Below are 115343 nucleotides of genomic sequence, written 5' to 3' on the forward strand. Positions count from 1 at the left end.
GACCCGGAAGATCATCCTAAGAAAGAAGAATATGCCCAGTTGCTTTGCGAACTTCGTAAGAAGAAAGGCATGACCATCGAAGAGGCTCGCAAGCTGGTTGTCGACCCGCTTTATTTAGGCTGTCTGATTATAAAGAATGGAGATGCTGACGGCCAGTTGGCAGGTGCACGCAACACTACGGGCAATGTACTTCGTCCTGCTTTGCAGATTATCAAGACTGCTCCGGGCATCACTTGCGTTTCGGGTGCCATGCTGCTGCTGACGCATGCTCCTGAATATGGAAAGAACGGCATCCTGGTGATGGGTGACGTGGCTGTGACTCCGGTGCCCGATGCAGAACAATTGGCACAGATTGCCGTATGTACGGCACGTACAGCTCAGGCAGTTGCCGGTCTCGATCCGAAAGTTGCCATGCTGAGCTTCTCTACCAAGGGCTCTGCCAAGCACGAAGTGGTGGATAAAGTGGTTGAGGCATTGAAGATTGCCAAGGAAATGGCTCCCGACATTGCCATCGATGGTGAGTTGCAGGCCGATGCTGCTTTGGTGCCGGAAGTAGGTGCAAGCAAGGCTCCGGGTTCTTCCATTGCCGGACATGCCAATGTACTGGTTGTTCCCAGTCTTGAGGTGGGTAATATTTCCTATAAGCTGGTACAACGTCTGGGACATGCCGATGCTGTAGGTCCTATCCTGCAAGGTATTGCCCGTCCGGTGAACGACCTTTCACGCGGTTGCTCCATCGAGGACGTTTATCGCATGATTGCCATTACTGCAAATCAGGCTATTGCAGCCAAAAAGAACGCTGAATAACTTCTAAATCTGATATATAATATGAAAATCTTAGTATTGAACTGCGGTAGCTCGTCCATCAAGTACAAATTGTTTGATATGGACCGGAAGGAAGTTATCGCCCAGGGTGGTATTGAAAAAATTGGTTTGAAAGACTCTTTCCTGAAGTTCACCTTGCCCAGCGGTGAGAAGAAGATTCTTGAAAAGAATATTCCCGAACATACTGTAGGTGTGGAATTTATTCTGAACACCTTGACAAACTCTGAATATGGAGCCATCAAGTCTTTGGACGAAATCAATGCCGTAGGCCACCGTATGGTGCATGGAGGCGAAAAATTCAGCGAGTCTGTACGACTGACGCCGGAAGTGCTTGCCGCCTTCACTGCCTGCAACGACCTGGCTCCGCTCCACAATCCTGCTAACCTGAAGGGTGTAAATGCAATATCTGCTATTCTGCCGGATGTTCCGCAGATTGGTGTATTTGATACGGCTTTCCACCAGACCATGCCGAAGCATGCCTATTTATATGCCGTGCCTTATGAGCTTTATGAAAAGTATGGTGTACGCCGTTACGGTTTCCACGGGACATCCCATCGTTATGTATCACAGCGCGTCTGCGAATTCCTGGGTGTAGAGCCGGCAGGAAAGAAGATTATCACTTGCCACATCGGTAACGGCGGTTCCATTACTGCCATTAAGGACGGCAAGTGCGTGGATACCAGCATGGGCCTGACTCCGCTTGAGGGGCTGATGATGGGTACCCGCAGCGGTGATATCGATGCCGGTGCTGTTTCCTTCATTATGGAAAAGGAAGGTCTGGATGTAAACGGTATATCCAACCTCCTGAACAAGAAGAGTGGTGTGCTGGGTATCTTCGGTGAATCCAGTGACATGCGCGACCTGGAAAATGCCGTAGCTGCCGGTAATCCGAAGGCTGTCCTGGCTGAAGAAATGTACTTCTACCGTATCAAGAAATATATCGGTGCCTATGCCGCTGCTTTGGGTGGTGTGGATATCGTAGTATTTACCGGTGGTGTCGGTGAGAATCAGGCAAGTGCCCGCTGGGGTGCATGCGAAGGCCTGGAATTCATGGGTATAAAGCTGGATGCTGAGAAGAACAAAGTACGTGGTGAAGAAATGGTTATTTCTACCGAAGATTCTCAGGTGAAGGTAGTGGTAATCCCCACTGACGAGGAGCTGATGATTGCTTCGGACACGATGGATATTCTGAAGAAGTAATATCGCTGTAATATCTCCCGGTTCCGGCTTCCCGGAGTCCGGATGTGGTTTCGCCCCTGCAAATATGTAATGTATTTGTAGGGGCGAAATGTTTTCCGAATCCTTTAAAATTGCTATCTTTGTTACTCGGTTAAAAACAATAAAGGCAATTTTCCGAATAACTTTAAATAAGAACTGCTTATGAAACGATTAATGTATGTGTTGTTCTTTGTACTGCTGACCAGCGGCATGGCCTATGCCCAGCAGGCGAAGTACGTGTTTTATTTCATCGGTGATGGAATGGGTGTGAACCAGGTGAACGGTACGGAGATGTATCTGGCCGAACAAGAAGGGCGCATCGGTGTAAAGCCTTTGCTGTTCACTTCTTTCCCGGTTGCCAGCATGGCGACTACCTTCTCTGCTACCAACTCTGTGACTGACTCTTCTGCTGCTGGAACAGCCTTGGCTACCGGTGTTAAGACTTACAACGGCGCTATCGGTATGGACGATAATAAGAGTGTGCTCCAGAGTGTGGCCGAGAGAGCTAAAAAGTCCGGTAAGAAAGTTGGGGTAACTACCAGCGTCAGCGTGGACCATGCTACTCCCGCCGCATTCTATGCCCATCAGCCGGACCGTGGCATGTATTACGAGATAGCCCTCGACCTGCCGAAAGCCGGTTTCGACTTCTATGCAGGCGGTGGTTTCTTGAAACCGACTACTACTGCCGACAAGAAAGAGGCTCCGAGCATCTTCCCTATCTTTGAAGAAGCCGGCTATACCGTTGCAAGAGGCCTTGACGAATACAAGTCGAAGTCTGCCCAGGCAGACAAGATGATTCTTATCCAGAAAGAAGGTGCAGAGCCTTCTTGCCTGCCCTATGCCATCGACCGCCAGGAAGGCGACTTGACGCTGGCCGAAATTACCGAGAGCGCCATCTCTTTCCTGACCAAAGGTAGTAACAAGGGTTTCTTCCTGATGGTTGAAGGTGGAAAGATTGACTGGGCCTGCCACGGAAACGACCCTGCCACAGCTTTTGAGGAAGTGGTGGATATGGATAACGCCATCAAGGTGGCTTACGAGTTCTATAAGAAGCATCCCAAAGAAACGCTGATTGTGGTAACAGCCGACCATGAAACCGGTGGTCTGGGGCTGGGTACCGGTAAGTACGAGCTTCAACTGAAAGCCCTTGCCAAGCAGAAGCAGTCTCAGGATATCCTTTCACGTTCCATCACGGACTTACGCAAGATGCGCAAGGTTATCAACTGGCCGGAAATGAAGGAATTCCTGGCAGAAAAGATGGGTTTCTGGAAAGAACTGCCGGTGAACTGGGAGCAGGAGAAGATGCTGCGTGATGCTTACGAAGAATCATTCGTAAACAAGCATGTAGTGTTTGAGGAAAGTCTTTATGCCAAGACTGAGCCCCTGGCCGTTGCCGCCAAGAAGGTAATGAGCCAGATTGCCATGGTAGGCTGGACCAGCGGTGGCCATACAGCCGGATATGTGCCGGTATTCGCAGTAGGTGCAGGCTCCAAGCTGTTCGTGGGTAAGATGGACAACACGGAAATCCCGAAACGCATAGCCAAGGCTGGCGGATACAAATAATAAAAAGTCACCACAGATTATGCGGAATTCTCACAGATTGGAAGCCCTGATATCAAGTATAATGGGATAATCTGTGAGAATCTGTGTATCAGTGGTGACTGTCAATTTATTCCTTAAGATCCTTCTTTATAATTTCATCCATCTCTCGGATACGTTTTTCCCGTTCCCTGGCGGATTTTACCTTCTGGTCCTTGTATCCGGTATCTGTCCGTTCGGAGACCTCTTCGCTCCATTCCTCGAATTCATCCGTTGCCGGACGTCCGTGCGGGTCTATGTTCTCTTCGGCAATCGGGTCGTTTCTGTAAATCATATCATCCATGACGCTAATGTTTTTAATGTTATGATGTTACTACAACCATGCCGGGAAAAAGTTCCGGTGACCTTCACTTTTTCGTAATCGTTTATAAGAATAAACGTTTTATAGCGCGGGCAGCAGGTACTTCCATATTAGATTCAGCTCTGCCTGCATGTCGGGGATGTTGGCGGTGACGGCAATGACGGCATCCTTGTCCGGCAACACCAGTATGTATTGTCCGTTGGCACCATCGGCACGGTAGGCGTTGTGGCGGCAGCGCCACATCTGGTAGCCGTAGCCCTGCAGCCAGTCGCTTGTCTTGGCGCTCATCTTCGCTTTCTTCAGCATCTCCGGTTTCATGCCGGCGGGCAGTGAGGGCACTTGGCAGGCAGATGCCTCCTTTACCCATTCTTCGGGCAGAATCTGCTGTCCGTTCCAGTTTCCTTTCTGCAGGAACAGTTGTCCCATCTTGGCAAGGTCTTCCGTTTTGAGGTACAACCCCCAGCCTCCGGTATTGATGCCTTGCGGGCTTTCCTGCCACCGGGCGTTGACGATGCCAAGCGGGCGGAACAGACGGGGATAGAGATAATCCACCACTTTCTCGCCCGTCACTTTCTGTACGATGGCTGAGAGCATGTAGGTTCCCAGGCTGTTGTAGGTGTAGAAGGTACCGGGCTTGTGCTCCACGGGGAAGGCAAGGAACTCCTGCACCCAATCGGCGTCCGCCTTTTTGCGTACCGTTCCGGTGGGGTCGGTGTCGTGCCCGCAGTTCATGGTCAGCAGGTCGCGTACGGTCATGGCTGCCAGATTTTCGCTGACGGTTGCCGGAAGCTTGTCGGGGAAGAAGGAGATAACCTTGTCCGTCAGCTTCAGCCTGCCTTCGGAGGCGGCAAGTCCCACGGCGGTGGCGATGAATGTCTTGCTGACGGAGTTCAGGATGTGAGGCTCATCCTCTTTCCCTTCGCCCATCCATTCTTCGGCAATGACATTGCCGTGTTGCACAATCATGATACTGTGCAGGTCTTGTCCGGCTTTCTTTACGGCATCCAGATATCTGTTCATGGCCTTGTCCAGCTTCGGAGTAGCGGCGGCGCGGGGCAGGCCCTTGGTCAGTTGGTTGATGGAAATCAGCTTTATGCCTTTGTCCTCAATGGCTTTCCGGACGCGGGGGCTTGTCAGCAGGTCGGTCACTCCCTGGCGGTCCAGCGCCACGTCCTCATATCCGATGTGGAAGACGGTTTTCATTTCATCGTTGTCCAGTGCCGGGTGGTCTAAGAAAAGGTAGCGCTGGCCCGGTTGCAACTTCTCCAATGCTTTGATGAAGCTGGCCTCCTTTTCTTCGGCGGTTCTTTTGGGGCCGTCGTACCCGATGTAGGTAAACCGGTAGTCCTTGGAGGAGTCCATGCGGTCGATGGACGGCAGGTTGTATTCTTTGGCGAGCCGTTGCACCAGCTCGTTCACTTCCTTGCTGAAACCGGTGGAGAGCATGTGTCCGGACAGATGGCTGAGTTGCGGAATGCTTTTCAGCGTCGTCTCTATCTGCGCGCGGAACTCCTGCTCTATCTCCTTGATGTCCCATTTCTGCTCCATGATGGACTGTCCCGGATAGGCGGGGTTAGGGAACATCATCGGGTAGAAATAGCCGTTCTCGTCCGTCAGGCTGGGGCAGTGGGTCAGCGGACGCCACTTCACGTTCTCCCACTCGCTGGTGATGACGAGGTGCAGGCCGACGTCCAGTCCCGGATTTTCTCTCAGCATCTTGATGGCTTCCGGATACCAGGCTGCTACGGGCATCACTTCCACGCTGCGGGCAATACCCGAGCGGTAGGTCTGGATGCAGGCTTCGTTGACGGAATGCAGGGCACCGAGATCGTCAATGCGGATGACAAGTGTCGGGGCGCCGGATTGTCCCCATACCGGCAATGCTCCTGCTGCGAGCAGGCATCCGGCAATCATGTTTTTCAGTCTTAAAGGTTTCATGGGTGGTAATGGTATGATGGTTAACAGTTTGGAAATGCGGGTTATAGCTTCGTCTCTCCCTCCACAAAATTCTCAAGGAAGAGGTTCTCGCCGTCAAAGACGGCGTACGAGAAGTAGTTTATCCAGTCGCCGAGGATGAGGATGCGGGCGGTACTGCTCAGCATCAGGTCCAGTTCGATGTGGCGGTGACCGTAGATGAAGTAGTTGATGTTGGGATGGCTTTTCAGGTATTCCTTGGTGTAGAGCACCAGGTATTCGTTGTTTTCTCCCATGTATGCGGGTTCTTTCCCGTCTATGCGTTTCAAGCGGCTGTGCTTGGCCCAGTTCAGTCCCAGCTCCATGCTCCAGCGGGGGTGCAGGGCAGAGAACAGCGTCTGTAGGGTACGGCTGCGGAACATGGCGCGCAGCATCTTGAACTTCTTGTCCGGGTCGCCTAGCCCGTCACCGTGGGCAAGGTAGAACTCTTTTCCGAAGATTTCGGTGGTCAGCGGTTCGCGGTGTATCATGACGCCGCACTCCTTGGTCAGATAGTCGCCGCACCAAAGGTCATGGTTTCCCGTGAAAAAGTGGACTTCTACTCCCAGGTCGGTCAGTTCGGACAGCTTGCCCAGAAAGCGGGTGTATCCTTTGGGCACTACGGTACGGAATTCGTACCAGAAGTCGAACATATCTCCCAGCAGGTATACGGCCGATGCCTTGTGCTTGATGCTGTCCAAGAAGTTGACCAGCCTCCGTTCTTGGGTTCGTCCGTGTTCGATGGCTCGTGAGCCCAGGTGAGCATCCGAGAGGAAATATACATTCTTCATTTTCAACTTTCCATTTTCAACTTTGAACTTTCAACTGATTTAAAGGAATCCCAGTTCCAGTTTCGCTTCTTCGCTCATCATGTCCTTGTCCCACTCGGGTTCGAAAACGAGATTGATGGTGGCGGAGGTTACGCCGTCGATGGATTCCACCTTCTGGCGCACATCTTCCATGATGAAGTCGGCTGCCGGACAGTTGGGGGCAGTCAGCGTCATGTCGATGGAGGCTTCTCCCTGGTCGGAGACGTCTATTTTGTAAATCAGTCCCAGGTCGTATACATTTACCGGTATTTCCGGGTCAAATACGGTCTTGAGCATGGAGACTATTTTCTCTTCTATTTCAAATTTGGTCATATTCGTAGGGTTTTATATATAGGTTTTCAAAGAACAAAGCTATGGAATTTAATTGAAAATGCAAAGGAACGCCCTCCTTTTCATTACTTCAGAAAGGGTTTGACGGTGGGGAAACACGCTTCACCCTCTGGGGGAACTCCCTTTACCCCTGGGGAAACTCCTTTTACAATAGGCGGTAAAGGTCTTTACAATATGGGGTAAAGGGCGTTACAATATAGGGTAACGGCTTTTACATACCGCGGTAACGGCTTTTACATTGGCTGGTAAATAGCAGGTAAATACAATGTGCTGATAGTTAGTGTTATGACCGCTTTTGTCTTTCGTATAGTATGTCCGTAACTTGGATTATTTATAGCAATCCTTCGTCGTTGAAGCTGTAATGGCTTCCGTCCGTGACGATGACGTGGTCGGTCAGGTGTATGTTCATGGTTTGGGCGGCTTTCCTCACGAGTTCCGTCAGCCGCTGGTCGTCGTTGCTGGGGTGCGGGTTGCCGGAGGGATGGTTGTGGATAAGGGCTATCTGTGTGGCGCGTTGCAGCAGGGCTTCGCGCAGGATACTGCGCACGTCGGCGGTGGTCTGGTCGATGCCGCCGCGGCTGATGCGTACCTTGTCTATCACTTTGGCGGCGTGGTTCATAAGCAGTACCCAGAATTCTTCTGTGGCAAGGTCGCAGAGCAGGGGATGGAACAGCTCGTAGATGTCGGCGGAAGAGCGGATGGCGGTACGTCCGGAGCGTTCCTGCAGCTTGCGGCGTTTGCCCAGTTCCAGGGATGCCATGACGGTGATGCTTTTGGCGGGGCCCATGCCTTTGAATCGGGAGAAGTCCCGCACCTCCCATTTGCCCAGGCGGTTGAGGTCGTTGCCGTAGGCGGCGAGTATGCGCTGCATCAGTGTCACGGCGGTTTCTTCCGTATTGCCGGAGCCGATGAGGATGGCTAGCAGTTCGGCATCGCTCAAGGCTTCCGCCCCTTTCTGCATCATCTTTTCCCGCGGGCGGTCCTCTGCAGCCCACTGGTTGATATTCAGTTTCTCCATATCATCCCTAATCCTTAACCTCTAATCCTCCTTATTTGTAAAAGTTCTTTTTGAACGCCTCGAACTCGTCCTTGCCAAGTATGCAGCGGTTCCACCAGGCGCGCAGGAACCCCGTCCCGTATCCGATGAGCTGGATGAAGGAGGCGGCAACGGAGTAGAGTCCGATGCTGAGGCTACGGTTCCGGATAGTGGAGCCCATGCATACCAGAAGCGCATAAAGAGTGATGGGCAGCAGGCTGTACGGGCAGAAGGGCGTTCCCAGCAGGAATATGGCCACTCCCAGGGTAAATGCAGCCGGCAGCAGGTGGACGAGCTTCAGCGATTCCGGATACTTCTTGTACAGATTGATGCGGGCAATCCCGGAATTGTGTACCTGCTTGAAGAATTTTCGGAAGTCTGTCCGTCGCTTGTGGTATACCCAGGCACCGGGGAACAGCCGGCATGTATATCCTCCCTTGAAGATTCGGATGCTGAAGTCGATGTCCTCCCCGAAGCGCATCCGCGAGAATCCGCCCAGGGCTTGGTACACTTCCTGCCGCACACCCATGTTGAAGCTACGCGGATAGAACTTGTCCATCTTCTTCTTCCCCCCACGGATACCGCCGGTGGTGAAGAAGGAGGTCATGGAGTAGTTGATGGCTTTCTGTATGTTTGTGAATGATTCGTGCGCGCGGTCGGGGCCTCCGAAGGCATCGACGGCTTTGTGCTGCAGCTCTTCTTCCACAGCAAGGAAATAACCTTCGGGCAGGATGCAGTCCGAATCCAGTATTATCAGGTATTCGCCCTTGCTTCGTTCCGCCCCGTAGTTACGGGTCTGCCCGGGGCCGGAGTTGGGCTTGTCATAATAATGCACGTCCAATAGTTCCTGATACTTCTCTGTGACCGGCTTGCAGGGGATGGAGGAGCCGTCCTCCACCACAATCACTTCAAAATCCTTGAAACTTTGCTGTGTCAGGCTTTGCAGCAGTTCATCCACCTCATCGGGGCGGTTGTATACGGGGATGATGACGGAGTATCTCATGGGTATGGCTTTATGTTTTGGTTGTCTCCGCAAAGATATATCATTTAAGCTTTGCAGATGAATAAATGGAAAAAAAATCCCCGGATGCCAAGTGGAGCACCGGGGATGATATGAAAAGGGCATTTGCCTGACTTCCAAAAGGGCTTATGCTTTTACGCGGCTTACGTAAGAACCGTCGCGCGTATCGATTTCGATAGTCTCGCCTTCGTTGATGAACAAAGGAACGCGGACCGTTGCACCTGATTCTACCGTAGCGGGCTTCAGCGTGTTGGTGGCTGTGTCGCCTTTCAGTCCCGGCTCCGTATAGGTAATCTTCTGCTGAACCTTGATGGGCACATCAGCATAGAGTACGGTTTCTGTAGAAGCGTCTGATACCACGTCTACTATCATTCCTTCGAGCAGGAAGTCAACACCGTTGATGAGGTCGTGGGCGATGGGAATTTGGTCAAAAGTCTCCTGGTTCATGAATTGGTAGTTGTCACCGTCATGATAGAGATATTGGTGGGGACGACGTTCTACACGTACGTCTTCCAGTTTCTCACCGATGTTGAAACGGCGTTCCAGAACGTAACCGTTCACCACGTCTTTCAGCTTGGTGCGCATGAAAGTATTACCTTTTCCCGGCTTTACATGCAGGAAGTCGATACAGAAATACAGCTTGCCGTCCATACGGATGCAAGTTCCGATTTTAATGTCTTGGGCATTAATCATACTTATAGTCTTTAATATTATTATATTGGTATTTACTTCGTTAGTGCTGGTTTGCGAGTGCAAAAGTAATGGAAATCGGTAAAAAACACAAAAACTTTTGAGAGAAAATGAGTTATCTCTTGGTTTATTTGAAAAAAGTATCTATTTTTGCAGCCCGAATTCGTGAGAATAATAACATAAAACAAGATACAGTAATGAAAAGAACATTTCAACCCTCGAACAGAAAGAGAAAGAACAAACACGGTTTCCGTGAGAGAATGGCTACAGCAAACGGCCGCAGAGTATTGGCAGCACGTCGTGCTAAAGGCAGAAAGAAACTGACTGTTTCTGACGAATACAACGGAGTAAAGGCATAATAGGCCGTTCTCGTTCGTATTAAAGAAATAAGGGAGCTGCAAAAGACTGATTCTGGTCTTTTGCAGCTTTTCTTATGTATTGTGCCCGCTTCTCCGGAAAAAACTATTGCCAACTCCGTGTACTATGTGGTGAAAATTGTATCTTTGTCCCAAATAATGCATTATCGATTATGACAATAAAAGATTTTTTCTCTTTCCGGCAGAACCGGTTCTTCTGGGCGAACATCCTTGCGATGGCCGTTGTGGTAGTGGGATTGCTGTTCGGAGTGCTGAAAGGACTGGATATATATACCCGCCACGGCGAGGCTGTGATAGTGCCCGATGTGAAGGGCATGGGAGTGGAGGAAGCCGAGAAAATGTTCCGTAACCGCGGCTTGGTCTGCATCGTTTCGGATTCCAGTTATGTCAAGACTCTTCCTGCCGGCTGCATCCTCGAATATAATCCGGCAGCCGGACAAAAGGTAAAGGAAGGACGTACCATCTATCTTACAATCAATACGATTGAAGTCCCTCTGCACATAGTGCCCGATGTGGCGGACAACAGTTCGCTGCGGCAGGCGGAAGCGCGTATTCTGGCTTCGGGCTTCAAGCTGGCCGAGATACAGTATATTCCGGGTGAGAAGGACTGGGTGTATGGCGTGAAGTATAAGGGGCGTCAGCTTTCCATCGGCGAGAAAGTGCCCACCGGCGCAGTGCTGACGCTGATGGTGGGAGATGGAGGCGCCTTGAAGGCAGACTCCCTGGGAGTGGATTCTGTGGGAGGTACCGTTGAACCCGTGTTGTCCGAAGACTCCGCGGCAGATGAGTCCTGGTTCTGATAAACATCTGACTCCAATCGTAAATTGTAAATAGTCAAATTGTAAATGCCGTGATGATAGAAGAATTGCCGGATGATATAGATAATGATGAGCTGGACGACGTAGAGCCGGTGGGTGACGAGGCGCAACTCTATGAACACTTCCGTGTGGTGGTGGACAAGGGGCAGGAGATGATGCGGGTGGACAAGTATCTGTTCGACCGCTTGACGAACTCTTCGCGCAATCGCATCCAGAAGGCTGCCGATGCAGGCTTCGTAATGGCGAACGGCAAGGCTGTGAAAAGCAGCTATAAGGTGAAGCCGATGGATGTAATCACTGTGATGATGGACCGTCCACGCTATGAGAATGAAGTCATCCCCGAAGACATCCCCCTTGATATAGTATATGAGGACAAGTATCTGATGGTAGTGAACAAACCTGCCGGTCTGGTGGTGCACCCCGGTCATGGCAACTATCACGGTACGCTTGTCAACGCCATAGCCTGGCATATGAAGGATAATCCCGATTATGATGCCAATGACCCGCATGTGGGACTGGTGCACCGCATCGACAAGGACACCTCCGGCCTGCTGGTGATAGCCAAGACTCCGGATGCCAAGACGAATCTCGGCAACCAGTTCTTCAACAAGACGACAAAACGCCGTTACCGGGCGCTGGTCTGGGGAAATGTAGAGCAGGATGAAGGGACCGTTGTCGGCAATATCGGTCGTAATCCCAGGGATCGCATGCAGATGACCGTCCTCCCCGACGACCAGGGAAAGCATGCCGTCACCCATTACCGGGTGCTCGAACGTTTGGGATACGTCACACTGGTGGAATGTATCCTTGAAACGGGACGCACCCATCAAATCCGTGTGCACATGAAGCATATCGGACACATACTTTTCAACGACGAACGTTACGGTGGACACGAAATCCTGAAAGGAACCCACTTCGCTAAATACAAACAATTTGTAAACAACTGCTTCGACACTTGTCCGCGGCAGGCATTGCATGCCATGACGTTGGGGTTTGTGCATCCCGTCACCGGAGAAGAAATGTACTTCACTTCGGAATTGCCCGATGACATGACCCGGCTGATAGACAAATGGAGAGGCTATATCAGTAACAGAGAATTAGAATGAAACGCACGATTGCTATTGTAGCCGGAGGAGATACCTCCGAATTCCACGTCTCCCTGCGTAGTGCACAGGGGATTTACTCCTTCATCGACAAGGAGAAGTATACCTTATATATTGTAGAAATGCACGGACTGGACTGGCATGTACAGCTGCCCGACGGCGCTAAGGCTCCGGTAGACCGCAATGACTTCAGCTTCGTGCTGGATGGCGAGAAAGTGACATTCGACTTTGCCTATATTACCATCCACGGAACTCCGGGTGAGGACGGCCGTCTGCAGGGCTATTTTGATATGCTCCATATCCCTTATTCGTGTTGCGGAGTACTGGCAGCGTCGCTCACGTACGATAAGTTTGCCTGCAACCAGTATCTGAAAGGTTTCGGTGTGCGCATTGCCGAATCGTTGTTGCTGCGCGACGGACAGTCGGTAACGGATGAAGATGTGATGGAGAAAATCGGTCTGCCTTGCTTCATTAAGCCCAGCTTGGGAGGTTCCAGCTTCGGCGTGACCAAGGTGACGGCGAAAGAGCAGATACAACCTGCCATAGCCAAGGCATTTGCGGAAGCGCAGGAAGTACTGGTGGAGGCCTTTATGGACGGAACCGAGATTACCTGCGGCTGTTACAAAACAAAAGACAAGTCCGTAGTGTTCCCCATTACGGAGGTGGTGAGCCACAACGAGTACTTCGATTATGAAGCTAAGTATAATGGTGCGTCTGACGAGATTACTCCCGCCCGCATCTCGGACGATTTGACCCGCCGGGTGCAGACGCTGACTTCTGCCATTTATGATATACTTGGGGCCTACGGCATTATCCGTGTGGACTATATCATTACTGAAGGGGAAAAAATCAATCTGCTGGAGGTGAATACCACCCCCGGAATGACTGCCACCAGCTTTATTCCCCAGCAGGTTCGTGCTGCCGGAATGGAGATGAAGGATGTAATGACAGATATTATAGAAAACAAGTTTAAGGATTAATCATTATTCATTATGAATGCGAACGTGGAATTTGATGAAATCCGTCCTTATCATGATGAGGAACTTCCTCAAGTCTATGAGGAACTGATTGCCGATGCGGCGTTCCGACAGGCAGTGGATACAGTGATGCCTGGTGTACCTTTTGAAGTCTGGTCGCAGAAAATGCGCGCGTGTAAAACCAAACTGGAATTTCAGAAGACCTTCTGCTATGGGCTTCTGTGGAAGCTGGCGAAGGAGGCTACGGATGGATTGACTTTGGACTATACCGCGCTGCCGGCAGACAAGTCGGCGGCGTATACCTATATCTCCAACCATCGCGACATTATTCTCGATTCCGGTTTCTTGTCCATTCTTTTGGTAGATCAGGGTATGGATACGGTGGAGATAGCCATTGGCGACAACCTGCTTGTCTATCCGTGGATTAAGAAATTCGTGCGTGTCAATAAGTCCTTCATCGTGCAACGTGCATTGACCATGCGCCAGATGCTGGAGGCTTCCGCACGCATGTCCCGCTATATGCACTATACCATCAGTGAGAAGAAACAGTCTATCTGGATTGCACAACGCGAAGGGCGTGCCAAGGACTCCAACGACCGCACGCAGGACAGTGTGCTGAAGATGCTGGCAATAGGCGGTGAAGGCGACGTCATTGACCGCTTGATGGAAATGAACATAGCTCCGCTTGCCATTTCCTATGAATACGACCCTTGCGACTTCCTGAAAGCGCAGGAGTTCCAACTGAAACGGGACATTGAAGGCTATAAGAAAACGACGGCTGACGACTTGCTGAATATGCAGACCGGACTGTTTGGCTATAAAGGGCGGGTACATTTCCAGACGGGTGCCTGCATGAATGATGAATTGGCGAAGATAGACCGCTCGCTTCCGAAGCCCGAACTCTTTGCACGCATGTCTGCACTGATAGACAAACGCATTCATGCCAGCTACCGGATGTATCCCAATAATTATGTGGCGCACGACCTTCTCGAGGGGAAGGAGGATTTTTCCGACCATTACACTGCCGGGGATAAGCAGCGCTTCACGGCCTATATAGAACAACAGTTGGAGCGTATCTCCATTCCTAATAAGGACGTGGACTTCCTGCGCGGAAAAATGCTGCTGATGTATGCCAACCCGTTGAAGAATTATCTGGCGGCTATAAAAGAATGAATACATGAAGAAGTACTGTGATTGGTGGCTTTTGCCTTTGTTGGCCTGTCTGTTGACTGGTTGTGGCGATGATGATTATCATTATCCTTCCGTGAAGCTGGAGTTCCTAACTGTCTTTTCGGGGGCTGACGGCTATCTGCAGTCTGTTGTGACAGATGAAGGGGAAACCTTGCCGGTAGTGGAGGACAAGACAAAGACGAACATAGAGGCAAACGCCTCGGTACGTGTCATCAGTAATTATGCTTCGGAGGTAACTGCCGATGGAACTGCCGGTGCGGTGCTGTATGCCTTGAGCGGTGTTCTTTCTGTCGCTCCCCAAACGGCTGACAAGTTCGAGGAGGGCGTCAGGACAGACCCTACTGATGTACTGGGTATCTGGATGGGACTCGACTATCTCAATATGACACTGATAGTCAAGGAGAATGGTGAACATAAGTTCCATTTTATTGAGGATGAAGTGATTGTGGATACTGCCACCGGGTGTAGTGAAGTATATCTGACGCTGTATCATGACGCAAAGGAGGAGGTGGTGTCTTATACCAGGCGTGCCTACGCTTCCGTACCTTTGCGGCAGTATGCGGCAGAGGGTATACAGAAGGTTATGGTTCATTTCAGTGTGCACACTTATTCCGGTGACATCAAGACTTACGATTTTGTTTATAACCCTGACTAAAATGAAATATTCGATGAAGACATTGTTCGCGGGCTTTTGCCTCGTTTTTACCACCCTCTTTTCCTGCCAGCAGAAGGAGGGACAGTTCAAGTCTGTTTCGGTAGATGACTTTTCCACATTGATAGCCAATCCGGAGGTGCAGCTTCTGGATGTGCGTACTGTTGCCGAATACTCGGAAGGACACGTGCCCCACAGTATCAATATTAATGTATTGGATGAGTCGTTTGAAACGATGGCCGACTCCACTCTGCAGAAGGACAAACCGGTTGCAGTATATTGTCGTAGTGGTAAGCGTAGTAAAAAGGCCGCTGCCATACTGAGCAAAAAAGGATATATAATCTATGACCTTGACAAAGGTTTCATCGGTTGGGAAGAAGCGGGCAAGGAAGTGGAAAAGTAATAGCGGTGCAGCTGAAATGCATTTGCTATAATTTCTTTTTAGGCGCGGATTACGCGGATTTCACGGAAAAATTTGAGAAAAGAATCCGCGTTTTCCGCGTAATCCGCGCCTAAAAAGAATAAAGTAGTCTTGTCCTCTGGTTAGAGGCTTTCAAGCAGTCTCTTCAGCACCACTGTTGCTGAAATCTCCCGGTTGGCCGCTTCGGGGATTACGATGGACTGCGGGCTTTCTATCACATCATCCGTCACAATCATGTTGCGTCGAACCGGCAGGCAGTGCATGAAGTAGGCATTGTTGGTAACGGCCATCTGGCGCTCGCCTACTGTCCAGGCGCGGTCTTTGCTCAATATTTGTCCATAGTTGTCGCCCGTATAGGCAGCCCAGTTCTTGGCATAGACAAAATCGGCCCCTTCAAAAGCTTTCATCTGGTCATATTCTACGCGGGCATTTCCTACGAACTTGGGGTCGAGCTCATAACCTTCGGGATGTGTAATCACGAAGTCATAATCAGTTGCATTCATCCACTCGGCAAAGGAGTTGGGGACAGCCTGGGGCAATGGACGCGGATGTGGAGCCCATGTCATCACTACTTTGGGGCGTTCCGTCTTCTTGTATTCCTCAATCGTAATCAGGTCGGCAAAACTCTGCAACGGATGACGTGTGGCAGCCTCCATCGAGAATACCGGCCGGCCGGAGTGCTTGATGAACTGCTCCAGTATCACTTCGTTGTAATCGTCTTCCTTACTTTCGAAACGTGCAAAAGAACGTACGCCGATGACGTCGCAATAGCAGCCCATCACGGGAATGGCTTCCAGTAAGTGTTCCGGTTTGTCACCGTCCATGATGACACCACGCTCTGTCTCCAGTTTCCAGGCTCCCTGGTTGATGTCCAGTACAATTACGTTCATGCCCAGATTCAATGCCGCCTTCTGTGTACTGAGGCGGGTGCGCAGGCTGGAGTTGAAGAAAATCATCATCAACGTTTTGTTACGTCCCAGTTCCACATATTTGAAACGGTCTTTTTTAATCTCGAATGCTTCGTCCAGTGCAGACTTCAGGTTACCGATGTCCTGCACGCAAGTAAAGTTCTTCATATTTACAGTCTTTTTAGTGTATCTATATCTTTGTTATTCGGCTGTCAAGGTCTAGTCTGTCCGGAACCTTCGACAATCCATTTGTATGTGGTGATTTCTTCCAGAGCCATCGGACCGCGGGCGTGCAGCTTCTGTGTGCTGATGCCGATCTCGGCACCGAGTCCGAATTGTGCGCCGTCGGTGAAAGAGGTCGGTGCATTGACGTATACACAAGCGGCGTCCACTTCCCGGCAGAACCATTCGGCACGTGTCTTGTCGTCCGTAATGATGCATTCGCTATGTTTGGAACCGTACTTCCGGATATGTGCCAATGCTTCCTGGAAAGAATTCACGGTTTTAATGGCCATCTTGTAGTCCAGGAACTCTCTGCCGTAGCAGTCTTCAGTGGCAAGTCTCAACAGCTCGACGGGATATTTGTCACGCAGACTGTGGTAGGCGGGTTCATCGGCAAATATCTCTACATTGCTTGATTGCAGCGGCAGGCATAGGTCGGGCAAATCAGCCAGGCTGTCGGCTTCGATAATCAGGCAATCCAAAGCGTTGCATACACTGACCCGGCGTGTCTTTGCATTGGCAATGATGGATGGACCTATGCTTATATCGCCATAGCGGTCGAAGAACGCATGGCATACGCCGGCACCGGTCTCTATAACCGGTACTGTGGCATTCTGGCGTACGAAATTTATTAGGCTGCTGCTGCCGCGCGGAATTATCAAATCTACATAATCGTTGGCATGCAGTAGTTCGGCAGTCGCTTCTCTGTCGGCAGGAAGCAGTTCCACGATATGTGTATCTACGTTGAAATGCTCCAGTACCTCGTGTATCACGCTGATTATGGCACGGTTGGAATAGTCTGCATCGCTTCCGCCTTTCAGAATACAGGCATTGCCGCTTTTAAGGCAGAGTGAGAAGACATCGAAACTGACGTTGGGACGGGCTTCGTAGATAATGCCTATGACGCCGAAAGGTACACTGACCCTTTTTATCTTCAATCCGTTGGGTAATACGTTCTCTTTAAGGACTTTTCCCAGAGGAGAAGGGAGGGCAGCTACGTTGCGGATGTCCGCAGCGATGTCCTGCAAACGGCTTTTTGTCAGTTTCAGGCGGTCGTATTTAGGGTCGGTAGAAGGCATACGCTCCAAATCCTTCTGGTTTTCACTCAGAATGAAGTCTGTTTTGTTTATGGCAGCGTCTGCAACAGCCAGTAATATTTGATTGATTTCTTTGTCGCTCAACGCTAACATGTTACGGCTGGCATCTTGTACGGCGACAAAAGTTTTGTTTAAGTTCATTTTTTTATTGAATATAGAGTGATAAATATGCAAGTATATATATCGTGGGATAGTATCCGTCTGTGGCTTATTCTATATATAGGTAGTCGTAGTGCACTACGGGTTTCTTTCCATGTTTTCCCATCGTTTCCCGTGCCTGGCTGGAGTCACAGTTGGCTTTTCCCACACCGATGGGTTTACCGCAGAAGTCGATAATCCGTACGATGTCGTCCTTCTCGAACTCGCCTATAACGTCAGTGATACCTACCGGTAGGATGCTTACTGCTTTGTCCGAGAAGAGCAGTTCGGTGGCACAATGATTGATGTGCAGTTCCCCTTTGGCAAACCCTTCGCTGTGTGCAATCCATTTCTTGATGCTCGATACCGGTTCCGGAGATGGAATGAAACGGGTATAGTTTAATTCTTCATTCTTCATTATTTTCACGAGGATGTTGTCCCGCTTCCCATTGGCTATGATTACTGTGATGCCCTCATCCGCCACTTTGCGGGCAATGTTGGTTTTTGTCAGCATGCCGCCGCGTCCGAAGCTGGACTTGGAAGTTTGTATGTAGGAGGAGAGGTCTTTGCCTTGTTCTATTTCACGGATGACCTGAGACTCCGGGTCGGCGGGTGAACCGTTGTAGATGCCGTCTATATTGCTGAGAATGATTAGTGCCTGGGCATCCATCATGGAGGCTATCAGGCCGGACAGCTCGTCGTTGTCGGTGAACATCAGTTCGCTCACGGAGATGGTGTCGTTTTCATTGACAATGGGAATGACTCCGTTCTCCAGCATTACGGTCATACAGTTTTTCTGGTTGAGGTAATGGCGGCGGGTGGAAAAGTTCTCTTTCATTGTGAGCACTTGTCCCACGGGGATTCCATGCTCCCGGAACAGTTCGTAGTAACGGTTGATGAGCTTGGCCTGCCCTACAGCGGAAAAGAGCTGGCGCTGGTCTACGCTGTCCAACTTCTTGGTGGGGCGCACTTCGCTACGTCCCGAAGCAACGGCTCCGGAAGAAACAAGTATTATTTCTATGCCGGCCTTGTGCAACTCGGCTATCTGGTCCACCAAAGCGGACATGCGGGTGACGTCGAGAGTGCCGTCACGACGTGTCAAAACATTGCTGCCTACCTTGACAGCAATTCTATTGAAATCAATCTCCATTTTCTCTCTTTTCGTATTCACGGACTACTTCCATGGCGGCTTCGTAGTCCTTCTCATTGACGAGAACGGAAACATCTACCGCAGTGGCAGGCAGTACAACGTTTACTACCATTCCGTCTTTTGTTACAGCTTCAATATCACTATTTCCCAGCAGGCTCTTTACAAGTTCTGCTTCCCACGGTGAACCGGTGAACACCTCAACGAGTTTGCTTTTATCTTCTTCTTTCATGATGGTAAGAATTTAGAGGTTTCTGTCTTACAAATATAACAAATGTTTTTGTTTTAATGTTTAATGCTGACGGATTTATAGTTCAATCCTCTCAACTCTTATCGATTCATTCAGGAAAGTAGAAGCCGATTCTGTGAATTTCTCCTCCGATTCCGTGGTGCGGTAGACGCATCTTCCACCTTTGGTACATTTTTTGTCCATTTCCGGATGACGGTGAAGATAGTCTTTCAGACTGTCTGCCACCAGTTCCCCTTGGGTGACGGTCGTGATGCCGTCGGGCATGTATTGCTGTATCTTGGGCAGCAGCAGCGGGAAGTGCGTGCAGCCTAGAATGACGGTATCTATCTGTGTGTCTTTGGCCAGCAGGTTGCCGATGTTCTTGCGTATGAAGTAGTCGGTACCCTCACCTTGTGCCTCGTTGTTTTCTACGAGGGATACCCATAGAGGGCAGGCTTCACCGCTCACTTTGATGTCGGGGAAGAGTTTATGCACTTCCAGCGGATAGGATTCAGACTTGATGGTTCCTGCTGTGGCAAGCACTCCCACATGGCGGCTTTGGGTTATGTTCCCTATGCATTCTACGGTTGGGCGGATTACTCCCAACACACGACGCATTGGGTCGAGGCGGGGCAAATCATTCATTTGTATGTTGCGCAGGGCTTTTGCCGAAGCTGTATTGCATGCCAGGATGACGAGATGGCATCCCATCTCGAACAGTTTGGTGACTGCCTGCAAGGTGAACTCATAGACAATCTCGAATGAGCGGGTCCCGTAAGGCGCACGTGCGTTGTCGCCCAGGTAAATGTAGTCATATTGGGGAAGGGCTTCCCGTATCTTGCTTAGGATGGTCAGTCCGCCATATCCGGAATCGAATATTCCGATGGGACCGGCTGCAGAAGGTAATGTCTGTTTCATGCGTTCTAAAGGCTATGTACCATGCAAAGATAATTCAAATTTCTCAGTAATGTATAAAAAATAAGCGCGGATAAAACTATCCGCGCTTGCTTTATCATAAATAATTCTATTATTTAATGCCCAATTGCGTTTTGACTTTGGCAGTTACATCAACGCTCTGTGCTCCTACGAATGGTATCGGGGTACGGGCTAAGTCGAAAATGTAGACAACACCTTCAGTTTTGCCGACAGCTTGGATGGCTTCGTCCAGTTTCTTATAGATGGGAGCCATAGCATCTTGCTGTGCTTTCTGCATACTTTGATAAGCTTCTTGTTGGAACTGTTCCTGACGTTGAGCCATATCCTGCAGCTCTTTCTGACGTCTTTCTGCAATGTTTTTCGGCAGAGAGTCGGCTTGTGCCAGGAATTCTTGGTACTTCTTTTGGAATTCTTCGTTGGTACGCTGCATTTCATCCTGGTATTTTTTAGACATGGCGTCCAAGTCAGCTTGGGCTTTGGTAAATTCAGGCATAACAGCGATTACATCTTGAGAATTCATGTGAGCGAATTTAGCTTGCGCCATAGCTCCCAGCGGGAGGGCGAACATAACTACGAGTAGTGCGATTTTTTTAAGCATAATGTTTATTATTTATTTGAATGATTATTCGTCGGGGGCAAATATAGCGCAAACTGAACGCAATACAAAATAAGCAAGCTTATTTTTAATCTTGAATGCAGTCTATATTCTGAAACAAATGTATGAAATTAATTTGAATATCCCAGTTTTGCAAGTACTTCATTGCTGACGTCAATACTTGGCGAGGCAAAAATGATACTTGATGCGGAAGCACGGTCTACAACTACCGCATATCCGTTCTGTGTAGCAATTTCCTTTACAGCATTGTATATTTCATCTTGAATGGGTTGCATCAGACTTTCACGTTTTTTATACAGTTCGCCTTCCGGACCGAAGTATTTGCGGCGTAGCTCGGCTGCCGATTTCTCTTTAGCGACAATCTCTTCTTCCTTTTTGCCTCTTTGTGTTTCAGAAAGGGAAGCAATCTGAGACTGATAGTTCTTGTACAGAGTCTTGGCTTCTTCGGAAATCTTTTCGACTTCACTCTGCCATTGTCTGGAGGCTTGTTCCAGTTGTTCATTGGCACGTTCGTAAGCAGGAATATTTTTCAGGATATATTCCATGTCAATCAAGGCGAACTTCTGTGCACCGGCTGTTATACTTACTGCAAACAGCGTAAAAAGGATCAATAAACTCTTCTTCATAACGATATTTATTTAATTGACGATGGATAATTGTCTATCGTCCATTGCTTAGAATTCTTGTCCCAGGATGAAGTGGAACTGGCTACCGCCATATTGCGAGGAACCCATTATTTTGTCGAAACCGTAAGCCCAGTCAATCCCCATCATACCAATCATCGGGAGGAAGATACGGACACCGACACCGGCTGAACGTTTCAACTCGAACGGGTTGAACTTGTTGACATCATGCCATGCATTACCGGCTTCCACAAACGTTAACGCATAAATACTGGTACTTGTTTCGAGCATCAAAGGATATCTTAATTCCAGTCCGAGACGTGTATAGGCATAACCTTCAGAACCGTATGGAGTCAATGAACTGTTCTCATAACCACGAAGTGCGATACTTTCTGTAGCATAGCTGGAGTAGCCGGTCATACCGTCACCACCCACGTCAAACGTTTCGAACGGAGACTTTTTGTATTTATTGTAATGTCCCAGCAAACCGAATTCTACACGTCCCATCAATACCGGAGTACGTTTAACGGTAATCGGATCCATTAACGGGATATAGATTTTGGATTTGAATTTCCACTTGTGGTATTCAATCCACTTGTGCATCTTGTTCATGTCTTCCTGGCTGCTGGTGCTGTACTTGCTGTAATCGGTACCGTCGAACAGAGAGAAAGGCGGTGTGATTTGTGCAGACAACGAGAACTCGGAACCTTGGCGCGGATAAATCGGGTTGTCGATAGAGCTACGGGACAAGGTCAAGTTGAGGCTGAGGTTATTACACTTACCGTTGGTAACCGGGAAGTACTGCCAGTCACTCAGAACATAGCGTTGGTAAGACAACTCGGCTGTGAATTGGAAATAGTCATCCGGCCACTTCAAGCGCTTACCGAACATCACTGCAAGACCATACATCTGGATAGATTTGTCCGGGTCGTAATAGTTCTCGTAGTTGTTGTAATTGCCGTAGTTGTACATACCGTAGCCATACATACCACTATAATAGCTGTTGTAATAGCTGTTCATGTAGGCCGAATTGTAATAACGGCTACTGATGTCGGTCTGGCGGGAATAGAAAGCCGATACGGAGAATGCATTCGGGCGTTTACCGCCAAACCACGGGTCGTAGAATGAAACGCTGTATGACTGATAGTATTTGGCATTGGTCTGGCCGCTGATGGTCAATGTCTGACCGTCACCTTGCGGGAGGATACCGCGGTAGTTCTCACCCGGATGCAGCAGGTTGGACAGAGAGAAGTTGGTGAACTTCAGACTTAACTTACCGATAATACCCGTTTGTCCCCAACCGGCGGAGAACTCTACCTGGTCGTTGGCTTTGGATACAAGGTCATAACCGATGTCTACCGTGCCGTCTTCCGGTCTCGGCTGGATGTCGGGTTGGATTTGTTCGGGGTCGAAGTGTCCCATCTGCTGGATTTCACGCATGGAACGCATCAGGTCTTCACGGCTGAAGAGTTCGCCCGGACGGGTGCGGAGTTCACGGCGTACTACGTTTTCATACAAACGGTCGTTACCGTTGATGCTGACTTTATTGATGGTAGCCTGGCGGCCTTCGTAGATACGCATTTCCAGGTCGATGGAGTCGCCCACGATGTTTACTTCCACCGGTTCGAGGCTGTAGAACAGATAACCGTTGTTGTAGTAAAGGTTACCGATGGCATCGTCATCGGTCATTGTACGTTCTTCAAGTAACTTTTGGTTGTAGACGTCACCCTTCTTCATCTGGAGGAGGAAGTTCAGTTGTTCGGAAGGATACAGTGTGTTACCTACCCAGGTTACATTGCGGAGGTAGTATTTCTGTCCTTCCTCAATCTGCATGAAGATGTCTACCGTGCGGTCATCGTAGGGCTTGATACTGTCTGTCACGATGATGGCGTCACGATAACCCAGTTCGTTGTATTTGTCGATAATCAGTTGTTTGTCCGCTTCGTAGTTGTCCTCAATGAATTTCTTGGTGCGGAACAGATTGAGCAGCTTGCCCTTTTCGTTTGTTTTCTTCATCACACGCTTCAGCTTCTTGGTCGTGAGGGCCTCGTTGCCTACAATGGTGATTTGATGTACTTTCACTTTCTCCTTCTTGTCGATGTCGATGTTGACAATCACTTCATTCTTCTTTTCCGGATCATCACGTTGGGTGATGATTACATCTGCATTCTTGAAGCCCTTGTCGTCAAAGTAGCGCTTTATCAGGGTCTTAGCGCGGTCCACCAGGTTAGGTGTAATCTGACCGCCCTTTATCATGCCGATTCTGCTTTCCAGGTCTTCACGCTCCGACTTCTTCACACCGTTGTAGCGTATGTCGGAAACACGCGGACGCATGGTCAGATGAATGGTCAGCCAAATTTGGTCGCCTTCAATCTTGTCTGCTGTAATTTCCACGTCAGAGAACAGACCGTGGCGCCAGTAGCGCTTACAAGCTTGTGTAATCTCGTCACCCGGCACGGTGATAGTCTGCCCTTTGGATAGTCCGGACAATCCGACAATTACATAATCTTCATAGTTCTGGGCTCCTTCGACCTTAATGTCGGCTATTTCATACTTCTTGGGGGTTCCCGAATAGAGTATAACCGGCTTTTCGGTTTCATCGGTGTTGTTTACGTCCTGTGCTGCTGTTGTCAGTGCGCAGCCGAAAAGGCAGACAAACGTTACGAGTATGGAGAAAATACGATAGTGCATCTTTTTATTTACTATTTTACAATTTACTATTTACTATTTGTGTGTCCGGTGATTAATTGATTTGCTCGCTGGTCTTGCCGAACCTGCGTTCGCGTTTCTGATAGTCACATATGGCTTTGCGTAGTTCTTCTTCACGGAAGTCGGGCCAATAGGTATCACAGAAATAAAGTTCCGAATAGGCGCATTGCCAGAGCATGTAGTTACTGAGGCGGAGCTCTCCTCCGGTACGTATCAGCAGGTCGGGGTCGGGCATGAAGTGGGTCGTCAGATGACGGGATATGAGCTCACTGTCGATTTGTTCGGGTTTCAACTCACCTTTCTGTACCAAACCGGCTATTTGCCGGGCAGCCTCCGTTATTTCCCAGCGGGAAGAGTAGCTCAATGCCAGCACCAGGCACATTCCCGTGTTGTGGGAGGTGTGTGCCACGCAAGTGTTGAGCCGTTGCTGTACGTTGGCAGGCAGTTTTTCAATATCTCCTATTACTCGGAAACTGATATTGTTCTTCATGAACGTCTCTTCCTCTATGGAGTCGAAGAGCAGCCCCATCAAGGCAGCTACCTCGTCCGACGGACGATTCCAGTTCTCGGTAGAGAACGTATATAAAGTAAGGTATCTGACTCCTAATTTAGCGGCTTCCTCTGCAATGACGTGCACAGTCTCTGCGCCGGCCTGATGTCCATAGCTGCGTTCGTGCCCACGCTGCTTGGCCCACCGTCCGTTACCGTCCATGATAATCGCCACGTGCTGGGGTATCCGGTTTAGATCGATTTCTTCCTTATATGACATCATTATTATTGTATTTCGAAGCCCAATCTGTTAAGACGTCCGCGCCATACTTCATTTTTGGTGCCGTTACCGCCGAATATTACCCAAATGAAGTCCCGTTTGTCTGCCGGGGCCACAGTTTTGTCTTTTGTCGGTTCCACTATAATGGAGTACGCGCCTTTTCCTTTGAATTCCTGGGGTAACAGGAATTTGGTTTCTGTCTTGCTCCATGCAATGCCGGTGATGGAACTGTAGATAGCGTCAAGTTCCCCTCCAAAGCAATAGAACATGCCGCCATAGTACATGATGGCTGGGTTGTCCATGCCGGGACAATATGTGTCATACATGGTGTTGGCCAAGCTTGCCCAACCTTTGCCGTCCAATGAGAACCAAGGTGTTGTCTCTTTTTCGTTGGCTAGCGGCATTCCTGCCAGAACCACCTTCTCTACACCATTGCCGGTGCTGGTCTGGGTGGTGGATATGTTTTCGGTAGGGAATCCTGCCGGGACTTCTTCAAGGATAAGGTTGTCAGCAGTGTTTTCCGCTTCCCAATTCTTTCCGTCTTTACAGATGTTGAAATATTGCTTTCCGTTGATTTCCACAATACCCGAGAGCCGGTCGGAGAAACCATTGATGAGGACTATAACATTGTCTCCCAATGTAGTGACTTCTGTCCAGGCGGCGCCGTTGGTGGAACTGAATACTCTTTTGCTTTCTGTAACCATATAAAGCGCACTGTTATACTCTACGGCAGATGTCAGCTTTACGTCTGAGGGGAGGTTGCTGACATTGACTTTGCTCCAGTTGTATTTATCGGGCGCAGTCGATGTCTTGTAAGCAGTAGTGTTGGAAGTGTAGACAAATAGTTCGTCTCCCAGTACAACCGCTTTTTGCTGACCTGAATTGATGGTATTGGAGAATACATTTCCTCTTTTCTGCATGTCTGTCCAAACGAGTGAGTCCGGGTCTTGCAGATGTACATTAACTTTCAGTTTATATTCGCGGACTGTAACGCCGTCGGCGGCATGTGCTTTGAACAGCATGCCGGCATCGTTGTTCATGGCGGGTCTCAAATCCACGGAGTCCGATATGACGAATACCGTGTCGGTAGGCGAGCCTGAAGTTATCCAACCGGTAACGGTCATAGTATCAATCAGAATACGGTCAATGATGGTGTCTGAACCTACAGGCAATGAGTCTCTGTTATAGATGAGTCTATTGAGCTGGTCAATTGTAAATTTGTAATGTTTGCCATGTATGGTATCGATACCAAAAGCATGTATAGTAGCATCGGAGCTGAATTCATAATTGTCGTCAGAGTCAAGGCATGAACTTAGAGCAAATGACACAATAAGAAAACTCACAATTACTGATAGAAACTTTATTCTCATTTTGAAAGTTAGTGTTTATTTACAAGTTGCAAAAATAGGAACATTTTTTTCTATAAACAGCTTTACGGGGAAGTTTTATATAAAATTATAGATAATATCCCCCTTTTTCTCGATAAAAAAGCCCTGAAATGAGGCTATTGACTGTTTCTTGAGGCAGTATAATGGCGAAAACTCCTGCCGAAAGAATGCTCTGTTGCAAATGGATATCCGTCACTGATTTCGGGTGCTTTGACGCCGGAATGAAGAAGGTACGGAGTTTCTTCCACAAAGATTTCGTCCCACAATCCGGCAGCGATGAAGGATTGGAGAGTTTGGCTGCCACCCTCTACCAAAAGGGATTGTAATCCGCGTGTATACAGCGTTTCCATGATTTCGGGGAGTACATTCCGCCGGTAGTCGCTGACTGGCAGATACTCTACATTCGGTAGCGGAGCGTGCGGGGCTTCTGTAAAAACGAGGGTCGGCACGCTACCGTCAAATAGGTGAAGGTTGGGGGATAGCTTTTGTTGCCGGTCCAGCACGATACGTACCGGTGAACGACCATACCAATGGCGGACATTCAGGCCGGGATTGTCCAGCTCAGCCGTACGGGTACCTACTAATATGGCGCTGTGCTCTGCCCGTTTCTTGTGTACCAGCATCGAAGTCAGCAGGCTGGAGAGGATAACCGGTTTACCGTCCGTGCGGGAGTAATCGATATATCTGTCAGAAGATTCCGCCCATTTTAGGGTGATGTAGGGGCGTCGCAAAGTATGGAAAGTGATGAACCTGCGGATGAGCTGCCGACATTCTGTTTCCAGCACTCCGACAATAACTTCACGTCCGGCATCCTTCAGTTTCTGTATGCCCCGGCCCGCAACCTTAGAAAAAGGGTCCCGGCACCCGATGACGATACGTGGAATCTGCTTCTCGATGATGAGGTCTGCACAAGGAGGAGTTTTGCCATAGTGCGAACACGGTTCCAGGCTGACATAGATGGTGGAACGTTTCAGCAGGGACGTGTCTTTCACGGAACGGATGGCGTTGACCTCGGCGTGGGCTTCTCCACAGCGCACATGGTATCCCTCGCCTATGATTTTCCCGTCACATACTATTACCGCCCCCACCATCGGGTTGGGTGCTGCATTGCATAGCCCGTTTTGTGCCAGTTGGATACATCGCAGCATGTATTTCTCTTCTTCTGAATTCATATCCTTGCTTACCTTTTGGTTGAATAATCAAAATTAATGATTACTTTTGCAGCCCGAATAAAACCGGACCCCGAATGAATGTAACCGTTTCACATATCCGCAGTGCTTTGCAGGAATGCTACCCTCCCCGGGAGGCGGCCAATCTTTCCCGTATTGTCTGCTGTGAAATGTTTGGTCAGGGTAATATTGACTATTACCTGGGCAAAGATATGATTTTATCTCCAAACGATGAAAGGGAATTGGAAAGCATTCTTTCCCGTCTGTGCAATTTTGAGCCCATACAGTATGTGCAGGGTACTTCCCGTTTCCTGGGGCGTACTTTTCGGGTGGCTCCGGGGGTGCTTATTCCCCGTCCCGAAACGGAAGAACTGGTGGAGAGGATGCTGAAGGAAGTCGCTCCGGTTTCCCGTATTCTCGACATTGGCACCGGAAGCGGGTGTATTGCCGTCACTTTGTCTAAGGAGTTGCCGGAGGCGGAAGTAACAGCTTGGGACATTTCCGGAGAAGCTCTTGCCATAGCCGACGACAATAACCACCTTTTGCAGGCCTCCGTGCTATTTGTACAGCGTGATGTCCTGACGTATCAACCGGTTGAGGGTGAATGTTTTGATGTAATCGTCAGTAATCCGCCTTATGTTACGGAAACAGAAAAGCGGGATATGGAACCAAACGTCTTGAACTGGGAACCCTCACGGGCTTTGTTTGTTCCAGATAGCGACCCGCTCCGTTTCTATCGGCGTATAGGTGAACTGGGACGGAGCATGCTGACGGCCGGCGGCCGACTCTATTTTGAAATCAACCGGGCATTTGGAGAGGCTGTCGCTTCGATGCTTCGCAAGCAAGGCTATACGAATGTCCGTATCCGAAAAGATATTTCCGGCAACGACCGGTACGTAATTGCAGAACGATGATAGAAATAACTGAAACTGAAGCTTTGAACAGAGTGGCGGCATATTGCTCCACTGCCGAGCATTGCCGGGCGGAGATTGCGGAGAAACTGCAACGCTGGGGCATTGCCTATGATGCCATAGACCGTATCATCAACCGTTTGGAACAAGAGAAGTACATTGATGAAGAGCGCTTCTGCCGTGCTTTCATCAACGACAAATACCGTTTTGCCAAATGGGGCAAGATGAAGATAGGGCAGGCGCTCCAGTTGAAAAAGATATCTTCATCTGTCTATTGGCCCTATTTGAACGAGATTGATGAGGAGGAATACCACGCCGTCTTGCAGAAACTGCTGGCGGCAAAGCGTAAAAGCGTCCGTGCCGAAAGTGAGTATGAGTTGAATGGCAAACTGGTGCGTTTTGCCTTGAGCAGGGGGTTCGAAATGAAGGATATATGTCGTTGCATAGAGGTTTCTGAGGAAAATGACTACTCCGAATGAAAATTATCGGCTTTCTCTTTTTTATTCTCATTCTGTTTCCGTATTTTTGTGCCATATTTATCATATATAGATTAGTTTTGCTATGAAAACTTTAGAAAGATTGTTTGCAGAGAAGTTGCTGAAGATAAAAGCGATTAAACTACAACCGGCTAACCCGTTCACTTGGGCATCCGGATGGAAGTCTCCGTTTTATTGTGATAACCGCAAAACCCTTTCTTATCCTTCTCTCCGTAATTTCGTAAAGATTGAAATTACGCGTCTGATTTTGGAACGTTTCGGACAAGTGGATGCCATTGCCGGTGTGGCAACGGGAGCTATCCCGCAAGGTGCCTTGGTGGCCGATGCATTGAACTTGCCGTTTGTATATGTACGCTCCACTCCGAAAGACCATGGACTGGAGAATTTGATTGAAGGTGAACTTCGTCCCAGTATGAAGGTGGTAGTCGTGGAAGATTTGATTTCTACGGGTGGAAGCAGTTTAAAGGCTGTAGAAGCTATCCGCCGTGACGGATGTGAGGTCATCGGTATGGTGGCTGCCTATACTTATGGTTTCCCGGTTGCCGAAAAGGCTTTCAAGGATGCCAAGGTGCCTTTGGTGACGCTGACCAATTACGAGGCTGTGATGGAAGTGGCACTGCGTACGGGCTATATCGAGGAAGAAGATGTGGAGACTCTGAATGAATGGCGTAAAGACCCTGCACATTGGGAATCTGGTAAATAAGAACTTATTTGTAAAAATGTTAATATGGATAAAAGAGCCATTCGGATAGATTCTGTCCGGATAGTTCTTTTTTCTTTTTGAATACGATTGATTATGACGAAATTTGAGAGTGGAGTGAAAGTTGTACCGGCTTCACAAGAAGCTGTTTATGAAAAGCTTTCCGACTTGAGCAATCTGGAGAAGGTGAAAGACCGTTTGCCTGAAGACAAAGTGAAGAACTTGAGTTTTGATGCGGAGAGCATGACGATAGAGGTGGCTCCCGTAGGAAAGATTACGTTGCAGATTGTGGAGAAGGAACCTTGCAAGTGTATCAAGTTTGCAACAACCACTTCACCGCTGCCCTTCAATCTGTGGATACAGATTGTACCCGTCACCGAAACCGAATGTAAAATGAAACTGACCATCGGCATGGATATAAATCCGTTTATGAAGATCATGGTGCAGAAACCCTTGCAGGAAGGATTGGAGAAGATGGCAGATATGTTGGCGATGATACAATATTAATCACTAACCATTAATCATTAGAAACAACGTGGCTCAGAAACTTTGGGAAAAATCCGTTCAGGTAAATAAGGATATCGAACGCTTCACGGTAGGCCGTGACCGTGAAATGGACCTTTATTTGGCAAAGCACGATGTGCTGGGTTCCATGGCGCACATCACGATGCTCGAAAGCATTGGCTTGTTGACGAAGGAAGAACTGCGGCAATTGCTGGCCGAATTGAAGGAAATCTATGCGATGGCCGAGCGTGGAGAATTTGTGATAGAAGAGGGAGTGGAAGACGTTCACTCACAAGTGGAACTTATGCTGACGCGCAACTTGGGTGATATAGGTAAGAAAATACACAGCGGACGTTCGCGCAACGACCAGGTGTTGCTCGATTTGAAGCTCTTTACCCGTGCAGAGATAAAGGAGGTGGCGGAAGCTGTGGAGCAATTGTTCCATGTGCTGGTTATGCAGAGCGAACGCTACAAGGATGTACTGATGCCGGGTTATACACACTTGCAGATAGCCATGCCGTCTTCTTTCGGACTTTGGTTTGGGGCATACGCCGAGAGCCTGGTGGACGATATGATGTTCCTTCAGGCAGCTTTCAAGATGTGCAACCGCAATCCTTTGGGTTCTGCTGCGGGATACGGTTCCTCGTTCCCGCTGAACCGTACGATGACTACCCGTCTTTTGGGATTTGATTCCCTCAACTACAACGTAGTGTATGCCCAGATGGGGCGTGGCAAGATGGAGCGTAATGTAGCTTTCGCCCTTGCCAGTGTGGCCGGAACCATATCGAAATTGGCTTTTGACGCATGTATGTTCAACAGTCAGAACTTCGGTTTTGTGAAGCTGCCGGACGATTGCACTACCGGCTCCAGCATCATGCCTCACAAGAAGAACCCGGACGTCTTTGAACTGACGCGTGCCAAGTGCAACAAACTGCAATCCCTTCCCCAGCAGATTATGATGATAGCCAACAATCTTCCTTCCGGCTATTTCCGTGACTTGCAGATTATCAAAGAGGTCTTCCTGCCTGCTTTTCAGGAACTGAAAGACTGTCTGCAGATGACGACTTACATTATGAATGAAATCAAGGTGAACGAACATATTCTTGATGATGACAAGTATCTGCTTATTTTCAGTGTGGAGGAAGTCAACCGCTTGGCACGTGAAGGGATGCCTTTCCGCGATGCCTACAAGAAGGTGGGACTGGATATTGAAGCCGGAAACTTCTCGCACAGCAAAGAGGTACATCATACCCATGAAGGCAGTATCGGAAACCTTTGCAACGATGAAGTCTCTGCCCTGATGCAGAAAGTGGTAGATGGTTTCAATTTTGAGACCATGCAAGCTGCAGAGAAAGAGTTGCTGGGCAGGTAAAAGGTTCTGCGGGTTCAAGTCCCGCTGCGAGTACTGTACTTTTATAAAAAAAAATTTGGCAGAAACGGGAAAACTGTTTATCTTTGCACCCGTTCTCCAAATGCGGAAATAGCTCAGTTGGTAGAGCATAACCTTGCCAAGGTTAGGGTCGCGAGTTCGAGTCTCGTTTTCCGCTCTCTTTTCCCTTTTTAGGATGCTCGAATGGTGGAATGGTAGACACGAAGGACTTAAAATCCTTTGGCCATTGCGGCTGTGCGGGTTCAAGTCCCGCTTCGAGTACTCGATTAAGCTCTGTGAATCATTGATTTGCAGAGCTTTTTCTTTATAAGCTCTTGATATGAAAGACCGTTTCTCTATAGCGAACAAAGTGTTTCCCTTAATAGAACAAGTTGTTTCATTATGGCGAACACTTTGTTTCCCTTAACAAAACATTTCGTTTCATCATATGAAAACAAACTGTTTTTCCTTATTGGAACAAACTGTTTCTCTATACTTGAACAAAGTGTTCATCGCTGTGAACTAACAAACTAACTATAATACTATAGTAGATGATATGCGCGTGGCACTTACTAATATGTGCTTGCAGATGAAATAAAAGAATCTATATAAATAGCCTCCTCTTTATTGTTCAGAACAGCTTGGGGCGTTTGTTATTGAACCGATAGCCGATACCCAACATCAGATAATTGGGCTCATGAAATTCCCGGAGGTTATATCCTATATGGAGATACGAATTGCGTGTTACGTCTATTTTCAGGGCAAGAATCTGATAGAAAGACTTCATGTCACCGCCGCCGTGCAGAACATTGGCTCCCAGACCGATACCTACCGTGAAGTAAGGCATGACAAATTCTCCGCGGGCGGATAAGCCCAATGCCATCTGCTTCTTGGCGGGCGGAGTATAGAAGCCGTTCTCTTCCTCGTACGATTCTTTCATGTTCGCACTGTGGTCGTATACGCCGTCCAACGCCACACCGGCGCGGAATTTATAGCCGAAGTTGTACATGGGTGCAAAGCTGAAACCGAACACGTTGTAAGTGCCGGGTGCGGGTACCTGGCCACTACTGCCCTCATGGGCCACTGCTTTCTTTCGCCAGGAGCCGAACAAAGTCAAGTCGTAGCTGACGTGGCGGGGGAATGGAGGAACAATAGGGCGTTGCCATGATTGGGCGAGTTCATCCGCTCTGCGGTTAAAGTTATATACCAGTCCCACTTTGCAGTCCACCGTGTTCAGACCGGAGTTGGGATATTGGGTGTTTCCGTTGGAAAAGTGGCTTCCGGTAGCTCCTATCATCAAGTCGAACTTGGGGGAGAGTGCCCACTTTAAGTAGAGGTTCACATTGAGATAGGCATTCACTTTCGAGCCGATAATCTGGTTCTCCGGGTTGTCATATTCATCGTAGGGTTTCCAGCCGAACGATGCGCCGAAGTTCCATTCATAGTTCAAGGATATGCGGGGGCTGAATTGGGCGATGCGTCCCCCTTGAAACAGATAGACCGCCAGCGGGTTGCCCAGTTCTTCCGGATTGCCGAAGTTGAAATAGCCGACTCCAATCCCTTGATAGGCTCCTATATAAGCCTGGTCGGCAACGGTGTGGGGACGGAGCTGGAAGGAGTATTTCAGATGGCCGGCATAGGCATTTTTCATGGCCTTGTATTGGTGGTTGGAGTACTCCAGAAAAGGGTTGGTCTGAAAAATATAGCCAGCACGCCCTTCTACGCCTAATCTGTGGATGAAGCGCTGTGAGAAAGGGAGTGTATCCCGTTTGTATTCCGAATGACTATCGGATGTCCATTGTTGGGCGTATATTGTATCAGACAAGAAAAGTACCGCTCCTAAGAAAGCCAGTATTTTCCATATCTGCATGCTATTTTTCATATGCCGTGTCGGTCTTTCTTGTTTATAAATGTTCCAAGTGAAGTTTAATTTCGTGCAAATATAGTTTTTTTCTCCTTTTGGTATTCACAATGAGACAACTATTTGTAAAAAGAGGGGGTAAAACTGAAATCGTCAATAGAATGGCAGACTTCGGTTTTACCCCTTCCTTATTCATTTACCCGGATGTTGTCTTATGATTCAGATGCTGGGTGGCGAGTGTTATTTCCGGTCGTTCTCCCGGATTTCCACACGGCGGATTTTCCCGCTGATGGTTTTGGGGAGCTCATCAACAAATTCGATGACACGCGGGTATTTGTAGGGAGCCGTCACTTTCTTCACATGGTTCTGCAACTCCTTGACAAGCTCTTCTCCGGCGCGTGCCTTGTACTCTTTTGCCAACACAATCGTAGCTTTTACCACTTGGCCGCGGATTTCATCAGGCACACCGGTAATGGCACATTCTACTACGGCTGGGTGGGTCATCAATGCACTTTCCACTTCGAACGGGCCGATGCGGTAGCCGCTACTTTTGATGACGTCGTCGGCGCGGCCCACGAACCAGAGGTAGCCGTCTTCGTCCTTCCAGGCTACATCTCCCGTGTAGTAAATGCCGTTGTTCCATGCCTCGTGGGTGCGGTTGGCATCACGGTAGTATTCCTTGAACAATCCCAGCGGTTTGCCTTTGTCGGTACGGATTACAATCTGTCCCTGTTCACCGGCTTCCACGGAACGTCCTTCGTGGTCTATCAGGTCTACATCGTATTGCGGATTGGGCAATCCCATGCTGCCGGGTTTCGGTTCCATCCACGGCATGGTGGCAACGGTAAGGGTCGTTTCGGTCTGTCCGAAGCCCTCCATCAGCTTGATGCCCGTTAACTTCTTGAAGGTCTCGAATACAGCGGGGTTCAATGCTTCTCCGGCGATGGTGCAGTATTCCAGACTGGATAGGTCGTACTTCGTGAGGTCTTCGTGAATGAGGAATCGGAAGATGGTGGGCGGTGCACAAAGCGACGTGACGTGATAATCTTGTATCTTCTCCAGTATGGCTGCGGGAGTGAATTTCTCGTGGTCGTATACAAATACGTTGGCGCCGGCAATCCATTGTCCGTAGAGCTTGCCCCACACGGCTTTTCCCCAACCGGTGTCGGCAATGGTGAGGTGTAGGCTGCTCTCTTTCAGGTTGTGCCAGAAGCTGCCGGTGACGATATGTCCCAACGGATAGGTGAAGTCGTGGGCCACCATTTTGGGCTCTCCGGTAGTACCGCTGGTGAAGTACATCAGGGAGATGTCATCGTTCGTGTTCGGATGTTCCGGTTTCACGAAAGGAGCGGCGGCCTCGATACCTTTGTGGAAGTCTTCGAATCCTTCGGGAGCTTCCGGCCCGACGCTTACGAGGCGTTTCACAGAAGGAGACTCTGGCATAGCTGCCGTGATATGGTCGGTGATGACGCTTTCGCCGGCACAGACTATCATTTTAATGTCTGCGGCGTTGCAGCGGTATACGATGTCTTTCTTCGTCAGCAGGTGGGTGGCGGGAATCACCACTGCACCGAGTTTGTGCAGTGCCACAATGCTGAACCAGAATTCATAACGGCGTTTCAGTATCAGCATCACCATGTCTCCGTGCCCGATGCCGAGGCTTTGGAAATAGGAAGCCGTCATGTCTGTGTACCGTTTCATGTCGGCAAAGGTAAACTGCCGGCATTCGCCCTGGTCATTGGTCCACAACAGTGCGGGTTTGTCGGGCTGCTCGGCTGCCCAGGCATCCACTACGTCATAGCCGAAGTTGAAGTTCTCCGGTACGTTTATCTTCAGGTTCTTGATGAAGTCCTCCTGTGAGGTGAAGGATGTTTGAGATAAAAATCTTTCTACCATAACTTTATTACATGATTACTGCCAGGAATTTTACAGTCTTTCCGTCAAGCGCCTTCATGCCGTGCGGCAGTTTGGAGTTGAAGTATAGACTGTCTCCTTCGTTTAAGATTAAGTCTTTGCCGTCGATGCTGACCATCATACGGCCTTCCAGTACGAGGTTGAACTCCTGACCGGCATGGCTGTTGTAATGTATCGGCTCGCTGTCCGGTTTCGGTTCTACGGTCACGATGAACGGGTCTGCCGTGCGGTTGATGAAACCGGCTGCCAGTGATTGGTATTTATATGCCTTGGTACGTTCTATACTGGTTCCTTTTCCGGCACGTGTCAGGAAGTAGGAGCTCATTTTGGGCTCTTGCCCAAACATCAGTGCGTCCAGTGATATGCCGTAGTGCCGTGCTATCTTCTGCAGCATGCTGACCGAGATGTCGAATTCTCCGGTTTCGGCCAGGCGGTACTCTTCTGCAGAGATGTCGCAGTCGCGGGCGATATCGTCGGCAGTCAGTTCCAATACGTCACGCAGTCCGCGCAGGCGTTCGGCTATTTGTCTGATTTGTTCGTCCATAATTATATTTGTTTTAAATGGGTTGTTATTGAAATACACCGTTACGCCGCAGGGCATTGGCATATTGGCACATTAAATACTCGCTTTGATAGCTTTAATCACAGTGGAGGTGAATCCTTCGTGTTCCAGTTCGTTGATTCCCTTGATGGTAATTCCTCCGGGAGTACACACCTTGTCAATCTCAACACTGGGGTGTGTGTTACTGTTCAGAATCAGCTCGGCTGCTCCCTTCACGGACTGTGCCACCATGCGCATGCCGTCTTTGGGGTAGATACCCATTTCAATGCCGGCCTGCATAGCTGCCTGGATGTACTTCAGCACATAGGCGATGCCACAGGAAGTCATGGCGGTGGTTGCCGCAATCTTTTCCTCGGGAATGAGCATGGCAAGTCCCATCTGGTTGAAAATGTCCAGCATCAGCTGCTCCTGCTCCTTGGTGGCATTGCGGCTGGCGATGAGTGTCATACTTTCCATTTCGCTGATGGCTGTATTGGGAATAAGGCGGAACATGGTCATTTCCTTGTCTGCTACATAGTGTGTCAGTTCTTCGAAGGGAATACCGGCTGCAACGGAGATAAGAATCTGTGTGCCTCTCAGTTTCAATTCCTTTACCACAAGTTTCATCAGCCATGGCTTCACGGCAAAGATTATCATATCTGCACCGGTCACTGCTTCCTGATTGTCGTTAGTCACTTGCAAAGCGGGGAATTCTGCCTTCAGTTTGTCCAGCTTGTCCTGGGTGGGGTTGGAGACAATGATGTCACCGGCAGGGATGATTGTTCCTTTTGCCAGCCCGCGGGCGATGGAGCCTCCCATATTTCCGGCACCGATAATTGCTATTTTCATATTTTCTTGTTGTTAAAAGAGTTGTCTGTTGGCAAAGGTAGATAAATTAAAGAACTTTCTTGAAGCGTTTCAAGAATTCCTTTGCTTCGTCCATGCTGAGGCACAGAGGCGGCAGCAGGCGGAGCACATTCGTACCGCTTACGCCGGTGAATACATGTTGCTCTTTCAGCAGTCTTAGGCGCAGTACCTTGATGGGGGCTTCAAATTCCAGTCCTATCATCAGTCCTCGTCCGCGAACATCCTTGATTTGCGGGAACTTTCTCAGTTCTGTCATCAGGAAGTCACCGACTTGCGCTGCATTTTCTATCAGTTTTTCTTGCTCTATGACGTCCAGTACGGCAAGGGCGGCACTGCAAGCCAGGTGGTTTCCACCGAAAGTGGTTCCAAGTTGCCCGTATACCGGTGTAAACATTGGGCTGATGAGTACGCCTGCCATCGGGAAACCATTGCCGATGCCTTTTGCCACGGTGACGATGTCGGCTTTGATGCCGTTGTACTGATGGGCGAAGAACTTGCCGCTGCGTCCGTAGCCGCTTTGGATTTCATCGAGAATCAAGACCGTGTTGTGTTCCGTACAAGTCTGGCGGAGAGCCTGCATGAATTCGTCTGTCGGCAGTTGGATGCCGCCTACACCTTGTATGCCTTCGATAATCACTGCGCAGACATCTCCTTTGGACAATTCGGCCTTCATGGCTTCGATGTCGTTCAACGGGAGGTAGGTGACGTGCCCGCAGTTGTTGATGGGAGCGATGATTTTAGGATTGTTCGTTACTTCCACCGCCAGTGAGGTACGTCCGTGGAATGCTTTTGAGAAGGATATCACACGGGTACGGCCATTGTAGAAAGAGGCGAGTTTCAAGGCGTTTTCATTGGCTTCGGCACCGCTGTTGATGAGGAAGAGTGAGTAATCATCATAGCCGCAGACCTTTCCCAAACGCTCTGCCACTTGCTGTTGCAGCTTGTTGATTACTGAGTTTGAGTAGAATCCTAACGTAGCAACTTGATTGCTCACCATCTCTACATAATGTGGATGTGCATGTCCGATTGAGATGACTGCATGGCCACCGTAGAGGTCGAGATATTCGGTACCGTTCTCGTCCCATACATGGCAGCCTTTTCCTTTGACGATGTTGATGTCAAAGAGAGGGTATACGTCGAATAAATTCATTTTTTTTTAGAATGCAGAAGGTTTCAACCGTAAACCTACGGTCTCTTCCAGGTTAAACATTAAATTCATGTTATGGACAGCTTGTCCGCTGGCGCCTTTCAGGAGGTTATCGATGCAGGAAATGATAAGCAGTTTGTCGCCGTGCTTCTCCAGATGGATGAGGCACTTGTTGGTGTTTACCACTTGCTTCAGGTCGATATTCTTCTCCACGATGTGGGTAAAGGAATCTTTGGCGTAATATTCTTCGTACATGCGGACGATTTCTTCCAGGGCCACTTTGGTCTTCACCACAATGGTGGTGAAGATGCCGCGCGGGAAGTCGCCGCGGTAGGGGATGAAGTCAATGTCCGCATCAAAGCTGTTCTGCAGCTGTTTGAGCGATTGCTTGATTTCGGGCACATGCTGGTGCTCGAAAGCTTTGTAGACACTCATGTTGTTGTTGCGCCAGCTGAAGTGGCTCGTGGCGCCCGGTTTCACACCGGCGCCGGTACTTCCGGTAATGGCGTTCACCATGATATCATCATTCAGCATCAGATGTTTGGCAAGCGGTAGCAGCCCCAGCTGTATGCAGGTGGCAAAGCAGCCCGGATTGGCTACGTGCTTCGCTTTGCAGGTGGCACGGCGGTTCAGCTCCGGCAGGCCGTAGATGAAGTCGTGTTCGGGAGAGGCTATGCGGTAGTCCATGGAGAGGTCGATGATTCTCAGTTCCTCGGGCACGTTGTGGCTTTCGAGGAACTTCTTCGTGTCGCCATGTGCCGTACAGAAAAAGAGTACGTCGATTTCTTCCAGCGGGAGCTGGTCGGTAAATACCAAGTCTGTTTCGCCGTACAGTCCTTCGTGTACGTCGGTAATTTTGTTGCCGGCGTTGCTTGAGCTGTTTATGAAAACGATTTCCGCTTCCGGATGGTTGAGCAGCAAACGTATCAGTTCGCCTGCCGTGTATCCGGCTCCGCCGATGATTCCTACTTTAATCATTTCGATAATATCTATTTGGTTCTTGTGGTATAACAATTAGCATTATAATGTATATGGGTATGCCTGCAAATGCAGTAAAGATCGTGGCGAACGTATAAACGATACGCACCAATGAGACATCGAGTCCGAAAAAGTTTGCCAGTCCTGCACATACGCCTGAAAGCATCCTTCCAGTCCGGGGACGTGTCAGTTTTTGCTTCCTGCCGGTCATTTAGATTTTCTCGTCTTTATGATTTGAATAATAAGCACGCAGTGCTGTGGAGGTTACTTTGATGAAGCCCTTGGCATCTTCTGCCGTCCATCCTTTCTGCATCTCACCGTATTCACCAAACTTGTTTTTCACAAGGTCATCTTTGCTTTCTACACCTACGGTAGAAAAGCAGAGCGGGTGAAGTTCGAGGATAGCCGTACCGTTTACGTTGCGTTGCGAGGATTCCAGCATGGCTTCGATGTCGCGCATTACTGGTTCCAGATATTGGCTTTCGTGCAGGAACATGCCATACCAGTTGGCTACCTGGTCCTTCCAGTATTGCTGCCATTTGCTCAAAGTGTACTTCTCGAGGAACTTGTGTGCTCCGATAATCAGCATAGGTGCGGCAGCTTCGAAACCTACGCGGCCTTTGATACCGATAATCGTGTCGCCTACGTGCATGTCGCGACCGATACCGTATGCCGCACCAATCTCTTCTACCTTCTGGATGGCTTTGATGGGGGCGTCGAATGTCTCGTCGTTCACGGCTTTCAGCTCACCTTTTTCAAAAGTGAGGCGCAACTGCTCGCTGCCCTCTTTGGTGCAGTGCTTCAGATAGGCGCTTTCGGGCAACCCTTGCGCGGAATCCAGAATCTCGCCACCGCAAATGGAAGTGCCCCACAAACCTACGTTATAGGAATATTTCAGTTTGGTGAAGTCGGCGGCAAAGCCGTGTTTGTTCAGATAATCAATCTCTTCCTGACGGCTCAGTGCCATGTCGCGTGTCAGCGTGATGATTTCCACGCCCGGAGCCATGACGAGGAAAGTCATGTCAAAACGAATCTGGTCGTTACCCGCACCCGTAGAACCGTGGGCGATGGCATCCGCGCCGATTTCGTTGGCATAACGTGCAATGGCCAATGCTTGGAAGATACGTTCGGAACTTACAGAAATAGGATAGGTACCGTTACGCAAAACATTGCCGAATACCATGTATTTCAAGCTTTTCTCATAGTATTCCTGCGTCACGTCGAGGGTGACGTATTCTTTGGCGCCCAGCTTGTAGGCATTTTCTTCGTTTGTCTTCAACTGTTCAGCACTGAAACCGCCCGTATTGGCACAAGCTGCATATACTTCGTACCCTTTTTCTTTGGTAAGATACATCACCGTAAACGAGGTATCCAAACCTCCGCTGAATGCGACTACTACTTTCTTCTTCTTTTCCATATCCTTAGTATTTTTATATTTTATCCTCTTCGTGCAGCTTCGGGTCGTAAAGCATTGCTGTGCAAATGCAGAATTTACGGTTCTTAGCTACCAATATATCATGGTTTATACAGCCTTCGCAACCTTTCCAGAACGATTCGTCATCGGTCAGTTCGTTGAAGGTGACGGGCACATATCCCAGCTCGGTATTCATTTTCATGACAGCAGCTCCGCTGGTGAGACTGAAAACTTTAGCATTAGGCCAGCGTAGGCGTGCCAGGCGGAAAGAAGCGGTCTTGATACGTTTTGCCAGCCCCAGTCCCCGATATTTGGGGTGTACTATCAAACCGGAGGTTGCTACATATTGCTTGTTACCCCAGCTCTCTATGTAGGTGAAACCGGCAAAATCATCTCCACACAAGGCTATGATGGCCTTTCCTTCTTTCATTTTAGTAGCTACGTATTCGTGTGTGCGTTCTGCGATGCCCGTTCCGCGTACCTTGGCAGCTTCCCGGATGGTATCCAAAATCTTGTCTACGTAAACTTCATGTGAGGCGTCAGCCACCATCACATCAATTTGTTTCGAATCCATTTCTTATTTAATTTCTTGTTTTTTGTTGTTATCTATCATTTAATGTTCGGGATGATTTGCGATAGGAAGCTGCGTACCTCGTCATGTGACGCTGCTTCGTGCACCACCAGCATGATGGTGTCATCTCCGGCAATGGTACCCAGAATGGCGGGACACTCTCGGTTGTCGATGTCGTAGGCCATGCTGCTGGCATATCCGGGCCGGGTACGGATGACGGCAATATTGCCCGAAAATTGAAGTGAAACGAATCCGCTTGTCATCAGCATTTCACTTGCACTCTGGTCGTTCGAACGTTTATACATGATGTTGTTGGGCAGCACATATACGTATTTACCGTTCATGTTCGCTGCTTTCGCTACTTTCAGCTGTTTCAAGTCGCGTGACAAGGTGGCTTGTGTCAGTTCAAAGCCTTCCTTGCTCAAAGCTTGCAACAGTTCTTCCTGAGAACTGACGTCTTTGCTTGAGATAATCATCTTGATGGCGTCTAACCGATTGGCTTTTTTCTTCATTTTCTGTATAATTATTCTAAGAGTAGTGCAAAATTAGGGATTATTTCGGAAAGAATATGCAAAAATGAGAGCTTTTTTATTCTTTTTATACATCGGGCGTACTGTATATGTTGTTTTTGTTCTCTTTGTTGGAGTCTTGTTTGTTCTTTTACGTTATTGGAGATTGTTTCCGTATGTCTTTGGTAAATGTTGATATAATATAGAATAGATATGCAATTGTCAAATCTGACACCCTTTCAATCAAAAACTGTACAAAAATTATATGCATAGAAATAGAATCCCTCAGGTTTTTACGTTGGTCCCAGATTGTTACGTTGCCCCCCCCCTCTCTTATGGTCGGGAAACCGGAGGAGAGGAGGGATGAAATAAAAAAGGCTTAACTTCTAAAAGTTAAGCCTTTTCTGTCGGAATGAGGCGACTCGAACGCCCGACCCCTACGTCCCGAACGTAGTGCGCTACCAACTGCGCTACATTCCGATTGCTTTTGAAAAGTGGTGCCACCAGGAATCGAACCGGGGACACAAGGATTTTCAGTCCTTTGCTCTACCAACTGAGCTATGGCACCTTTTTCGTTTGCGGGTGCAAAGATAAAGAGTTTTTTTTATACCGCAAGGCTTTTTGAGGAAAAATATCTAAAAAAGGTGCCTCTTGCTCTATGGAGCGAGGCACCTTACTTCTAAAAATCATTTGCTATCGAAGACATCAGTCGATATTCGGATTGATGCTGTGCCAGTCTTTGATGGCAGGCAGTACTCCCATTTCTATCACTTCGTCACGAAGTTTGCAGAGGTGGGCATAGCTTTCTTTCAGTTTGGCTTCTTCTTCGGGTGTGCCGTTCAGTTCCTTGTAGTGTACACCGTCTTTGGTAATTTCAGTTTCCATTGCCATCATGATGTGGTCGAAGCCGTGGCTGTGTACATATGTACCGGCAGGCCAGCGGAACGGTTTGCCACCCATCGCTGCAGCTATCATTTCGATAGAGACGTATGCCGGACTCTGGAAGGAAGAACGTCCACGGAGGGCGATGATGTTGGCACCGCCTTTGGTTACCTTAGTCTGGATTTCGACCCACTGCTCTTTAGTCAGGGCAGGGGTACCGATGATATCAAGTAACGGTTTACCGTCCACCTTGGCGGTAGAGGCATATACAGCCATCTGTTCACCATGACCGCCGTAGGTACGGCAATTTGCGATTTTGTCGGGGGCAATGCCGAAGTGCTTGGAAAGTTCACTGCGCAGGCGGGTGCTGTCGAGGGCAGCCAGTGTGGTCACTTGTGAAGGTTTCAGGCCGGAATACAATAGGGTAATCAGACCGGTGATGTCGGCAGGGTTGAAAATGACAACCACGTGCTTCACATCCGGACAGTAGGCTTTTACATTCTTACCGAATTCTTCGGCAATAGCGGCATTGCCTTTCAAAAGGTCTTCGCGGGTCATGCCGGCCTTGCGGGCGGCACCGCCTGATGATACCACATACTTGGCACCGGTCAGCGCTTCTTTGATATCGGAGGTAAATGTGATGTTCATTCCTTCGAATCCGCAGTGGAACAGCTCTTCGGCCACACCTTCCAGTCCGGGAGCATAAGGGTCGTACAGACATAGGTTGGGAGTGAGATGCATCATGATTGCAGTCTGTGCCATGTTTGAACCGATCATGCCGGCTGCGCCGACGATTGTCAATTTGTCATTTGTCAGAAATTCCATAATCTTTTTTATTTAAAGGTGAGTAATATCTTTTCTTGCTGATTGTCACGATACAAAGATAACCCTTTTTGAAGAGAGTTGTTCATAGAAAAAAGTTATCTTTTAGAGCAAAAAGTTATTTCTTCTTTCCGAACTGCTGTATTGTACCTAAATTACTTATCTTTGTTGGGAAAATGAAGATAAGTAAGAAACTATGAGCATTGAGTTAGGAAAGTACAATACGCTGGAAGTGGTGAAGGAGGTAGCCTTCGGCATGTATCTGGACGGTGGCGAAGAAGGTGAAATTCTGCTTCCGTCGCGTTATGTCCCCCAAGACTGTAAGGTGGGAGACAAACTGAACGTTTTTATATATCTTGATAACGAAGAACGTCTGGTAGCCACTACTCTGACACCGTTAGTGCAGGTCGGGCAGTTTGCCTGCTTGGAGGTGGCGTGGATAAACCAGTATGGTGCTTTCCTTAACTGGGGATTGATGAAGGATCTTTTCGTCCCCTTCCGCGAACAGAAAATGAAGATGCAGGTGGGAAAGAAGTATGTGGTTCATGCCCATTTGGATGATGAAAGCTATCGTATCGTGGCATCGGCCAAGGTAGACCGTTATCTTTCCAAAGAGAAGGCCGCCTATGAGTCGGGGCAGGAGGTGGATATCCTGATTTGGCAGAAGACGGATTTGGGATTCAAGGCGATCATCAACGATGAATATAGCGGCTTGCTATATGAGAGCGAGATATTTCAGCCACTGCACACGGGCATGAGGATGAAAGCCTATGTGAAGCAGGTACGTGAAGACGGCAAGATAGACCTGCTGCTTCAAAAAACGGGGCAGGCTAAAGTAGAAGATTTCTCAGCTACGCTGCTGGACTATATCCGTGAACAGGGCGGACGGATAGCTTTGAATGACAAGAGTCCGGCAGAAGAAATCTATGCAACTTTCGGTGTCAGCAAGAAAACCTTCAAAAAGGCTGTGGGAGATTTGTACAAAAAACATCTGGTTGTATTGGAGGAAGATGGAATCAGGATTAGGAATTAGTCCCAGTCATTAGGAATTTCCCTACTTGTAAATAGAGACAATCATTAGGGAGGGGAATTTCCTCTCCCTATTTTTGTCGTACAATAAAAAAAGAAAAGTCATGATACGTCATTTGATATTAAGTGTTTGTCTAGTTCTGGTAGCGTTTCCCGCAATAAAAGCGGCGCCCATAGACGGAATCCGTATAGAAAGTCCATACCGTAGAGTGGTGGTATTGGTCGACGGACAGCAGGTTTGCCTGCCTACTTTCAGTTGTTTTGTAGCCAATCTGCGTGGTAGTTGTCGGGTGGAGGTTTATGAAGCGCCATCCCGTGGGGGGAATCCCCGAAGAGGAAAACTCCTATATGATGAACGTGTGCATTGCTCCATCAATGAAGTGGAAGATATTTTCATTCCAGAGGACAAAAGACCTGGTGGAAACTGGGGTACTTCTAATCATCACAAGCCTGGCAGACCCGGTGACAGACCGTCAGGGGGCGGGCAGTATGAACGGGTAATGTCTCCCTCTGCCTTCGAACAGTTTATGGGGCTGATGGAAAAACAGAGTTTCGATTCAGACCGTAAGGAAGTGCTCGACCATGCCTTGCTGACCTCTTGGTTCACTACTGACCAGTGTATCCGTCTGATGGATTTTTATCGTTTCGACAGTGAAAAGAAGCAGTTGATGAAGAAGATTTATCCTAAAATAGTCGATAAACCGAATTTCTATTATGCGATAGACAAGCTGACCTTCTCGTCGGACAAGAACGAGATAAATGCCTTCATCAAACAATATCATGAGAAGAATAACTAAAAAAGGAGGGATTATGAAACGGATTATATTTATATTTCTTGCCGCTATGATGAGCACAGCTGTTTGCAGTGCGGCAATGAGCAACAGCAAAGTGCGTAAAGAGACCCGCTTTCTTACGGACAAGATGGCCTATGAATTGAACCTGAATACAGAACAGTATAATGACGTGTACGAAATAAACTATGATTTCATTTCCGGTATACGCTATCTGATGGATGACGTTCTTCGGGGGGAGGAATGGGCCTTGAATCGCTATTACGATTATCTGGATGTGCGCAATGACGATCTTCGATGGGTGCTGAATAACCGGCAGTATGGCCGTTTCATGCAGGCCGCCTATTTTTACCGTCCGGTTTATGTAAGTGGTGGGCGTTGGTCTTTTAGGGTTTACATCACTTACACCAACCATAATCATTTCTATTTCCCGCGGCCGTATCATTACCGTACATATTGCGGTGGGCATTGTCGTACGCACTATCACAACAGCTATTATCGCGGTCGTTACCATCATCCGCACTATACCGGTTCGTGGAGCATTCGGAATGATAAGTCGTACCACACCAGCCGCCGTTCAGATTTCGGTTCGGTGAACATCCGCCCAAATTCGCATAAGCGTCCGGCAGGCAGGGATGATGTATATACCACGCGACGTAGCAACGGTAGTAATAATCGCATTAGTACAGGTACACGTAACAGCAGTACGCGACGTAGTAGTGTGGATAGTGGCAGAAAGTCGAGTAAAGAGAAAATAGAAACCACAAGAACTAAAAATAATGATAAGAGCCCCAGCCGTAGCAGGGTAAAGACGGAAAGTAAGGAAAGAAGAAATGCTTCCGGCGTACGGAATTCCGAAAGCCGTCGCAGCAGCTCTTCAAGCACTACCCGCAGTAGCTCTTCCCGTTCTTCGGAAAATACAAGGAGATAGAAGAACAAAAAACTCCCCTCTCGCCTGCATGAAGCAGGGAGAGGGGAGAATCAAACACAACAACTAAAATTATACTTCGTTTTTTACTCAATCGGTTCTCCTTTATAGAAATCCAGAATCTTGGTACGGAACAGATAGTCATACTTGGCCTGCAGTTCGTCTGATTGGGATTTCATAAGGTTTTGTTTTGCTTCATTGTATTCCACGGCATTTGCTTTACCATTTTCATATTTCTCGCTCATCAGCTTGAAAGATTCTTCGCTGGCAACGGTGGCTGTATGGCTGCTGGTATATTTGCTTTCGGCAGCGGCGGCGTTGTACCATGCTTGCTGGATTTCCTTGTAAAGCGTCTTTTTGGCATCATCCAGTTGCAAGGCATAGTTTTCACGTTGCAGGCGTGCCGTGCGCACCCGGTTACGGGTAGAGAGGCGGTTGAAAATAGGTACGCTGAGGTTGAAGCCTACATATTTGTTGAAGTTATCGTTCATCTGCTGGCTGAAGGTGCGGTCAATGGTAGAATAGTAATTTGTACCGAGACTACCGTTCAAGCTCAGTTGTGGGTAGTAGTTGCTCTGGGCAATGCGGATGCTATGCTTGCTGCCTTCCAGACGGAACTGTGCCGCCTGAATGGAGGCTTTGCTTACCATAGCTGTTTGGAATATTTCATCCGGAGGAGTGAGAGGAACCAGCTCCAGATTGACTGCCGGAGATTCCAGACTGAACCCTTCAGGTGTTTCCAGCTCGATAAGCTGGCTGAGGTCGAGCAGAGCCAACTTATAATTATTGTTCGTCTGTACCACATTCATCTCGTCTTGTGCCACACGTGCTTTGGCTTCTGCCAGTTCTGCCGGAGAAGCCTTGCCCAGTTCTGCTAGCCGGCTGATACGGACATATTGCTCTTTACTCAGTTGTACTTGTCCCAGCGCCACCTGGTGGAGCTCTTCATTGAACAGCACTTGCAGGTAGGCTGAAGCTATATTGATGGCAATATCTTCCTTGGCTTTGTCCAGGTCGGCAATGGCAGCTTTGAGGTTCAGTTTGGCCAATGCATACTGGTGGGGAATTTCCAGACCGGTAAAAATAGGTATGCTGGTATTGACGGACATGTTGGTTCCGTGACTGCTGGTGTTGACGTATACAGTGGAGTAGTCTCCCGTATCCTCGTTCTTGATGGCTGTTTGCGTACGTCCCCAGTTCCAGCTCTGGCCGGCACTGGCATTCAGGTTCGGCAGTCGTGCCCATTTGGCTGTATTTACCTCGACAGCACTCTGTTCGGCAGCGTTGGCTGTTTGGCGGATACTGATGTTATGCTCGATGGCATAGTCTATGCATTGGCGCAAAGACCAGCGTTCCTGCGCCTGCACTGAGATACTGCCGAATATGGCGAGGTATAAGAATATCTTTTTATTCATGTCGTATATCTTTTTAAGCTATTCCGTTTGTTAATCCTTTTTCTCTGCACCGCGAAGCTTATCCTGGGCACTGATGCCGCTTTTGATGGCAATCTTTATGCCGTCGCTCATGCCGACCTGTATGGGACGGCGTTCGAACTTTTGTACCGGTACGCTGTCCGTCATTACGTATACAAAGGTGCTGTCCCCATTGAATTCAACAGTACTTTCCGGAACGGCAAGCGTTTTCTGGGCACGGTCCAATACGATTTCTGCGTTGGCAGAATAGCCGGAACGTATCTGTACGCTGTCCGGTGCGGCAATGGCAGCTTTGATTTCAAACTGGTTGGCACCGTTTTCTTCCACACCCTTCGGAGATATGTATTCCAGTGTGGCATCGAACGAAAGATTCTGCAGGGCGCCGATTGTCAGTTTCACCGGCATACCTTCGTGTACACGGCCCACTTCCGTTTCGTCAATGTTGCCGCGGAAAATCAAATCGTTCATGTTAGCAACGGTAGCGATAGTGGTTCCGTCATTGAAGGTGTTACTCATGATAACCGAGTTACCGACTTTGATGGGCACATCCAGAATCAGACCGGTAATGGTGGAACGAATCAGCGTACTACTGAAAGAGGCGCTGTTCTTGGTGATGCCTTCCTTTACAATTTCCAAGTTGTCTTTTGCAGTCTGCAGTTCCTCGCGTGCTTGCTTTACACTTACCTCTCCTTTTTCATACTCTTCAGCGCTGATAAGCTTGTCGTTGTACAACTTCTGGGTACGTGCGAAGTCTGTTTCGGCTTGGGCAGCGTTGATTTCCGCCAACCGTACGCGGCTTTCGGCTGAGTTTAATGTGCCTAGTTCTGGAATAACCTTCACTTTGGCAATCACTTCGCCTTGTTTTATGCTTTGTCCGGCCTCCTTGTACACTTCAGATATGATACCGGAAATCTGCGGTTTAATGAGTACTTCGTCTCTTGGTTCCACTTTGCCGGTGGCTACGGTGGTCTTTTCGAGGTCTGTCACTTCCGGAACTACTGTTTCGTATACCTTTACTTTAGGTTGGGACTTCTGATATAGGAATATAAATGTCCAGATAAACAAGGCAGCTATTACTACCAATAATGCAATTTTCAGATACTTTTTAGTTCTCATCTTATATTTATGATTTAATTATTTACTATTGATATAGTAACCATTGTTTCATGGTTTACGGTAGATAATCTTTTATAGGTTTATTCATCCCTGATTGCTTCAATTGGTTTGATTGCCATGGCGCGATAGGCAGGTGCCAGTCCGGCAAGCACTCCCAATGCGATGAGGAGGATGCAAGTTCCGATAGCCAGTCCGAATGAAACCTGGTAGTGGGTTTTGATAACTCCAGGGTCGTTGGCAGCCTTTTCAAGTATTTGCAGTACAAATACGGCAAAAGAAATGCCTGCCATACCCGCTATAGTGGTCAGTACCATGCTTTCCGAAAGAATTTGTTGCAGGATGTCTTTAGGACGGGCACCGATGGCACGCCGTATGCCTATTTCCGTAGTACGCTCCTTGACGGTTACCATCATGATATTCGATACGCCGATGGCTCCGGCGAACAATGTACCCAGACCTACCATCCAAATAAGAAAGTGTACTCCGGTCATCAGGTTGTCCATCATAGAGAACATAGCTTCCGCATTCAGGAACATGACGGCTTGTTTGTCATCGGGAGCAATGTAATGCGCTGCTTTTACGAGGCGTTCCACTTCGGGCTGTACGTCTTTTACTTTTATTCCCGGTTTCATGATGAAACATACCACATCCAGTTTCTTTCCGAGGTTGTAGGTCTGCTGCATGGTGGAGAAAGGCAATACAATGGCTTCGGAGGCTTGTCCTTGTATGTTGACATTGCCTTCGGATGAACACATTCCGATAATCCGGTAATAGATTCCGTTCACCCGAACGTATTTGCCGCAGGGGTCTTCTCCCGGTTTAAAGAGACTTTCGTATACACGTTTGCCGATAACACACACTTTACGTGACTCTTTGATGTCGACGTCGTTGATAAAACGGCCGTAAGTCATTTCCTGATGTTCTATCTGCTCATACTCCGGGTACAGCCCCTTTACACTACATTCATATTTGTTTTCTCCATAGACAGCGGTCTGTCCCCAAAGGGCAAATGAAGGCGTGGCGAGTGCGATGCCGTCCACACTGCGCACACGGTCCACATCTTCCATCTCCAAGTCCCACCAGCGTCCCTTGCGGAATCCCTTGTAGGCTTCGCTTGTCTTTTGTGCGGCGATAAAGCCCGAGTTGGTCGCAAATCCTTCGAACTGGGATTTCAGTTCTTCCTGCATGCCTTGTCCGCCACCGATGAGTGCTACCAGCATAAAGATGCCCCAGAATACACCGAATGCAGTCAGCAGGCTTCTTGTCTTGTTTCTTGTTATTGTGATGAGGATTTCCTCACATGTATCTATGTCTATTTTCATAATCTTTAATCTGCTCTAAGTGCTTCGATAGGACTGATACTCACGGCTTTCTTTGCCGGGAAGAATCCGGCAAGTGTACCTGCTATGATGAGGGTCAGTGTGGCTTGGACGGCAATGCTGAGGTCTACGGTGGGATCGGAGAACATGGTCTGCTGGAACATGCCGGCATCCATCGTCTGGTTACCGAAAGCAGAGTTCATCCATTCCGTCACCCCGATGCCTGCCACCATACCGATATAACCGAATAGCGTAGTGATAGTCACGCTTTCCACAATAATCAGCCAAAGGATGGAGAAGGGCTTTGCTCCCAGTGCCTTGCGGATACCGAATTCACGGGTACGTTCTTTAACGGTAATCAGCATGATATTCGATACACCGACAATACCGCTCAACAAGGTAAAGATACCGATAACCCAGATGGCGGTGCGTAGAATACCCATTGCGTTTTGGGCTTGCAGATAGTTGGTGAAACGGTTCCATATCCAGATGGCGCTGTCGTCGGTAGGGTCGAAGCGATGGTTGGTGGCAATGGCTTTACGGTATTCTTTTTCAAAGGCCTCATTGCTTTCTATACTGCTCAGGTTCTTGGTCGTGAAGATGATGTTATTCAACTTGTCTCCTTTATTGTAGATGGTCTGTAAGGTGGAGAAAGGAATGTAGGCCTCGTTTGCCTCGCGGTCTCCCTGGTCATTGTAGAGCCCCACTACCTGATAGGCCACTCCACCTGCATTGACAAATTGTCCGATAGGTTCGGTATGTGTTTTGCCGAAGAGGATATCTGCGGATTTCTTATGGAGGATGATTACTTTACGCCGGTCTTTCAGATCGCTGTGGTTGATGAAACGTCCGTCTGCCGTCTTCACGGTTTCCACTTCTGTGTAGTTAGGGTATACGCCCAGCAGGGAGATATTGATATATTCTTGTCCAAAACTGACGTTTACATTGCTCTGGCGTACTGTGGCACCGGCACTAATGACATTTTCTGTAAATTGCTTTTCCGTGTCGTCCATGTCCCGATTGTCCAGTTGGATGAAACGTCCTTCCTTCAGACCGTCGTATGATTTGGTAGTCCAGCCGGGAAAAATGCGGATGGAGTTCAAGGCACGTTCCGACGCATTCTGTTCGAAAGCATGTATGATGCCGTTCCCGGCTCCGAGCAATACGATGAGCATGAAGATGCCCCATGCTACGGCAAAGCCCGTCAGGAACGTACGCAGCTTGTTACGTTTGATGGTTCCGTATATTTCTTGCCAAAGGTCTATCATTGATAATTAAAGATTAAGAATTAAAAATTAAAGAAAGAAGGGAAAGAGGGCTCTTCCTTCATTATTTCATGAACCCGTCTTTTCCGAACGGGCTTGCATCGTGATTCAAGTTTGTTTCGATGCTGCCTATGACGCCGTCTTTGATGTGGATAATCTTGTCCGTCTGGTTGGCAACGCCGCTTTCGTGGGTCACGACTACGATGGTCATGCCCGTATCGTGCAGTTCCTTCAGAATCTGCATCACCTCTACGGAAGTCTTGCTGTCGAGCGCGCCGGTAGGTTCGTCGGCAAGGATAATCTGCGGCTGGGTGATGAGGGCGCGGGCGATGGCTACACGCTGTTTCTGTCCGCCGGACATTTCGTTGGGCATGTGGTGTGCCCAGTCTTTTAAGCCCAGGCGGTCGAGGTACTCCAATGCCATCGCATTGCGTTTCCGTCGGCTCACTCCTTGATAAAAGAGGGGAAGTGCCACATTTTCTACTGCGTTCTTGAATGAAATCAGATTGAAGGACTGGAAGATGAAGCCAATCATGCGGTTGCGGTACTCGGCAGCCTTCGTCTCGCTGAGATTTTTGATAAGAGTACCGTTCAGATAGTATTCTCCGGTGTCATAATTATCCAGAATGCCCAGTATATTGAGTAAAGTGGACTTTCCCGAACCCGATGAGCCCATGATGGAAACAAATTCACCCTTCTGAATGTCGAGGTTGATGCCTTTGAGCACGTGCAGTGGTGCTCCGTTGTAATAGGTCTTGTTAATGTCTTTTAGTTGTATCACTGTTTTCCCTGTTTTTTTGCTTTACTCTTATTAATTTTCACTATTAGACGCAGCTATGCTACGAAAAGTTGCAAAAGTTGCAAACTTTTTTAAAAAAAGATTTTGCAGTGTCGTTTTTCTTTGTGATTTTTGTAACCATGAATATGATTAACTAACCCTTTAAACAAACGTAGTATCATGAATTCAAACATGGAAAAGCCCTATGTAGTGGGCATTGACATAGGCGGAACGAACACCGTCTTTGGTATTGTAGACGCACGCGGAACTATTATTGCAAGCAGTTCCATCAAAACCGGAGCTTATGAAGACGTCAATGATTATGTAGACGAAGTTTGCAAGAATCTGTTGCCGCTCATTATTGCCAATGGCGGTGTAGACAAGATAAAAGGTATCGGTATCGGCGCTCCTAACGGAAACTATTACAGCGGTACCATTGAGTTTGCCCCGAATCTTCCTTGGAAGGGCGTAATTCCTTTGGCTGCCATGTTTGAGGAGCGTTTGGGTATTCCTACCGCTTTGACAAACGACGCCAATGCTGCCGGTATCGGTGAAATGACTTACGGTGCGGCTCGCGGTATGAAAGACTTTATCATGATTACGCTGGGCACCGGTGTAGGTAGCGGTATCGTTATTAACGGTCAGATGGTATATGGCCATGACGGTTTTGCCGGAGAGTTGGGACATACTATTATCCGTCGTGAAAACGGTCGTCTCTGCGGATGCGGACGTCACGGTTGTCTGGAAACTTACTGCTCGGCTACGGGTGTGGCACGTTCTGCCCGTGAGTTCCTGACCAAGAGTACCGAGCCAAGCTTGTTGCGCGACATTCCAGCAGAAAACATTACTTCCAAGGATGTGTATGATGCAGCTGTGAAGGGCGACAAGATTGCTCAAGACATTTTTGAGTTTACCGGAACTATCTTGGGTGAGGCTTTGGCCGATTTCATTGCTTTCTCCAGCCCGGAAGCTATCGTACTGTTCGGTGGTCTGGCAAAAGCGGGCGACTATATCTTCAAGCCTATCCAGAAAGCCATTGATGACAATGTATTGAATATCTACAAAGGCAAGACTAAGTTGCTGGCTTCCGAGTTGAAGGACTCTGATGCCGCTGTGCTGGGTGCCAGTGCATTGGGCTGGGAGCTGAGAGATACCAAGTAATCGATATCAGGGAAACTGATAAAGGAGGGGGATGTGTCAAAACTCCCCTTTTCTCGAAATCACCCTCGCTACAACTACCTGTGGCGAGGGTGATTTTTAGTTTAGGAGAGTTTCGACACACCTTTTTTCTTTAGTGGCACATATTCCTCAGCAATAAAGTTATGTCACAAGTTGCTTCCACACTTCCACCCATTCTCTGTATCCCTTTATTCATCGGGGTTGCGGATGCTGTGGAAGCAACTTGAAAAGGTGGAAGCAAAAGTTGCTTCCACCTTAAATTTACACCAAATAATCTATTAATATATTGTAGTACAATAAATTAATAGGATATGGAGCAATTTGCCAATATCGTGTAAACAAGCTATTGGTTTCCTGCAAACACGGTATTAACTTTGTAAAAGCCCGTGCGATAATAGGTGGAAGCCAGGCATTCGGTATGGATAAGATAGGTATTCAGTATGGAAAAGCTATGCCTATGACAGCTGTTTAACGGCCGTGAGGCGCTCGTCTAACGGCCATAAAGCGCTTTGTTGACGGTCGTTAGCAGAGCGCCTTACGGCCGTTGGGCGCTGATAAACTAACGTATCAGCAAGAAGAAAGGCTTATGTGAAAGGAAAGGAGCGCAGGCTTACAGTGTTTGGAATGAGGTCGTAGGAGTAGAGTATTGCATGGTGTATGCATACTGTGTATATTACTAAAAAAGGGAAACTGACATTGTCAACTTCCCTTTTTTATTTCGAAATAGGAGTCTGGAATTAACCGTTAACTCTTTTTTCTTTGATTCTTGCTTTCTTACCGGTAAGAGCGCGCAGGTAGTACAGTTTAGCGCGACGAACTTTACCCACTTTGTTCACTTCGATGCTGTCGATAGCCGGTGATTCAATCGGGAAAATACGTTCTACGCCTATGGTTCCTGACATCTTACGTACTGTAAAACGTTTCTTGTCTCCATGTCCGGCAATCTTGATAACAACACCACGGTACAGCTGTACACGTTCCTTGTTACCCTCGACAATACGATATGCTACTGTTACAGTGTCACCTGCCTTGAAGCTCGGGTGCTGTTTTCCGGTAGCAAATGCTTCTTCTGCAATTTTAATTAAATCCATTGTTTTTATTATTAAATTGTTTCATCGTTACAACGCAACATACCAGGCTTCTCTCTTGGTGTCCTGACAGCGATTGCGCGAAAGCGGTGCAAAGAAACGAATTATTTGCCAGATACACAAGTGCTTCAAGTTTTTTTTCGCCAGTTGGGATGATTTTTGAGCGTTTCATTCTGCTAAACGCAAGTCTAAATAATCGGTTAATTGTGTGGCTCAGTCGCAAAAGAAAAGTATATTTGTAGCAATTTAAAACTAAATGAATATGAAGAAACAAACTTTCAGTCTCCTTGCGGGGGCAGTGTTGGCGGTTGCGCTTCTATTGGTTTCCTGCCATTCTTCCTACGAAGTGACCAAGGTAGAGGGAGGCAGAATTCCCATGAACTCTGTCTGGGATGCCGAGCCGGATGCCGAAGCCGTGGCTCTGCTGGCGCCTTACAAGGCCCGGATGGACAGCGTTATGTATCATGTGGTGGGAACCGCAGAAATGTCGATGGACAGATTCCGGCCCGAAAGCCTTTTATCCAATCTGATTGCAGATGTACTGCGTGAGGCTGCGGTGGAAGTGCTGGGCAAACCGGCCGATATGGGGCTGATCAATATCGGTGGAATCCGGAACTCCCTGACGGAAGGAGACATCACTACCGAAAACATCTATGAGATATTGCCTTTTGAGAATTCGCTCTGTGTGCTGACGATGAAAGGCTCTGCCATGAAGCACTTGTTTGAAAACATTGCGGTGAGACTTGGTGAAGGGGTGAGTGGTATACAGTTGGAAATCAGCAAGGATGGCAAGCTGCTCCAGGCTTCCATTGCCGGCAAGCCGGTGGAGGATGACCGTGACTATACGGTTGCCACGATTGATTATCTGGCTGATGGAAACGATGGAATGACGGCTTTCCTGCAGGCGGATAAAAGGGAGTGCCCGGATGGGGCTACACTGCGCGGTCTGTTCATGAAGTATGTGGAGAAGCAGACGGCAGCCGGCAAGAAGGTGACTTCGCGCATGGAGGGAAGAGTGGTCGTTAAAGAGTAAGCATTAAAAAAACAGAAGTTCTATGAAATATATGTATTCCTTGGCAGCCCTGCTGCTTTTCATGCTCCCCGCATCGGCACAGCAAGAGGAGCGTGTCATTACTGAAGAACCCCTTTGCCTGGTGTCCGCCGATTCTGTATCGTCCGGCCAATCCGGAAAACAACTGTTTATCCTGCACACCAGCGATACGCACAGCCGTATAGAACCCATCAGCGCCGGGGCTGCCGACGAGTATGCCGGGATGGGCGGTGTGGTGCGCCGTGCCGGTTTTGTAAAGCAGTTTCGCGGCAAGCATCCGGATATGTTGCTGCTGGATTGCGGAGACATCTCGCAAGGTACCCCTTATTATAACTTTTTCAAAGGCGAGCTGGAGGTCAAGATGATGAACCTCATGGGCTATGATGCCATGACGATAGGTAATCATGAATTTGATTTCGGACTTGAGAATATGGCGGAATTGTTCCGTATGGCGGATTTTCCCGTGGTCTGTTCCAATTATGACGTGACGGGTACGGTACTCGAAGGACTGGTGAAGCCTTATATCACCTTGGTGCGCGAAGGGGTGAAAATCGGAATCTTCGGCCTGGCCCCCAAGATGGAAGGGCTGGTGCAGGCGGATAAATGCGTAGGCATTGTCTACAACGACCCGATAAAGGTGGCCCAGGAAATGACAGACCTTCTCAGGGAGAAGGAGAATTGCGAGGTTGTGATTTGCATGTCTCATTTGGGTATCCGCAGTGCAAATCCCGAAGGCGCTTCCGACGAGAACCTGGTAGGCAAGACGCGTGGCATTGATGTCATTTTGGGAGGACATTCGCATACTTTTATGGAAAAGCCTGCCGTTTATCTGAATGCGGATGGCAAGAGCGTTCCCGTGCTGCACACCGGAAAGAGTGGCATCTATGTAGGAGAAATGGTACTTACTTTAACTGAAAAATAGCATGATGAAAAGACTCACCCTCCTTTTATGGGTTGCAGGATTGTTTATATTGGGATTATCTTCACTTCACGCCCAGACCGGAGGCCCGTTTCTTCCTTCGGCTGCAGACAACCGGTGCCGGCAATGGGTGGACTCCGTGTTGTCAGGCCTGAATGTACACGAAAAAGTGGGGCAGCTCATCGTTGCCACCATTCCGGCCAGAGCAGACAAGGCCACGAAAAAGCAGATGCGCGAGCTGGTAAAGAAATACAAGGTCGGTGGCTTGCTGTTTTCCGAAGGTACTCCGGAAGAGCAGGCTATCTTGACCAATATGGCCCGGAAGGATGCCAAGATTCCCGTTATGGTTACTTTCGATGGAGAGTGGGGACTGTCAATGAGGCTGAAAGGCGCTCCGGACTATCCCCGTAATGCCGCCTTGGGATGTATCGAGGACAATGGCTTGATTGAAGAATATGGACGTGAGGTGGCCCGCCAGTTCCGCGAATTGGGGGTACATGTCAATTTTGCACCCGATGCGGATGTCAATACGAATCCGCTGAACCCGGTGATACACGTACGCTCCTTTGGCGAAAACCCGCAGCGGGTGGCAGAAAAGGTGGTGGCATACAGCCGTGGGCTCGAAAGCGGGGGCATACTTTCTGTTTGCAAGCATTTCCCCGGGCATGGCGATACGGATGTGGATTCTCATAAGGCGCTTCCCGCCTTGCACTACGACCGTGTACGCCTGGACAGTGTGGAACTTTATCCCTTCAAGGAAATGGTACGTGCCGGATTGGGGGGTGTCATGGTAGGCCATCTGCAAGTGCAGGCGCTGGACCCGGACGGGGTGACTCCTTCTTCTTTGTCGCGGAATGTGGTGACCGGGTTGTTGAAGGATGAACTCGGCTTTAAAGGGCTGGTGTTTACCGATGCCTTGGACATGAAGGGTGTGTCTGCCATTCCGCAGGTAACTACCAAAGCGCTGCTGGCGGGAAATGATATGGTGCTGGTACAGTTCAATACGAAGAATGCGGTGCAGGAGCTGGTAGATGCAGTGGAGTCGGGACAACTGAGTAAGGACGAACTTGATGCCAAGTGCCGCAAGGTATTGATGTACAAGTATATGCTTGGTTTGAGAAACCGCCAGCCGCAACTTCGGGTCAGCGGAATGAGCTATCGCATCAATACGGAGGAAGCGCAGGCGTTGGCTGCCAAGTTGCGCCGTTCGGCAGTGACTGTATTGAACAATTATTTCGATGTCCTCCCGCTGGCACCGGTGGAAGGTGATATTGCCGTGCTCAGCATCGGAGAGAAGGAGGCGGATGCTCCCTTTGTGGAAGCTATGAAAAAGAATGCAGGCATCAGCCATTTCCACTTGCCTTGGAATGCCGATGAGGCTCTCTGGCAGGACGTGCAGGGGCAGTTGGCTGCTTTCCGTCGCGTGGTTATCAGCATCACCGGTTCGGCTTATGTCAGCGACCGTGATGTGGCCTTTCTGGAAGGCTTGAACCTGCGTGCTCCGCTGGTCTATACTTTTTTTACCTCTTACCGTACATTGCAACCTCTGGTGCCCGCACTTGCCAAATCCAGCGCTGTGGTGCTGGCACGTTCGGCAGAGACGGATTTGCAGCAGTACGTGGCTGATGTCCTTTTTGCCAAAAAACCGGCCAGTGGCAGGATGTCGATGAGTATCGGTAAACTGTTTCCGGCGGGAACGGGCTGCATGATTGAGCCGGGCATGAAACCGCGGAAGACAGTTCCGGAAGACTACGGCATGAAGTCGTATGTGCTGCAAGGTATCGATGCCGTTGCCCGAAAGGGACTGGAAGCGGGAGCTTATCCCGGTTGCCGCGTGCTGGTGTGGAAAGACGGACTGCCGGTATATGACAAAGGCTTCGGAACCCACTCTGATAAGGATACCACTACTGTCCGTTCTTCGGACCTTTTTGATTTGGCTTCGCTGACCAAGACTACGGCTACGTTGCTTGCCGTCATGAAACTGTATGATGAGGGCAAGATAAAACTGGATGACAAGGTTTCCGCTTATCTGCCCTTCTTGCGCAATGGCAACAAGCGGAACATTACCATCCGCGAACTTTTGTTCCACGAATCGGGGCTTCCTCCCTATATCCGCTTCTACCTGGACATCATAGACCCGAATTCGGTACACGGCCCGTACTCCCAGAGTTGGGTGGACGAGTGGCATCGTACGCAGGTAAGCGAGCATAGCTATTATTGTTCCGATTTTAAGTTCCGGAAAGGGATGGTGTCCGACAAGAATACACCGGTCTATACCCTGCACATGGCAGATGGCATGTGGCTGAACAAGAGTTTCAAGAATTCTATCCTTCAGCGGATAGCCAAGTGCGAGTTGGATGGTAAACGTTATGTTTACAGCGACCTCGGCTTCGTGTTGCTGCAGCAGGTGGTGGAGAAGGTGACGGAGCTGCCGATGGATTTGTACCTTGCCCGTGAGTTCTATGCTCCGATGGGATTGCAACGTACTATGTTTCTGCCTTTGACGAAGTTCACCAAAGCGGAAATCATGCCCACGGCATCCAATGACTTCCTGCGTCGCCAGGATATATGCGGATATGTGCATGACGAGACTGCTGCCTGCATGGGTGGGGTGTCTGGCAATGCAGGACTTTTCTCTACGGCCGAAGAGGTGGCAAAGGTTTATCAAATGTTGCTGAACGGCGGTGAATTCAATGGTAAGCGTTTCCTGAGTGAGGCAACCTGCCGTTTGTTTACGACGGAGAAATCCGCCATCAGCCGTCGCGGTCTGGGATTCGACAAGCCGGATGTATCCATTGTGAAGCGCAGCCCTTGTGCTCCTTCCGCTCCGGAAGCGGTATATGGACATACCGGATTTACCGGTACTTGTGCTTGGGTGGACCCGGAAAACAAGACGGTGTATGTATTCCTCAGCAACCGCTTGTGCCCCAATGTATGGAACACGAAACTGGGTGACATGAATATAAGAAGAGATATCCAGGAATTGATTTATAAAAGTATTATTCCGCAAATCCCCTAAAAACAATCTATCTATAAGGAATGAAGAGAATATACCTGCTTGCCTATATCGCTATATTGTGTTGTCTTTGTCCGCTTCTGAAAGCGCAGCTTGGCCCGATGCCGTTTACTCCGGTGCCGCCGAACGACCCTTCGCTTGTACGTCTCTTGAACAGTGACGTGCGGTGCAGGCAGTGGGTGGATTCCGTCATGCAGCGTCTGACTCTGAAAGAACGCATCGGACAACTGTTCATCTATACGATTGCCCCCCAGCAGGACAAGGCCAACAAGGAACTGCTGCGTAAGGTGGTGGAGGACTATAAGGTAGGCGGTCTGTTATTCTCCGGCGGATTGATGCAGAACCAGGTGATGTTGACCAATGAGGCGCAGCGGATGGCGGAAGTTCCGCTGATGATTACCTTTGACGGTGAATGGGGGCTGGCTATGCGCCTTCGCGGTACTCCGAACTTTCCGCGAAACATGGTGCTGGGCTGCATACAGAACGATACACTGATTTATGAATATGGGCGCGAGGTGGCCCGCCAATGCCGTGAACTGGGGGTGCAAGTGAATTTTGCTCCCGTAGCGGATGTGAATATCAATCCCAAGAATCCGGTTATCAATACCCGTTCCTTCGGTGAAAGTCCGTTCAATGTGGCGAACAAGGTTGTTGCCTACTCCAAAGGGTTGGAGGATGGTGGTGTGCTTTCTGTCAGCAAGCACTTTCCGGGGCATGGGGATACGGATGTGGATTCTCATAAGGCGTTGCCCGTGCTGCCTTTTACCCGTGCCCGTCTAGACAGTATAGAGCTTTATCCTTTCAGAAAAGCCATTCGTGCCGGACTGGGAGGTATGATGGTGGGGCACTTGGAGGTGCCTGCCATAGAGCCGCAAAAGGGGCTCCCGTCTTCGCTTTCGCGTAAGGTAGTTTCCGGTCTGTTGGTGAATGACCTCGGCTTTCAGGGGCTTGTCTTTACGGATGCCCTTGCTATGAAAGGGGTATCGGGCAATGAAAGCATCTGTTTGCAGGCGCTGAAAGCCGGCAATGATTTGCTGCTTGTCCCCCGGCGCATTAAGGAAGAAGTGGAGGCTGTGCTTGCCGCTGTGAAAAAAGGGGAGCTGACAGAGAAAGAGATAGAGGCGAAATGCCGTAAAGTGCTGAAATATAAATATGCCCTTGGGTTGGAAAAGAAACCCCGTGTACAGCTTTCAGGTTTGGGGACCCGCATCAATACTCCGAAAACGCGTGATTTGATGCGCCGGTTGAACTTGGCGGCCATCACTGTGCTGGATAACCGGGACGAGGTACTTCCGCTGGACCCTTCCATCGGTGAAGTTGCCGTGCTCAATGTGGGAGAAGCGCAGGAAATCCGGCCGTTCCTCAAAGAACTGTCGCAGTATACCCGTCCTGTGGAGTTCCATTTGGGCAAGAATCTGCCGGAGGCTGAAGGGAACCGTTTGAGAAATGCGTTGGCCAAGTATAAACGTATTCTGGTTTGTGTCACCGAACACCGTTTGACGCCCTATCAGAATTTCTTTGCAAAGTTCGCTCCTGACGTACCGGTGGTTTATCTGTTCTTTATTCCCGGTAAGCAGGTATTGCAGATAAAACAAGGGGACGCTGCTGCTGAAGCGGTGATTTTGGCACACTCCTCCAACGAGGAGGTACAGCGGCAGGTTGCCCGGATTGTTTATGGCAGCGCTTGTTCAGAGGGACGCTTGTCTGCCAGTATCGGTAGTCGGTTTGCTGCCGGTGCGGGAGTGACGCTGACTCCTCAAAGCGCCCCCCGCTTTGTACCCGAAGAGCATGGTATGAATTCCCGTCTGCTGGCTGAAATAGACAAGATAGCTGAAGAAGGCATTCGTGAAGGGGCTTACCCCGGCTGCCAGGTGGTGGTGCTGAAGGATGGCAGGGAGATGTATAATAAAGCTTTCGGTACCCACGTCTGGAACGAGGCCGGAAGCAAGGCGCTTCTCGTAAAGAAGACGGATGTATACGACATCGCTTCGCTGACAAAGACCACAGCCACGCTGCTTGCTGTGATGAAGTTGTACGATGGCGGACGCCTCAATCTTACAGACCGGGTGTCGGATTATCTGCCTTTCCTACAGGATACGGACAAGAAGAATATTACGGTACGCGAACTGCTGATGCATGAATCCGGTCTGCCTTCTACCTTGCTATTCTATCAGGAAGCGATTGATGAAGAAAGCTACACCGGCACTTTGTTCAAGGCACGTCCCGATGCCCGGCATTCCGCACGCATCGGACGGCAGACTTGGGCGAACCCTAAGTTCCGCTTCCGTCAGGGACTGACGTCGAAGGTGCAGACACCGGAATATACGATGCAAGTGTCCGACAGCCTTTGGCTGAACCGTTCCTTCAAGCAAGAGTACTTGCAGAAGATTGTGGATACTCCGCTTAGGGATAAACGTTACCGTTATAGTTGTGTGGGCTTTATTTTGTTGCAGCAGTTGGTCGAGGCGCGCACCGGCATGTCTATGGACGAATATCTGGCCAAGGAATTCTATACTCCGATGGGATTGGAGCGTACGGGGTATCTTCCTCTGCGCTTCTTGAAGAAGGAAGATATTGTACCTTCATCAACAGATCCTTTCTTGCGTAAGACTACCTTGCAAGGATTTGTACATGATGAATCTGCAGCTTTTCAGGGCGGCGTTTCCGGTAATGCCGGGCTGTTCTCCACTGCCGGAGAAGTGGCAAAAGTCTATCAGATGTTGCTGAATGGGGGTGAACTGGACGGTAAGCGTTATTTGAGCAAGGAGACCTGCAGGGTATTTACTACCACCGTCTCAAGGATAAGCCGCCGGGGGCTGGGATTTGATAAGCCCGACCGGCGTAATCCCCAGAAGAGTCCCTGCGCAGAGTCTGCCCCTGCTTCTGTCTACGGTCATACCGGTTTCACGGGTACTTGCGCCTGGACAGACCCGGAGAACGGCTTGGTTTATGTCTTTTTGAGCAACCGCACCTATCCGGATGTGTGGAATAACAAGTTGATGAGGCTGGATATAAGGACGAGGATTCAGGAGGCTGTATATAAGGCGATGCTGGGAGGAAAAAAATAACTGGTAGAATTAAAAAGAGCCTCCCTTGCTCACGCAGGAAAGGCTCTTTTCTTCTTCAATTTTGAAACAATTAAATTCTATCTGTTAAGCTTTAAGTGTGTGTCTTATCAGAACGCAATACCTACGCGCAGACCGAAATTGCTCAAACCGTCTACGCTGTACGTAAAGAGGTCACCTTTGTTCGTACCGTAGCTGTAATAGGCTGCGAAATGCAAGCCCGGTCCATAAGCCCAAGGATACACATTGAAACCAATTTCAGGAGATACATAGAAACCCCATGTATCCTTGTTGGCTTCGAATACGTTGAAGGTTGACTTCAACTGTGCATATTCAGCACCCAGTTTTACACCGGCATATGGCTGGAATGCACCTCCACGGTTCCATACATAGCGGGAGGCCAGACCGAAAGGCAACTGGAATGCAGTGTGCTGCTGGTCGGTATTCAGACTGCCGCCTTCGCCTACGGGAAGTGTCTGGCGACCGAAATACTCATGGTTGCTATGGTAGTTCAAGAAAGCTCCCAATGCAAAATTGTCTGTCAGGAAGTAACCGCCTTCAAAATTCATACCCCAGCCGCTTGATTTGTCGGCGAAGTTGTTGCTGAGGGGAAAGTTATATTGCCAGTCGATATTGGCATAACCGTTATCGGTCATCTGTGCCTTCGTCGGTAGGGCGAAGACGAGAGCAAGAGCGGCAACCGCAAGTACTCTCAAGGAAAGATATTTTATTGTTTTCATACTTTGTTCTTGTTTTTTGGTTCAATGGCAACTTCCCAGTCCGGAAAGGATGCTGCCGTATTATTCTTGTTACCTTAATATTGGGTAACCCGTCATTTGTCACTTATAGCTCGTAGCTTGTCACTACTTGTTAGTCAGGTAAGTTGATTGAGTGAAAGCTTGGTTCACACCTTGCACGGCAAGTTTGGTATTGACAGAAGTAGAACCACTCAGCAAGCCGCTCATATAGCTGGTCCACAGAACAGGAAGTTTCTCGCTCTGGCCTTGCGGCGCCTCCAGATTCAACAATTCGCTGATAAAGGAACCGGTGCTGTAGGAATAGTTCACGGCATAGGGATAATACCATCCGCCCCAGTTGCCCCAGTAAGGAGCATCCCAGTAGCCTGGATAGTTCCACCACCATTCGGGACGTCCGTAGTCGGTGAAGTAATAGGTACTTCTGACATAGCTTACCTGCAAGCCAAGGTCGGCTTCTTCCCGGTCCTCCACACGGGTGTAGCCGCGGCTGTTCATGTTAGCAACATAAGCGCTGAGAATTTCCTGGGCATTCTCATCTTTCCAGTATTCGGCGTTTTCCTTATCACCGATAACCAGAATGCTGTCCGGCAAGTAATAAGTTTCGAAGGTTTTGAAATCCGCCTTCTTGTCATAGTTGGTATAAACCAGATAATTATTGTCCAGCTTATCCATGTCAGGGTCTTTTTCGCAAGATGCAAGCGTCACTGCAAAGACCGCTAATAATAGGGGAATAAATTTCTTCATACTTTTATAATTGTTTAGGTTTAATATAAATTCCTGCCCTATGGTACCTTAGGCTTTTGTGAGAAAAAACAAGATAGGATATAAAAGGTTCACGTAGAGGTATGTTAAAAGTGATAAAGGGCATAAAATGATAGGGCGATAGGGGATGGAGTAATAAAGGAATAGGGTGACAGCACTTTTAACGTAACTGTCACCCTATTGCACTTATCATGTCATTACTTTATCACCCTATCATCTTTTCCATATCCGTGCTGTCCATCCTCCTCCGGGTGCCATGTGTATGTTCAGCTTGTCCCCCGAGGTCACGGTGCGTACTTCTTTTTTGTAGTCGGTTGCTTCCCGGTCGGCATTGATGCCGTCGGAAAAGATTTCGGCTTCGTAACTTCCTTCTCCAAGGAAGGAAAGGTCGATGGTACAGTCGCGTGGTGTCCAGTCGGTCATGGAGGCGATATACCAGACGTCTCCCTTGCGGCGTGCCAGTGTAAGGTATTCGCCTACTTCACCGTCCAGTGCCACGGTCTCGTCGAAAACGGTAGGCACTTTGGCAATGAAGTCCGTGCATTCCTGCTCCTTCATATATTTGCTGGGGCTGTCGGCAAGCATTTGCAGCGGGGCTTCGAAGAGGGTGTACATCGCCATCTGGTGGACGCGTGTACCCTGGCTCATCGGATGGTCGTTGACGGCACGGAAGGTTTCGCGGGTTGCGTTCATCATGGCTCCCGGTGTGTAGTCCATCGGACCTATAAGCATGCGCAGGTAGGGAGCAGTCACGTCATAGCGCGGGAAGTTGTGGAGGGGGGCTCCGTTCACTATCGGTTCCCATTTGGCGTTCTCCAGTCCCTTTACACCTTCAAAGTTTAGGACGTTGGGATAGGTGCGCTGTATACCGTATGGCTTGAGTCCATGCAGGTCTAATACCAGGCGGTGCTCGGCGGCGCAGGCTACAATGCGTTCTACGGACTGTACTAGTGGCTGGTCGTCACGGTCGAAGAAGTCTATCTTGAAGCCTTTGATACCCATCTGTGCATAGTGGCTGAATGCGGCTTCCGTATCTTTGGCAGAATTTCGCCAGCTTGCCCAGAGAATGATGCCGACGCCCTTCTGGTTTCCGTAGGCTACCAGTTCCTTTAAATCGATATCCGGATTCAGGTCTTTCAATAAGGATTCGTTTCCGCTCCAGCCGTCATCGATGATGATATATTCCAGGTTGTTGTCGGCGGCAAAGTCGATGAATGCCTTATAAGTCGGGGTGTTCATGCCGGCTTTGAAGTCTACTCCAGTCAAGTTGCAGGTGTTCCACCAGTCCCAAGCCACTTTGCCGGGTTTAATCCAGGAAATGTCTTTGATGCGGCAGGCGGGGGCAAGACGCTGTGCCATGTCGTTGTCGGCAAGCTGCGTGTCCTTTTCGGTGACGAGTATCACACGCCAGGGGAGCTCCTGCTTGGCACAACGGGCGATGTAGTCTGCACGCTTGGTCGGTATCAGGTTCAGCCGGTTGTGTCCGCCGATTATTTCTTCCAGCGGATAGGGGGCAAATGCTGCCTGCACTCCTTGACGTGTCTGAGGATTTACAGTGAGGAACATGCCGGGATAGTTTTCCAATCCGGCTTCCATGATAACGGCTTTCTTTCCTCCGTCCAGGCAAACCATCAGTGGGGTGATGGAGAGTGAGTCGGTGTGCATTTTGGACAACGGGGCTTCGTCGTAGTAAGACTCGAAGGAGAAGCAATAGCGCTCACCGTTGCGGTTGTCGTTTATGTAAGGTACAAATGCCTGGTAATCCTTATCGAAATTGAAGTCCGCAGTTTCGTTGAGGACGATAAACGGCTTGTTCTGTTCGGAAATGAAGCGGTAGGCAGCACCGTCATCGTATGCGCGGAACTGTACGCTGTAGCCTCCGCGGCATTTCAGTGTCAGCTGGTTGTAGACATCCTCCACACTTGCCTTTTTGTAGAGGGGAGTGGGGAAGGAGGACTCCACAGACTTGCGTTCTGCACGGATTACTTTTACATTTTTACCGAAAGTTATTGCTTTCTTGGCTGATTTTTCATCTCTGCCTTGCAGGGCAATGGCAGAGGGTTGCAGCACTGTGGTGCCGTCGTGTGCTATCTGCCAGGTGAGGGCTTCTCCGGCATCTACCGTAACGGATAGTTTTCCGTTGGGTGATGCAAGTTGGTATTGCTGTGCACGGACCGTGCCCAAGCAAAGGAATAATAAACAAAAGGTTTGAATAAGGAGGCTTTTCATGTTGATTTATTTTTGAATGATTTTCTTTATCTTCTCCAGTTCCTCGGCAGAGAAGTCTGTATTTTCAGTCGCTTTCAGGTTATCTGCCAGTTGGGTAACGGAGCTCGCTCCGATGATGACGCTTGTCACCAGGTCGTCCTTCAACAGCCAGGCAAGTGACATCTCGGCAAGGGTTTGCCCGCGTGAGGCAGCAACTTCGTTGAGTGCCTTGATTTTTTGCAGCGTCTCGTCGGTCAGTGCTTCTTTCTTCAGGAAAGCCCCCTTTGCCATGCGCGAATCTTCGGGAATACCATTTAGGTAGCGGTTGGTCAGCAGGCCCTGCGCCAGCGGGGAGAAGGCGATGAAGCCGGTTCCGTTCCCTTTGGCTTGCTGCAGGATACCTTCTTCTTCCGGTTCGCGGTTGAAGAGATTGTATCTGCCTTGATAGAGCAGGCAGTGTACATCCCGTTCTTCCAGGTATTTGTAGGCAAACTCGGCCGCCTCTTTGGGATATTTGGAGATTCCTACATAGAGTGCTTTGCCTTGCCGTACGATATCAACCAGTGCTTGCAGGGTCTCTTCAAGCGGAGTATCCGGGTCGTAGCGGTGGGAGTAGAAGATGTCCACATACTCCAGGTTCATCCGTTTCAGACTTTGGTTGAGGCTGCTCATCAGGTACTTGCGTGAGCCCCACTCCCCGTAGGGGCCGGGCCACATGTCGTGTCCGGCCTTGGTGGAGATGAATAGTTCGTCCCGATAGGGCATGAAGGATTTCTTCATAATCATTCCGAAAGTCTCTTCGGCGGAACCGTAGGAAGGACCGTAATTGTTGGCGAGGTCGAAATGCGTGATTCCACGGTCGAAGGCATAGTGCGCCATGGCCTGGGAATTGGCAAATGTGTTCACGTCGCCGAAGTTGTGCCACAATCCGAGCGATATTTCTGGCAGCAGGATGCCGCTTTGCCCGCAACGGCGGAATTTCATGCCGTTGTCATAGCGTTCGGGCGTTGGAGAATAAATAGGGTTTATCATGATATTGTATTTTGTGGGTTATCCCATTATTACTTCTACTGTATGCGTGCCCGGCAGATGCTTCACTACATTGCCTTCTACCGGCTTGCCGTCTACCGTGACGGACTTGATGCCTTTGCACACACCATCGGGATTCTTCACGGTAATATGATATTCCGCTCCGCGGAACTTGCGCTTCACGTTGAAGCCTTTCCAGTCTGACGGGATACAAGGATTGATTTCCAGACCTTCATACGAAGGCTTGATGCCGAGTATGAATTGCGTGATGGCATACCACATCCAGGCAGCCGTTCCCGTCAGCCAGCTGTTCTTGCCTTCACCGGGGCGGGCGGCGTCCTTGCCGGCCACCATCTGGCAGCATACGTAAGGTTCTACTTTATGCAGGGCACTGTGCTCTTCGGTGTACGACGGGCATATCTTGCGGAAATACTCCCAGGAACGGTCACCACGTCCCAGTACGGTTTCTCCGATGATGACCCACGGGTTGTTGTGGCAGAAGATACCCGCATTCTCCTTGTAGCCGGCGGGATAGGTGGAGATTTCTCCATACTCCACAACGTAGCGGGTGAAGGGCGGATTGTTGAGTACAATACCGTGCTCGCAGTCCAGGCGTTCCTTTACGGAGTCCAGCGCTTTTTTTACCATGCCTTCTTCCAGTCCGATGCCTGCCATGGTGCACCAGCCTTGCGATTCGATGAAGATTTGTCCTTCTTCGTTCTCTTTGGAGCCTACCTTGTGGCCGAAGTAATCGTAGGCGCGCAGATACCAGTCACCGTCCCAGCCATGTTTTTTCACGGCTTCCACCATATTGTCTATATAGGTTTGCGCTCTGTTTGCTTCGTCGTATTTACCCAGGCGGCGGCATAGTTCCACATAGTCGCGTCCGCATACAACGAACAAGCCGGCAATCATCAGCGATTCTGCCTGGCTGCCTTCCGTCTGGTTTTCCGTGGTCTGGAAGGATTCATTCGGGTCCCAGGAGAAGCAGTTCAGGTTCAGGCAGTCGTTCCAGTCGGCACGGCCGATGAGGGGCAACATGTGGGGACCGAGGTTCTCGATGACATGGTTGAAGGAAACGCGCAGGTGCTCGAACAGAGAAACCTCCGAACCCTCCTTGTTGTCGAAGGGAACAGGCTCGTCCAGGATGCTGAAGTCTCCCGATTCCTTGATGTAGGCCACCGTACCGAAGATAAGCCACATGGGGTCGTCGTTGAAGCCGCCGCCGATGTCGTTGTTGCCGCGTTTGGTCAGCGGTTGGTATTGGTGGTAGCATCCTCCGTCGGGGAATTGCGTGGAGGCTATGTCGATGATTCGTTCGCGGGCTCGTTCCGGTATCTGATGCACGAAGCCCACGAGGTCCTGGTTGGAGTCGCGGAAACCCATTCCACGACCGATGCCGCTCTCGAAGAAAGAGGCGGAACGGGACATGTTGAAGGTAATCATGCACTGATACTGGTTCCAGATGTTCACCATGCGATCCAGCTTTTCTTCGTCGGTCTTCACGACGTAGATGTCCAGCAGGCGGTCCCAGTAGGCTTTCAGTTCGGCAAAGGCAGCATCTACTTTGGCGGTAGTGTCGAAGGCCGAAATCATCGCCTTAGCCTTTACCTTATTTATAATAGGTGAAGAGGGTACGCTCTGCTTGAATGCTTTATGCTGAGATGCTTCATGCTCCTCGAACTTTGCCTCCTGCTTGTTTTCCACATAGCCCAGCAGGAAGATGAAGTCGCGGTTTTCGCCGGGTTGCAGCTCTACTTCCAGATAGTGTGAGGCGATGGGGCTCCAACCGTGGGCAATGCTGTTGCCCGGTCTGCCTTCTACTACCCGTTCCGGGTCGGCAAACTCGTTGTAGAGTCCCACAAATGTTTCGCGGTCGGTATCGAAACCGTCTACGGGTGTATTGACACTGTAGAAGGCGTAGTGATTGCGGCGTTCCTTGTATTCTGTCTTGTGGTAGATGACGGACCCGTCCACTTCCACCTCTCCCGTGGAGAAGTTACGCTGGAAGTTCTCCATGTCCGTAGCGGCATTCCACAAGCACCATTCGGCAAAAGAGAACAGTTTGAGTTTTCTCACTTTGGCAGAAGTATTCCGCAAGGTCAGCTTCTGCACCTCTCCCCAGGTCTTCAGTGGGACGAAGAAGAGCAGGCTGGCTTCGATGCCGTCTTTGGCTCCGGTGATGCGGGTGTAGCTCATGCCGTGGCGGCATTCGTAGCTGTCGAGTGCGGTCTTGCAGGGCTTCCAGGTGGGAGACCATACGTTGCCGCCTTCGTTGATGTAGAAGTAGCGTCCCCCGTTGTCCATCGGCACGTTGTTGTAGCGGTAGCGGGTGATGCGGCGGAACTTGGCGTCCTTGTAGAAGGAATAGCCTCCGGCGGTATTGGAGATGAGTGAGAAGAAGTCTTCATTGCCCAGGTAGTTAATCCATGGCCAAGGTGTTTTGGGGTCGGTAATGACGTATTCGCGGTTGTCGTCATCGAAATATCCGAATCTTTTGTCTTTCATATTATTTCTTGTATTTAGTTTGATACATTCTTCGTTAGTTGTGGCACCCGGCCATTTTCCCGGAAGCACGCTTCAAATTTAAAAACTTTTCTCCTATCACCCTTGTTTGCCCGGTGTGTTTTTTCCCCTCGGAAACATGAAGTACCGGAAAAAGATACAAAAGTATCACCGCACGAATCTTTTTCGCTCTATCTTTGTAAACACATTTTATGATTAACCGATATGAAACACTTATTCGCATTTCTGTTCCTTCTTGGAATTACCTTTTCTCTTTCTGCCCAATCCGTCCGCGAACGTATTTTGCTGGATGACGGCTGGCAGTTTGCTTTTGGCAATGCTTCCTCACCGGAGAAAGATTTCGGCTGCGGAACGGAGTACTTCAACTACCTGACGAAGGCAGCCTCTATCCATAATGAGGGCCCTTACTCTCCCAAGTTCAATCCGGAGAAGTGGGGTGTGGACTGGAAGATGGTCAATCTTCCGCATGACTGGGTGGTTGATTTGCCTTATGTCAAAGAGGCGAGCCACAGTCATGGCTATAAAGCCGTCGGCTATAAATTCCCCGAAAACTCTGTGGGATGGTACCGAAAGACCATCACCGTGCCACAAGAGGACCTCGGCAAACATCTTTATCTTCAGTTCGACGGTATCTTCCGTGATGCCCGTATCTGGATAAACGGTTTCTATCTGGGACACGAACCGAGCGGCTATGCCACGCAGGTGTATGACATTACGGAATACTTGAATTACGGAGAGGATAATCTAATCTGCGTCCGTGCGGATGCCACGCTCGAGGAGGGCTGGTTTTACGAGGGTGCGGGCATCTACCGCCATGTATGGCTGAACAAGACGGCGCCGTTGCATGTGGCTCCTTTCGGAACCTTTGTGCACAGCACGCTGGCCGCACCTTTTGACAAGGCCAAGCTGACGATAGAGACCACTGTTGAAAACTCCGGTCTGCAAACGGAGGATTACCGCCTCTGCCATATCCTCCGGGATGCCGACGGCAAGGAAGTGGCACGCTGCGAAACGGCCGGTCAGCCGGTACTGCCGAAAGACCGCCAGCTCACCGTCGGTGAAATAGCGCTGGACAAACCTCATCTTTGGAGTGTGGATGCACCTTATTTATATACACTGCTTACGGAAGTCTATCAGTATGGCAAGCTAGTGGATGCTTATACCACTACTACGGGTATTCGTGACATCCGCTTCGATGCCGACAAGGGCTTCCTTCTGAACGGACAGCCTCTGAAACTGAAAGGTGTGAACATGCACCAAGACCACCCCGGAGTAGGTGCCGGCATTCCCGATGCCCTACAAGTGTACCGATTGAAGGAACTGAAGAAGTTCGGCTGCAATGCCTACCGTTCTTCCCATAACCCGATGACTCCCGAAATGCTCGATGCCTGTGACCGCCTCGGCATTCTTGTGATAGAGGAAAACCGTCTGACGGGTGTCAACGAAGAACATACCCGCTTGCTGAAACGCATGATAGACCGCGACCGCAACCATCCGTGCATCATCCTTTGGAGCGTAGGCAACGAGGAGTGGGGCATCGAGTGGAAAGAAAACGGTACACGCATTGCTGCCACGATGCGTGAATATTGCCACCGTTTCGACCCTACGCGCCTCATGACCGTTGCTTCGAGCAGTGGCCCTGCCATCTTGATTCCCGCAGACGTGGCCGGTTATAACTACATCCTTCAGAATCCGGTGGAGCAGCACCGCAAGGATTATCCCGGCCGCCGTGCGCTCGGTTCGGAAGAGACTACGGGCTGTGGTACGCGCGGCATCTACTTCGATGCCCACGACAAAGGCCACATGGTGGCGCACAACCGCAAGCCGAACGGACCTGACAGCCTGCTGAACTGCATCGAGCGTGGCTGGAAATTCTATGACGAACGCCCCTACCTGGCAGGTCTTTTCTATTGGACGGGTTTCGACTACCGCGGCGAGCCCAACCCCATGAAGTTCCCGGCTACGGGTTCACAATTCGGCATTCTGGACTACTGCGGTTTTCCCAAGGACGAAGCCTGGTATCTGAAGTCCTGGTGGACGGATGAGCCGGTGCTGCACATCCTTCCTCACTGGAATCTGCAAGGTCACGAAGGTGATAGCATCGATATTTGGGTATACAGCAACTGCGATGAAGTGGAATTGACTGTGAACGGCAAGAAACTGGATCGCAAACCGATGCCCCGAAACGGCCATCTTTCCTGGAAAGCCGTTTTCCAGCCCGGTGCAGTGAAGGCTGTAGGCTATAAGAACGGCAAAAAAATATTGGCCCGTACTGTGGAGACTACCGGTGTTCCTGCCCGTATCTCCCTGACGGCAGACCGTTCCGTCATTCAGGCAGACAATCGGGATGTGGCAGTGTGTAACATTGAGTTGCAGGACAAGAAGAAACGTTTTGTCCCCACTGCCTGCAACGACTTGACGATAACCGTCTCCGGTCCGGTACGCATCCTTGGGGTGGGGAATGGCGACCCCGCTTATCAGGCTACGGAACGTCCGGCCGACACCGATGCCCGTACCTATCAGGTAAAGGCATTCAACGGACTTGCACAGGTGCTGTTGCAAAGTACCGGCGAAGCGGGAGAAGCCACACTGACGGTCGTTTCGGAAAATATGCCGGAAACTTCCTGTGTCTTGAAGTTGCAGAAGTAAGCGGTTTGTCATTCATATCATCCGGCGAAGCGGAGACCTTTCTTTTGTCTATGGGGCAAGAGAGGGATCTCCGCTTCTTTCTTCCTCAAACTATAGTATGTAAGTGTACGAGATGCACATCTCGTGTTGTATGAGATGTATATCTCGTACAGCATGAGATGTGCATCTCATACATCTTTGCATTAGAGATTAAGGGGGAGAAGAACGGAAATTGTGCTTTTCCGGGCAGGACTTTCCCGGGTGTCTGTTCATATATTATCCCTAAATGTAACAAATGGTACTGTTGTGGGATTAAAAAGAATGAGTATATTTGCGGCATGATATTTTTTTAACCAATGCCTATGGAAAACCAGAACTATATCATGAGGGAGATAACCCCTCTGTCGGAACGTGACTGTTTCTATATTGCCGACCGTCACAAAACAGAATTTACCTACCCCATCCATTGTCACGCAGAGTATGAACTGAACTTCACGGAACATGCTTCTGGCGTCCGCCGTGTGGTGGGCGATTCTGCCGAGATTATCGGTGATTATGACCTGGTGCTGATAACCGGCAAGGAGTTGGAGCATGTATGGGAGCAACATGAATGTACCTCCGGGGATATTCGGGAGATTACCATCCAGTTTTCTCCCGACTTGTTCTTCGGGAACGTTGTCAACAAGAACCAGTTCGACAGTATCCGCCGGATGCTGGAGCGTGCACAGTGCGGACTTAGTTTCCCCATGCAGGCCATCATGAAGGTGTACAACTGGCTGGATAAGCTGGCTTCCGAGGAGCAGGGCTTTTATGCCGTGATGAACTTTCTCCGTATCCTTTACGAACTTTCCCTCTATGACAATGCCCGGGTGCTGTCCAGTTCTTCGTTTGCCAAAATAGAGACTTTCTCTGACAGCCGCCGGGTACAGAAGGTGCAGAAATACATTTCCACCCATTATCAGGAGGAGATCCGGTTGGCTTCATTGGCCGATATGGTGGGCATGACACCGGTCTCTTTCAGCCGTTTCTTTCGCCTGCGCACCGGCAAGACGCTTTCCGACTACATTATTGATATCCGTCTGGGCTTTGCCACGCGTATGTTGGTAGATTCCACGCGTACCATTGCAGAGGTGTGCTATGACTGCGGCTTCAACAATCTGTCCAATTTCAATCGTATGTTCAAGCGGAAGAAGGGATGCTCGCCGAAGGAATTCCGTGAGAATTATCGGAAAAAGAAGCTGGTGATATGATAAGAAAGTATTGGTATTCTTCATTGGAAGTGCCTATTTTTGCACCAATGATTAATACTAATATCTGATATCATGAAAAGAGTTTTTTCCTTATTCTTATGTCTGCTGTGTGTATGTGCTGTGACGGCGCAGATACGTGGCAATGAAATCCGTGTAGTCGTTTCACCCGACCATAGCGATTGGGTGTATCGTCTGAATGAGAAGTGTACGTTTACCGTCCGGGTGCTGAAGGCACAGAACCTCTTGCCCGATGTCAAGATTGACTATGAACTGGGGCCCGAGATGTATCCTACTGAAGTAAAGAAAGACATGGTGCTGAAAGATGGTACCTTGAAGTTGCAAGGCACGATGAAGACTGCAGGCTTCTTGCGTTGCAAGGTCAAGGCGTATGTGGACGGCCGGACTTATGAAGGGCTGGCTACATCGGCCTATGCTCCCGAGCAGCTGCAACCAGTGGCGAAACTTCCTGCCGATTTTCGGGATTATTGGGCCAAGACCTTGGAAGAGGCGCGCAAGACTCCGTTGAATCCCCTTATGACACTGCTTCCCGAACGCTGTACGGAAACGGATAATGTATATCAGGTCAGCTTCCAGACAAAAGCTTGGGGAGGACGTTTTTACGGTATTCTCAGTATTCCCAAGAAAGAAGGGAAGTATCCGGCTTTGCTGCGTGTGCCCGGTGCGGGTGTCCGCCCTTATGCGGGAGATACGTATACGGCTCCTGGAAAGGTGATTACATTGGAGGTGGGTATCCACGGCATTCCCGTCACGATGCAGCAGTCTGTATATGATGCGCTGGCAGGTGGGGCGCTGAGCAATTACTGGACGTTCGGCCGCGACAGCCGGGATGCTTCTTACTATAACCGTGTGGTGGTAGGCGCTTTGCGTGCTGTGGATTTTATCTGTTCGCTGCCGCAGTACAACGGGAAAGCGCTGGGTGTTACGGGCTCCAGCCAGGGCGGTGCCTTGTCTGTGATTACGGCGGCTCTTGATTCACGCGTTACTTTTCTGGCGGCTGTTCATCCTGCCTTATGCGACCACGAAGCATTCTTCAAGAAGCGTGCTTGCGGTTGGCCCCATTATTTCTATTATTACGGTACTCCCGATGAAAAGCAGCTTGAAACGGTACGCTATTATGATACGGCAAACTTTGCCTGCCTGCTGAATGTGCCCGGTTGGTTCAGTTGGGGGTATAACGATGAAGTCTGTCCTCCCACTTCCATGTATGCAGCCTACAATGTGATTTCTTCTCCGAAGGAATTGCATCTTTATCTGGAAACCGGGCATTACTGGTATCAGGAACAGTGGGATGAATGGCTGGATTGGATACGGAGACAACTTAATGTGTCAATGTGATTAATGTGCTAATGTGCTAATTGGCTGCGTAATATTTATGCTGCGCCATCATGCCGCAGGCTATTGGCACATTAGCACATTTATCTGATAATATAGTATCATTTTTTATGATATGAGCCGCGTATCTTTGTGTATCGCTTAAAAACTGATAATATGAAGAAACAATTCTTTTTGCTGACAGTACTTTTATTCTTTTTGGGAGCATGTGCCCCTAAGCCTGCGGAGCATTCGTTTATTAAGGTCAACGCCGATGGACAGTTCGTTCGCGACGGAAAACCCTATTATTTTGTAGGTGCCAATTTCTGGTACGGTGCTATTCTTGGTTCCGAAGGTGAAGGCGGCAATCGTGAACGGTTGCATAAGGAGTTGGACTTTCTGAAAAGTATTGGCATCAACAACCTGCGCGTATTGGTGGGTGCTGACGGTGAAAATGGCATAAAGACGCGGGTAGAGCCCTCTTTGCAAGTGGCACCGGGCGTCTATAATGATACTATTTTAGCCGGATTGGATTATTTTATGAATGAACTGCGTGAACGTGATATGACGGCTGTCCTCTATTTGAACAATTCCTGGGAATGGAGTGGTGGCTATTCCGTTTACCTGCAATGGTCTGGACACGGTGATGCCGTGGTACCTGCCGTAGACGGATGGCCCGCCTATATGGAGTATGTCAAGCAGTTCCCCCAATCGGACAGCGCGAAGGCTTTGTTTGCCAATCATGTCAATTATATTGTTTCACGCACCAATAGGTATAATCAGATAAAATATGTGGATGACCCTACTATTATGTCCTGGCAGATTGGTAACGAGCCTCGCGCTTTCTCTGACGAGAACAAGGAACCGTTTGCCCGCTGGATGGCCGATGTGGCTGCACAAATCAAGTCACTCGACCCGAACCACATGGTGTCTTCCGGCAGTGAGGGCTCGTGGGGATGCGAAATGGATATGAGTCTTTTCGAGAAGATTCATGCCGACCCCAACATCAATTATCTGAATATCCACATCTGGCCTTACAACTGGAGTTGGGTGAAAGCGGACAGCCTGACGGAACTTCTTCCGCGTGCCAAGGAAAATACTAAGAAATATATAGATGACCACATGGTCATTGCCCGGAAGTACAGCAAGCCGATTGTTCTGGAGGAGTTCGGTTTTCCCCGTGACGGCTTCAGCTTCTCCAAAGAGGCACCGACCACTGCCCGCGATGAATATTACCGTTATGTATTCGACCTTATCCGCCAGGACCGTGAGAGCGGTGGACTCTTTGCTGGATGCAACTTCTGGGCATGGGGCGGTTTTGCCGGACAAAATCCCGACCATGTATTCTGGGAAAAGGGGGATGACTATACCGGTGACCCGGCTCAAGAACAACAAGGACTGAACTCTGTCTTTGCCACAGACAGCACTATTGAAATAATTAAAGCGGAAAACCGGAAGTTGCAAAATTGAACCTATCTGTGTTTTTCCGTGTAATCCCTGCCTGAAAATTAGAATGTAAGCGTGTACAAAGCGTTTGTACTGTTATTAAGAAAGATGTATAACTCTAAATACTAAGTATGATATGAAAAGCATATGGAAAGTTATGTTGGCGGTTTGTTGCCTAGGTATGGCCATTGGTTGTGGAACAAACCCGTCGAAGAATGAAAATGTAAAGGAAACGCTACTGGCATTGGTGGTCAATGGTACGCAGCTGATGAATACCGAAGGAGACACGGTGGTATTGCACGGTGTCAGCTATGGCTGGCATCAGTTCTGGCCTCGTTTCTACAATGCCTCTTCGGTTGCTTATCTGGTCAATGACTGGAGCGCACAAGTGCTTCGGGCCTCTATGGGAGTGGATTTGGATAGCGCCTGTTATGTGAACAAGCCCGAGTTCGGTATTGAGTGTGTTACGAAAGTGGTGGATGCTGCTATCGAGAACGGCGTTTACGTCATCATCGACTGGCATAGCCACAATCTGCGGCAGGAAGAAGCAAAGGAGTTTTTCACTCAAATGGCTACCCGTTACAAAGGGGTTCCTAATGTTATCTATGAGGTTTTCAATGAACCGGTGGAAGACAGTTGGGAGCAGGTGAAGGCATACTCTGTGGAGGTTATCAAGACGATTCGTGCCATAGAGCCGGATGCCGTTATCCTCGTAGGTTGTCCGCATTGGGACCAGGACATCCATTTGGCTGCAGACGATCCTATTACCGGATATAGCAATATAATGTATACACTCCACTTTTATGCCAATACCCACGGACAGTGGCTGCGCGACCGCGCCGACTATGCTCTGGGCAAGGGCTTGCCGATTTTCGTTTCCGAATGTGCCGGTATGGAGGCAAGTGGGGACGGCCCCATCAATAAAGAAGAGTGGGGGAATTGGCTGGAGTGGATGCAGCGGCATTCCATCAGCTGGGTGGCCTGGTCTTTGTCTGACAAGGATGAGACTTGCTCCATGTTCTATCCGTCGGCTTCTTCCGAGGGAAACTGGAAAGATGCAGACATGAAAGAGTGGGGGAGAATGGTTCGTGACGAATTGACGACACTGAAAAAATAGCCCTTTAAAAACAATATGATTTAACCATTAATAATTAAGAAAAAAGAATTGTGCTTATGGAAGAAAAGAAGAATGATGCTGTGAAAACATGAATTGTTTGGAAGTAATTTTAAATGTCAACGCCTTGATTGCATGTCACGGTTTCTTGACTTACTCTCATTTTGTTAACTAAAAAAATCTTCTTTTGGGAGGTTTTGTGTTTGTTTTAAATCTAAGAAATGCAGTATGAATTTAAATTTTAGAAAGACAGCGCTGCTTGCGGGTATATGTTCGGTGTTCAGCCTGGGTTATACCCCTCAGCTTTTCGCAGTATCATCGGTGGATACCGTTGAGGCAGTGCAGCAAACAAAGAAAATTACGGGTGTCGTCAGCGATGCGATGGGCCCTATCATTGGTGCCAATGTATTGGAAAAGGGCACTACGAATGGTGTAATTACCGACATTGACGGTAATTTTGCCTTGAATGTGAAACCGGGAGCTACCATCGTGGTTTCCTTTATAGGCTATGTCAGCCAGGAAATAAAGATAACGGACCAGACAACGGTGAACATCACGTTGAAGGAAGACTCTGAAATGTTGGATGAAGTTGTTGTGGTAGGTTACGGTACGATGAAGAAAAGCGACCTTTCCGGTGCTTCCGTTTCCATGAGTGAAGACAAGATTAAGGGCTCTATTATTACCAACCTTGACCAGTCATTGCAAGGACGTGCTGCGGGTGTGACGGCTGTCAGCACTTCCGGTGCTCCGGGCTCTTCCTCTTCTATCCGTGTACGTGGTCAGGCCACTATCAATGCCAATGCCGAGCCGTTGTATGTAATTGACGGTGTGATTGTACAGAGTCAGGGACAAAGCGGTTCATCTTATGGTTTGGGCGATGCATTGGGTAATGGCTCGGTTTCCACCATTTCTCCGCTTTCCACCATCAACCCTGCTGATATCGTCAGTATGGAAATTCTGAAAGATGCTTCGGCAACCGCCATTTACGGTGCGCAAGGTTCCAATGGTGTGGTTTTGATTACGACCAAACGTGGTAAGGCGGGTGAGGCTAAGTTTACTTATGACGGTATGTTTGCCGTTCAACGCCAGACAAAGCGTCTGGATATGATGAATCTGCGTGAGTATGCCACTTATTATAATGATTTGGCAAACATGGGTGAAATCTCTGACCCTAGTAATTATTATGCCGATCCTTCTCTGCTGGGAGTAGGTACAAACTGGCAGGACGCCATCTTCCAGACTGCTTTGCAGCATCAGCACCAGATTTCGGCACAAGGTGGTACAGAGAAGATACAATACTACGTATCAGCTTCCTATATGGATCAGGACGGTACCATCATCGGTTCAAACTTTAACCGTTACAGCTTCCGTGCCAACTTGGATGCCCAACTGAAGAAGTGGTTGAAACTCGGTTTGACTGCCACCTATACAGCAACGGGTGATGACCTGAAACTGGCAGACAGTGATGAAGGTTTGATTAACTACTCGTTGACCACTCTTCCTGATATACCTATCTATAATCTGGATGGCAGCTATGCCACCGTTGTTCGCGAAGGCTATACGAATCCTAACCCGATTGCCCTTGCCATGATGGATGACATCCTGCTGGACCGTCAGAAACTGACAGGTAATATTTTTTTTGAGGTCACTCCGATTAAAAATCTGGTATGGCATGCCGAACTGGGTTATGACATCAGTTCCAGCAAAGGTGAACGCTACAAGCCGATGGTTGATTTGGGTGGATGGGTACGTTCCAGCAATGAAAGCAGTATCCAGAAGAACAGCAGTACATTCTGGCAATTGAAGAACTATGTGACCTATTCCGGAAACATAGGCGACAAGCATCATTATACGGCCATGGTGGGTTAGGAGTGCTGGGAGTCCAGCTATGACTTCACGAGTGTGTTCAATAGCGGTCTGCCTTCGGATGAAGTGCACAATCCGGCCTTGGGTACGGGAACACCGACTATCAACGCAGGTTTTGGAAGTTCGTCCATGGCATCTTTCTTTACACGTCTGACTTATAACTATGCCGACCGTTATCTGGGTACTTATACCTATCGTTATGACGGTTCTTCAAACTTCGGCCCTGAAAACCGTTGGGCAGGCTTCCATTCGTTGGCTGCTTCCTGGCGCTTTTCCAATGAAACGTTCTTTGAACCGTTGAAGAAGGTAATCAGCAACGGTAAGCTGCGTTTGGGATGGGGACAAACAGGTAATGCCAACATCGGTGGTTATGCCTGGGGTACATCCATGAATCGTATGCCTTCTGGTCTGGGTATGGGGTATCGCCCCTCCAATATACCGAACACTTCCATCAAATGGGAGTCTCAGGAGCAATGGAACGTCGGGGTGGATTTGGGATTCCTGCACGACCGTATCAACCTGACGGTAGAGTGGTATAAGAAAACTTCCAGTGATATGTTGATGCCGTTGCAATTACCTTCTTATATGGGTACTTCCGGCAATGGTTCTTCTGCATTGGCTGCTCCGAAAGGTAATTATGGTGACATAGAGAATACCGGTTTTGAAATCTCTCTGAACACGCATCCCATTACGGGTAAGTTTGAATGGGACTCCGATTTCCAGATTTCTTTCAACAAGAACAAACTGAAAGGATTGGCAGGTACAGCCAATGCCCAGATTGTAGGTTACGGACAGTGGACCGATGTAGTCAGTGTGTCCAGTGTAGGCGAATCACTTTATAACTTCTATGGATTTGTCTGTGATGGTGTTTACAAGGACCTGGAGGACCTTCAGACTTCTCCGAAACCTGCCAAGTACCCGGCAAACGGTGTATTTGACCGTACCAATACCGTATGGGTGGGTGATGTGAAATATAAGGATATCAGTGGTCCTGACGGTGTGCCCGATGGCGTTATTGACGACTATGACAAGACCAATATCGGTTCTCCGATGCCTAAGTTTACTTTTGGCTGGACCAATACTTTCCGTTACAAGAACTTCGACTTGTCCGTTTTCATCAACGGTTCCTATGGCAACAAGGTGTACAACTACCTTTCCATGAAGCTGACGCATATGAACTCTCCATGGACCAACCAGTTGAATGCTGTAAACGGACGTGCACAGCTTGTTCCTATCAATCCGAACAAGGTCTACGAAGATGGAACCATGTGGTATAATGATGTGTCTAACGTCATGGTGGCAAACCCGGGAGCTTCCATTCCACGCGCCACTATCAATGACCCGAATGACAACGACCGTATCAGTGACCGTTATATTGAAGATGGTTCCTATATCCGTCTGAAGAATATCTCTTTGGGATATACTTTCCCGAAAAAGACGATTGACAAGCTGGGGCTGAGCAACTTGCGTATCTATGCCAATATTCAGAACCTGCTGACCATTACCGGTTATGATGGCTATGACCCTGAAATTGGTGCCAGTACTTCAAGCGTCAATGTATATGGTCTGGACAACGGACGTTATCCGTCTCCTACAGTTTATTCATTCGGCTTGAACGTTTCATTCTAACACTTTAATTTGAAGAAAACATGAAAATCAGATATATTAAATATTGGGCGTTTGCAGCTGTACTCGGTATGGGAACAGTTTCATGCGAAGATTTCCTGGACCGTCCTACTGAAGATAATTATAACGAATCGAATTTTTACCAGAATGACGAGCAATGTGTGCAAGGAGTCAATTACCTTTATAACTCACCTTGGTATGACTTTCAGCGCGGTTTTATTAAAGTCGGTGAAATCTTGTCCGGAAATGTATACGAGGGAAACAGCCCTTACCTGAATTTTACGGTGAATGGTACGGATGAGAACCTTGTGAATATGTCCTATTCTTTGTGGGCAGTTATCGGTCATGCCAATACCGTATATACTCGTTTGAAGACGGCAAATGCGTCAGAAGCTGTGAAAAATCAGTGTATGGGCGAGTGTCTGGCATGGAAAGCCATGGCTTACTTCTATTTGGTACGTAGTTTTGGGGCAGTACCCATTATCCATGATAATACGGCTGAATTGAATTCCGGTAATTATAACTCCAAATTCAAGGTGGAGACAGCCGATGTGTACGAGTATATCATTATGACTCTGGAGAAAGCTATGGAATTGCTTCCGGCCAGAGGCGAAACGGGACGTATTGACCGTTATTGTGCCGAAGGTCTTTTGGCTAAGGTGTATCTGACCAAGAGTGGTCTTTCCGGTACCCGCAATGCGGATGATTTGGCAAAAGCGGCAGAATATTCCAAGGATGTAATTAATAATTCCGGTCGTAATCTGCTGGCCAACTATTCCGATGTTTTCCGTTTGGCTAACAACAAGAATGAAGAGTGCCTCTTCTCTTGGCATTGGTCAGCAGGACGTGACCCTTGGACACAGCAGAATACATTGCAGTCGGACTTGGCAATGGTGGGATTCGATGAATTTGGTGACTGCTGGGGCGGTTATGCCGGTCCGTCGGTTGATTTGCAGGATGCATTTGGAATTTCCGCTTTGGAAAGCCCTGAGACTCGTTCGGATACGGATACCCGTCGTAAGGCTACCATGATGATGGCAGGTGATGTATACAGTTATTTCTGGCAGGACAAGGGCGGATTCGATTATCTGCGGTTTATCTATGATGCCGAATATGGCAAGGGTGGCCCTAATGGCGATTATCAGTCTCCTACCGGTGCCAATCATGTGAAGCATCTTTATGGTAACAATAATGACCATCTATTGGGCTTGGGCGTATCGGCTGGTAATATGTACAGCGGCCTGGCAACCCATATCCTGCGCCTGTCCGATATCTATCTGGTATATGCCGAGGCGAAAATGGGACTGGCTACCTCTACTACAGACCAGAGTGCACTGGATGCTTTCAATGCAGTACGTGGCCGTGCCATTCCGGGAGTTACTCCGAAAACCTCCATTACTTGGGAGGACGTCTGGAAGGAACGTCGGCTGGAACTGGCTTGCGAAGGTGACCGTTGGTATGATTATGTACGTTTGGCATATTATGATTCCCAGCGTGCTATCAATGAGCTGAAGGCGCAGCGCCGTGATGTTTATTATAATCTGGGCACTACCTACAAAGCTTATTATGAGAATGGTAGTTGGACGGTAAATCCGGATGAAACTCGTTACAACCCGGATGCAAAGGCACCGAATGTAACAGTTTCCAGTTTTACATTGCCGTTCCCGACAGAAGACGTGGTGTTCAATCCTAATTTGATGAAAGACCCGGTACACGTAGATGTGCGTTCTGAATTCAGTTATTAATTTAATGCTTGAAAAGATGAAAAATAATAGATATACGAATTGGTTCTTCGCGGCAGTTGTTGTCGCAGCAAGCTTTTCCATGGCAGCTTGTGAGGATGAACCGGATAAATATGAGGTGGCAGGCGGAAAGCCTATTTTGAAGTATGTTCGTGTCCCTGATCCGGCTGCGGCAGATTCTTTGCTGACCGGGGCCTATATGGCGAATACGATTTGTCTGGTCGGTGAGAATCTGCGGAGTGTTTACGAGCTCTATTTCAATGACCAGAAGGCGATACTTAATACAAGTTACATCACTGACCATACACTTATGGTAGATGTTCCGAAAGAGATTCCTTCGGTAGTGACCGATAAGATTTATATGGTGACCAGAGCAAAAGATACCATAGATTATGACTTCAAGGTGTTGGTTCCGGCTCCTACCGTGAACTCCATTTCTTGTGAGTTTGCAAAGCCGGGTAGTGAGGTGACACTGATTGGTGACTATTTCATTGATGACCCGAATGTGCCACTGACCATTACGATGGCTGGTAATGTGGAAGTGACTAATATTACGAACATAACCAAGACTGCGGTCAGTTTTATTCTTCCGGACAATGCTCCTGCAGGCTATATCAACGTGAAGTCTATTTACGGTACCGGACGTTCCAAATTCCGCTATCATGATACCCGCAACATACTCTTTGACTGGGATGGCTCTCATGGCGGTATGGCTATTGCTCATGGTTGGCGTGATGGTAGTGCGGTATTGAAAGAAGCCGATGAAAATAGTATTGATGGTGCATATATTCGTTTTGCCGGGGAACTTAAAGGGGGAATCGGTGCTACTTGGGATGAAGAACATTTTTCATTCAATTACTGGCCGGAACCGTCTGCCGGTTATCCCGAACTTTCTGCACGTCCTGAGTTTGCAGAACTGCTCGAGGAGTATGGTGTCAATGGTTTGCAACTGAAATTTGAGGTGAATATTCCTTCTTCCAATCCGTGGCAGTCTTGTGCTCTGCAAGTAATGTTTACTGGTAATGATGTGGTGACGTATGCGACCGGAAACAATGCTTACTTTAGTGATACGAATGTGCCGCGAGGTTTATGGTTGCCCTGGAAGAATACGGGTTCCTATGATACGGGCGGTAAATGGACAACCGTTTCCATGAATCTGTCCGAGTTCAACAAGACGCATGAAGGCAATAAGTGTGATAGGGCTTTTGACAAGACTATGCTGACCGGATTGACATTCTTTGTCTGGGCAGGTGGTGTGGAAGGTAAGGATTGCAATCCGGTGATTATGATTGACAACATCCGTGTGGTACCTATTGAATAACCTTTTAAATAGAATACTGATATGAATAAAACATATAAATTTCCGGCACTGTGGATGATGTGCCTGATGCTCTTCAGTTGCTTGACGTTTACGGCCTGCGACAATGGGGATGATGAAGATACCAACCAATATAAAGGGGGAATCAGTCTGAATGTATTCGGACCGAGTCCCGTAGCTCGCGGCGGTGTACTCCGTTTCCTGGGCAGTGGCATGGATAAGGTGACTGCGGTTGCTATTCCCGGTTGCGACGATATAACAGACATCGAAGTGGTCAGTGATACGGAAATCCGTGTCACTGTACCCCAGACAGCCCAGCCGGGTTTGGTTGTCTTGAAGACACCGAAAGGGGATATTACAACAAAAACAGAGTTGACATTTACGGAACCGATTGCTTTAGAGGCTTTTGCACCGGCAGAAGTAAAGCCTGGTAGTGAATTGACCATTACTGGTGAATACCTGAACTTGATTAAAGAAGTGATATTTGCTGATGAGGTAACAGTGCCTGCTGATGAGTTTGTCAGTCAAAGCCGTCAGGAGATTAAAGTTATTGTTCCTGATTCTGCTCAGACCGGTAAGTTCATCTTGTCTGATGGAGCTGAAATCCCCAATTGGATTTATACTGAAGAGGAACTGGAGGTTACTTTGCCATCGGTAGAGGCTCCACTCGACCTGGTGGATAAGAAGCCAGGTGATATCATTCGAGTTTCTGGTAAAAACTTTGATTTGGTGAAGAAAGTACAGATGCCGAATGGGGATGAAGTTGAATTTACGATGACTGCCTCTTCCGAAGGAGATGAACTTACTTTTACGTTGCCGGATAATGTCTCGGACGGAGAAGTTACGGTACTTCCTGCTTCGGATGTAAAAGTTGTGGTTGCTACTGTTGTAGTAGCTATGCCTTCGAACGTAGTGGCTGTTCCTGCTATAAACTTGCGTGGTGGAGATATAATTACCCTGAAAGGTGCCAATATGGATTTGGTGACTGATGTAACGTTTCCTGGTGTAGAAGAAGTTGTAGGATTGGAGTCACAGAATACGACTGAAATAAAGGTCTTGATGCCGGCTGCGGCTATCAGTGGTGATTTGCAATTGAATACAAATAGTGGAAAAGCAACTGCCGTATCTATTGCAACGGCAAAGCCGGAAAACATTTCTTATAGTGCGGCGACGGTCCCGGCAGGAGAGGCTTTGACTGTCAAAGGAGTAAATATGGATGTTGTTTCGGCTGTTGTATTCAGTGGTAATGTGGAAGTTACCGTATCCGATGCCACTGCTACTGCCATTTCTTTGACTGTACCCACAACTGCCGAAACTGGGGCCTTACTCTTGAAGATGGCCAATGGTGAATCTGTAGAAGCACCGTCTCTGACAATAGAGAAACCGGTATGTGCCTATTTGCCGGCATTGCCTGACAAATTGGTTCGGGGACGAATTGTGGAACTTGAGATTGTTAATGCTGATAAGCTGACAAATGTATTGCTGAATGAGGCTTCAGTCCAGTATATCAATGATGCGGCTAAAGGGGTATTGATGCTGAATGTACCGGCTGAACTGGATGGAACTTATAGCCTGAAACTGATTTCTTCAAATGGTGAAATTGCTTATGATGTTCTTGTGGTTGCCAATGAAGAAACAGTTTGGGCTGGTCCGCTCAATATTAGTTGGGGCGATGGAGGACGTGTATTAGTACCGGCTGCATCTTTTGCCAAGGTAACGGCAGGTACTGTCATGAAAGTCTATTTCGATCAGAAAGACCAGACTTGGGCACAGGCTCAGTTTAACTATGGCGATTGGAGTGGCATAGCTTTCTCTTTGTTTGATACGACTATGGTACCGACAGACATTTACGGCTGGAGTTTCGAGAGCCGTGTGATGGAGTTGACATTGACTCAGGAGATACTTGATAATATTCAAGCTAAACAAGGAGATTGTGAAGACCAGACAAATGTAGGTATCATTATTCAGGGCAGTGATTTGACGTTTACAAAAATAACGATTGTAAATTGATGAATTGTGGCTTGAAGAATGTGACTATGGATGCCCTGATTAAGAACGAAATAAAATCATAATTAAGATGAAGAAACTGAATATAAAATGGATGCTCTCGTTAATAGCAGCTTTTATTTTTGCCTCCTGCGATACTGATGTCGATCATGATATCCCTGCAGTGGATGCACCGGTATTGGTGTCTACTACTCCTGAGAGTGGAGCTGCCAAAGTGAAAACGGGAGAAATCACCATTGAGGTGAAATATGACAAGAATATATTCTTTGCAACGGACAATCTGAGCGAAATCCAGTTTACCGGTGGTGAACTGATAAGTGCCGATGTGCTTGGCGCAAGCAATATACTGACTGTAAAAGTGAATGTTCCCAAGCGAGAGACGGCTTGTTCTCTTTCTATTCCTGAGGGAATAGTAACAGGACCGAACCAAATGCCTGCTCCGGCTGTATCGGTTCAGTTTTCTACTGTCGCTTTGGACAAGACACTGGTTGCCGCTACTTCGGCTAAAGCTGTGAAACTGTACAATTATCTATTGGATAACTTCGAGACGAAGACACTTTCTGCCATGATGGCCGATGTTGCCTGGAATACGGAAATGTCCGAAAAGGTGTACGGATGGACTGGAAAATATCCGGCTATCAACTGTTTCGACTATGTTCATCTGCCGGCATCTGTAGCTGGAGCAGACTGGATTAATTACGGTGACATTACTCCTGTTAAGGATTGGTCTGACAAAGGTGGCATCGTAGCTGCCATGTGGCATTGGAATGTACCCAAGAAAGTTGTAGGCGAAGCTTCTTCTACCCAAATATGGAAAGGAGAGACGGTAATGCCGGGTGATTGGAGTGGAAATGTACAGATGACGGATGATGCTGCAAAAGCTGTCTTTGCTGATGCGCAAGTGGGTCAGGTGATACGCGTGGCTGTGAAAGATGTGGCAGAGGGGGCGCAAGGTTCGTTCAAAAACAGTGGTTGGAGCGAGATTGCTTCAGGAACTGATTATTTTGACATATCCGGGGACTATACATTGTTGATTACCGAGGATATTTTGAAATCCCTGCAAGAAGGTGGTCTCATCATTGGCGGACATGATTATACAGCAGTTGCTGTTTATCTTGAAAGTAACGGTACAGCTCTTGACCCGAACAAGGATTATGCCTTCTATAAGGCAGATACGGAGTTTGACGCTGCCAATGCCACGGTGGAAGGCACTTGGGAAAACAAGGTATTTACCGAAGATTTGAAAAATACTGCCGCTTATTTGAAACTGTTGAGAGATGCGGATATTCCGATATTGTGGCGTCCGTTCCATGAGGCAGCCGGTGGCTGGTTTTGGTGGGGTAAGGATGCTGTCAGCTTTAAATCTCTGTGGATTGCTATGTTCAACTACTTCAAGGCAGAAGGACTGGATAATCTTATCTGGGTATGGACTACCGAGGGCAATGATGCTGATTGGTATCCGGGAGACCAATATGTAGACATCGTGGGACGTGATATTTATAATAAGGAAACTGCGGATTGTGTTTCAGAATATACTTCCATTGCCGGAAATTATGGAAATAAGATTGTTTCGCTGAGTGAATGTGGTACGGTCGGACTTATTTCCGAACAATGGGCATCTGGTGCGCGTTGGAGTTGGTTCATGCCGTGGTATGACGGAACAAATGAGGACGGCAGTCCGGTAGTCCATGCTGATGAAGCATGGTGGAAGGATGCTATGAACCAGGAATTTGTCGTTTCTCGTGATGAGCTTCCTTCTATGGAATAGCAATTTTTAATAATAAAATGGAAAGGGGTGTCTCTGGTTAGTATCGGGGCAACCCTTTCTGTTTTTTATAGCTTTTAGTTGTCTGTTGTGGAATTCATGCTTTATACTTTTAGGGGAAATAGTAATGGATGTTAAATGAGTGTCGTTATTTGATAAGATAGTATTATAAAGTTTGTTGTCAAAAGTCTACTTTTGTCAAGCCTGATTGAAATTTGATAATAATCATATAATGTTTAACCGTTAATGAAATGAAAAATGCTTATGGGAAAGGAGTAATATGTATACCAACCGCTTTATAAATAAGGTATATTTAATTTTTCCTCAAAAAGAGAAGTTTAACCTTATATTAAACGGTAGATGCCGCCAGGCAATACCAATTCATTAATCTAAGAAAAATATAAGTATGAATTTAAATTTCAGAAGAACCGCGCTGCTCGTAGGTATCTGTTCGGCTGTCAGCCTGACTTATACTCCGCAACTTTTCGCCGCATCGGTCGATGCAATAGATGCTGTGCAGCAAGCAAAAAAAATCACAGGTACTGTAACAGATGCAATGGGACCGGTTATCGGTGCTAATGTATTGGAAAAAGGCACCACAAATGGTGTTATTACTGATATTGACGGTAATTTCACATTGAATGTTCAGCCGGGAGCAACGATTGTTGTGTCTTTTATCGGTTATCAGCCGCAAGAAATCGTAGTAGGCAACCAGACTAATTTCAAAATTCAGCTGAAAGAAGATACGGAATTGCTGGATGAAGTAGTCGTAGTAGGTTATGGTATTCAGAAGAAGAAACTGGTGACAGGTGCTACGGTTGAGGTAAAAGGTGAAGACATCGCAAAATTAAATACCACGCAGGCATTGGGCGCTTTGCAAAGCCAGTCTCCGGGTGTAAATATTCAGGCCGTTTCCGGTCAGCCAGGCGATGGATTTAAAATTAATATTCGTGGTGCTGGTACTAACGGAAATACAGCTCCAGTTTACGTCATTGATGGTGTAGCCGGTGGCGATATTAACGCCTTGAATCCTGCCGATATTGAACGTATTGATGTGTTGAAAGATGCTGCATCTTGTGCAATTTACGGTTCGAGCGGTGCCAACGGTGTTATCCTTGTTACTACGAAGCAGGGTAAGGTCGGAAAGGTTTCTGTATCTTATGATGGAAACATAGGCTGGGCAAATGTATATAAGATGCCTGATATGCTGAATGCCAAAGAATATATGGCGGTAATGGATCAAGTAGCCTATAATAATGGAGGCCAACCGTATGATTGGTCAAAATTCGTAGATGCTGATTTGCTGACTGCTTATCAGAATGGTACCAATCCAGGTACAGATTGGGTAAAAGAATTCCGGAATAAAAATGCTGTGGTTACTAATCATGCGTTGAATGTAACAGGTGGTTCTGAATTCTCCAAGTTTTCGACAGGTATAGGCTATCAGTATCAGGATGGTGCATTCGGTGGTCCAGTGAAGACTGACTATCGTCGTTTTACTTTCCGCATTAATTCTGAGCATGTGATATACCGTAAGGGAGATATGGATGTGATAAAGTTTGGTGAGAATATATATTATCAGCACAAACAGAATCAAGGTGTGCAGTTAGGTAATCAATATTCGAATGACCTTTCTAATGCTTTGCGTGCTATTCCTCTGATTCCTGTATATAATGAGAATGGTGATTTCTTCATGTATGATGATTTGAAGAATTTTGGAACGAGTGCTAATGGTATACTTGATTATACTGCATATGCTTCTAATCCGATGGCTCACATGGTATATAATCAGGCTGGGAATAATAAGAATAAGAATTTTAATCTGAACACAGCGGCATATCTGGAAGTACAACCACTTAAGAATCTTATTTATAAAGGTCAGGTTAGTTACAAACAATGGTCAAGTTCATGGCGCTCATATCTTCCTGTTTACCGCATTAATAATCAGGGGGATAGCCGTGATAAAGACCAAACGATAAATAACGTGTCTTTGGGTTGGAACTGGAGTTTGACTAATACGTTGAGTTATCGGTTTGATATTACAGACTTACATCATTTTGATGTTTTGGTTGGTACAGAGTATTCTAAATCAAGACCAACTTATGGCGAGTCAGTAGAGGCAACCGGTTATAATAGTGCTTTTGGCGACTTTACGCATGCTTATTTACATAATACAGAACGTAAAGCTACTGCTACAGTAGATGGTTATCCCTCGGATTATGGTTCTAAGATGTCTTATTTTGGACGTCTGAATTATGACTTTAAGGAAACTTATATGTTTTCTGCTATCATTCGTGCCGATGGTTCGTCTAAGTTTGCGAAAGGCAATCAATGGGGATATTTCCCATCATTCTCTGCTGGTTGGGTTATTTCAAACGAGGCTTTTATGAAGAATACTGCTTCTTGGCTTGGTTTCTTGAAAATCCGTGCTGGTTGGGGACAGAATGGTAATGACAATATCCCTAATTCAAATTGGCGTGCCGGTTACGAGTTTGGCGATTATGGCCTTTATACATTTGGCTCAGATAAGAATGGAGGTACAACCGGAGCTTACCCGAATCGTCTGGCTAACCCCGATTTGACATGGGAAACTTCAGAACAGACCAATATCGGTATTGATGCCCGTTTCTTGGATAACCGTCTGAGTTTTACCATGGACTGGTATAACAAGCAGACGAAAGATTTGTTAGTGGAAGTGGGTACCAATGCGGCTTCCGGTTTCTCTTCTCAATATCAAAATGCCGGTACGGTAAAGAATACTGGTCTTGAACTTTCAATGGGCTGGAGAGATCAGATTGGTAAGGAGTTCAAGTATGGAGTGAATGTCAATATGGCCTATAATAAGAATGAAGTGACGGAGGTTAATAACGCCAATCATTTTATTGAAGGCGGTAATGATTTGTTGGCTCAGAGTACGGGTCGGTTTGTCCGTATGGAAGAAGGACATCCTATTGGCTATTTTTATGGTTATAAGACGGACGGTGTCATTCAGAACCAGAATGACTTGCAGGCATATCTTGACCAGAATTGTAAAGGCAATGCGGCAAACTCTAAGCAAGGTGCAAGTATTAAACCGGGCGATTTGAAGTTTGTGGATGTTGATGGAAATGGGGTGATTAATGATGATGATAAGACTGATTTGGGTAATCCTCATCCTGACGTGACAATGGGGCTTACGTTAAGTGCGGAATATAAAGGATTTGATTTCTCTGTAACAACCTATGGCGCTTTTGGTGCACAAGTGGCTCGTTCTTGGAGAAAGTTCTCAGACGGACAGTATGAAAACTATACGACAGAAGTTTACGATTACTGGCACGGAGAAGGAACCTCAAACAGATATCCGCTGCTTGCGCCGGGAAATAGTGGACAGAATTTCCAGGCCATTTCAGATATTTATATTGATGATGCCGACTATGTTCGCATTCAAAATCTGACAATAGGATACGATTTCAAGAGAATTTGGAAGAACTGTCCGTTCCAGCAACTTCGTGTGTATGCTGCTGCACAGAATCTATTTACTTTTACCGGTTATAAAGGGATGGATCCGGAGAATGGTAGAGCTCTCAATGACAAAGAACCGTGGGTAACCGGTGTTGATGTAGGTAACTATCCTCAACCTCGTACTTATATGGTAGGTGTTAATGTTAAATTCTAAAATTGATACATGATGAAAAAAATAGCATATTTAATAGGGGCAGCTTTGATGATGGCAGGAACGTTTACTTCTTGTAGTCTGGACTCGATGAGTCTGACGGAAAAAGATACGACCAATTTTCCTAAAACGGCTGAAGATGCCAATCAGGCTTTAGCTGCCATATATCAGAACCTGAATAATGTCAATGCTTTTCCGCAGCAGTCTTTCTTGTATAATTCCCTGCTGGCTTGCGATGATATGTTGGGTGGTGGTGGTCCCAATGACAAGTTGATGCAATCTTTAGACCTTCTTTGTAATACGGGTACAAATGCTACGCAGGATTACTGGGTGGCTCGCTATCAAGGAATCAACCGTGCCAATACGTTGTTGGAGGCTCTTGCCGGTATTGAAATGGATCCGGAAGTAAGAGCGCAGGCTGAGGGCGAAGCCAAGTTTCTTCGTGCTTTTTATTACTACGAGTTGGCTTCTATGTATGGCCGTGTACCTTTGGTGATTACTGCTTTGTTGCCCGAAGATACTACTCCTCCGACTGCCGCTGTTATCTGGGGGCAGATTCTGCAGGATCTTCGCGATGCGGCTGCAAATATGCCGGCTGTTCGTAAATCGGATGGGCATGTTGATAAATATACGGCTGAAGCTATGTTAGGACGTGCTTGGTTGTATTATACCGGCATGTATGGCAATGGTGAAACTCTGAACGATTTGGTTAGTACGAACTATAGTCCGTTGACTTCAGTTGATTTGCCTGATGGGACAACTTTGACCAAGCAGGATGTGATTGGATATATTGATGATTGTGTGAATAATTCCGGTTATAGTCTTGTTCCTGAGTTTCGTAATTTGTGGGCATATACCAATAGATGTACGGTAGAAGATTTTCCGTTTACTGCCGGTCAGGGGCTGAAATGGGTAGAAGATGATGCAGCGGTAAATCCCGAATCCATGTTTGCCATTAAATATAATAAACTTGCATCTTGGAGCACTACTATCGGTTATGGTAACGGTTATGCTCTGCATTTTGGTGTACGTGGCAATGATCAGGCCAATTCTTTCCCCTTTGGACAAGGATGGGGGGCCGGTCCTGTAGCTCCCAATCTTTATAATGATTGGAGTGCGGCAGAACACAATGATGCCCGTCGTCCGGCCTCCGTATTCAAGACGGAGGATATGCCGAGTTATAATAAAGGTGGTGGTGACGGCTTTATCCAAGAAACAGATTATTATCAGATGAAAATAGGTTCTATTATGGCTTATAATACGGGTGAGGCTGGAAATAAAACGATTGAACCGGTATTTGAGAAGATAATGTATGGTGCCGACGGCTGGATTAATGATAATCTGATGCAAACCGGTTCTATTCATGATTTGGTTTTGATTCGTTTTGCGGATGTATTGTTGATGCAGTCTGAATTGAAGGAAGATGTTAGCGGTATAAACAGAGTGCGTAGTCGTGCCGGACTTGAACCTATTGATACATATTCGTTGGCTGCATTGCAGAATGAACGCCGTTGGGAACTCTGTTTTGAAGGTACTCGCTGGAACGATATTCGCCGTTGGCATATTGCTGCCGATGCCCTTGAAAGACAGATGGGAGCAAAAGTTTATACAAATGGGGTTGAAAGCCGTAATGTGGCGCAGAACGGTGGTTATGCCGCACGTTATAAGGCTACGGCAGGTTTCCAGAAGATTCCCGAAAACCAAGTCCTCTTGAATGAAGGAAAGGTAGAACAAAATGCGGGTTATACGGATGCAAGTGCTGAGTATAATGGTTGGCAAGAATAGAATATGAATTTAAAATGAAAAAAGATATGAAAAAGATATTATTCGCAATGCCTTTGTTTGCAATGCTGCTGGTGGCTTGTGATCCGATAGTGGATGAAATCAGTCCGGATCCTAATGTCACACCGGAAAATCTTACTTTTGAACTTGTAGCCAAGAATCAGGGAAACAACAACATTCGGATTGTTCCTACTCCGTCACGTTATGTGAAGGTTTATGATGCTACGTCTGATACCAAGTTGGCAGAAGGTACGGCTCCGTCGGTTCAAGTAGCTCCTCCTAATAAAGAATTGCAAGTGTATATAACAGCCATTAATTCGGACGGCTCCATTACAAAATCGGCTTCCAAATCAATAGCAGTAACGGAGTACACGGATCTTCCTGCTATTTATGCTGATATCTTTGGTACAACTCCGGATGGTGGTTATGGCACAACAACTTGGACTTGGAATACAGAAGCCGAAGACGGCTGCTGGGGTAATGGTGGATTTCTGTCAAACACAGGTCCCGGTTGGTGGGTTGTCCGTAGTGGAGAAATTGATGGGCAGGCTATAGGTGCGGGACTACCTGATGACGGATTGAATGGTTGGTTCTCGCTTAGTCTGTCAGGTGTCCAGACAAGCCGTGGTGAAAGTGGCTCTGTAAAAGTTTCAGAAGATATGGTACAATCTGGATGGGATGTAGGTACAATTGAATTTTCTGGTACTATTCCTTTGTTGGGCGTACAACCTAATCAAGGAAATGCACGTCAGTATGTATATCACATCTTGAAAATCACAGAGGATGAACTTCGGCTTTGCGCACCTGAGCCAGGGGTGACTTCTGGAGGTGGTACCGCATGGTTCTGGAATTTCAAGAGAAAATAGTCAATATTGGATGTGCGGGCGGGTAATATCCGCCCGTATTCCTCAAGTAATAATCACATAAAAAACAAAGTGGTAAACAATATGTTTTGACAGCGTGTGAACTAGGATTCTCCATATTGTTATTTCTTGGCTCGTGGAATTTATCGTGTGATTGCATTAGAGATTATACGACATAGTCTAATTGGGGAACGTTTGTCGTAGGAAGTACTTTCAGAGCGTCAAGAGGATATCTCAATTTGGTTTATATAGGAGATCTTCCTTATACTCAAAGCATAGTTCAAACACTTGGTACTACTTTTACATTAATCCAGGCACATATACTATAAAATCTTTGAGTGCTACCAATGGAAATTATATTTATTGGGAGTATGGAAATGTTAGACAACCGCTTTCTGCAGGTAGGGCTTTCACAGTTCCTACGTCATTCTTCTCCACTGTGTTTTCTAAAGGAGCACTTTAAAATAATTAGATCTTATAAATAAGCTATTAAATTCAAAGCAGTTGTCGTTACCTCCGACCTCATTAGTCGTCCGTAACATCGGATAATTGTAAATGCATTAACCGAATAGTACAATTGTTTAATGGTTAAATCAGGAAAAGGCGGGTCGTGAGATTCGCCTTTTCGCATTCTTTCTCTATTGCCTTTCTGCATACAATTCACATTTCTTTTTGCATTACCCTTGATTTCCGGGCGCAGAATGTTCCTTTTTATCCCTTCACCTCCTTCTCCTATCCTCCTGTTCATCGGCTTTTTCGGTGAAACTGCTTTCCACCCTCATCGCCCCGTTTTTGCATCGCGCGACACACCGTAGTATCCCGGCATGGCCCGATAGATGGGTTGCGTGGGTTTCCCTACATTCTTCAGCTTGCCTTCTTGCTGCAACCGTTTCAGGTGGACGTTTGCGGTGGTGCGTGCCATGCCGCACAGCGCTTGGAAGTCACTGCGAATCAGCACGTCGTGGTCGGCAAAGTATTCTTTCAGCTTCATGTCTATCTCCACTTCCGAAAGCTTCAGGGAGTGGCGGGTGTATTTGCTGCGGATGGCACTGACTCCCGTCATCGCTTGTTTCAGCCTGACGTCGGGACGGAAGCTGATGCTCTTCAGCCGGAGTTTCAGGTGCTTGTTCGGGGTGCTGCGGGTCACTTTCTGTGTGGCTTCCAGGGTGGGGGCGAAGTAGCCCAGCCCTTCGATGTGCACCTCGTGCCCGTCGCGCAGTTCTTCGCCGCAGATTTGCGTCAGACAGTCTATCGCGTTCATTACGTCGCCCACCGTGAGCGAGCTGCGGGCATGTACGCGGTTGTAGAGCTGCCGCATGGTTATTTTCCCGTTGAGCAACGGGCGAGGATGGAGGCCTCTTTCTTCCGGGTCTTCCTCATTGGTGCCCGGATTCTCGTACCAGTCATATAGTATTGCCATATCAATAGGTTTTAGTGCGTTCAACGTATTTGCTTCTTCCCTCGGAAGTGTCTTTCTATAAGTGAACGACCCCGGTCGGCCGAACGAACAACTCTGGCTGTTCGATTGAACGACCTGGGTCAGCCGATTGGATAACTCGGGTCGTTCACTTATAAAGAATCGTGTAAAAGTACTGAAAATAAAGGGCTCTGCAGCATAAATAAGTATGTTTGTCGGCAGGAATGATTTTTGAAGAAAGCGGGACAACTGATAGCCTTTTCCGAAAGGCTGAAACATGCACAAAAAGAAATACCGAAACCGGGAGGAACGGGAAGAAAAGCGCCGCCGGAGCGCGAAAGCTGTAAGCGCACAACGAGGCTTTTTATCGTGTCAGTCTTGCCGAGGAAGCGGTCTGCAACTTGTTCCGTGCTCCGTTTCGGCAAAGAAGAGTCTTGACCTGACTGCTGCCGATATCTTCGACGAGCTGCAAAAGGCGCATCCCGCCCTGATGCGTGGCAGCAATCCCATGCAGTTCGGTTCAGTGCAGCTGCAGGCGGGACTGAAACGTCTACGGCAATGTATATGAGGTGGTGAGAAGGAAAAAGAAGTTTCACCGGAAAGGGCTGAATGATAGGGAAATAATGTGAATACTTATATACTAAGGCGGTCTTGTCCACATAGAAATAACCGCCTTTGCGCAGCTTCTCAAAGTCCTGGATGCCGATGTGATAAATATTTTCGCTCCTAATAACTGTATATTTTATACTTTTCTATAAAAGTAACTTTTTTATAAGAACAAAACAAGCGAAAGTTGCGATTTTCACTACTCCTTGTCGGATAAAAAACTTATCTTTGCGATTGAAACAATCTCTCGTTAATGATATGAAATACACATCATACTCTTATCCTTCAGGCAGGGCGGAAGTGGCTGCATTTGTTGTAACCGGCGGAGTGACGGAATACCATGTGATGATACATGCCACCGACCCGAAACAGACCTACCGTGAGCAGATGAATGCCGTGCTGGATGCGTATGCCGCTTTACTGAAAAAAGAATTGCCCGGAGCCGTGGCGGTTTTTAAAAGATATTTCTTGAGTGATGCCGCCAACCAGGCGGAACTGTTGCTTGCCGCTACGGCGGAAAGCTCCGATTGCGCGCTGTCCGTGGTGGAACAATCGCCACTGGATGGTACCAAGATTGCTTTGTGGGCATATCTGCAGACCGATGTGCAGACACGAGTGCTGCCAAACGGACTGTATGAAGTGAAACACGGTGCTTATCGCCAGCTCTGGATGGGAGGCAGCTTCAACCGTGCCGCCAATTCGGAATACCAGATGCGTCTTTTGCTCAACGACTATGCTATGCAACTGATGGAAGAAGGGTGTACCTTGGCCGACAATTGCCTGCGTACCTGGATATTTGTGCAGAATGTGGATTGCAATTATGCCGGTGTGGTCAAGGCGCGCAATGAGATGTTTGTCACCCAGAACCTGACGGAGAACACGCACTATATTGCCAGTACCGGTATCGGTGGGCGTCATGCCGACCCGAAAGTATTGGTGATGCTTGACGCTTTTGCCGTAGCGGGATTAAAGCCCGGACAAATCAAATATCTCTATGCCCGCACACATCTGAACCCCACTTATGAGTATGGAGTCAGTTTCGAACGGGGAACGGCGGTGGATTACGACGACCGCCGGCAAGTACTCATTTCCGGTACAGCGAGTATCAACAACCGTGGGGAAGTGATGTATGCCGGAGATGTACGCCGTCAGACAGAACGGATGTGGGAGAATGTGGAGGCTTTATTGAAGGAGGCCGATTGTGGCTTTGGAGATGTGGGGCATATCATTGTCTATCTGCGTGATATGGCGGATTATACCGTAGTAAAGGAGATGTTTGACGAACGCTTTCCCGATACGCCGAGAGTGATTACGCTGGCTCCTGTCTGTCGCCCGGGGTGGCTGGTGGAAATGGAGTGTATGGCGATGAAGAAAATCTCTGATTAAAAATATTATCTTTGGTTAATTGAATATTAGGCTGACAGTTGGTAAACGCCTACCTTTGTTGAAATTCTAATGTATAAGGATGAAAACACGTATCTTGCTTTTCTGTATCAGTTGCCTTCTTTGGGCAAGTTGTGGAAATTCCGGACAGAATTATGTGATTGAAGGAACGTTGCCGTCGGTGAAATACGACGGGGAATGGATATACCTCGTGCCGATGGAGAATGCACCGGGGCGGGTGGATTCTGTAAAGATAACCAATGCCTCTTTTTCTTTTTCCGGACAAGGGGAGGAGATGAGGGTGTTGCGTCTGCGCCATCTGCTGCGTATCTACATCCAGGAACTGCTGGTGGTGACGGAGCCGGGTACCATACATGTGAAGGCCGACTCTGTCGGCTCGGTAACGGGCACTCCGCAAAATGATGCCCTTCAGAAATGGAAAGAGGGGAGGGAAAAGAAGCAAGAGGCTTACCATTTTATCCGGACGGGACTACGGAATGCCACCGGAAAAGACTCACTGCATCTGATACAGATACGTGACAGTCTGAGGATGCAGGAGCAGGAAACGAACTTTCTGTTTTTGAAAGAGCAGGGAAACAATACGTTGGGGACATTCATGCGGAAGATGGTGCGTGGCTCCTTGACGGAAGAACAACAAAAACTGTTGGATGAAAGCTTGCAGAAGGAAATACATTGAATGGGGAGCGGCAGGAATCGGTGCTTTGGCGTTGTTTCTTTTTTTCTTCCGGATATTGCCCTATCATCTGTTCCATCGGGAGCAGACACAGCTCTTTTTGCTTGCTGTCGAACCATTAGTCGGTTATCTGCGGCATTCGGCGGCTCTGGCACGTCTGTCAGGAGATTTCCTCACTCAATTCTTTTATTACGAAGGAGGTGGTCCGGCCATAATGGCTGTCGTGCTGTTGCTTTGGGGAGTGGTGGTGTTTCGTTTGTTGGTTCCGTACATGAGACGTTGGGCGTGGGTTCCTACGGTGTTGGCGGTGGCTTGGGAGGCAGGAAGGCAATGCGGATTGAGTTATCCGCTTTCCGGCACAATCGCTTTAACCGGTATCGGAGGTGTTTTGTTGTTGTGCCGTAGCTGCATGCGACGTTCGTGGAAGTCGGGCTTACCGGTAAGCATATTGGCGGTATTGTCCGGCTATTGGCTGTTTGGCTGTGGCGATTGGTCGTCACGATGGTACAATATGCCCGATTTAGGGCGGGAATATCTTTTGGCGTTGGATTCGGAAATGTATTTCGGCCGTTCGGAAAAAGTACGGAAACTGTTGGCAGAGGGTGAATACCGTTCTCCGTTCACTGCCTATTATTATAATTTGCTGAATGCACAGCAGAACCGGCTTCCCGACCAGCTGATGGATGGTTATCAACCGGCTTCGCAAGGGCTGTTTCTGCCTGTGGCTCCCCATTCTACCTACCTTACTATTTATGCAGCCAATGAAGTCTGGTTTGCGTTGGGAGATATGACGATGGCTGAACATGCCGCCATTTTGGGAATGATTTTTTCTCCGCACCACACTGGGGCAAGAGCTGTCAAGCGTTTGGCGGAAATCAACCTGGTGAACGGTGATGAGGCGGCGGCCATGAAATATCTTCGTCTCCTGCAAAAGACAATGTGTTACCGTGATTGGGCAGAACGGCGTATTCCCGGAAAACAGACGGCCGAAGTCTGCCAATGGCTGGAACGGAAGCGGTTGTTGTTGCCTGCAACGGATACTTTACGTTCTTCTGCCAACATTCCGCTTTCACTTCGTCATTTGTTGCGTAACAATCCTGATAATGTGTTGGCATGCGATTACCTTCTCTGCTTTGATTTGCTGAATAAGGATATTGGTGCTTTCGCCCGGGATTATCAAGAGTTTGCTGCCCATCGGATACCTTCCAGACTATATGCCGAGGGACTGCTTGTCTATCTTGCGGGCAACAAGTCTCCACTGGATGAAGTGAGGAAGTGGAATATTCCGCCTCAGGTATTGGATGAGTTTGGCGATTATACCCGACTGTACGAGGCGAATGGTGGTAATGGTGCCTCTTTGCAAGCCAAATACGGAAAAACATATTGGTTTTATTTCCACTATGCTACGATGAAAAAGGAGAAGTGATTTATGATGAGCGATGAATAGAGATATGAAATATATACAGGTTGTTGTGGAGCTGTTGCTGTGCTGCTGCCTATATGCTTGTAGTCCCTGTCCGGAGTCTGTACAGCCTGCAGACCGGTTATTGGAGCTCTATCCTGAATATCAGGATGTAACCATTCCCTGCAATGTGGCTCCTTTGAATTTCCTTGTGCGGAATGAAGGGGTGGATGCGGTGTGCGTGAGTGTAAAGGGAGCATCGGACAGCTTGCAGATAAACGCGCGTGGGAACAAGGCGGTGTTTCCCTTGAAAGCCTGGCGTGCATTGTTGGAAGCGGAGAAGGGGCATACTTTGGAAGTGACTGTTACTGCCCGTACCAGCGGTCGCTGGCTACGCTATCCTTCTTTTGCATGGCAGGTGGTGGCGGACAAGCTTGACGCCTATGTCAGTTACCGTCTGATAGAACCCGGTTATGAAGTATGGAATGCCTTGCAGATACGTGAACGGTGCATTGAGAATTTTGAAGAGCGTATTTTGGCGGATAACAGTCAGACAGACGGCAAATGCATGAACTGTCATGTGCACGGAGGAAATAGTGGCAACCTTTCGATGTTCCATCTTCGGGGCGAGGGAGGGGGGACTATCCTGAACCGTGACGGCAAGCTCCGTAAGCTTGCCTTGAAGAATGGACAGATGATTTCTGCGGCTGTCTACGGGGATTTCCATCCTGACGGGCGGTATGGTGTGTTCTCGTCTAATGTGATTATTCCCATGTTCCATACGGAAAGTAACCGCCGTCTGGAAGTTTACGATACCGTCTCCGATTTGGCTGTCGCCGATTTTGACGGAAACCGGATGATTGTGTCTCCGCTTACGGCGGATTCCACCGTATTAGAAACTTTTCCCACTTTCTCTGCCGACGGGAAATGGATATATTACTGCTCGGCTCCAGCTGTTCCATTGCCGGACAGCGTACAGCAATTACGCTATTCGCTTTGCCGCATTGCGTTCGATGCCAATCACGGCACCTGGGGCGACCGCGTGGATACCCTTTGGAATGCCCGGCTGGAGAAAGGCTCCGTGTGTCATCCGAAAGCTTCACCGGACGGCCGCTACCTGCTCTATACCGTTGCTGATTATGGAACATTCCCCATTTGGCACCGGGAGACGGAATTGCAGCTGATGGATTTGCAGACGGGTGCCATCGATTCCCTGCCAATGGTCAACTCCAACCGTTCGGACACTTATCACAGTTGGTCGTCAGGTAGCCGTTGGTTTGCCTTTGCCAGCAAGCGGGGTGACGGGCAGTACGGGCGGGTTTATTTTGCCTATCTGGATGCCGAAGGAAAGGCGCATAAGCCTTTTGTGCTACCCCAGTCCGACCCTGAAAAAGACGATTTGACATTGAAATCCTACAATATCCCCGATTTGTCGGCCACTCCCGTTCCTTTTGATGCTTCTTCCATCAAGCGGATAAACCGGCAACTGAAGGCTGAGGAATTCAAATGACAAGACATACAGAGAGTAACAGATTGTAAATAATAAATTGTAAATAGTAAATGTTCTTATTTCTGAAAAAGACTTGGAAGATAGGGCTGTCGATACTTTTCGGCGTAGCGGTGCTTCTCTTTTGGGGAAACGTATATCCGGCCCATATTTCCTATCAGGAGCAGTTCCAGCTTTTCTTGTTCGATGCCGACTACTGGTGGAAACGGATAGCGGTTCCCGGTGGGTTGGCCGATTATATCGCTGAGTATCTGACGCAGTTCTATTATCACGTGTGGGCGGGAGCTTGTATTCTGGCTTTTTTGTACGTGTTGTTGCAACGGTTGGTTTGGAAACTGGCGAAGGAGCAGGGTGCGGCTGATGTGTATTATCCGCTGAGTTTTCTGCCTATCATTGTCTTGTGGCACTTCATGGGTGATGAAAATGCGATGCTGTCATTGGTGGTGGCTCTGCTGTTAGCATTGTCTGCATCCTGCTGGTATGCGGATTTAAAGGGGAAGTGGCTGCGTGTGGCGTACATTCTGATAGTCCTTCCGCTACTTTACTGGACAGCGGGTGCGGCACACTTTATCTTTATGGGCTGGGTGATTGTACGCGAGTTCTTGTTGAATCTTAAAGGTAAGAATTTCTGGGGTGGTGTCGGAGTGTTCTGGGGGGTAGGATTGTGGGGTATCGGCTGTCCGCTATTGGCAAGCATGTGGGTACAATTCCCTATTTACCGTCTGATGGGCGGTATAGGATATTACCGTTTCCCGGCAGTGATTCCCTGGATAGAGATAGGGCTTGCCGTATTGCTGGTTGTCCTCCCTTTCCTGCTGGCCGCTTTGCCCGCTTTGAAGAAGAAACCGGTATTTTATGGAGTTCTGCAAGTGGTGGCGGTAACATTGTTCGGTTATTACTACGTGGCAGCCGGTTGCGATATGGATAAAGAGGAAGCGATGGAGTATGACCAGCTGGTACGTAATAAACAATGGCAGGAGATTATAGAAAAGGCAGAAGAGAAGTCGCCGGTTTCACCTTTCGGCGTGACCTGCCTGAATCTTGCTTTGGGAAAGATGGGACAGATGGGCGACCGCATGTTCGAGTTTTACCAGAACGGGACGGAAGGGCTGCTACCGGAGTTTCAGCGTGACTTTACTTCGCCGTTGCCCACCAGTGAGGCGTATTATCATTTGGGGATGGTCAATACGGCACAACGTTTCACTTTTGAGGCGATGGAGGCCATACCTAACTTCAACAAGAGTGGCCGTTGCTTCAAGCGTCTGGCAGAGACGAACCTGATAAACGGGCAATACGAAGTGGCAGCCAAGTACCTGCGTTTGTTGAGGAAGACAATCTTCTATAAGGATTGGGCGGAGGATGCCATGACCTATCTGTATAATGAGGAAAAAATCAATGCCCACAAGGAGTGGGGTTGGTTGAGGCAGATACGCTATACGGAAGACTTCTTGTTCAGCAGCCAGGAAACGGACATCATGCTGGGGCTGCTTTACCAGCACAACCACCGGAACCGGATGGCATTTGAGTATATGCTGGCCTATGTCCTGCAGCAACGTGATTTGGAACGTTTCATGAAGTACTATCCGCTGGGTAAGCATGCCGGCTACGACCATATTCCCCGCAGCTATCAAGAGGCGTTGATATATGTATGGACACAGACGCACAAGAACTTCCAGGGTATGCCGTGGAGCATTTCGCCCCAAGTGGTGCGGGATGTAACGGAATTTGCGCGGATATATACCTCGCAGCAGAATGCCCGGCAGATGTTGGAGGCGCGTTTCGGCAGTACATACTGGAATTATTTGCTATTAAGAAAGTAAAATGAAAAAGATGAAGAATATAGCTGTTTGCATAATGGCTGCATGGTGGTTTGCCGCTTGCAGCAATTCGGTGACTTCCCCGGAAAGGGTGGATGAATGGCCGGATATCTATCCTGACTATATCGGTGTGACTATTCCTGCAACCATTGCTCCCATGAATTTCAATTGTATTGGCGGAGCGTACGAACGTGTGGATGTGACCGTGATCGGAGGAAAGTCCGGAGAGATGCATGTTAATGATAAAATAGTATCATTTCCGCAAGAGGCATGGCTAGAGCTTTTGGAGGAGAACAAGGGTGATAGCCTTCAGTTTACGGTATGTATCCGGAAAGATGGCGAGTGGAAACAGTACCGCTCTTTTCCCATGTATGTCAGTCCGTATCCTATAGATTATGGGGTGGTATACCGCAAGCTGGCTCCCGGATATGAAGTTTATAGCAAGATGGGCATTTATGAGCGCGACCTTTCTTCGTTCGAGGAGCGTTCCTTGCTGGAGAATACCATGGTGCCGGGCATGTGCCTGAATTGTCATGCTTTCAACAAAACAAATCCGGACCATCTGAGCCTGCATGTCCGTGGAAAGAACGGAGGGACCTTGATGCAGATAGACGGGAAGCGCGAAATGCTGGATACGAAAACGGATTCCACTCTCTCTGCGGCTGTATACCCTTATTGGCATCCAAGCGGCAAATATATTGCCTATTCTGTCAACAATACGCGCCAGTCTTTCCATGCAGTGAAGGATGAACGTGTGGAAGTGCTCGACTTGGAATCGGATGTACTGGTCTATCATCCCGAGACACATGAATTGCTGCTCTCCCCCTTGCTTCAGAAGAAGGAAGTCTTCGAGACTTTTCCCGTGTTTTCACCGGACGGACGCAAACTGTATTTCTGTGCTGCGGAGGCCAAGCCGATACCGGCGGAATATAAGGAAATACGTTATAGCTTGTGCAGTATAGATTTTAACCCGGAAGACGGGACATTTGGCGAAACGATAGATACGCTGGTCAATGCGGCAGCTATGAAGAAAAGTATCTCCTTCCCGAGACCTTCGTACGACGGCGAATATATCATGTTTACTTTGTCGGATTACGGGAATTTCTCAATTTGGCATAAAGAAGCCGATTTATGGTTGTTGGATTTGAAGGATGGCGGTATGCGTCCCATAAAGGAGGTGAACAGCGATGATACGGAAAGTTTCCATAATTGGAGCAGCAACTCTCGATGGTTTGTGTTCAGTAGCCGCAGGGGAGATGGGCTTTATACCCGTCTGTATCTGGCAAGTATGGATGAGAATGGGGTGGTGGGCAAGCCTTTTCTGCTTCCTCAGGAAAATCCGTGGGAGTATTACGACCGTCTGGTTTACTCGTACAATGTTCCCGATTTTACAAGCGAATCGGTGAAGCTGGAACGCCGGAAGGTGGAACGGGGAATTGTCTCGCGGAAGCGCGTTCCGGTGAAAGTAAGATGATACGTTTTTTATATTCTGTTTTTTTAATATAGTAAAGGGATAAAATTGTATCATTTTCTCTTGGTGCAATCCGCTATCTTTGTACTAGGAATTAGTGGTACCAATAATAATACCGTAATTGAAAAACATGGATATGAGAAAAGTAAAATTTGTTACGATGATGCTGGCGGTAAGTCTGTTGACCGCCTGCGGTTCTTCCAAGAAAGAACAGAGTGTGAATGAAGAGACGGCTGCTGCACGTACGCAGGAAACGGAGAGATTACTGGCTAACTTGAAGAAAATCCCTTCCAAAGGTATCATGCTCGGCCATCATGACGATACGGTATATGGTATCGGCTGGGAAGGTGAGGAAGGCCGTTCGGATGTGAAAAGCGTGTGTGGCGACTATCCGGCTGTCATCAGTTTTGATTTGGGAGAGTTGGAACTAGGGAATGCCGCCAATCTGGATAAGGTGCCCTTCGATAAAATCAGGAAAGAGATAATCAATCAGTATCAGCGGGGCGGCATGGTTTCGCTCAGTTGGCATGCGCGCAATCCTGAAACGGGCGGTGATGCCTGGGATGTATCGGATACGACGGTGGTGAAGTCCATCCTGCCCGGTGGAGAGAATCATCAGAAGTTTGCCGGCTGGTTGGGAGGAGTGGCCGATTTCCTTCATTCGTTGAAGACGGCGGACGGCGTGAAGATACCCGTACTTTTCCGTCCCTGGCACGAACACAGTGGCAGCTGGTTCTGGTGGGGCGAGAAACTGTGTACCCCTGAAGAGTATAAGACATTGTGGCACATGACAGTGGACACTCTGCAGGCCAGGGGAGTGGATAATGCACTCTATGCTTACTCTCCGGGCACGGAACCCAAGGACACAACGGAATATTTGAAGAAGTATCCGGGCGACGAGTTGATAGACGTTATTGGCTTCGATACCTATCAGTTCGACCGGGATACCTATCTTGCCGGGATGAATAGGGCACTTTCCATTATCGACAGTGTAGGGAAAGCACACAATAAGGTGATTGCTGTGACCGAAACCGGTTACGAAGGAATCCCCGATGCCAAATGGTGGACAGGTACTCTGCTGCCTGCGTTAAAGAAATATTCGCTTGCTTATGTGCTGGTGTGGCGCAATGCCCGTGAAAAGGTGACCCATTACTATGCCCCCTATCCGGGACAGACATCTGCGGAGGATTTTGGGGAGTTTTATAACAATCCCAAGACACTGTTTGCAGCCGATGTAAATCTGTATCAATAAACAAACAATCAATATAACAGACATGGAAGCTTTTAAAGAAAAGGTAGAGAGGCTCTTTCAGAAACACGAAGAGCTGATTACGAGAAAGAATGTGGCCGTGGAAGACGGCAATGGCATATTCACACGTTATAAATATCCGGTAGTGACGGCTGCTCATACACCTGTATTCTGGCGGTATGATTTGGATGAGAAGTCCAACCCGTACCTGATGGAACGCATCGGTATGAATGCGGCCATGAATTCGGGGGCCATTAAGTGGAATGGCAAGTATCTGATGGTGGTACGTGTAGAGGGCGCTGACCGCAAGTCGTTCTTTGCCGTAGCCGAGAGTCCCAACGGCATTGATAATTTCCGGTTTTGGGATTACCCCATCACCATGCCTGAAGATACGATTCCGGCAACGAATGTATACGACATGCGTCTCACGGCTCATGAGGACGGCTGGATTTACGGTATCTTTTGCGCCGAACGCCACGACGACAATGCGCCCGCCGGTGACTTGTCCTCGGCTACGGCTACAGCTGCCATTGCTCGCACCAAGGATTTGAAGAATTGGGAACGCCTGCCCGACCTGAAGACCAAGAGTCAGCAGCGCAACGTGGTGCTGCACCCGGAGTTTGTAGATGGCAAGTATGCCCTCTATACCCGTCCGCAGGATGGCTTTATTGATGCCGGTAGCGGTGGTGGTATCGGCTGGGCGCTGGTGGATGACATAACCCATGCCGAGGTGAAGGAAGAGAAGATTATCGACCAGCGCTACTATCACACCATCAAGGAGGTGAAGAATGGTGAAGGTCCGCATCCCATCAAGACTCCGAAAGGCTGGTTGCATCTGGCTCATGGTGTCCGCGGTTGTGCCGCCGGATTGCGTTATGTGCTTTATATGTACATGACTTCTTTGGAAGATCCGACGAAACTGATTGCCACTCCCGGTGGGGCCTTTATGGTACCCGAGGGTGAGGAGCGTATAGGTGACGTAAGCAATGTGCTTTTCACCAACGGCTGGATTGCCGATGAAGACGGAACTGTATTTATTTACTACGCTTCTTCTGACACGCGGATGCATGTAGCCACTTCTACCATTGACAAGCTGGTGGACTATTGCATGAATACGCCTGCTGACGGCTTGTCTTCATCAGCCTCGGTAGAAACGTTGAAGAGACTGATAGACAAGAATCTGCAGATAATGAAATAATAAAAATACAACATACTATGGCAACACTAAAAGAGAAAATCGGTTATGGTTTTGGGGATATGTCTTCCTCTATGTTCTGGAAAATATTCTCCTATTACTTACCGTTCTTCTATTCGAATATTTTTGGCTTGAGCTTGGCTGATGCAGGATTGCTGATGCTGGTGACACGTATTTGGGATGCAGTGTCCGATCCGATGATGGGAGTCATTGCAGACCGTACTCATACGCGTTGGGGCAAATACCGTCCTTATTTATTATGGATTGCAGCTCCTTTTGCCATTGCTGGGATTTTACTTTTTACAACGCCCGACATGGGGACAACGGGTAAGCTGGTATGGGCTTATGTCACTTACATCCTGATGATGACGGTATATACGGCAATCAATGTACCATACGGGGCTATGCTGGGAGTAATGACTGATGATTCGAATACAAAAACGGTTTTCTCTTCTTACCGTATGTTTTTTGCATACGGAGGTAGTTTTATCGCTTTGGGAGCATGGGAGCCATTGTGCAATTGGTTTAAATCAATGGACTATAGCAATGCTTCCAGTTGGCAATATGCCATGGTATGTATTGCCACGCTCTGCTTTTTAGGCTTTCTGTTTTGCTTTAGCATGACGCGCGAGCATGTCAAGAGTGTGGCGTCCGAATCTATCGGCAAGGATGTGAAGTCGCTGGTGCGCAATTCGCCTTGGTGGATATTGAACGGTGCGGCGTTGCTGTCGAATTTCTTCAATACGGTGCGTGGAGCTACTGCCGCCTACTTCTTCAAGGACTATATCAGTGCCAATGCATTCCTCGATTTCGGGGTATTCAATCTGGTGTTGTATGCCGGTCTGTTCCTGATGGTGGGTGAAGTGTGTAATATGATTGGTGTGGCGCTGGCTGTGCCTCTTTCCGTGAAGTTTGGAAAGAAGTCAACCTATATCATTTCGCTCGTGTGCCTGGTAGTATTCAGTGTGCTCTTCTTCTTTGTGCCGAATGACGGGCTGGGATGGTGGCTGATGATGATTTTCCAGGTGCTTATCTCCATTTGTACCGGTATCGTATCCCCGCTTATTTGGAGTATGTATGCCGATGTGGCCGACTATGCCGAGCAGAAGGACGGTACGTCATCTACAGGGCTGATATTCTCTTCTGGCTCTATGGCACAGAAGTTCGGCGGTGCATTTGCTGGCTGGGCAGTAATGGCGCTGTTGGCATTCTTTGGTTACAACACTGCAGAGAATGCTGTGCAGACGCCCGAAGCGCTGGATGGCTTGAAGTATCTGATGAGCTTTATTCCTGCTGCGATAGCTGCACTTTCCATTCTTGTCGTATTCGTCTACCCGTTGAACAAGACGCGTATGGCAGCCATCAATGCAGACTTGAAAAAGCGTCGTGAGAACCTTCAGCAGAATAACTTATAACTTAAACTCATAGAATAGTGGATATCAAGAAGATGAAGCAGGAGATGGAGGAGGAGTTGGTCTCCAATATCCTCCCCTTCTGGATAAACAGAATGACGGATGAAGTGAACGGCGGCTTCTACGGCCGTATCACGGGTCGAGAGGAGGTGAAGCCCGAAGCTGAAAAGGGGGCCATCCTGAACGCCCGCATCTTGTGGACCTTTTCGGCTGCATACCGCTTGCTGAGGAGGCCGGAGTATTTGGAAACGGCTACGCGTGCCAAACGCACTCTTATCGACCGTTTCTACGACAATGAATTTGGCGGAGTTTACTGGTCTCTCGACTATAAAGGCAATCCGCTCGATACCAAGAAGCAGATTTACGCTTTGGGTTTCGCCATCTACGGGCTGAGTGAATATGCTCGTGCCACGGGCGATGATGAAGCACTGGCATATGCCATCCGCTTGTTTGAGACGATTGAAGAGCATAGTTTCGACCCCGTGAAGAACGGTTATTGTGAAGCCTTGACCCGCGAATGGGGAGAGATAGCCGACATGCGCCTCAGCGCCAAGGATGAGAACGAGCGCAAGACGATGAATACCCATCTGCATATTTTGGAACCTTATACCAACCTTTTCCGGATATGGAAGGATGCTCGTCTGGAGAAGCAGCTTCGTAATTTGATAGGTCTTTTTACTGAACGGATTCTGAATATCAAGACCGGCCATCTGGAATTGTTCTTCAATGATGATTGGGTGAGCAAGTACCGAATTGTCTCCTACGGGCACGATATCGAAGCTTCCTGGTTGATACACGAGGCTGCCCTTGTTCTGGGCGATAAGGAGCTCCTGGAGAAAGTGGAACCACTTGTAGAATACATCGCTGCCGCTGCCGATGAAGGATTGACGCCCGACGGCAGCATGATATACGAGACTTTTCTGGATAAGGGAAAGACCGATACCGACCGCCACTGGTGGGTGCAGGCCGAGAACGTAGTGGGACATGCCAACCTCTACCAGCACTTTGATGACGAAGTGGCCATGCAGAAGGCTCTCCGATGCTGGGGTTTCATCAAGCAGCATCTGGTAGACTACAAGTACGGAGAATGGCATTGGAGCGTGCGTGCCGACGGCACGGTGAACACCGATGATGACAAGGCGGGGTTCTGGAAATGTCCGTATCACAACGGACGTATGTGCATGGAAATTATTGAACGTTTTTCATAGGTTTTCTATCATAAGAAGATGAATAGATTGATGGTTTTGGGGATTCTTGTCTGGATGGGGATTGCGCTGCACGCGCAATCTCTTTATCCGGACTTCAGCAAGCTGAACTTCGGGTGCGACGGAAACAGCATTACCGCAGGCGAACAATGGTCTAAGACTGTAGTGGATAAACTCGGATTCGCTACACATCACAACGTGGCGGTCGGTTCTGCCACATGGGCATGCCATCCCGATACTCAGGATTATGGCAGCGAAGCTTTTGTCGGCATCTCCGGCGGTTGGCAGGCTACGGAGGATAAGCATGAGTTGCAGATGCGGCACAACAACGTGTCAAAGGTGCATATCCAGAAGTTCATAGCCGAAGTGGAAAGTGGCGCTTACCCTGCGCCCGATGTCTTTGTGTTCTCTATGGGAACGAATGACCGTAACTTGGGTAGTGCCGAAGAGGCCCTTAAAGGGAAGACGCTCGATGAAGTAGATGTCAACACCATGGCGGGCGGTGTCCGTTGGTCCATTCAGACCATTCTGGAGCATTATCCCCAATGCCGCGTATTCGTGTGCACGCCGATTCAGACCGGCAACCCCGAACACAATGCACTGAATCTGCAGAAGATTGCCATCTTGCGTGAGTTGTGCCGGGCGCTTTCCGTGCAGCTGATAGACTGTTACTCCAACTGTGGTATCACCGAAAAGTTTGAGCAGCCTTCCGGTAGTGGGCGCTATCTGCGCGACGGGTTGCATCCCGACAAACCGGGGCAGGAGCTGATGGGCCGTTACATCGCGAAGGAGATACGGAACCATTTCTTTTAGTTCCGTTCTGCATATTCCGGTTGGAATAACTTATCATTTAGGGCTTGTAAAGCCCTTTTTTTGTCTGTATTCTTAATGACGAATGCCACGTCATTATTGCTGCTGCCATATGAAATCATCCGTAGGGGGATGTCCTTTAGCGCCTCCATAATCTTTGCCTCAAACCCGGCAAATTCCCATTGCATGTTGCCCACCACGGAGACGATGGTCATGCGGTCTTCTACCAATACATGGGCATATTGGCGTAGTTCGGAGATGATGTTCGATAAACGAGTGCAGTCGTCTATAGCCACAGATACGTCCAGATTGGAAGATACCAGCAGGCAGAGGGGGGTACGGTACTTGGCAAAAATGTCGAAAATCTTGCTGATGAACAGATAGGGACACAGATTATGGTTCGATTCGAACTTTATGTATATGATGTGGTCCTTGGCGGCTATGGCCTTGATGATATTGTCGTCCTGCAGGTTGGAAATCAGCGTGCCTTCTGCCGATGGTTCCATAGAGTTAAGCAACCGGACGGGAATATTCCTTAGGCGTGCCGGAGCGATACAGAAAGGATGCAGTATCTTGGCACCATAGAAGGCCAGTTGTTCGGCTTCGTTGAAGCTGAGGCGTTTCACGGGGCGGGTACCTGACACCTCGCGCGGATCATTGTTGTGCATGCCATCTATGTCCGTCCATATTTGTATCTCGTCTGCTTGGAGGGCGGTGCCAATGAGGGAAGCAGTGTAATCACTGCCGCCGCGTTTCAGGTTATCTGTTTCGTTATAGGCATTCTTGCAGATGAAACCCTGAGTGATGAAGAGATTGATGCCGGGATGGCAGGCAAGCTGTTCTCGGAGTTTTTGTTCTATATATTCCAAGTCGGGTTCGTTGTCGGGGCCGGTACGCATGAAGTCGAATGCACAAAGCAGTGCATTGGGAATTTTCAGCTCGCGCAGGTAGAAATGCATCAGAGCGGTACTGATAAGTTCGCCTTGTGCCAGCACCTCCTTCTCTTCGACGGAGGTGAAAGAGTTCTTGGTAAATTTCCATAGTTGCTGGAAGCGGTCGAGGATATAATCTATTGCTTCCCGTTTCAGTTTCTCGTCGGTCAGCAACCCATTGGCAAATTCGATGAACTGGAATTCCAGCCGGGTGATGCGGTCGTGGGCTTGTTCCATTTCACGGTTGAATAAGTTGGCGGCAATCTCCTCCAGATGGTTGGTAGTGCCTGCGGTGGCAGACAGTACCACAATCTTGGGTGTTGCATCTTTAATGAGTGTTGCTACATGTTTCATTCTCTCTACGGTGCCGACGGAAGTTCCGCCGAATTTACAAACTTTCATTTCTTGTTTCTTTTTTAACAGTTTCATAATTGCATTCATCCGGAGGTTCTTCCTTCCGGCTTTTCATTTCAGGTGGCCTCTTCCCAAAATGAAAGGGGGGAGGACGGGGCTTGCCACCTGAGCTTGGCCTGCATAATGCCGTTGTAGCATTGCCGTGGTGGGATATTCATGCTCTGGCTGGTAGCAGGCTCTTGGCTTTTCATTTATAAAAGTTCAAAAGATGTGCCGTCGATATTCGGGAAAAGCCTTATATTTGCACACCCCTGTTTTTACCGTTATCAGTTTAAAAACTTATCGAATAGATATGAGTAAGATTCTAATCATTGATGATGAAGTACAAATCCGTACTCTTCTGACGCGTATGATGGAGTTGGAGGGGTATGATGTCTGTCAGGCCGGTGATTGTAGGGCTGCCCTGAAACAACTGGAACTCCAAAATCCTGATGTTGCTTTGTGCGATGTATTTCTGCCCGATGGAAATGGGGTGGACTTGGTGTTGGCTATCAAGAAGGCGGCACCCAATGTGGAAGTCATTCTGCTGACAGCGCATGGCAATATCCCCGATGGAGTACAAGCCATCAAGAACGGTGCTTTCGACTATATCACCAAGGGAGACGATAATAACAAGATTATTCCTCTGATAAGCCGTGCCGTAGAGAAAGCGCGTATGAATGTACGGTTGGAAAAACTGGAGAAGAAGGTGGGGCAGACGTACTCTTTTGATTCTATCCTGGGAGAATCCAAAGTTCTGAAGGATGCCGTTTCATTAGCTCAGAAGGTGTCGGGAACTGATGTTCCTGTACTATTGACTGGGGAAACGGGCACGGGTAAGGAGGTATTTGCCCAAGCCATCCATTACAGTAGTAAGCGTGCACGGCAGAATTTTGTAGCGGTTAACTGTTCTTCGTTCAGCAAGGAGTTGCTGGAAAGTGAAATGTTCGGTCATAAAGCCGGTTCGTTTACCGGTGCATTGAAGGATAAGAAGGGACTGTTCGAGGAAGCGAACAATGGGACTATTTTTTTGGATGAAATCGGTGAGATGGCGTTTGAACTGCAAGCCAAGTTGTTGCGTATTCTTGAAACCGGTGAGTATATTAAGATAGGTGATACGAAACCTACCCGTGTCAATGTCCGCATCATTGCCGCTACGAACCGCAACTTGTCCCAGGAAATTGTTGTCGGACGTTTCCGTGAGGATTTGTTTTATAGATTAAGCGTATTTCAGATACATCTGCCGCCATTGCGCGAACGTGCAGGTGATATCCGGCTGTTGGCGAAGGCCTTTATAAAGAGTTTTGCTGAACAGCTGGCGCGTCCGATGGTTGAAATAGCTCCCGCATTTCTTGAAGCATTGGACTCCCAACCGTGGAAGGGAAATATCCGTGAATTACGTAATGTGATAGAACGTAGTATGATTGTTTGCGAGAGCGGACATCTGGACATTGCTGATTTGCCGTTTGATATTCAGAATGCCCATTATGAACACTCCAATGATTCAAGTCCCGGCAGTTTTGAACTTTCAGCTATGGAACACCGGCACATTGCCCGTGTACTGGAGTATACAAAGGGGAATAAGACAGAAGCAGCCCGGTTATTGAAAATAGGTTTGACGACGTTGTATCGGAAGATTGAGGAATACAAGATCTCAGAACGCCTTCTATAATAGGGGGCTCAGTATACGACTGAGGTACCTTCGATATAGGACTGTGGCAAAATTATTTTTGAAACAGTCTTAGAAGCAGAAAGTGCCTATGGACTAAAACATATCAAAACAGGTTGCACCTTTTCATTTTGAAAAGGTGCAACCTGTTTCTTTTTATACTTATGTAGTTCGTATTTTGTTGATAATTAATGATGTATGTCATGCGCGCTCTTTTTGGCACATATTTGGCATATTCCCGGCAGACAAAAATATGTAGTAACATTTTAAAAGGTAAAAACATGGGAATAACAGTATCATTTATTTTTTGCCTATTGAGCGGCTTGTTCGCCTTTTGGCTTTTCTGGAAATGTGTAGATTGGTTTGAGAAGATTTAAAAGAGAGAATTATGTACACTGCTTTATTTGTATTAGGTATTGTAATGTTCGGGTATCTGACTTATGTGCTGATAAGACCCGAAAAGTTTTAATGAATGGAGAGTGGAGAAATGAACACTGAAATTTTAGGTGTAGCCTTGCAGATTGTTCTGCTGATTGTGATATCCTACCCTCTGGGAAAGTATATTGCCAAGGTTTACAAAGGCGAAAAGACATGGTCGGATTTCATGAAGCCGGTCGAGAGATTGATTTATAAAGTGGCCGGAGTCAATCCGGAGGAAGAGATGAACTGGAAACAGTTCTTGAAAGCCCTGCTGATTTTGAATGCCTTTTGGTTTGTATGGGGCATGGTGCTACTCTGTACACAGCAGTGGTTGCCGTTAAATCCGGATGGAAACGCTAACCAGACACCGGATCTGGCATTCAATACATGTATCAGTTTTATGGTGAACTGTAATTTGCAGCATTATTCCGGTGAAAGCGGACTGACATATTTTACACAGTTGTTCGTTATTATGTTGTTCCAATTCATTACCGCCGCTACCGGTATGGCAGCTATGGCAGGTATCATGAAGGGTATGGCTGCTAAATCGACGAAGACTATCGGTAACTTCTGGAAGTTCTTGGTTTTGAGCTGTACACGTGTATTATTACCGCTTTCGTTGATTGTGGGCTTCATCCTCATTCTACAAGGTACTCCGATGGGATTTGATGGTAAGCTGGAAGTTCAGACGATGGAAGGACAAACCCAGTTGGTTTCACAAGGTCCTACGGCAGCGATTGTTCCTATCAAGCAATTGGGTACGAACGGTGGCGGTTACTTTGGATGTAACTCTTCACATCCGTTGGAAAATCCTACTTACCTGACGGACATTGCAGAATGCTGGTCTATCCTGATTATCCCTATGGCAATGGTCCTTGCACTTGGTTTTTACACCAGACGCAGAAAGATGGCCTACTCTATCTACGGCGTAATGCTTTTTGCTTTTCTTGTCGGTGTTTGCATCAACGTTTCGCAGGAGATGGGAGGTAATCCGCGCATTGATGAGATGGGAATTGCCCAAGACAATGGAGCAATGGAAGGTAAGGAAGTCCGTTTAGGGTCTGCTGCTACTGCTCTTTGGAGTATTGTGACTACAGTTACTTCCAATGGCTCTGTAAATGGTATGCATGATTCAACGATGCCTCTTTCCGGTATGATGGAAATGCTGAACATGCAGATTAATACGTGGTTTGGAGGTGTGGGTGTAGGTTTCATGAACTATTATACATTCATCATTATCGCCGTATTCATCAGTGGACTGATGGTGGGACGTACTCCGGAATTCCTCGGTAAGAAGGTAGAGGCGCGTGAAATGAAGATTGCTACCATTGTGGCACTGCTTCATCCGCTTATCATCTTGGGCGGTGTGGCACTTTCTTGCTTTTTGTTCGCTCATTATCCTGAATTTGTGGCAGGTGAAGGCGGCTGGTTGAATAATCCCAGTTTCCACGGACTGAGTGAGCAGCTTTATGAATATACTTCGGCTGCGGCCAATAATGGTTCTGGCTTCGAAGGATTGGGCGACAATACTTACTTCTGGAACTATACTACTGGCTGGACGCTGATTTTAGGACGTTTCTTGCCTATCGTAGGTCAGGTAGCCATTGCTGGTCTGTTGGCCGGAAAGAAATATGTTCCGGAGAGTGCCGGTACGCTGAAGACGGATACAGTAACTTTCGGTGTGATGACTTTTGCCGTTATCTTTATTGTGGCTGCCTTGTCATTCTTCCCGGCACATGCATTGAGTACGATTGCTGAACATTTCAGTTTGTAATAGTAGTTTGTAAAAAGTAATTTCATAGGTATGAAAGATAATAAATCAGCTTCTCTGTTTCAGAAGGAGCAAGTAATGGAAAGTTTGAAGCAATCATTCGTGAAGCTGAATCCACGGGTGATGATAAAGAATCCGATTATGTTTACGGTGGAAGTCGTAACGGTTGTCATGCTGATTGTCTGTTTCCTTTCATTAGGTACTTCGGAATATGGAGCGTTCGGATATAATTTCTTGGTATTCATCATCTTGTTTGTGACGTTGCTGTTTGCTAATTTTGCTGAAGCCATCGCTGAAGCGCGTGGTAAGGCCCAAGCTGACAGCTTGCGTAAAACCCGTGAAGAGACTCCGGCTAAAGTGCTGGTTGACGGTAAGATCCATACCGTTAGCAGTTCACGTTTGAAGAAAGGTGACTATTTTATTTGTGAAGCGGGAGATACGATTCCTGCCGACGGTGAGATTGTGGAAGGTTTGGCTTCCATTGATGAAAGTGCCATTACCGGTGAATCTGCTCCGGTAATCCGTGAGGCCGGTGGTGACAAGAGTTCCGTAACTGGTG

General features: G+C 48.2%; 93 protein-coding genes, 4 tRNA genes and 2 pseudogenes (2 of these 99 running past the window's edge). 53 read left to right on the top strand and 46 right to left on the bottom strand.

Annotated features, from left to right (window positions below; translation table 11 throughout):
* The 3 genes from pta to DWY57_RS05065 form a co-directional block, all read left to right on the top strand.
* On the top strand, positions 1-807 hold the 3' portion of the coding sequence (pta, locus tag DWY57_RS05055; RefSeq protein ID WP_117600262.1) for a phosphate acetyltransferase. The gene continues 213 nt to the left of window position 1, outside the view; 807 of the gene's 1020 nt are visible here — the last part of the coding sequence; its start codon lies off the left edge, out of view; its stop codon occupies positions 805-807.
* A gap of 21 nt (positions 808-828) precedes the next feature.
* A complete protein-coding gene (locus tag DWY57_RS05060) occupies positions 829-2025 on the top strand; it encodes an acetate kinase (RefSeq protein ID WP_117600263.1) in 1197 nt (398 codons plus the stop codon).
* Between the two features lie 180 nt (positions 2026-2205).
* Positions 2206-3606 (top strand): alkaline phosphatase, encoded by a 1401-nt coding sequence (locus tag DWY57_RS05065; RefSeq protein WP_117600264.1) that lies wholly within the window; start codon positions 2206-2208, stop codon positions 3604-3606.
* 106 nt (positions 3607-3712) lie between these two features.
* Here the strand turns inward: DWY57_RS05065 and DWY57_RS05070 are convergent, their stop codons facing one another.
* The 7 genes from DWY57_RS05070 to efp all read right to left on the bottom strand — a co-directional run bounded on the left by DWY57_RS05070 (position 3713) and on the right by efp (position 9806).
* Positions 3713-3925, bottom strand: a complete 213-nt coding sequence (locus DWY57_RS05070) for a hypothetical protein (protein WP_005834731.1) — start codon at positions 3923-3925, stop codon at positions 3713-3715.
* A 99-nt stretch (positions 3926-4024) separates the two neighbouring features.
* Complete coding sequence (locus DWY57_RS05075; RefSeq protein ID WP_119961421.1) at positions 4025-5881, bottom strand: ChbG/HpnK family deacetylase; 1857 nt, start codon at positions 5879-5881, stop codon at positions 4025-4027.
* A gap of 41 nt (positions 5882-5922) precedes the next feature.
* Positions 5923-6687: a UDP-2,3-diacylglucosamine diphosphatase gene (locus DWY57_RS05080; RefSeq protein WP_005824878.1), complete on the bottom strand. Its 765-nt coding sequence runs from the start codon at positions 6685-6687 to the stop codon at positions 5923-5925.
* A gap of 39 nt (positions 6688-6726) precedes the next feature.
* A complete protein-coding gene (locus DWY57_RS05085; RefSeq protein WP_005824875.1) occupies positions 6727-7038 on the bottom strand; it encodes an iron-sulfur cluster assembly protein in 312 nt (103 codons plus the stop codon).
* Between the two features lie 349 nt (positions 7039-7387).
* Entirely contained in the window at positions 7388-8074 is a 687-nt protein-coding gene (gene radC / locus DWY57_RS05090) for a DNA repair protein RadC (protein ID WP_119961422.1), read from the bottom strand.
* A 31-nt stretch (positions 8075-8105) separates the two neighbouring features.
* Positions 8106-9095 (bottom strand): glycosyltransferase, encoded by a 990-nt coding sequence (locus DWY57_RS05095; RefSeq protein ID WP_117600266.1) that lies wholly within the window; start codon positions 9093-9095, stop codon positions 8106-8108.
* Between the two features lie 144 nt (positions 9096-9239).
* Positions 9240-9806 carry an elongation factor P gene (gene efp / locus DWY57_RS05100; RefSeq protein ID WP_005825176.1) on the bottom strand — a complete coding sequence of 189 codons (567 nt, stop codon included), beginning with the start codon at positions 9804-9806 and terminating at the stop codon, positions 9240-9242.
* A 194-nt stretch (positions 9807-10000) separates the two neighbouring features.
* Here efp and rpmH point away from each other — a divergent pair, with 194 nt between their 5' ends.
* The 7 genes from rpmH to DWY57_RS05135 all read left to right on the top strand — a co-directional run bounded on the left by rpmH (position 10001) and on the right by DWY57_RS05135 (position 15324).
* Positions 10001-10162, top strand: a complete 162-nt coding sequence (gene rpmH / locus DWY57_RS05105) for a 50S ribosomal protein L34 (protein ID WP_004292199.1) — start codon at positions 10001-10003, stop codon at positions 10160-10162.
* A 170-nt stretch (positions 10163-10332) separates the two neighbouring features.
* Entirely contained in the window at positions 10333-10980 is a 648-nt protein-coding gene (locus DWY57_RS05110) for a PASTA domain-containing protein (protein WP_117600267.1), read from the top strand.
* A gap of 53 nt (positions 10981-11033) precedes the next feature.
* On the top strand, positions 11034-12104 hold the full coding sequence (locus DWY57_RS05115) for an RluA family pseudouridine synthase (RefSeq protein WP_005834741.1): 1071 nt from the start codon (positions 11034-11036) through the stop codon (positions 12102-12104).
* Complete coding sequence (locus tag DWY57_RS05120; protein WP_117600268.1) at positions 12101-13081, top strand: D-alanine--D-alanine ligase; 981 nt, start codon at positions 12101-12103, stop codon at positions 13079-13081. The genes DWY57_RS05115 and DWY57_RS05120 overlap by 4 nt, the downstream gene beginning before the upstream one ends.
* A gap of 12 nt (positions 13082-13093) precedes the next feature.
* On the top strand, positions 13094-14251 hold the full coding sequence (locus tag DWY57_RS05125) for a 1-acyl-sn-glycerol-3-phosphate acyltransferase (protein ID WP_117600269.1): 1158 nt from the start codon (positions 13094-13096) through the stop codon (positions 14249-14251).
* A gap of 4 nt (positions 14252-14255) precedes the next feature.
* Positions 14256-14924, top strand: coding sequence for a NigD-like C-terminal domain-containing protein (locus tag DWY57_RS05130; protein WP_117600270.1), 669 nt, complete (start codon positions 14256-14258; stop codon positions 14922-14924).
* A 13-nt stretch (positions 14925-14937) separates the two neighbouring features.
* A complete protein-coding gene (locus tag DWY57_RS05135; RefSeq protein WP_034529412.1) occupies positions 14938-15324 on the top strand; it encodes a rhodanese-like domain-containing protein in 387 nt (128 codons plus the stop codon).
* A 140-nt stretch (positions 15325-15464) separates the two neighbouring features.
* Here DWY57_RS05135 and DWY57_RS05140 read toward each other — a convergent pair whose 3' ends face one another.
* The 11 genes from DWY57_RS05140 to ribD all read right to left on the bottom strand — a co-directional run bounded on the left by DWY57_RS05140 (position 15465) and on the right by ribD (position 27296).
* The gene (locus tag DWY57_RS05140) at positions 15465-16418 is read right to left on the bottom strand and encodes an acetylornithine carbamoyltransferase (RefSeq protein ID WP_087332252.1); all 954 of its coding nucleotides are present in this window, start codon (positions 16416-16418) and stop codon (positions 15465-15467) included.
* A gap of 44 nt (positions 16419-16462) precedes the next feature.
* Positions 16463-17710 carry a glutamate-5-semialdehyde dehydrogenase gene (locus DWY57_RS05145; protein WP_117600271.1) on the bottom strand — a complete coding sequence of 416 codons (1248 nt, stop codon included), beginning with the start codon at positions 17708-17710 and terminating at the stop codon, positions 16463-16465.
* A 67-nt stretch (positions 17711-17777) separates the two neighbouring features.
* A complete protein-coding gene (proB, locus tag DWY57_RS05150) occupies positions 17778-18857 on the bottom strand; it encodes a glutamate 5-kinase (RefSeq protein ID WP_117600272.1) in 1080 nt (359 codons plus the stop codon).
* On the bottom strand, positions 18847-19086 hold the full coding sequence (locus DWY57_RS05155; protein WP_005825154.1) for a DUF2007-related protein: 240 nt from the start codon (positions 19084-19086) through the stop codon (positions 18847-18849). Before DWY57_RS05155 ends, proB begins: the two co-directional genes overlap by 11 nt.
* Positions 19087-19161: 75 nt before the next feature.
* On the bottom strand, positions 19162-20001 hold the full coding sequence (murI, locus tag DWY57_RS05160; protein ID WP_005825152.1) for a glutamate racemase: 840 nt from the start codon (positions 19999-20001) through the stop codon (positions 19162-19164).
* 109 nt (positions 20002-20110) lie between these two features.
* The gene (locus DWY57_RS05165; RefSeq protein ID WP_005834750.1) at positions 20111-20617 is read right to left on the bottom strand and encodes an OmpH family outer membrane protein; all 507 of its coding nucleotides are present in this window, start codon (positions 20615-20617) and stop codon (positions 20111-20113) included.
* A gap of 128 nt (positions 20618-20745) precedes the next feature.
* Entirely contained in the window at positions 20746-21261 is a 516-nt protein-coding gene (locus DWY57_RS05170) for an OmpH family outer membrane protein (RefSeq protein ID WP_005834752.1), read from the bottom strand.
* A gap of 48 nt (positions 21262-21309) precedes the next feature.
* Positions 21310-23949 (bottom strand): outer membrane protein assembly factor BamA, encoded by a 2640-nt coding sequence (gene bamA / locus DWY57_RS05175; protein ID WP_016272514.1) that lies wholly within the window; start codon positions 23947-23949, stop codon positions 21310-21312.
* Positions 23950-24001: 52 nt separating this feature from the next.
* On the bottom strand, positions 24002-24736 hold the full coding sequence (locus DWY57_RS05180) for an isoprenyl transferase (RefSeq protein ID WP_057258836.1): 735 nt from the start codon (positions 24734-24736) through the stop codon (positions 24002-24004).
* A gap of 5 nt (positions 24737-24741) precedes the next feature.
* Positions 24742-26106 carry a DUF6242 domain-containing protein gene (locus DWY57_RS05185; protein ID WP_119961423.1) on the bottom strand — a complete coding sequence of 455 codons (1365 nt, stop codon included), beginning with the start codon at positions 26104-26106 and terminating at the stop codon, positions 24742-24744.
* Between the two features lie 134 nt (positions 26107-26240).
* A complete protein-coding gene (gene ribD, locus DWY57_RS05190; RefSeq protein WP_016272515.1) occupies positions 26241-27296 on the bottom strand; it encodes a bifunctional diaminohydroxyphosphoribosylaminopyrimidine deaminase/5-amino-6-(5-phosphoribosylamino)uracil reductase RibD in 1056 nt (351 codons plus the stop codon).
* A 74-nt stretch (positions 27297-27370) separates the two neighbouring features.
* Here ribD and prmC point away from each other — a divergent pair, with 74 nt between their 5' ends.
* The 7 genes from prmC to DWY57_RS05225 all read left to right on the top strand — a co-directional run bounded on the left by prmC (position 27371) and on the right by DWY57_RS05225 (position 31556).
* Positions 27371-28207, top strand: coding sequence for a peptide chain release factor N(5)-glutamine methyltransferase (gene prmC, locus DWY57_RS05195; protein WP_117600274.1), 837 nt, complete (start codon positions 27371-27373; stop codon positions 28205-28207).
* Positions 28204-28683, top strand: coding sequence for a regulatory protein RecX (locus DWY57_RS05200; RefSeq protein WP_005825143.1), 480 nt, complete (start codon positions 28204-28206; stop codon positions 28681-28683). Before prmC ends, DWY57_RS05200 begins: the two co-directional genes overlap by 4 nt.
* Positions 28684-28765: 82 nt before the next feature.
* Positions 28766-29404 carry an orotate phosphoribosyltransferase gene (pyrE, locus tag DWY57_RS05205; protein WP_117600275.1) on the top strand — a complete coding sequence of 213 codons (639 nt, stop codon included), beginning with the start codon at positions 28766-28768 and terminating at the stop codon, positions 29402-29404.
* A gap of 93 nt (positions 29405-29497) precedes the next feature.
* Positions 29498-29908 (top strand): SRPBCC family protein, encoded by a 411-nt coding sequence (locus tag DWY57_RS05210; protein ID WP_119961424.1) that lies wholly within the window; start codon positions 29498-29500, stop codon positions 29906-29908.
* Positions 29909-29936: 28 nt separating this feature from the next.
* Positions 29937-31277, top strand: coding sequence for an argininosuccinate lyase (gene argH, locus DWY57_RS05215; RefSeq protein WP_009037779.1), 1341 nt, complete (start codon positions 29937-29939; stop codon positions 31275-31277).
* A 102-nt stretch (positions 31278-31379) separates the two neighbouring features.
* Positions 31380-31452 (top strand) — tRNA-Gly (locus DWY57_RS05220).
* 20 nt (positions 31453-31472) lie between these two features.
* A tRNA-Leu gene (locus DWY57_RS05225) sits at positions 31473-31556 on the top strand.
* A gap of 349 nt (positions 31557-31905) precedes the next feature.
* Here the strand turns inward: DWY57_RS05225 and DWY57_RS05230 are convergent.
* The 13 genes from DWY57_RS05230 to DWY57_RS05290 all read right to left on the bottom strand — a co-directional run bounded on the left by DWY57_RS05230 (position 31906) and on the right by DWY57_RS05290 (position 42783).
* Positions 31906-33156: an acyloxyacyl hydrolase gene (locus tag DWY57_RS05230; protein WP_117965555.1), complete on the bottom strand. Its 1251-nt coding sequence runs from the start codon at positions 33154-33156 to the stop codon at positions 31906-31908.
* A gap of 219 nt (positions 33157-33375) precedes the next feature.
* A complete protein-coding gene (locus DWY57_RS05235; RefSeq protein ID WP_009037781.1) occupies positions 33376-35031 on the bottom strand; it encodes an AMP-binding protein in 1656 nt (551 codons plus the stop codon).
* Between the two features lie 7 nt (positions 35032-35038).
* Positions 35039-35593, bottom strand: coding sequence for a cupin domain-containing protein (locus DWY57_RS05240; protein ID WP_016272528.1), 555 nt, complete (start codon positions 35591-35593; stop codon positions 35039-35041).
* Positions 35594-35665: 72 nt separating this feature from the next.
* Positions 35666-36439, bottom strand: a complete 774-nt coding sequence (proC, locus tag DWY57_RS05245) for a pyrroline-5-carboxylate reductase (RefSeq protein WP_016272529.1) — start codon at positions 36437-36439, stop codon at positions 35666-35668.
* A 46-nt stretch (positions 36440-36485) separates the two neighbouring features.
* A complete protein-coding gene (locus tag DWY57_RS05250; protein ID WP_117600277.1) occupies positions 36486-37607 on the bottom strand; it encodes an aspartate aminotransferase family protein in 1122 nt (373 codons plus the stop codon).
* A 6-nt stretch (positions 37608-37613) separates the two neighbouring features.
* Positions 37614-38582 (bottom strand): N-acetyl-gamma-glutamyl-phosphate reductase, encoded by a 969-nt coding sequence (gene argC / locus DWY57_RS05255; protein ID WP_005825122.1) that lies wholly within the window; start codon positions 38580-38582, stop codon positions 37614-37616.
* Entirely contained in the window at positions 38575-38793 is a 219-nt protein-coding gene (locus tag DWY57_RS05260) for a PspC domain-containing protein (RefSeq protein WP_005825120.1), read from the bottom strand. Before DWY57_RS05260 ends, argC begins: the two co-directional genes overlap by 8 nt.
* The gene (locus tag DWY57_RS05265; protein WP_117600278.1) at positions 38794-39999 is read right to left on the bottom strand and encodes an argininosuccinate synthase domain-containing protein; all 1206 of its coding nucleotides are present in this window, start codon (positions 39997-39999) and stop codon (positions 38794-38796) included.
* A 13-nt stretch (positions 40000-40012) separates the two neighbouring features.
* Positions 40013-40570 carry a GNAT family N-acetyltransferase gene (locus DWY57_RS05270; RefSeq protein ID WP_005825115.1) on the bottom strand — a complete coding sequence of 186 codons (558 nt, stop codon included), beginning with the start codon at positions 40568-40570 and terminating at the stop codon, positions 40013-40015.
* A 35-nt stretch (positions 40571-40605) separates the two neighbouring features.
* The gene (gene argR, locus DWY57_RS05275; RefSeq protein WP_005825113.1) at positions 40606-41079 is read right to left on the bottom strand and encodes an arginine repressor; all 474 of its coding nucleotides are present in this window, start codon (positions 41077-41079) and stop codon (positions 40606-40608) included.
* A 404-nt stretch (positions 41080-41483) separates the two neighbouring features.
* A tRNA-Pro gene (locus tag DWY57_RS05280) sits at positions 41484-41556 on the bottom strand.
* Between the two features lie 15 nt (positions 41557-41571).
* A tRNA-Phe gene (locus tag DWY57_RS05285) sits at positions 41572-41644 on the bottom strand.
* 137 nt (positions 41645-41781) lie between these two features.
* Positions 41782-42783, bottom strand: a complete 1002-nt coding sequence (locus DWY57_RS05290; protein WP_119961425.1) for a malate dehydrogenase — start codon at positions 42781-42783, stop codon at positions 41782-41784.
* A 193-nt stretch (positions 42784-42976) separates the two neighbouring features.
* Here DWY57_RS05290 and DWY57_RS05295 point away from each other — a divergent pair, with 193 nt between their 5' ends.
* From DWY57_RS05295 to DWY57_RS05305, 3 genes are all read left to right on the top strand, one after another.
* Positions 42977-43813 (top strand): S1-like domain-containing RNA-binding protein, encoded by an 837-nt coding sequence (locus DWY57_RS05295; RefSeq protein ID WP_117601213.1) that lies wholly within the window; start codon positions 42977-42979, stop codon positions 43811-43813.
* Positions 43814-43913: 100 nt separating this feature from the next.
* A complete protein-coding gene (locus DWY57_RS05300) occupies positions 43914-44606 on the top strand; it encodes a DUF4476 domain-containing protein (protein ID WP_117601214.1) in 693 nt (230 codons plus the stop codon).
* Between the two features lie 13 nt (positions 44607-44619).
* Positions 44620-45531: a hypothetical protein gene (locus DWY57_RS05305; RefSeq protein WP_119961426.1), complete on the top strand. Its 912-nt coding sequence runs from the start codon at positions 44620-44622 to the stop codon at positions 45529-45531.
* 83 nt (positions 45532-45614) lie between these two features.
* Here the strand turns inward: DWY57_RS05305 and DWY57_RS05310 are convergent, their stop codons facing one another.
* From DWY57_RS05310 to DWY57_RS05330, 5 genes are all read right to left on the bottom strand, one after another.
* Positions 45615-46943 carry a TolC family protein gene (locus DWY57_RS05310; protein WP_117601216.1) on the bottom strand — a complete coding sequence of 443 codons (1329 nt, stop codon included), beginning with the start codon at positions 46941-46943 and terminating at the stop codon, positions 45615-45617.
* Between the two features lie 30 nt (positions 46944-46973).
* Entirely contained in the window at positions 46974-48077 is a 1104-nt protein-coding gene (locus tag DWY57_RS05315; RefSeq protein WP_117601217.1) for an efflux RND transporter periplasmic adaptor subunit, read from the bottom strand.
* Positions 48078-48157: 80 nt separating this feature from the next.
* Positions 48158-49399: an ABC transporter permease gene (locus tag DWY57_RS05320; protein ID WP_117601218.1), complete on the bottom strand. Its 1242-nt coding sequence runs from the start codon at positions 49397-49399 to the stop codon at positions 48158-48160.
* Between the two features lie 5 nt (positions 49400-49404).
* Entirely contained in the window at positions 49405-50664 is a 1260-nt protein-coding gene (locus DWY57_RS05325) for an ABC transporter permease (RefSeq protein ID WP_117601219.1), read from the bottom strand.
* A gap of 61 nt (positions 50665-50725) precedes the next feature.
* The gene (locus tag DWY57_RS05330) at positions 50726-51442 is read right to left on the bottom strand and encodes an ABC transporter ATP-binding protein (protein ID WP_117601220.1); all 717 of its coding nucleotides are present in this window, start codon (positions 51440-51442) and stop codon (positions 50726-50728) included.
* Between the two features lie 177 nt (positions 51443-51619).
* On the opposite strand from DWY57_RS05330, the gene DWY57_RS05335 reads away from it, so the two are divergent.
* The gene (locus DWY57_RS05335) at positions 51620-52600 is read left to right on the top strand and encodes an ROK family protein (protein WP_117601221.1); all 981 of its coding nucleotides are present in this window, start codon (positions 51620-51622) and stop codon (positions 52598-52600) included.
* A 755-nt stretch (positions 52601-53355) separates the two neighbouring features.
* Here the strand turns inward: DWY57_RS05335 and rplS are convergent.
* Positions 53356-53709: a 50S ribosomal protein L19 gene (gene rplS / locus DWY57_RS05340; RefSeq protein WP_004292313.1), complete on the bottom strand. Its 354-nt coding sequence runs from the start codon at positions 53707-53709 to the stop codon at positions 53356-53358.
* A gap of 259 nt (positions 53710-53968) precedes the next feature.
* On the opposite strand from rplS, the gene DWY57_RS05345 reads away from it, so the two are divergent.
* The 4 genes from DWY57_RS05345 to DWY57_RS05360 are packed head-to-tail and all read left to right on the top strand — an operon-like array spanning position 53969 to position 61760.
* The gene (locus DWY57_RS05345; RefSeq protein WP_016273980.1) at positions 53969-54739 is read left to right on the top strand and encodes a 5'-nucleotidase; all 771 of its coding nucleotides are present in this window, start codon (positions 53969-53971) and stop codon (positions 54737-54739) included.
* Positions 54740-54761: 22 nt separating this feature from the next.
* The gene (locus tag DWY57_RS05350) at positions 54762-55679 is read left to right on the top strand and encodes a metallophosphatase (protein WP_117601222.1); all 918 of its coding nucleotides are present in this window, start codon (positions 54762-54764) and stop codon (positions 55677-55679) included.
* 1 nt (position 55680) lies between these two features.
* Positions 55681-58695 carry a glycoside hydrolase family 3 N-terminal domain-containing protein gene (locus DWY57_RS05355; protein ID WP_119961427.1) on the top strand — a complete coding sequence of 1005 codons (3015 nt, stop codon included), beginning with the start codon at positions 55681-55683 and terminating at the stop codon, positions 58693-58695.
* Between the two features lie 20 nt (positions 58696-58715).
* Entirely contained in the window at positions 58716-61760 is a 3045-nt protein-coding gene (locus tag DWY57_RS05360) for a glycoside hydrolase family 3 N-terminal domain-containing protein (RefSeq protein ID WP_119961428.1), read from the top strand.
* Positions 61761-61867: 107 nt separating this feature from the next.
* Here DWY57_RS05360 and DWY57_RS05365 read toward each other — a convergent pair whose 3' ends face one another.
* The 5 genes from DWY57_RS05365 to DWY57_RS05385 all read right to left on the bottom strand — a co-directional run bounded on the left by DWY57_RS05365 (position 61868) and on the right by DWY57_RS05385 (position 69022).
* A complete protein-coding gene (locus DWY57_RS05365; RefSeq protein ID WP_022400890.1) occupies positions 61868-62497 on the bottom strand; it encodes an outer membrane beta-barrel protein in 630 nt (209 codons plus the stop codon).
* A gap of 123 nt (positions 62498-62620) precedes the next feature.
* Entirely contained in the window at positions 62621-63259 is a 639-nt protein-coding gene (locus tag DWY57_RS05370) for a DUF4136 domain-containing protein (protein ID WP_022400889.1), read from the bottom strand.
* Between the two features lie 231 nt (positions 63260-63490).
* Entirely contained in the window at positions 63491-65506 is a 2016-nt protein-coding gene (locus tag DWY57_RS05375; RefSeq protein ID WP_119961429.1) for a glycoside hydrolase family 97 protein, read from the bottom strand.
* A gap of 6 nt (positions 65507-65512) precedes the next feature.
* On the bottom strand, positions 65513-66517 hold the full coding sequence (locus tag DWY57_RS05380) for an aldo/keto reductase (RefSeq protein WP_117966147.1): 1005 nt from the start codon (positions 66515-66517) through the stop codon (positions 65513-65515).
* Between the two features lie 18 nt (positions 66518-66535).
* The gene (locus tag DWY57_RS05385) at positions 66536-69022 is read right to left on the bottom strand and encodes a glycosyl transferase (protein WP_119961452.1); all 2487 of its coding nucleotides are present in this window, start codon (positions 69020-69022) and stop codon (positions 66536-66538) included.
* A gap of 222 nt (positions 69023-69244) precedes the next feature.
* Between DWY57_RS05385 and galA the strand changes: the two genes are divergently transcribed.
* The 13 genes and pseudogenes from galA (at position 69245) to DWY57_RS05450 (ending at position 93434) form a co-directional block, all read left to right on the top strand.
* Positions 69245-71689 carry a beta-galactosidase GalA gene (gene galA / locus DWY57_RS05390; protein ID WP_119961430.1) on the top strand — a complete coding sequence of 815 codons (2445 nt, stop codon included), beginning with the start codon at positions 69245-69247 and terminating at the stop codon, positions 71687-71689.
* Between the two features lie 341 nt (positions 71690-72030).
* Positions 72031-72918 carry an AraC family transcriptional regulator gene (locus DWY57_RS05395; protein ID WP_117601323.1) on the top strand — a complete coding sequence of 296 codons (888 nt, stop codon included), beginning with the start codon at positions 72031-72033 and terminating at the stop codon, positions 72916-72918.
* Between the two features lie 72 nt (positions 72919-72990).
* Positions 72991-74274, top strand: coding sequence for an acetylxylan esterase (locus tag DWY57_RS05400; RefSeq protein ID WP_117601322.1), 1284 nt, complete (start codon positions 72991-72993; stop codon positions 74272-74274).
* Positions 74275-74427: 153 nt separating this feature from the next.
* Positions 74428-75720, top strand: a complete 1293-nt coding sequence (locus DWY57_RS05405; protein WP_119961431.1) for a beta-galactosidase — start codon at positions 74428-74430, stop codon at positions 75718-75720.
* Between the two features lie 112 nt (positions 75721-75832).
* Entirely contained in the window at positions 75833-76813 is a 981-nt protein-coding gene (locus tag DWY57_RS05410; protein WP_119961432.1) for a glycoside hydrolase family 5 protein, read from the top strand.
* Positions 76814-77038: 225 nt separating this feature from the next.
* Positions 77039-80305, top strand: a pseudogene (locus DWY57_RS05415) (TonB-dependent receptor).
* A gap of 20 nt (positions 80306-80325) precedes the next feature.
* A complete protein-coding gene (locus tag DWY57_RS05420) occupies positions 80326-82047 on the top strand; it encodes a RagB/SusD family nutrient uptake outer membrane protein (RefSeq protein ID WP_117601318.1) in 1722 nt (573 codons plus the stop codon).
* A gap of 16 nt (positions 82048-82063) precedes the next feature.
* Positions 82064-83365, top strand: a complete 1302-nt coding sequence (locus DWY57_RS05425) for a glycan-binding surface protein (protein ID WP_165491360.1) — start codon at positions 82064-82066, stop codon at positions 83363-83365.
* Positions 83366-83386: 21 nt separating this feature from the next.
* Entirely contained in the window at positions 83387-85372 is a 1986-nt protein-coding gene (locus tag DWY57_RS05430; RefSeq protein ID WP_119961433.1) for a hypothetical protein, read from the top strand.
* Between the two features lie 67 nt (positions 85373-85439).
* Positions 85440-87137, top strand: a complete 1698-nt coding sequence (locus tag DWY57_RS05435; RefSeq protein ID WP_119961434.1) for a glycosyl hydrolase — start codon at positions 85440-85442, stop codon at positions 87135-87137.
* Between the two features lie 403 nt (positions 87138-87540).
* On the top strand, positions 87541-90789 hold the full coding sequence (locus DWY57_RS05440) for a TonB-dependent receptor (RefSeq protein WP_117966679.1): 3249 nt from the start codon (positions 87541-87543) through the stop codon (positions 90787-90789).
* 12 nt (positions 90790-90801) lie between these two features.
* Entirely contained in the window at positions 90802-92571 is a 1770-nt protein-coding gene (locus DWY57_RS05445) for a RagB/SusD family nutrient uptake outer membrane protein (RefSeq protein ID WP_119961453.1), read from the top strand.
* Between the two features lie 26 nt (positions 92572-92597).
* On the top strand, positions 92598-93434 hold the full coding sequence (locus DWY57_RS05450; RefSeq protein WP_117601331.1) for a hypothetical protein: 837 nt from the start codon (positions 92598-92600) through the stop codon (positions 93432-93434).
* A gap of 775 nt (positions 93435-94209) precedes the next feature.
* Here DWY57_RS05450 and DWY57_RS05465 read toward each other — a convergent pair.
* Positions 94210-94851: an HU family DNA-binding protein gene (locus DWY57_RS05465; protein ID WP_117601313.1), complete on the bottom strand. Its 642-nt coding sequence runs from the start codon at positions 94849-94851 to the stop codon at positions 94210-94212.
* Positions 94852-95125: 274 nt separating this feature from the next.
* Between DWY57_RS05465 and DWY57_RS05470 the strand changes: the two genes are divergently transcribed.
* Positions 95126-95416: a DUF3874 domain-containing protein gene (locus DWY57_RS05470; RefSeq protein WP_226791241.1), complete on the top strand. Its 291-nt coding sequence runs from the start codon at positions 95126-95128 to the stop codon at positions 95414-95416.
* A gap of 67 nt (positions 95417-95483) precedes the next feature.
* Here the strand turns inward: DWY57_RS05470 and DWY57_RS05475 are convergent.
* Positions 95484-95579 (bottom strand): annotated as a pseudogene (locus tag DWY57_RS05475) (AAA family ATPase); the annotation flags it as partial.
* A 133-nt stretch (positions 95580-95712) separates the two neighbouring features.
* On the opposite strand from DWY57_RS05475, the gene DWY57_RS05480 reads away from it, so the two are divergent.
* From DWY57_RS05480 to DWY57_RS05530, 11 genes are all read left to right on the top strand, one after another.
* The gene (locus DWY57_RS05480) at positions 95713-96840 is read left to right on the top strand and encodes a Rid family hydrolase (protein ID WP_117601312.1); all 1128 of its coding nucleotides are present in this window, start codon (positions 95713-95715) and stop codon (positions 96838-96840) included.
* 79 nt (positions 96841-96919) lie between these two features.
* A complete protein-coding gene (locus DWY57_RS05485) occupies positions 96920-97534 on the top strand; it encodes a DUF4369 domain-containing protein (RefSeq protein ID WP_119961435.1) in 615 nt (204 codons plus the stop codon).
* Positions 97506-98957, top strand: coding sequence for a DUF6057 family protein (locus DWY57_RS05490; RefSeq protein ID WP_119961436.1), 1452 nt, complete (start codon positions 97506-97508; stop codon positions 98955-98957). The genes DWY57_RS05485 and DWY57_RS05490 overlap by 29 nt, the downstream gene beginning before the upstream one ends.
* A 25-nt stretch (positions 98958-98982) precedes the next feature.
* Positions 98983-100443 (top strand): PD40 domain-containing protein, encoded by a 1461-nt coding sequence (locus tag DWY57_RS05495; RefSeq protein ID WP_165491359.1) that lies wholly within the window; start codon positions 98983-98985, stop codon positions 100441-100443.
* A gap of 50 nt (positions 100444-100493) precedes the next feature.
* Entirely contained in the window at positions 100494-102260 is a 1767-nt protein-coding gene (locus DWY57_RS05500; RefSeq protein ID WP_119961437.1) for a DUF6057 family protein, read from the top strand.
* Position 102261: 1 nt separating this feature from the next.
* On the top strand, positions 102262-103731 hold the full coding sequence (locus DWY57_RS05505) for a PD40 domain-containing protein (RefSeq protein ID WP_171030401.1): 1470 nt from the start codon (positions 102262-102264) through the stop codon (positions 103729-103731).
* Positions 103732-103864: 133 nt separating this feature from the next.
* Positions 103865-104980, top strand: a complete 1116-nt coding sequence (locus tag DWY57_RS05510; protein WP_119961454.1) for a glycosyl hydrolase — start codon at positions 103865-103867, stop codon at positions 104978-104980.
* Positions 104981-105002: 22 nt separating this feature from the next.
* Positions 105003-106175 (top strand): glycosidase, encoded by a 1173-nt coding sequence (locus DWY57_RS05515; protein ID WP_117601308.1) that lies wholly within the window; start codon positions 105003-105005, stop codon positions 106173-106175.
* Positions 106176-106192: 17 nt separating this feature from the next.
* The gene (locus tag DWY57_RS05520) at positions 106193-107587 is read left to right on the top strand and encodes an MFS transporter (protein ID WP_117966670.1); all 1395 of its coding nucleotides are present in this window, start codon (positions 106193-106195) and stop codon (positions 107585-107587) included.
* Between the two features lie 17 nt (positions 107588-107604).
* Positions 107605-108792, top strand: a complete 1188-nt coding sequence (locus DWY57_RS05525; RefSeq protein ID WP_117601306.1) for an AGE family epimerase/isomerase — start codon at positions 107605-107607, stop codon at positions 108790-108792.
* Positions 108793-108810: 18 nt separating this feature from the next.
* Complete coding sequence (locus tag DWY57_RS05530) at positions 108811-109602, top strand: SGNH/GDSL hydrolase family protein (protein WP_119961438.1); 792 nt, start codon at positions 108811-108813, stop codon at positions 109600-109602.
* Here the strand turns inward: DWY57_RS05530 and DWY57_RS05535 are convergent.
* A complete protein-coding gene (locus tag DWY57_RS05535) occupies positions 109599-110933 on the bottom strand; it encodes an aspartate kinase (RefSeq protein ID WP_119961455.1) in 1335 nt (444 codons plus the stop codon). The genes DWY57_RS05530 and DWY57_RS05535 overlap by 4 nt on opposite strands.
* Positions 110934-111001: 68 nt before the next feature.
* A complete protein-coding gene (locus tag DWY57_RS21520) occupies positions 111002-111136 on the bottom strand; it encodes a hypothetical protein (protein ID WP_279387023.1) in 135 nt (44 codons plus the stop codon).
* A gap of 101 nt (positions 111137-111237) precedes the next feature.
* Here DWY57_RS21520 and DWY57_RS05540 point away from each other — a divergent pair, with 101 nt between their 5' ends.
* The 3 genes from DWY57_RS05540 to kdpB all read left to right on the top strand — a co-directional run.
* Positions 111238-112596 carry a sigma-54 dependent transcriptional regulator gene (locus DWY57_RS05540; RefSeq protein WP_119961439.1) on the top strand — a complete coding sequence of 453 codons (1359 nt, stop codon included), beginning with the start codon at positions 111238-111240 and terminating at the stop codon, positions 112594-112596.
* 484 nt (positions 112597-113080) lie between these two features.
* Positions 113081-114787, top strand: a complete 1707-nt coding sequence (kdpA, locus tag DWY57_RS05550) for a potassium-transporting ATPase subunit KdpA (RefSeq protein WP_119961456.1) — start codon at positions 113081-113083, stop codon at positions 114785-114787.
* A gap of 30 nt (positions 114788-114817) precedes the next feature.
* On the top strand, positions 114818-115343 hold the start of the coding sequence (kdpB, locus tag DWY57_RS05555; RefSeq protein WP_119961440.1) for a potassium-transporting ATPase subunit KdpB. It continues 1523 nt past the right edge of the window; 526 of the gene's 2049 nt are visible here — the first part of the coding sequence; its start codon is at positions 114818-114820; the stop codon falls past the right edge of the window.

The organism is Bacteroides sp. AF25-5LB, from assembly GCF_003602965.1.
Classification (GTDB): Bacteria; Bacteroidota; Bacteroidia; order Bacteroidales; family Bacteroidaceae; genus Bacteroides; species Bacteroides uniformis.

Bases quoted from the DNA above. Each gene is read 5' to 3' on its own strand.
- DWY57_RS05060 (WP_117600263.1), top strand. From the start codon at position 829: ATGAAAATCTTAGTATTGAACTGCGGTAGCTCGTCCATCAAGTACAAA.
- DWY57_RS05065 (WP_117600264.1), top strand. From the start codon at position 2,206: ATGAAACGATTAATGTATGTGTTGTTCTTTGTACTGCTGACCAGCGGC.
- DWY57_RS05070 (WP_005834731.1), bottom strand. From the start codon at position 3,925: ATGGATGATATGATTTACAGAAACGACCCGATTGCCGAAGAGAACATA.
- DWY57_RS05075 (WP_119961421.1), bottom strand. From the start codon at position 5,881: ATGAAACCTTTAAGACTGAAAAACATGATTGCCGGATGCCTGCTCGCA.
- DWY57_RS05080 (WP_005824878.1), bottom strand. From the start codon at position 6,687: ATGAAGAATGTATATTTCCTCTCGGATGCTCACCTGGGCTCACGAGCC.
- DWY57_RS05085 (WP_005824875.1), bottom strand. From the start codon at position 7,038: ATGACCAAATTTGAAATAGAAGAGAAAATAGTCTCCATGCTCAAGACC.
- radC (WP_119961422.1), bottom strand. From the start codon at position 8,074: ATGGAGAAACTGAATATCAACCAGTGGGCTGCAGAGGACCGCCCGCGG.
- DWY57_RS05095 (WP_117600266.1), bottom strand. From the start codon at position 9,095: ATGAGATACTCCGTCATCATCCCCGTATACAACCGCCCCGATGAGGTG.
- efp (WP_005825176.1), bottom strand. From the start codon at position 9,806: ATGATTAATGCCCAAGACATTAAAATCGGAACTTGCATCCGTATGGAC.
- rpmH (WP_004292199.1), top strand. From the start codon at position 10,001: ATGAAAAGAACATTTCAACCCTCGAACAGAAAGAGAAAGAACAAACAC.
- DWY57_RS05110 (WP_117600267.1), top strand. From the start codon at position 10,333: ATGACAATAAAAGATTTTTTCTCTTTCCGGCAGAACCGGTTCTTCTGG.
- DWY57_RS05115 (WP_005834741.1), top strand. From the start codon at position 11,034: ATGATAGAAGAATTGCCGGATGATATAGATAATGATGAGCTGGACGAC.
- DWY57_RS05120 (WP_117600268.1), top strand. From the start codon at position 12,101: ATGAAACGCACGATTGCTATTGTAGCCGGAGGAGATACCTCCGAATTC.
- DWY57_RS05125 (WP_117600269.1), top strand. From the start codon at position 13,094: ATGAATGCGAACGTGGAATTTGATGAAATCCGTCCTTATCATGATGAG.
- DWY57_RS05130 (WP_117600270.1), top strand. From the start codon at position 14,256: ATGAAGAAGTACTGTGATTGGTGGCTTTTGCCTTTGTTGGCCTGTCTG.
- DWY57_RS05135 (WP_034529412.1), top strand. From the start codon at position 14,938: ATGAAGACATTGTTCGCGGGCTTTTGCCTCGTTTTTACCACCCTCTTT.
- DWY57_RS05140 (WP_087332252.1), bottom strand. From the start codon at position 16,418: ATGAAGAACTTTACTTGCGTGCAGGACATCGGTAACCTGAAGTCTGCA.
- DWY57_RS05145 (WP_117600271.1), bottom strand. From the start codon at position 17,710: ATGAACTTAAACAAAACTTTTGTCGCCGTACAAGATGCCAGCCGTAAC.
- proB (WP_117600272.1), bottom strand. From the start codon at position 18,857: ATGGAGATTGATTTCAATAGAATTGCTGTCAAGGTAGGCAGCAATGTT.
- DWY57_RS05155 (WP_005825154.1), bottom strand. From the start codon at position 19,086: ATGAAAGAAGAAGATAAAAGCAAACTCGTTGAGGTGTTCACCGGTTCA.
- murI (WP_005825152.1), bottom strand. From the start codon at position 20,001: ATGAAACAGACATTACCTTCTGCAGCCGGTCCCATCGGAATATTCGAT.
- DWY57_RS05165 (WP_005834750.1), bottom strand. From the start codon at position 20,617: ATGCTTAAAAAAATCGCACTACTCGTAGTTATGTTCGCCCTCCCGCTG.
- DWY57_RS05170 (WP_005834752.1), bottom strand. From the start codon at position 21,261: ATGAAGAAGAGTTTATTGATCCTTTTTACGCTGTTTGCAGTAAGTATA.
- bamA (WP_016272514.1), bottom strand. From the start codon at position 23,949: ATGCACTATCGTATTTTCTCCATACTCGTAACGTTTGTCTGCCTTTTC.
- DWY57_RS05180 (WP_057258836.1), bottom strand. From the start codon at position 24,736: ATGTCATATAAGGAAGAAATCGATCTAAACCGGATACCCCAGCACGTG.
- DWY57_RS05185 (WP_119961423.1), bottom strand. From the start codon at position 26,106: ATGAGAATAAAGTTTCTATCAGTAATTGTGAGTTTTCTTATTGTGTCA.
- ribD (WP_016272515.1), bottom strand. From the start codon at position 27,296: ATGAATTCAGAAGAAGAGAAATACATGCTGCGATGTATCCAACTGGCA.
- prmC (WP_117600274.1), top strand. From the start codon at position 27,371: ATGAATGTAACCGTTTCACATATCCGCAGTGCTTTGCAGGAATGCTAC.
- DWY57_RS05200 (WP_005825143.1), top strand. From the start codon at position 28,204: ATGATAGAAATAACTGAAACTGAAGCTTTGAACAGAGTGGCGGCATAT.
- pyrE (WP_117600275.1), top strand. From the start codon at position 28,766: ATGAAAACTTTAGAAAGATTGTTTGCAGAGAAGTTGCTGAAGATAAAA.
- DWY57_RS05210 (WP_119961424.1), top strand. From the start codon at position 29,498: ATGACGAAATTTGAGAGTGGAGTGAAAGTTGTACCGGCTTCACAAGAA.
- DWY57_RS05230 (WP_117965555.1), bottom strand. From the start codon at position 33,156: ATGAAAAATAGCATGCAGATATGGAAAATACTGGCTTTCTTAGGAGCG.
- DWY57_RS05235 (WP_009037781.1), bottom strand. From the start codon at position 35,031: ATGGTAGAAAGATTTTTATCTCAAACATCCTTCACCTCACAGGAGGAC.
- DWY57_RS05240 (WP_016272528.1), bottom strand. From the start codon at position 35,593: ATGGACGAACAAATCAGACAAATAGCCGAACGCCTGCGCGGACTGCGT.
- proC (WP_016272529.1), bottom strand. From the start codon at position 36,439: ATGAAAATAGCAATTATCGGTGCCGGAAATATGGGAGGCTCCATCGCC.
- DWY57_RS05250 (WP_117600277.1), bottom strand. From the start codon at position 37,607: ATGAATTTATTCGACGTATACCCTCTCTTTGACATCAACATCGTCAAA.
- argC (WP_005825122.1), bottom strand. From the start codon at position 38,582: ATGATTAAAGTAGGAATCATCGGCGGAGCCGGATACACGGCAGGCGAA.
- DWY57_RS05260 (WP_005825120.1), bottom strand. From the start codon at position 38,793: ATGACCGGCAGGAAGCAAAAACTGACACGTCCCCGGACTGGAAGGATG.
- DWY57_RS05265 (WP_117600278.1), bottom strand. From the start codon at position 39,999: ATGGAAAAGAAGAAGAAAGTAGTAGTCGCATTCAGCGGAGGTTTGGAT.
- DWY57_RS05270 (WP_005825115.1), bottom strand. From the start codon at position 40,570: ATGGATTCGAAACAAATTGATGTGATGGTGGCTGACGCCTCACATGAA.
- argR (WP_005825113.1), bottom strand. From the start codon at position 41,079: ATGAAGAAAAAAGCCAATCGGTTAGACGCCATCAAGATGATTATCTCA.
- DWY57_RS05290 (WP_119961425.1), bottom strand. From the start codon at position 42,783: ATGGAATTTCTGACAAATGACAAATTGACAATCGTCGGCGCAGCCGGC.
- DWY57_RS05295 (WP_117601213.1), top strand. From the start codon at position 42,977: ATGAGCATTGAGTTAGGAAAGTACAATACGCTGGAAGTGGTGAAGGAG.
- DWY57_RS05300 (WP_117601214.1), top strand. From the start codon at position 43,914: ATGATACGTCATTTGATATTAAGTGTTTGTCTAGTTCTGGTAGCGTTT.
- DWY57_RS05305 (WP_119961426.1), top strand. From the start codon at position 44,620: ATGAAACGGATTATATTTATATTTCTTGCCGCTATGATGAGCACAGCT.
- DWY57_RS05310 (WP_117601216.1), bottom strand. From the start codon at position 46,943: ATGAATAAAAAGATATTCTTATACCTCGCCATATTCGGCAGTATCTCA.
- DWY57_RS05315 (WP_117601217.1), bottom strand. From the start codon at position 48,077: ATGAGAACTAAAAAGTATCTGAAAATTGCATTATTGGTAGTAATAGCT.
- DWY57_RS05320 (WP_117601218.1), bottom strand. From the start codon at position 49,399: ATGAAAATAGACATAGATACATGTGAGGAAATCCTCATCACAATAACA.
- DWY57_RS05325 (WP_117601219.1), bottom strand. From the start codon at position 50,664: ATGATAGACCTTTGGCAAGAAATATACGGAACCATCAAACGTAACAAG.
- DWY57_RS05335 (WP_117601221.1), top strand. From the start codon at position 51,620: ATGAATTCAAACATGGAAAAGCCCTATGTAGTGGGCATTGACATAGGC.
- rplS (WP_004292313.1), bottom strand. From the start codon at position 53,709: ATGGATTTAATTAAAATTGCAGAAGAAGCATTTGCTACCGGAAAACAG.
- DWY57_RS05345 (WP_016273980.1), top strand. From the start codon at position 53,969: ATGAAGAAACAAACTTTCAGTCTCCTTGCGGGGGCAGTGTTGGCGGTT.
- DWY57_RS05350 (WP_117601222.1), top strand. From the start codon at position 54,762: ATGAAATATATGTATTCCTTGGCAGCCCTGCTGCTTTTCATGCTCCCC.
- DWY57_RS05355 (WP_119961427.1), top strand. From the start codon at position 55,681: ATGATGAAAAGACTCACCCTCCTTTTATGGGTTGCAGGATTGTTTATA.
- DWY57_RS05360 (WP_119961428.1), top strand. From the start codon at position 58,716: ATGAAGAGAATATACCTGCTTGCCTATATCGCTATATTGTGTTGTCTT.
- DWY57_RS05365 (WP_022400890.1), bottom strand. From the start codon at position 62,497: ATGAAAACAATAAAATATCTTTCCTTGAGAGTACTTGCGGTTGCCGCT.
- DWY57_RS05370 (WP_022400889.1), bottom strand. From the start codon at position 63,259: ATGAAGAAATTTATTCCCCTATTATTAGCGGTCTTTGCAGTGACGCTT.
- DWY57_RS05375 (WP_119961429.1), bottom strand. From the start codon at position 65,506: ATGAAAAGCCTCCTTATTCAAACCTTTTGTTTATTATTCCTTTGCTTG.
- DWY57_RS05380 (WP_117966147.1), bottom strand. From the start codon at position 66,517: ATGATAAACCCTATTTATTCTCCAACGCCCGAACGCTATGACAACGGC.
- DWY57_RS05385 (WP_119961452.1), bottom strand. From the start codon at position 69,022: ATGAAAGACAAAAGATTCGGATATTTCGATGACGACAACCGCGAATAC.
- galA (WP_119961430.1), top strand. From the start codon at position 69,245: ATGAAACACTTATTCGCATTTCTGTTCCTTCTTGGAATTACCTTTTCT.
- DWY57_RS05395 (WP_117601323.1), top strand. From the start codon at position 72,031: ATGGAAAACCAGAACTATATCATGAGGGAGATAACCCCTCTGTCGGAA.
- DWY57_RS05400 (WP_117601322.1), top strand. From the start codon at position 72,991: ATGAAAAGAGTTTTTTCCTTATTCTTATGTCTGCTGTGTGTATGTGCT.
- DWY57_RS05405 (WP_119961431.1), top strand. From the start codon at position 74,428: ATGAAGAAACAATTCTTTTTGCTGACAGTACTTTTATTCTTTTTGGGA.
- DWY57_RS05410 (WP_119961432.1), top strand. From the start codon at position 75,833: ATGAAAAGCATATGGAAAGTTATGTTGGCGGTTTGTTGCCTAGGTATG.
- DWY57_RS05420 (WP_117601318.1), top strand. From the start codon at position 80,326: ATGAAAATCAGATATATTAAATATTGGGCGTTTGCAGCTGTACTCGGT.
- DWY57_RS05425 (WP_165491360.1), top strand. From the start codon at position 82,064: ATGAAAAATAATAGATATACGAATTGGTTCTTCGCGGCAGTTGTTGTC.
- DWY57_RS05430 (WP_119961433.1), top strand. From the start codon at position 83,387: ATGAATAAAACATATAAATTTCCGGCACTGTGGATGATGTGCCTGATG.
- DWY57_RS05435 (WP_119961434.1), top strand. From the start codon at position 85,440: ATGAAGAAACTGAATATAAAATGGATGCTCTCGTTAATAGCAGCTTTT.
- DWY57_RS05440 (WP_117966679.1), top strand. From the start codon at position 87,541: ATGAATTTAAATTTCAGAAGAACCGCGCTGCTCGTAGGTATCTGTTCG.
- DWY57_RS05445 (WP_119961453.1), top strand. From the start codon at position 90,802: ATGAAAAAAATAGCATATTTAATAGGGGCAGCTTTGATGATGGCAGGA.
- DWY57_RS05450 (WP_117601331.1), top strand. From the start codon at position 92,598: ATGAAAAAGATATTATTCGCAATGCCTTTGTTTGCAATGCTGCTGGTG.
- DWY57_RS05465 (WP_117601313.1), bottom strand. From the start codon at position 94,851: ATGGCAATACTATATGACTGGTACGAGAATCCGGGCACCAATGAGGAA.
- DWY57_RS05470 (WP_226791241.1), top strand. From the start codon at position 95,126: ATGCACAAAAAGAAATACCGAAACCGGGAGGAACGGGAAGAAAAGCGC.
- DWY57_RS05480 (WP_117601312.1), top strand. From the start codon at position 95,713: ATGAAATACACATCATACTCTTATCCTTCAGGCAGGGCGGAAGTGGCT.
- DWY57_RS05485 (WP_119961435.1), top strand. From the start codon at position 96,920: ATGAAAACACGTATCTTGCTTTTCTGTATCAGTTGCCTTCTTTGGGCA.
- DWY57_RS05490 (WP_119961436.1), top strand. From the start codon at position 97,506: ATGAAAGCTTGCAGAAGGAAATACATTGAATGGGGAGCGGCAGGAATC.
- DWY57_RS05495 (WP_165491359.1), top strand. From the start codon at position 98,983: ATGAAATATATACAGGTTGTTGTGGAGCTGTTGCTGTGCTGCTGCCTA.
- DWY57_RS05500 (WP_119961437.1), top strand. From the start codon at position 100,494: ATGTTCTTATTTCTGAAAAAGACTTGGAAGATAGGGCTGTCGATACTT.
- DWY57_RS05505 (WP_171030401.1), top strand. From the start codon at position 102,262: ATGAAAAAGATGAAGAATATAGCTGTTTGCATAATGGCTGCATGGTGG.
- DWY57_RS05510 (WP_119961454.1), top strand. From the start codon at position 103,865: ATGAGAAAAGTAAAATTTGTTACGATGATGCTGGCGGTAAGTCTGTTG.
- DWY57_RS05515 (WP_117601308.1), top strand. From the start codon at position 105,003: ATGGAAGCTTTTAAAGAAAAGGTAGAGAGGCTCTTTCAGAAACACGAA.
- DWY57_RS05520 (WP_117966670.1), top strand. From the start codon at position 106,193: ATGGCAACACTAAAAGAGAAAATCGGTTATGGTTTTGGGGATATGTCT.
- DWY57_RS05530 (WP_119961438.1), top strand. From the start codon at position 108,811: ATGAATAGATTGATGGTTTTGGGGATTCTTGTCTGGATGGGGATTGCG.
- DWY57_RS05535 (WP_119961455.1), bottom strand. From the start codon at position 110,933: ATGAAAGTTTGTAAATTCGGCGGAACTTCCGTCGGCACCGTAGAGAGA.
- DWY57_RS21520 (WP_279387023.1), bottom strand. From the start codon at position 111,136: ATGAAAAGCCAAGAGCCTGCTACCAGCCAGAGCATGAATATCCCACCA.
- DWY57_RS05540 (WP_119961439.1), top strand. From the start codon at position 111,238: ATGAGTAAGATTCTAATCATTGATGATGAAGTACAAATCCGTACTCTT.
- kdpA (WP_119961456.1), top strand. From the start codon at position 113,081: ATGAACACTGAAATTTTAGGTGTAGCCTTGCAGATTGTTCTGCTGATT.